This window comes from Pseudomonas sp. 8O (genome assembly GCF_902506495.1).
Taxonomy (GTDB): domain Bacteria; phylum Pseudomonadota; class Gammaproteobacteria; order Pseudomonadales; family Pseudomonadaceae; genus Aquipseudomonas; species Aquipseudomonas chaetocerotis.
The window spans coordinates 281,784-391,514 of record NZ_LR733267.1 but is presented as its reverse complement, the minus strand read 5'-3'; the positions used below and the strand labels follow the sequence as shown (position 1 = coordinate 391,514).

At 63.0% G+C, this 109,731-nt stretch carries 112 protein-coding genes, 1 pseudogene and 3 riboswitches (2 of these 116 running past the window's edge); of the genes and pseudogenes, 46 read left to right on the top strand and 67 right to left on the bottom strand.

What is annotated here, in order from left to right:
• A protein-coding gene (locus tag GV002_RS23060) for a putative urea ABC transporter substrate-binding protein (protein ID WP_160020588.1) crosses the window boundary here: on the bottom strand, positions 1-335 show its 5' portion. 733 nt of this gene lie to the left of the window's left edge; the window shows 335 of its 1,068 coding nt (coding positions 1-335); it begins with the start codon at positions 333-335; its stop codon lies off the left edge, out of view.
• A 68-nt stretch (positions 336-403) separates the two neighbouring features.
• Positions 404-501: riboswitch (guanidine-I (ykkC/yxkD leader) on the bottom strand.
• Between the two features lie 333 nt (positions 502-834).
• On the opposite strand from GV002_RS23060, the gene GV002_RS23055 reads away from it, so the two are divergent.
• Together GV002_RS23055 and GV002_RS23050 are read left to right on the top strand one after the other, a co-directional pair.
• Positions 835-1,860, top strand: coding sequence for an isopenicillin N synthase family dioxygenase (locus GV002_RS23055; protein ID WP_160020587.1), 1,026 nt, complete (start codon positions 835-837; stop codon positions 1,858-1,860).
• Entirely contained in the window at positions 1,857-2,789 is a 933-nt protein-coding gene (locus tag GV002_RS23050) for a hypothetical protein (RefSeq protein WP_160020586.1), read from the top strand. Before GV002_RS23055 ends, GV002_RS23050 begins: the two co-directional genes overlap by 4 nt.
• A gap of 349 nt (positions 2,790-3,138) precedes the next feature.
• Here GV002_RS23050 and GV002_RS23045 read toward each other — a convergent pair whose 3' ends face one another.
• The 3 genes from GV002_RS23045 to GV002_RS23035 all read right to left on the bottom strand — a co-directional run bounded on the left by GV002_RS23045 (position 3,139) and on the right by GV002_RS23035 (position 6,335).
• Positions 3,139-3,960 (bottom strand): ABC transporter ATP-binding protein, encoded by an 822-nt coding sequence (locus GV002_RS23045; RefSeq protein ID WP_160020780.1) that lies wholly within the window; start codon positions 3,958-3,960, stop codon positions 3,139-3,141.
• Between the two features lie 41 nt (positions 3,961-4,001).
• Positions 4,002-4,817 carry an ABC transporter permease gene (locus GV002_RS23040; RefSeq protein ID WP_108234276.1) on the bottom strand — a complete coding sequence of 272 codons (816 nt, stop codon included), beginning with the start codon at positions 4,815-4,817 and terminating at the stop codon, positions 4,002-4,004.
• Positions 4,818-5,001: 184 nt separating this feature from the next.
• Positions 5,002-5,102: riboswitch (guanidine-I (ykkC/yxkD leader) on the bottom strand.
• Between the two features lie 171 nt (positions 5,103-5,273).
• Complete coding sequence (locus tag GV002_RS23035) at positions 5,274-6,335, bottom strand: putative urea ABC transporter substrate-binding protein (RefSeq protein WP_160020585.1); 1,062 nt, start codon at positions 6,333-6,335, stop codon at positions 5,274-5,276.
• Positions 6,336-6,387: 52 nt separating this feature from the next.
• Positions 6,388-6,505: riboswitch (guanidine-I (ykkC/yxkD leader) on the bottom strand.
• A gap of 233 nt (positions 6,506-6,738) precedes the next feature.
• On the opposite strand from GV002_RS23035, the gene GV002_RS23030 reads away from it, so the two are divergent.
• On the top strand, positions 6,739-7,161 hold the full coding sequence (locus GV002_RS23030; RefSeq protein WP_160020584.1) for a hypothetical protein: 423 nt from the start codon (positions 6,739-6,741) through the stop codon (positions 7,159-7,161).
• A gap of 7 nt (positions 7,162-7,168) precedes the next feature.
• Here GV002_RS23030 and GV002_RS23025 read toward each other — a convergent pair whose 3' ends face one another.
• Positions 7,169-8,089 (bottom strand): LysR family transcriptional regulator, encoded by a 921-nt coding sequence (locus tag GV002_RS23025; protein WP_160020583.1) that lies wholly within the window; start codon positions 8,087-8,089, stop codon positions 7,169-7,171.
• Between the two features lie 97 nt (positions 8,090-8,186).
• Between GV002_RS23025 and GV002_RS23020 the strand changes: the two genes are divergently transcribed.
• The gene (locus tag GV002_RS23020) at positions 8,187-9,974 is read left to right on the top strand and encodes an alkyl/aryl-sulfatase (RefSeq protein ID WP_160020582.1); all 1,788 of its coding nucleotides are present in this window, start codon (positions 8,187-8,189) and stop codon (positions 9,972-9,974) included.
• 112 nt (positions 9,975-10,086) lie between these two features.
• Here GV002_RS23020 and mmsB read toward each other — a convergent pair whose 3' ends face one another.
• The 6 genes from mmsB to GV002_RS22990 form a co-directional block, all read right to left on the bottom strand.
• On the bottom strand, positions 10,087-10,971 hold the full coding sequence (gene mmsB / locus GV002_RS23015; RefSeq protein WP_160020581.1) for a 3-hydroxyisobutyrate dehydrogenase: 885 nt from the start codon (positions 10,969-10,971) through the stop codon (positions 10,087-10,089).
• Positions 10,972-11,093: 122 nt separating this feature from the next.
• Positions 11,094-12,197, bottom strand: coding sequence for an enoyl-CoA hydratase/isomerase family protein (locus GV002_RS23010; protein ID WP_160020580.1), 1,104 nt, complete (start codon positions 12,195-12,197; stop codon positions 11,094-11,096).
• Between the two features lie 109 nt (positions 12,198-12,306).
• Positions 12,307-13,125, bottom strand: coding sequence for an enoyl-CoA hydratase (locus GV002_RS23005; protein ID WP_160020579.1), 819 nt, complete (start codon positions 13,123-13,125; stop codon positions 12,307-12,309).
• A gap of 68 nt (positions 13,126-13,193) precedes the next feature.
• Positions 13,194-14,357 carry an acyl-CoA dehydrogenase family protein gene (locus GV002_RS23000; protein ID WP_160020578.1) on the bottom strand — a complete coding sequence of 388 codons (1,164 nt, stop codon included), beginning with the start codon at positions 14,355-14,357 and terminating at the stop codon, positions 13,194-13,196.
• Positions 14,358-14,363: 6 nt separating this feature from the next.
• Positions 14,364-15,611: an ABC transporter substrate-binding protein gene (locus GV002_RS22995; protein WP_160020577.1), complete on the bottom strand. Its 1,248-nt coding sequence runs from the start codon at positions 15,609-15,611 to the stop codon at positions 14,364-14,366.
• Between the two features lie 97 nt (positions 15,612-15,708).
• Positions 15,709-17,205 carry a CoA-acylating methylmalonate-semialdehyde dehydrogenase gene (locus tag GV002_RS22990; RefSeq protein ID WP_160020576.1) on the bottom strand — a complete coding sequence of 499 codons (1,497 nt, stop codon included), beginning with the start codon at positions 17,203-17,205 and terminating at the stop codon, positions 15,709-15,711.
• 126 nt (positions 17,206-17,331) lie between these two features.
• On the opposite strand from GV002_RS22990, the gene GV002_RS22985 reads away from it, so the two are divergent.
• On the top strand, positions 17,332-18,213 hold the full coding sequence (locus GV002_RS22985; protein ID WP_160020779.1) for an AraC family transcriptional regulator: 882 nt from the start codon (positions 17,332-17,334) through the stop codon (positions 18,211-18,213).
• 11 nt (positions 18,214-18,224) lie between these two features.
• Here the strand turns inward: GV002_RS22985 and GV002_RS22980 are convergent, their stop codons facing one another.
• Entirely contained in the window at positions 18,225-18,638 is a 414-nt protein-coding gene (locus tag GV002_RS22980) for a PaaI family thioesterase (RefSeq protein WP_074675450.1), read from the bottom strand.
• Positions 18,639-18,735: 97 nt separating this feature from the next.
• Positions 18,736-19,548: an HDOD domain-containing protein gene (locus GV002_RS22975; RefSeq protein ID WP_160020575.1), complete on the bottom strand. Its 813-nt coding sequence runs from the start codon at positions 19,546-19,548 to the stop codon at positions 18,736-18,738.
• Between the two features lie 138 nt (positions 19,549-19,686).
• Between GV002_RS22975 and ung the strand changes: the two genes are divergently transcribed.
• Positions 19,687-20,376, top strand: a complete 690-nt coding sequence (ung, locus tag GV002_RS22970) for a uracil-DNA glycosylase (RefSeq protein ID WP_160020574.1) — start codon at positions 19,687-19,689, stop codon at positions 20,374-20,376.
• A gap of 98 nt (positions 20,377-20,474) precedes the next feature.
• On the opposite strand, the gene GV002_RS22965 is transcribed toward ung, so the two are convergent.
• The 6 genes from GV002_RS22965 to GV002_RS22940 form a co-directional block, all read right to left on the bottom strand.
• Positions 20,475-21,335, bottom strand: coding sequence for a DUF6279 family lipoprotein (locus GV002_RS22965; RefSeq protein ID WP_160020573.1), 861 nt, complete (start codon positions 21,333-21,335; stop codon positions 20,475-20,477).
• A 243-nt stretch (positions 21,336-21,578) separates the two neighbouring features.
• Positions 21,579-22,280: an ABC transporter ATP-binding protein gene (locus GV002_RS22960; protein ID WP_160020572.1), complete on the bottom strand. Its 702-nt coding sequence runs from the start codon at positions 22,278-22,280 to the stop codon at positions 21,579-21,581.
• Positions 22,281-22,283: 3 nt separating this feature from the next.
• The gene (livG, locus tag GV002_RS22955; RefSeq protein ID WP_160020571.1) at positions 22,284-23,051 is read right to left on the bottom strand and encodes a high-affinity branched-chain amino acid ABC transporter ATP-binding protein LivG; all 768 of its coding nucleotides are present in this window, start codon (positions 23,049-23,051) and stop codon (positions 22,284-22,286) included.
• Positions 23,048-24,307: a high-affinity branched-chain amino acid ABC transporter permease LivM gene (locus tag GV002_RS22950; protein ID WP_160020570.1), complete on the bottom strand. Its 1,260-nt coding sequence runs from the start codon at positions 24,305-24,307 to the stop codon at positions 23,048-23,050. Before GV002_RS22950 ends, livG begins: the two co-directional genes overlap by 4 nt.
• Positions 24,304-25,227: a high-affinity branched-chain amino acid ABC transporter permease LivH gene (gene livH / locus GV002_RS22945; RefSeq protein ID WP_004423699.1), complete on the bottom strand. Its 924-nt coding sequence runs from the start codon at positions 25,225-25,227 to the stop codon at positions 24,304-24,306. The genes GV002_RS22950 and livH overlap by 4 nt, the downstream gene beginning before the upstream one ends.
• Before the next feature lie 116 nt (positions 25,228-25,343).
• Positions 25,344-26,465 (bottom strand): branched-chain amino acid ABC transporter substrate-binding protein, encoded by a 1,122-nt coding sequence (locus GV002_RS22940; protein ID WP_160020569.1) that lies wholly within the window; start codon positions 26,463-26,465, stop codon positions 25,344-25,346.
• A gap of 295 nt (positions 26,466-26,760) precedes the next feature.
• Here GV002_RS22940 and GV002_RS22935 point away from each other — a divergent pair, with 295 nt between their 5' ends.
• On the top strand, positions 26,761-27,078 hold the full coding sequence (locus tag GV002_RS22935) for a DUF2288 domain-containing protein (protein WP_160020568.1): 318 nt from the start codon (positions 26,761-26,763) through the stop codon (positions 27,076-27,078).
• A gap of 95 nt (positions 27,079-27,173) precedes the next feature.
• A complete protein-coding gene (locus GV002_RS22930) occupies positions 27,174-27,545 on the top strand; it encodes a DUF5064 family protein (RefSeq protein ID WP_160020567.1) in 372 nt (123 codons plus the stop codon).
• Between the two features lie 67 nt (positions 27,546-27,612).
• Here GV002_RS22930 and GV002_RS22925 read toward each other — a convergent pair whose 3' ends face one another.
• The 3 genes from GV002_RS22925 to pyrC all read right to left on the bottom strand — a co-directional run bounded on the left by GV002_RS22925 (position 27,613) and on the right by pyrC (position 30,506).
• Entirely contained in the window at positions 27,613-27,831 is a 219-nt protein-coding gene (locus tag GV002_RS22925) for a bacterioferritin-associated ferredoxin (RefSeq protein WP_004423711.1), read from the bottom strand.
• A gap of 957 nt (positions 27,832-28,788) precedes the next feature.
• A complete protein-coding gene (rnt, locus tag GV002_RS22920; protein WP_160020566.1) occupies positions 28,789-29,463 on the bottom strand; it encodes a ribonuclease T in 675 nt (224 codons plus the stop codon).
• On the bottom strand, positions 29,460-30,506 hold the full coding sequence (gene pyrC, locus GV002_RS22915; protein ID WP_160020565.1) for a dihydroorotase: 1,047 nt from the start codon (positions 30,504-30,506) through the stop codon (positions 29,460-29,462). The genes rnt and pyrC overlap by 4 nt, the downstream gene beginning before the upstream one ends.
• A 153-nt stretch (positions 30,507-30,659) precedes the next feature.
• Here pyrC and GV002_RS22910 point away from each other — a divergent pair, with 153 nt between their 5' ends.
• From GV002_RS22910 to gloA, 3 genes are all read left to right on the top strand, one after another.
• Positions 30,660-31,607: a flagellar protein MotY gene (locus GV002_RS22910; RefSeq protein WP_160020564.1), complete on the top strand. Its 948-nt coding sequence runs from the start codon at positions 30,660-30,662 to the stop codon at positions 31,605-31,607.
• Positions 31,608-31,724: 117 nt separating this feature from the next.
• The gene (locus tag GV002_RS22905; RefSeq protein ID WP_160020563.1) at positions 31,725-32,942 is read left to right on the top strand and encodes an argininosuccinate synthase; all 1,218 of its coding nucleotides are present in this window, start codon (positions 31,725-31,727) and stop codon (positions 32,940-32,942) included.
• 212 nt (positions 32,943-33,154) lie between these two features.
• On the top strand, positions 33,155-33,547 hold the full coding sequence (gene gloA / locus GV002_RS22900; RefSeq protein ID WP_160020562.1) for a lactoylglutathione lyase: 393 nt from the start codon (positions 33,155-33,157) through the stop codon (positions 33,545-33,547).
• A gap of 56 nt (positions 33,548-33,603) precedes the next feature.
• Here gloA and GV002_RS22895 read toward each other — a convergent pair whose 3' ends face one another.
• The 10 genes from GV002_RS22895 to metG all read right to left on the bottom strand — a co-directional run bounded on the left by GV002_RS22895 (position 33,604) and on the right by metG (position 43,718).
• Positions 33,604-33,783, bottom strand: a complete 180-nt coding sequence (locus tag GV002_RS22895; protein WP_160020561.1) for a PA3496 family putative envelope integrity protein — start codon at positions 33,781-33,783, stop codon at positions 33,604-33,606.
• Between the two features lie 111 nt (positions 33,784-33,894).
• Complete coding sequence (gene nth, locus GV002_RS22890; protein WP_160020560.1) at positions 33,895-34,533, bottom strand: endonuclease III; 639 nt, start codon at positions 34,531-34,533, stop codon at positions 33,895-33,897.
• Positions 34,534-34,628: 95 nt separating this feature from the next.
• Positions 34,629-35,336 (bottom strand): electron transport complex subunit E, encoded by a 708-nt coding sequence (locus tag GV002_RS22885; protein WP_160020559.1) that lies wholly within the window; start codon positions 35,334-35,336, stop codon positions 34,629-34,631.
• Positions 35,333-35,968 (bottom strand): electron transport complex subunit RsxG, encoded by a 636-nt coding sequence (gene rsxG, locus GV002_RS22880; protein ID WP_160020558.1) that lies wholly within the window; start codon positions 35,966-35,968, stop codon positions 35,333-35,335. The genes GV002_RS22885 and rsxG overlap by 4 nt, the downstream gene beginning before the upstream one ends.
• Positions 35,969-35,970: 2 nt before the next feature.
• Entirely contained in the window at positions 35,971-37,002 is a 1,032-nt protein-coding gene (locus GV002_RS22875) for an RnfABCDGE type electron transport complex subunit D (protein WP_160020557.1), read from the bottom strand.
• A gap of 150 nt (positions 37,003-37,152) precedes the next feature.
• Positions 37,153-39,606 (bottom strand): electron transport complex subunit RsxC, encoded by a 2,454-nt coding sequence (gene rsxC / locus GV002_RS22870; protein WP_160020556.1) that lies wholly within the window; start codon positions 39,604-39,606, stop codon positions 37,153-37,155.
• Positions 39,603-40,178 (bottom strand): electron transport complex subunit RsxB, encoded by a 576-nt coding sequence (gene rsxB, locus GV002_RS22865; protein WP_160020555.1) that lies wholly within the window; start codon positions 40,176-40,178, stop codon positions 39,603-39,605. The genes rsxC and rsxB overlap by 4 nt, the downstream gene beginning before the upstream one ends.
• Entirely contained in the window at positions 40,175-40,759 is a 585-nt protein-coding gene (gene rsxA / locus GV002_RS22860; protein WP_160020554.1) for an electron transport complex subunit RsxA, read from the bottom strand. Before rsxA ends, rsxB begins: the two co-directional genes overlap by 4 nt.
• A 133-nt stretch (positions 40,760-40,892) precedes the next feature.
• Positions 40,893-41,660 (bottom strand): DUF4349 domain-containing protein, encoded by a 768-nt coding sequence (locus GV002_RS22855; RefSeq protein ID WP_160020553.1) that lies wholly within the window; start codon positions 41,658-41,660, stop codon positions 40,893-40,895.
• Positions 41,661-41,681: 21 nt separating this feature from the next.
• The gene (metG, locus tag GV002_RS22850) at positions 41,682-43,718 is read right to left on the bottom strand and encodes a methionine--tRNA ligase (RefSeq protein WP_160020552.1); all 2,037 of its coding nucleotides are present in this window, start codon (positions 43,716-43,718) and stop codon (positions 41,682-41,684) included.
• A gap of 162 nt (positions 43,719-43,880) precedes the next feature.
• Between metG and apbC the strand changes: the two genes are divergently transcribed.
• Complete coding sequence (gene apbC, locus GV002_RS22845) at positions 43,881-44,969, top strand: iron-sulfur cluster carrier protein ApbC (protein ID WP_160020551.1); 1,089 nt, start codon at positions 43,881-43,883, stop codon at positions 44,967-44,969.
• 184 nt (positions 44,970-45,153) lie between these two features.
• Here apbC and GV002_RS22840 read toward each other — a convergent pair whose 3' ends face one another.
• Positions 45,154-45,363, bottom strand: coding sequence for a cold-shock protein (locus GV002_RS22840; protein WP_004423761.1), 210 nt, complete (start codon positions 45,361-45,363; stop codon positions 45,154-45,156).
• A 302-nt stretch (positions 45,364-45,665) separates the two neighbouring features.
• Between GV002_RS22840 and dcd the strand changes: the two genes are divergently transcribed.
• Complete coding sequence (gene dcd, locus GV002_RS22835) at positions 45,666-46,232, top strand: dCTP deaminase (protein ID WP_004423764.1); 567 nt, start codon at positions 45,666-45,668, stop codon at positions 46,230-46,232.
• A gap of 109 nt (positions 46,233-46,341) precedes the next feature.
• On the opposite strand, the gene GV002_RS22830 is transcribed toward dcd, so the two are convergent.
• From GV002_RS22830 to GV002_RS22810, 5 genes are all read right to left on the bottom strand, one after another.
• On the bottom strand, positions 46,342-46,785 hold the full coding sequence (locus GV002_RS22830; protein ID WP_160020550.1) for a potassium channel family protein: 444 nt from the start codon (positions 46,783-46,785) through the stop codon (positions 46,342-46,344).
• Between the two features lie 38 nt (positions 46,786-46,823).
• Positions 46,824-47,924 carry an AI-2E family transporter gene (locus GV002_RS22825; RefSeq protein WP_160020549.1) on the bottom strand — a complete coding sequence of 367 codons (1,101 nt, stop codon included), beginning with the start codon at positions 47,922-47,924 and terminating at the stop codon, positions 46,824-46,826.
• 109 nt (positions 47,925-48,033) lie between these two features.
• Positions 48,034-48,861 carry an ammonia-dependent NAD(+) synthetase gene (nadE, locus tag GV002_RS22820; RefSeq protein WP_160020548.1) on the bottom strand — a complete coding sequence of 276 codons (828 nt, stop codon included), beginning with the start codon at positions 48,859-48,861 and terminating at the stop codon, positions 48,034-48,036.
• Positions 48,862-48,871: 10 nt separating this feature from the next.
• Entirely contained in the window at positions 48,872-50,071 is a 1,200-nt protein-coding gene (gene pncB / locus GV002_RS22815) for a nicotinate phosphoribosyltransferase (RefSeq protein ID WP_160020547.1), read from the bottom strand.
• Positions 50,068-50,712, bottom strand: coding sequence for a nicotinamidase (locus tag GV002_RS22810; RefSeq protein WP_160020546.1), 645 nt, complete (start codon positions 50,710-50,712; stop codon positions 50,068-50,070). Before GV002_RS22810 ends, pncB begins: the two co-directional genes overlap by 4 nt.
• A 141-nt stretch (positions 50,713-50,853) precedes the next feature.
• On the opposite strand from GV002_RS22810, the gene GV002_RS22805 reads away from it, so the two are divergent.
• The gene (locus GV002_RS22805) at positions 50,854-51,546 is read left to right on the top strand and encodes an NUDIX domain-containing protein (RefSeq protein ID WP_160020545.1); all 693 of its coding nucleotides are present in this window, start codon (positions 50,854-50,856) and stop codon (positions 51,544-51,546) included.
• Between the two features lie 505 nt (positions 51,547-52,051).
• Here the strand turns inward: GV002_RS22805 and GV002_RS22800 are convergent.
• From GV002_RS22800 to GV002_RS22785, 4 genes are all read right to left on the bottom strand, one after another.
• Positions 52,052-54,565: a penicillin acylase family protein gene (locus GV002_RS22800; RefSeq protein WP_160020544.1), complete on the bottom strand. Its 2,514-nt coding sequence runs from the start codon at positions 54,563-54,565 to the stop codon at positions 52,052-52,054.
• A 99-nt stretch (positions 54,566-54,664) separates the two neighbouring features.
• Positions 54,665-55,129: a DUF2489 domain-containing protein gene (locus GV002_RS22795; RefSeq protein WP_160020543.1), complete on the bottom strand. Its 465-nt coding sequence runs from the start codon at positions 55,127-55,129 to the stop codon at positions 54,665-54,667.
• A gap of 7 nt (positions 55,130-55,136) precedes the next feature.
• Entirely contained in the window at positions 55,137-55,331 is a 195-nt protein-coding gene (locus tag GV002_RS22790) for an SEC-C metal-binding domain-containing protein (protein WP_160020542.1), read from the bottom strand.
• A gap of 17 nt (positions 55,332-55,348) precedes the next feature.
• On the bottom strand, positions 55,349-55,846 hold the full coding sequence (locus GV002_RS22785; RefSeq protein WP_160020541.1) for an LEA type 2 family protein: 498 nt from the start codon (positions 55,844-55,846) through the stop codon (positions 55,349-55,351).
• A gap of 192 nt (positions 55,847-56,038) precedes the next feature.
• Here GV002_RS22785 and GV002_RS22780 point away from each other — a divergent pair, with 192 nt between their 5' ends.
• Entirely contained in the window at positions 56,039-56,593 is a 555-nt protein-coding gene (locus tag GV002_RS22780; RefSeq protein WP_160020540.1) for a hypothetical protein, read from the top strand.
• Positions 56,594-56,663: 70 nt separating this feature from the next.
• Here GV002_RS22780 and GV002_RS22775 read toward each other — a convergent pair whose 3' ends face one another.
• From GV002_RS22775 to GV002_RS22765, 3 genes are all read right to left on the bottom strand, one after another.
• Entirely contained in the window at positions 56,664-57,779 is a 1,116-nt protein-coding gene (locus GV002_RS22775) for a hypothetical protein (protein ID WP_160020539.1), read from the bottom strand.
• Between the two features lie 67 nt (positions 57,780-57,846).
• Positions 57,847-58,329, bottom strand: a complete 483-nt coding sequence (locus tag GV002_RS22770; protein ID WP_160020538.1) for a YchJ family protein — start codon at positions 58,327-58,329, stop codon at positions 57,847-57,849.
• Between the two features lie 4 nt (positions 58,330-58,333).
• On the bottom strand, positions 58,334-58,831 hold the full coding sequence (locus GV002_RS22765) for a DUF6231 family protein (protein WP_160020537.1): 498 nt from the start codon (positions 58,829-58,831) through the stop codon (positions 58,334-58,336).
• Positions 58,832-59,270: 439 nt separating this feature from the next.
• Between GV002_RS22765 and GV002_RS24405 the strand changes: the two are divergent.
• The 4 genes and pseudogenes from GV002_RS24405 to GV002_RS22745 all read left to right on the top strand — a co-directional run.
• Positions 59,271-59,624: pseudogene (locus tag GV002_RS24405) on the top strand (OmpA family protein); the annotation flags it as partial.
• Positions 59,625-59,767: 143 nt separating this feature from the next.
• Positions 59,768-60,502 (top strand): OmpA family protein, encoded by a 735-nt coding sequence (locus tag GV002_RS24485; protein WP_178094794.1) that lies wholly within the window; start codon positions 59,768-59,770, stop codon positions 60,500-60,502.
• Positions 60,503-60,661: 159 nt separating this feature from the next.
• Positions 60,662-60,964, top strand: a complete 303-nt coding sequence (locus GV002_RS22750) for a DUF1145 domain-containing protein (RefSeq protein WP_160020535.1) — start codon at positions 60,662-60,664, stop codon at positions 60,962-60,964.
• Complete coding sequence (locus GV002_RS22745) at positions 60,957-61,718, top strand: collagen-like protein (protein WP_160020534.1); 762 nt, start codon at positions 60,957-60,959, stop codon at positions 61,716-61,718. The genes GV002_RS22750 and GV002_RS22745 overlap by 8 nt, the downstream gene beginning before the upstream one ends.
• A gap of 51 nt (positions 61,719-61,769) precedes the next feature.
• Here the strand turns inward: GV002_RS22745 and GV002_RS22740 are convergent, their stop codons facing one another.
• A complete protein-coding gene (locus GV002_RS22740) occupies positions 61,770-62,234 on the bottom strand; it encodes a CopD family protein (protein WP_160020533.1) in 465 nt (154 codons plus the stop codon).
• A gap of 140 nt (positions 62,235-62,374) precedes the next feature.
• Here GV002_RS22740 and dinG point away from each other — a divergent pair, with 140 nt between their 5' ends.
• A complete protein-coding gene (dinG, locus tag GV002_RS22735) occupies positions 62,375-64,519 on the top strand; it encodes an ATP-dependent DNA helicase DinG (protein ID WP_160020532.1) in 2,145 nt (714 codons plus the stop codon).
• A 6-nt stretch (positions 64,520-64,525) separates the two neighbouring features.
• Here dinG and mnhG read toward each other — a convergent pair whose 3' ends face one another.
• From mnhG to mbhE, 6 genes are read right to left on the bottom strand one after another with little or no spacing between them, the layout of a single operon-like run.
• Entirely contained in the window at positions 64,526-64,867 is a 342-nt protein-coding gene (gene mnhG / locus GV002_RS22730; protein ID WP_004423812.1) for a monovalent cation/H(+) antiporter subunit G, read from the bottom strand.
• On the bottom strand, positions 64,864-65,175 hold the full coding sequence (locus GV002_RS22725) for a monovalent cation/H+ antiporter complex subunit F (RefSeq protein ID WP_160020531.1): 312 nt from the start codon (positions 65,173-65,175) through the stop codon (positions 64,864-64,866). The genes mnhG and GV002_RS22725 overlap by 4 nt, the downstream gene beginning before the upstream one ends.
• Complete coding sequence (locus tag GV002_RS22720; RefSeq protein WP_160020530.1) at positions 65,172-65,669, bottom strand: Na+/H+ antiporter subunit E; 498 nt, start codon at positions 65,667-65,669, stop codon at positions 65,172-65,174. Before GV002_RS22720 ends, GV002_RS22725 begins: the two co-directional genes overlap by 4 nt.
• Positions 65,669-67,165 carry a proton-conducting transporter membrane subunit gene (locus GV002_RS22715; RefSeq protein ID WP_160020529.1) on the bottom strand — a complete coding sequence of 499 codons (1,497 nt, stop codon included), beginning with the start codon at positions 67,163-67,165 and terminating at the stop codon, positions 65,669-65,671. The genes GV002_RS22720 and GV002_RS22715 overlap by 1 nt, the downstream gene beginning before the upstream one ends.
• A complete protein-coding gene (locus GV002_RS22710) occupies positions 67,162-67,566 on the bottom strand; it encodes a sodium:proton antiporter (RefSeq protein ID WP_021488444.1) in 405 nt (134 codons plus the stop codon). Before GV002_RS22710 ends, GV002_RS22715 begins: the two co-directional genes overlap by 4 nt.
• A complete protein-coding gene (gene mbhE / locus GV002_RS22705; RefSeq protein WP_160020528.1) occupies positions 67,566-70,286 on the bottom strand; it encodes a hydrogen gas-evolving membrane-bound hydrogenase subunit E in 2,721 nt (906 codons plus the stop codon). Before mbhE ends, GV002_RS22710 begins: the two co-directional genes overlap by 1 nt.
• Before the next feature lie 239 nt (positions 70,287-70,525).
• Here mbhE and GV002_RS22700 point away from each other — a divergent pair, with 239 nt between their 5' ends.
• The 3 genes from GV002_RS22700 to pdxH all read left to right on the top strand — a co-directional run bounded on the left by GV002_RS22700 (position 70,526) and on the right by pdxH (position 73,136).
• On the top strand, positions 70,526-71,671 hold the full coding sequence (locus GV002_RS22700; protein ID WP_160020527.1) for a serine hydrolase domain-containing protein: 1,146 nt from the start codon (positions 70,526-70,528) through the stop codon (positions 71,669-71,671).
• 82 nt (positions 71,672-71,753) lie between these two features.
• Complete coding sequence (locus GV002_RS22695) at positions 71,754-72,407, top strand: OmpA family protein (RefSeq protein WP_160020526.1); 654 nt, start codon at positions 71,754-71,756, stop codon at positions 72,405-72,407.
• An 81-nt stretch (positions 72,408-72,488) separates the two neighbouring features.
• Positions 72,489-73,136: a pyridoxamine 5'-phosphate oxidase gene (gene pdxH, locus GV002_RS22690; RefSeq protein WP_160020525.1), complete on the top strand. Its 648-nt coding sequence runs from the start codon at positions 72,489-72,491 to the stop codon at positions 73,134-73,136.
• Positions 73,137-73,191: 55 nt separating this feature from the next.
• Here the strand turns inward: pdxH and GV002_RS22685 are convergent, their stop codons facing one another.
• A complete protein-coding gene (locus GV002_RS22685; protein ID WP_218580353.1) occupies positions 73,192-73,776 on the bottom strand; it encodes a TetR/AcrR family transcriptional regulator in 585 nt (194 codons plus the stop codon).
• 191 nt (positions 73,777-73,967) lie between these two features.
• Between GV002_RS22685 and GV002_RS22680 the strand changes: the two genes are divergently transcribed.
• The 17 genes from GV002_RS22680 to GV002_RS22600 all read left to right on the top strand — a co-directional run bounded on the left by GV002_RS22680 (position 73,968) and on the right by GV002_RS22600 (position 89,954).
• Entirely contained in the window at positions 73,968-75,236 is a 1,269-nt protein-coding gene (locus tag GV002_RS22680) for an NADH:flavin oxidoreductase/NADH oxidase family protein (protein WP_160020523.1), read from the top strand.
• Positions 75,237-75,314: 78 nt separating this feature from the next.
• Positions 75,315-76,130, top strand: coding sequence for an oxidoreductase (locus GV002_RS22675; protein WP_160020522.1), 816 nt, complete (start codon positions 75,315-75,317; stop codon positions 76,128-76,130).
• A 72-nt stretch (positions 76,131-76,202) separates the two neighbouring features.
• Positions 76,203-76,829 carry a 2-hydroxychromene-2-carboxylate isomerase gene (locus tag GV002_RS22670; protein WP_160020521.1) on the top strand — a complete coding sequence of 209 codons (627 nt, stop codon included), beginning with the start codon at positions 76,203-76,205 and terminating at the stop codon, positions 76,827-76,829.
• Between the two features lie 5 nt (positions 76,830-76,834).
• Complete coding sequence (locus tag GV002_RS22665; protein ID WP_160020520.1) at positions 76,835-77,536, top strand: SDR family NAD(P)-dependent oxidoreductase; 702 nt, start codon at positions 76,835-76,837, stop codon at positions 77,534-77,536.
• 232 nt (positions 77,537-77,768) lie between these two features.
• Positions 77,769-78,287: a ProQ/FinO family protein gene (locus GV002_RS22660; RefSeq protein ID WP_160020519.1), complete on the top strand. Its 519-nt coding sequence runs from the start codon at positions 77,769-77,771 to the stop codon at positions 78,285-78,287.
• A gap of 109 nt (positions 78,288-78,396) precedes the next feature.
• Positions 78,397-79,527 (top strand): sugar diacid recognition domain-containing protein, encoded by a 1,131-nt coding sequence (locus GV002_RS22655; RefSeq protein ID WP_160020518.1) that lies wholly within the window; start codon positions 78,397-78,399, stop codon positions 79,525-79,527.
• Positions 79,528-79,712: 185 nt separating this feature from the next.
• Positions 79,713-81,080 (top strand): GntP family permease, encoded by a 1,368-nt coding sequence (locus GV002_RS22650; RefSeq protein WP_160020517.1) that lies wholly within the window; start codon positions 79,713-79,715, stop codon positions 81,078-81,080.
• 55 nt (positions 81,081-81,135) lie between these two features.
• A complete protein-coding gene (locus GV002_RS22645; RefSeq protein ID WP_160020516.1) occupies positions 81,136-82,269 on the top strand; it encodes a glycerate kinase in 1,134 nt (377 codons plus the stop codon).
• 114 nt (positions 82,270-82,383) lie between these two features.
• A complete protein-coding gene (locus tag GV002_RS22640) occupies positions 82,384-82,845 on the top strand; it encodes a membrane protein (protein WP_017677796.1) in 462 nt (153 codons plus the stop codon).
• Positions 82,846-83,204: 359 nt separating this feature from the next.
• Entirely contained in the window at positions 83,205-85,997 is a 2,793-nt protein-coding gene (locus tag GV002_RS22635) for a monovalent cation/H+ antiporter subunit A (RefSeq protein WP_160020515.1), read from the top strand.
• Between the two features lies 1 nt (position 85,998).
• Positions 85,999-86,328 carry a Na+/H+ antiporter subunit C gene (locus GV002_RS22630; RefSeq protein WP_074860431.1) on the top strand — a complete coding sequence of 110 codons (330 nt, stop codon included), beginning with the start codon at positions 85,999-86,001 and terminating at the stop codon, positions 86,326-86,328.
• Complete coding sequence (locus GV002_RS22625; protein ID WP_160020514.1) at positions 86,325-87,836, top strand: monovalent cation/H+ antiporter subunit D; 1,512 nt, start codon at positions 86,325-86,327, stop codon at positions 87,834-87,836. The genes GV002_RS22630 and GV002_RS22625 overlap by 4 nt, the downstream gene beginning before the upstream one ends.
• Positions 87,833-88,330: a Na+/H+ antiporter subunit E gene (locus GV002_RS22620; protein ID WP_160020513.1), complete on the top strand. Its 498-nt coding sequence runs from the start codon at positions 87,833-87,835 to the stop codon at positions 88,328-88,330. Before GV002_RS22625 ends, GV002_RS22620 begins: the two co-directional genes overlap by 4 nt.
• Positions 88,315-88,584: a K+/H+ antiporter subunit F gene (locus GV002_RS22615; RefSeq protein WP_013714638.1), complete on the top strand. Its 270-nt coding sequence runs from the start codon at positions 88,315-88,317 to the stop codon at positions 88,582-88,584. The genes GV002_RS22620 and GV002_RS22615 overlap by 16 nt, the downstream gene beginning before the upstream one ends.
• A 12-nt stretch (positions 88,585-88,596) precedes the next feature.
• Positions 88,597-88,935 carry a Na+/H+ antiporter subunit G gene (locus GV002_RS22610; RefSeq protein WP_026088651.1) on the top strand — a complete coding sequence of 113 codons (339 nt, stop codon included), beginning with the start codon at positions 88,597-88,599 and terminating at the stop codon, positions 88,933-88,935.
• Between the two features lie 108 nt (positions 88,936-89,043).
• Complete coding sequence (locus tag GV002_RS22605) at positions 89,044-89,556, top strand: GNAT family N-acetyltransferase (RefSeq protein WP_160020512.1); 513 nt, start codon at positions 89,044-89,046, stop codon at positions 89,554-89,556.
• Positions 89,553-89,954: a hypothetical protein gene (locus GV002_RS22600; RefSeq protein WP_160020511.1), complete on the top strand. Its 402-nt coding sequence runs from the start codon at positions 89,553-89,555 to the stop codon at positions 89,952-89,954. Before GV002_RS22605 ends, GV002_RS22600 begins: the two co-directional genes overlap by 4 nt.
• Before the next feature lie 156 nt (positions 89,955-90,110).
• On the opposite strand, the gene GV002_RS22595 is transcribed toward GV002_RS22600, so the two are convergent.
• From GV002_RS22595 to GV002_RS22580, 4 genes are all read right to left on the bottom strand, one after another.
• On the bottom strand, positions 90,111-91,724 hold the full coding sequence (locus GV002_RS22595; protein WP_160020510.1) for an NAD(P)/FAD-dependent oxidoreductase: 1,614 nt from the start codon (positions 91,722-91,724) through the stop codon (positions 90,111-90,113).
• A gap of 164 nt (positions 91,725-91,888) precedes the next feature.
• Positions 91,889-93,100, bottom strand: a complete 1,212-nt coding sequence (locus GV002_RS22590; RefSeq protein WP_256667171.1) for an MFS transporter — start codon at positions 93,098-93,100, stop codon at positions 91,889-91,891.
• Positions 93,101-93,117: 17 nt separating this feature from the next.
• Positions 93,118-93,720 (bottom strand): NADPH-dependent F420 reductase, encoded by a 603-nt coding sequence (locus tag GV002_RS22585; RefSeq protein ID WP_160020776.1) that lies wholly within the window; start codon positions 93,718-93,720, stop codon positions 93,118-93,120.
• A 78-nt stretch (positions 93,721-93,798) separates the two neighbouring features.
• Positions 93,799-94,563 carry a 3-oxoacyl-ACP reductase family protein gene (locus GV002_RS22580; RefSeq protein WP_160020509.1) on the bottom strand — a complete coding sequence of 255 codons (765 nt, stop codon included), beginning with the start codon at positions 94,561-94,563 and terminating at the stop codon, positions 93,799-93,801.
• 116 nt (positions 94,564-94,679) lie between these two features.
• Here GV002_RS22580 and GV002_RS22575 point away from each other — a divergent pair, with 116 nt between their 5' ends.
• Entirely contained in the window at positions 94,680-95,609 is a 930-nt protein-coding gene (locus tag GV002_RS22575; RefSeq protein ID WP_160020508.1) for a LysR family transcriptional regulator, read from the top strand.
• Between the two features lie 59 nt (positions 95,610-95,668).
• On the opposite strand, the gene GV002_RS22570 is transcribed toward GV002_RS22575, so the two are convergent.
• Positions 95,669-96,340, bottom strand: a complete 672-nt coding sequence (locus GV002_RS22570) for a COG3650 family protein (protein WP_160020507.1) — start codon at positions 96,338-96,340, stop codon at positions 95,669-95,671.
• A gap of 255 nt (positions 96,341-96,595) precedes the next feature.
• On the opposite strand from GV002_RS22570, the gene GV002_RS22565 reads away from it, so the two are divergent.
• Positions 96,596-97,477 (top strand): pseudouridine synthase, encoded by an 882-nt coding sequence (locus GV002_RS22565; protein WP_160020506.1) that lies wholly within the window; start codon positions 96,596-96,598, stop codon positions 97,475-97,477.
• A gap of 162 nt (positions 97,478-97,639) precedes the next feature.
• Here GV002_RS22565 and GV002_RS22560 read toward each other — a convergent pair whose 3' ends face one another.
• The 5 genes from GV002_RS22560 to GV002_RS22540 form a co-directional block, all read right to left on the bottom strand.
• Positions 97,640-98,662: an AbrB family transcriptional regulator gene (locus tag GV002_RS22560; RefSeq protein ID WP_160020505.1), complete on the bottom strand. Its 1,023-nt coding sequence runs from the start codon at positions 98,660-98,662 to the stop codon at positions 97,640-97,642.
• Positions 98,646-100,166: a tripartite tricarboxylate transporter permease gene (locus tag GV002_RS22555; RefSeq protein WP_160020504.1), complete on the bottom strand. Its 1,521-nt coding sequence runs from the start codon at positions 100,164-100,166 to the stop codon at positions 98,646-98,648. Before GV002_RS22555 ends, GV002_RS22560 begins: the two co-directional genes overlap by 17 nt.
• Before the next feature lies 1 nt (position 100,167).
• Positions 100,168-100,611 carry a tripartite tricarboxylate transporter TctB family protein gene (locus GV002_RS22550; protein ID WP_160020503.1) on the bottom strand — a complete coding sequence of 148 codons (444 nt, stop codon included), beginning with the start codon at positions 100,609-100,611 and terminating at the stop codon, positions 100,168-100,170.
• A 91-nt stretch (positions 100,612-100,702) separates the two neighbouring features.
• Complete coding sequence (locus tag GV002_RS22545) at positions 100,703-101,683, bottom strand: Bug family tripartite tricarboxylate transporter substrate binding protein (RefSeq protein ID WP_160020502.1); 981 nt, start codon at positions 101,681-101,683, stop codon at positions 100,703-100,705.
• A 29-nt stretch (positions 101,684-101,712) separates the two neighbouring features.
• Positions 101,713-102,978: an OprD family porin gene (locus tag GV002_RS22540; RefSeq protein WP_256667189.1), complete on the bottom strand. Its 1,266-nt coding sequence runs from the start codon at positions 102,976-102,978 to the stop codon at positions 101,713-101,715.
• A gap of 268 nt (positions 102,979-103,246) precedes the next feature.
• Here GV002_RS22540 and GV002_RS22535 point away from each other — a divergent pair, with 268 nt between their 5' ends.
• Together GV002_RS22535 and GV002_RS22530 are read left to right on the top strand one after the other, a co-directional pair.
• Positions 103,247-103,918, top strand: a complete 672-nt coding sequence (locus tag GV002_RS22535) for a response regulator (RefSeq protein WP_160020500.1) — start codon at positions 103,247-103,249, stop codon at positions 103,916-103,918.
• On the top strand, positions 103,915-105,312 hold the full coding sequence (locus tag GV002_RS22530) for a sensor histidine kinase (protein WP_160020499.1): 1,398 nt from the start codon (positions 103,915-103,917) through the stop codon (positions 105,310-105,312). Before GV002_RS22535 ends, GV002_RS22530 begins: the two co-directional genes overlap by 4 nt.
• On the opposite strand, the gene GV002_RS22525 is transcribed toward GV002_RS22530, so the two are convergent.
• The 3 genes from GV002_RS22525 to GV002_RS22515 all read right to left on the bottom strand — a co-directional run bounded on the left by GV002_RS22525 (position 105,295) and on the right by GV002_RS22515 (position 108,014).
• Positions 105,295-106,050 carry a substrate-binding periplasmic protein gene (locus GV002_RS22525; RefSeq protein WP_160020498.1) on the bottom strand — a complete coding sequence of 252 codons (756 nt, stop codon included), beginning with the start codon at positions 106,048-106,050 and terminating at the stop codon, positions 105,295-105,297. The genes GV002_RS22530 and GV002_RS22525 overlap by 18 nt on opposite strands.
• A gap of 139 nt (positions 106,051-106,189) precedes the next feature.
• Positions 106,190-107,026 carry an HDOD domain-containing protein gene (locus GV002_RS22520; RefSeq protein WP_074675378.1) on the bottom strand — a complete coding sequence of 279 codons (837 nt, stop codon included), beginning with the start codon at positions 107,024-107,026 and terminating at the stop codon, positions 106,190-106,192.
• 46 nt (positions 107,027-107,072) lie between these two features.
• Positions 107,073-108,014, bottom strand: coding sequence for a YgfZ/GcvT domain-containing protein (locus tag GV002_RS22515; RefSeq protein WP_160020497.1), 942 nt, complete (start codon positions 108,012-108,014; stop codon positions 107,073-107,075).
• A gap of 145 nt (positions 108,015-108,159) precedes the next feature.
• On the opposite strand from GV002_RS22515, the gene GV002_RS22510 reads away from it, so the two are divergent.
• Both GV002_RS22510 and GV002_RS22505 read left to right on the top strand, forming a co-directional pair.
• Positions 108,160-108,414, top strand: coding sequence for a succinate dehydrogenase assembly factor 2 (locus GV002_RS22510; protein ID WP_160020496.1), 255 nt, complete (start codon positions 108,160-108,162; stop codon positions 108,412-108,414).
• A complete protein-coding gene (locus GV002_RS22505; RefSeq protein WP_160020495.1) occupies positions 108,398-108,865 on the top strand; it encodes a protein YgfX in 468 nt (155 codons plus the stop codon). The genes GV002_RS22510 and GV002_RS22505 overlap by 17 nt, the downstream gene beginning before the upstream one ends.
• Here the strand turns inward: GV002_RS22505 and nadB are convergent.
• Positions 108,819-109,731, bottom strand: the 3' portion of a protein-coding gene (gene nadB / locus GV002_RS22500; RefSeq protein ID WP_160020494.1) for an L-aspartate oxidase. Its footprint extends 719 nt past the window's final position; the window shows 913 of its 1,632 coding nt (coding positions 720-1,632); its start codon lies beyond the right edge, outside the window — the gene reads right to left on this strand; the stop codon is at positions 108,819-108,821. The two genes, GV002_RS22505 and nadB, sit on opposite strands and share 47 nt — an antisense overlap.

The window sequence follows — 109,731 nt, the reverse complement described above, 5'->3', positions numbered from 1 at the left end:
TAATCGCCGACGATCAGCGCAGTGCTGTCCACACCACCCGCGGCGGGGATGGTCAGGGCGTCCATGTTGGTCATGGTGCAGCCGTCGAACTGGCCGACGCTGTACTGGTTGATGGATTCGACGTAGTCGTTGAGCTGCACGACATCGATGTCGATGCCATATTTCTTCGCCCATTTGTCGATGATGCCGGAGGTGCTGGCATGGCCCCAGGGCATCCAGCCGGCGTAGAGCGTCCAGCAGACGCTGAAGCTGTCTTTCTTCTCGGCGTGAGCGCTGAAGCTGAGCACCGCGGCCAGACCGGCAGCGGCGAAGGAGAACAGACGGTACTTGCGCATTTGGAACCTCCAGTCTTGTTGAGTACGGGCAGGAGTCGCGGCACGTTTCGAATCGTTCGAAAGGCGCGTTCTCCCGGGCTTTTATCCCGCCGTGTAACCTCACTGGAGGTCGATGACTCTCGGACCAGCACTTGCCAGGCAAGTCGGAACCCTAGTCATCCATTTCGCAAATTGTGGTGCCGCGATTCCGGGAAAACCCGGTTGAAACCTGCACACTCAGGCAGTAGCGAATAGCGTGCCAGCTCGCCGAAGCCCGTGGCTGGGCGCTCTGGCGACGCGGCTTGCGGTTTGCGTGCTGCCTGATGGGGCCTGAGTAGCGTTCATTGCACCGTTCGGGGGCGATTCGGCCCGTGGCATCGCGCCTTGGCGGCATTATGGCGGTGGCATGGAAATCGCTATCGATCCTGCTGCAGGGACGGCCTTGCTGCTGCCCTCGGGACGACCCGACCCGCTGCTCGTCTGGACGACCAGGTAACTCACTTGTTCAAGGGAGATTGCCATGGCGCATACCCATTTCACCTCCATTCCTCTTATCGACGTTGCCGGCCTGTATGCCGACGACCCTGCCCAGCGTCAGCGCGTTGCCGATGAGCTGGGCCGCGCGGCTCGCGAGGTCGGCTTTCTGCAGATCACCGGGCACGGCATTTCGCGTGATCTGCGCGACGGGCTGATCCAGCAGGCGCGCAGTTTCTTCGCCCGCCCGCTGGAAGAGAAGATGCGCTTCTATATCGGCCAGTCGAGCAACCACAGCGGTTACGTGCCGGAAGGCGAGGAGCAGTTCGTCGGCGGCAGCAAGGATCTCAAGGAAGCCTACGACGTCAATTACGACTACACCGAGGCGGCGCAGGTCTATCCGCTGCTGGGCCCGACCCAGTGGCCGGACTCGACGGACTTCAAACGTGAGGTGGGCGCTTATTACCGGGCGGCGCTGGCGCTGGGCGACATGCTGTTTCGTGGCTTCGCCCTGGCGCTGGGGCTGGGCGAGGACACCTTCGCCGGCATCACCCGGCATCCCACCAGCCAGTTGCGCATGATCCATTACCCGCTCGATCCCGACCCGGTGGCTGATCGTCCCGGTATCGGCGCGCACACCGACTACGAGTGCTTCACCATTCTTCTACCCACCGCCGAAGGCTTGCAGGTGCTCAACGGCGACGGGCAGTGGATCGACGTGCCGCTGCTGGAGGACGCCTTCGTGATCAATATTGGCGACATGCTCGAAGTGCTCAGCAACGGCCATTTCGTCGCCACCTCGCACCGCGTGCGCAAGGTCAGCGAAGAGCGTTTCGCCTTCCCGCTGTTCTGCGCCTGCGACTACCCGACGCGCATCGCGCCGATTGCCGGCCTGCCAGCCCGTGGTGAGCGTGCGTATGCGCCGGTGAGTTGTGGCGATCACCTGTTCGCGCAGACCGCGCAGACCTTCCGCTACCTGCGCGAGCGCCTGGAGGACGGCTCGCTGAAATTGCCGGATGGCGCGGCAGGCTTGTCCAGTTTCGGCGCGGCCTGCCGGGAGGTGAGGGCATGAACCTGCTGGAACTGGCGGCACATTACCCGCAGCGCGCCGAGGGTGGCGTACCGCACTGGATGCTCGGGCACTTCCGCCGTCGCACCATCAGCTTTGCCGATGGCCGCAGTGACGAGCGGACCCAGGTGCATTGGCTGCAAAGCCGCACCTTCACCATCGACTTGCGCCTGCCGAACGAGCCCGCGCTGCCGCTGCGGGCTTGGCAGGACTACGACGCCGCCGAGCTGCGCGTGCTCGCCAACCATGAAGGCTGGGCGGCCGACAGCGTCTGGGAGAACGGCTATCTGAGTTGGCACGGTGGCGTGTCCCTGCAACTGCACAACCGCTGGCCGGAGCCGGCGCAGTTGCAGCGCATCGGCAACTGCATGATCGAGTTCGGCACCAGTGGCGCCTATGTCGAGGACTGGCGTTTGCAGGTCAGCAGCGGGCCGTTGATCGGCCTGCGGCTGCTGGTGGAATGCGACGCTGAAAGCGGCGAGGTGCTGCAACGCGGTGGCGGCCTGATTCTCTGTGGCGACCGGCTTGGTTGGGTGCAGGGGCGGGGAGCGGATCTTGGCGAATCAGCCCTGCAACTGCGCGAGCGAGCCGAGCTGGCGCAAGGGGATGGCGAGGCGTTGGCTGCGCTGTTCGACGTCGAGACGTCGCTGGCCTACGCCGATCAGCAGGGTCGGTATCAGGTGGCGCTGTCCGCGGTGCCGGCGCGGGTGGGGCAGAGCGTCTCGCTGGAAGGCTTCGAGCTGCCGGGCGCGGGGCGCGTCTGTCAGCACCTGCAACGCCCGGATGGCCGTGCGGTGGTACGGACATTCATCATCGATACGCTGGAGCCGGACTGGCGGGCGGAACTCGCCACGCCTTGTACTGACGAGGCGCAGCGCTGGTTCGCTGCGGAAGGCGAAACGCTGTCGCGGTATCTGGAGGTGTTGAGCTGATTGGCGACAGGTTTTGTAGAAGCCCGCTTGCGGGCGATCGGCACAAGCTACAGCGGATCGCCCGCAAGCGGGCTCCTACAGGTGGTTAGCTGGCGGCTCCATAGCCCGGATGCAATCCGGGGGGAATGTGTCGGTGATCTCGTTCGCAGCAGAGGGTGAAACGCTGTCGCGCTATCTGGAGGAGTTGAGCTGATCGGCGACAGGTTTTGTAGGAGCCCGCTTGCGGGCGATCGGCACAAGCTACAGCGGATCGCCCGCAAGTGGGCTCCTACAGGTGGTTAGCTGGCGGCTCCGTAGCCCGGATGCAATCCGGGGCAAATGTGCCGGTGATCCCCGGATTCCATCCGGGCTACAGTTCGTTGCGCGCGGCGATACGCTCGGCCAGCTCGTTGGGCAATTGCGCCTGCGCCCGGCGCGCTTCGTTCAGCGGGATGTCGTAGGTGATGCGCGCGCCATAGGCGTTGGGCGCCTGCGGGTCGTGGCGCACTTTGTCGAACACCAGCAGGCGGGTGCCGAGGCTGAAGCCTTCGGACAGGTCGTGGGTGACCATGAATACGGTCAGGCGGGTTTCCTGCCACAGCTCCAGCAGCAGCGCGTGCATGTCCTTGCGAATGCCGGGGTCGAGCGCGCCGAAGGGTTCGTCGAGCAGCAGCATGCGCGGTTGCATCACCAGCGCCTGGGCGATGGCCAGGCGTTGCTGCATGCCACCGGAAAGCGCGCTGGGGTATTTGTTCAGGGCATGGCCGAGGCCGACCTTGGTGAGTATTGCCGCGGCGCGCTCGCGGGCCTCGCGCTTGGCTGCGCCGAACAGCCGGCCCAGCAGCTTCGACTTCGGCAGTTCCAGGCCCAGAGCGACGTTGTCCAGCACGCTCAGGTGGGGGAATACCGAGTAGCGCTGGAACACCACGCCACGGCTCGGATCGGGTTCGTTGGGCAGAGCCTGGCCGCTCAGCAATAGCTCGCCACGGCTTGGCCGTTCCTGGCCGAGCAGCATGCGCAGGAAGGTGGATTTGCCGCAGCCGGAGGCGCCGACCAGGGTGCAGAACTCACCCTCGTTGACCTTGATGTTGAGGCGTTCGAGCACCACCAGGTCACCGTATTCCTGCCACAGGTTGCGCGCCTCGATGAAGGCGCTTGGCGACGAGCTGGTAGCCGTGCGGGAGTCGCTCATGGCAGGTTCACTCAGCGGGACGATGTGTTGGCTGAACAGGGTCATGCCTTGCCTCCTTCATGCCAGGGGAAGCACAGGCGCAGCACCTGGCGCAGGCCCAGATCCATCAGCCAGGCCAGCAGGGTGATCCATACGACGTAGGGCAGGATCACGTCCATGGCCATGTAGCGACGTACCAGGAAGATGCGGTAACCGAGGCCATCGGTCGATGCGATGGCCTCGGCGGCGATCAGAAACAGCCAGGCCGAGCCGAGCATCAGGCGCAGCGAGATCAGCAGGCGTGGCATCAGTTGCGGCAGCACCAGGCGCAGGATCAACGTCCAGGAGTTGGCGCCCAGGGTCTGCGCCTTGATCAGCAGTTCGCCGGGAATTTCACGGGCGCGCTGTTCGATGTCACGAGCGATGCAGGGGGTGATGCCGATGACGATCAGCATCACCTTGGACAGCTCGCCGAGGCCGAAGACGATGAACAGAATCGGCAGGATCGCCAGCGGCGGAATCATCGACAGCACCGTGAGCAGCGGCGACAACGGCGCGCCGAACAGTGGCACGCTACCGGCAGCGATGCCCAGCACCAGGCCCAGCAGCGCGGCGATGCCAAGGCCGAGCCCTAGGCGTTGCAGACTGGAGGCGGTGTCCTGCCAGAACAGGTATTGGCCGCTGCGTTTGTCTTCGCTGAAGGCCAGGCGGTCGATGGCATCGACCATCTGGCTGGCGCTGGGCAGCAGCTTGTCGTTGGGGTTTTCGGCCAGGCGACTGGTCGAGGCGCTGAAGTAGACGAACAGCAGCAGGGCGAAAGGCAGCAGGATCAGCAGCAGGCGGCTGCTGCGATCCGGGTGGCGGTTGATCAGGCGCATGGATAGTCCTCGTCGGGCCTGGAACGAAATGCGTGCGCAGCTAGCAGGCGCAAGGGCGAGCTGATTTCGGGCCTTTGGGGGGGACGGCTGGTTGCCGCTGATGCGAGTGGGGCGTACCCATGATGAACCTCCAGTTTGACAGGGGCGGGCAGGAGTTCGCGGCGGTCCCCACGGATGGGGCGCGTTCTCCCGGGCTTTTGTCCCGCCGTGTAACCTCGCTGGAGGTCGCTAGCTCTCGGACCAGTCGCTCGCCTGTGGCGAGCCGGAACCCTAGCCGGCTATTGGCAAATTGTGGTGCCGCGATCCCGGCGAGCCGGGGTGTTCCTGCACGCTGGGTCCGTAGCGAACATCGTGCCAGCTAGTCGAGGCTTCTATCTCGGGGTTTTCGCCGCTGCTTGCTGCAGCAGGTGCGCGTTATTGGTGCGGCCTGTGATCGGTTTGCTGTGCGATGGGGCGTTACAGCGCCCCTTCGGCTGCCAGCTCCATATAGCGATGGTTGAAGCGCAGCAGAATGCGTTGCGGGTTGCCAAGCGGCTTTTCATCGCTGAATTCCATACCCAGATTGGTCAGGCCCATGCCGCTCTTGCCCAGCAGGCCATGCGCATCGGCAAAGCGCGCGACCCGTTGCATGAGGTCCGGCAGCTTGCCGGTACGCGCGAAGTTCAGCGCGGTGCGCGGTGAGTAGAACGAGCGCAGGGTGCCCAACTGGGCGTCGAAATCTTCCGCGGTGGTGCCGGCGGCGGCTGCCATTCTGGCCCGGGCTTCACGACCGGCCGGGGTAGGCAGGCCGAGCAGGCGCTGGGTCTCGAACCAGGCGCCGGTCAGTGCGCGGCCGAATTCCGGATGCTGAGCCAGGGTCTGACTGCTGACCACGGTGAGGTCGAGGATTTCGCCGGGAATCAGATTGGAGCTGAACACCTGGCTGACCTCGGCCTTGCGCCGGATTTCGGAGAGGATCGGGTTCCAGGTGATCACCGCGTCGCCCTTGCCGGCGAGGAAGGCATCAGCGATTTCGGTGTCGGAGACGTTGATGATGGTCACGTCGCTTTCATCGAGCAGGGCCCACTCCAGTGCACGGCTGAGCAGGTAGTGCGAGACCGAGTTCTCCACCAGCAGCACGCTTTTGCCTTTCAGGTCCTGGATTCTCTTGCCGCTGCCGCGCAGCAGCAGGGCGTCGGCGCCGTTGGAGAAGTCGCCGATGATCAGCGCGGTGCTGTCCTTGCCGGCAGCAGCGGGAATGGTCAGGGCGTCCATGTTGGTCATGCTGCAGGCGTCGAACTGGCCGGCGGTGTAGCGCTCGATGGATGCGACATAATCCGGCACTTCCTGCACCTGAATGTCAATGCCGTACTTGTCCGCCCACTTCTTCACGATGCCCTGTTCGGCGGCGTAGCCCCAGGGCATCCAGCCGGCGAATATCGACCAGCACAGCTTGAAGGTTTTAGGCGCGGCCTGGGCTGTCGGAGCGCCAAGCAGGCAGGCGCAGAGCAGGACGGTGAGCAGGGAGCGAATGGACATGGAAACCTCGGGTCATGGACGAAAGCGGGAAAGCCGGCAGTCTGGCTGCGCGTTCTCCCGGGCTTTTGTCCCGCCGTGTAACCCCGCGGCTTCCCGCCGCTGCATGAGGTCGCCCACTCTCGGACCAGCCACTCGCCGTTTGACGAGCCGGAACCCTAGTCGGCCATTACGATTCGCTACCACTGGCGATCCTGTGCATGGATCGGCTTTCCACGGCGCTGAGCAAGCGAATGCCATGCCAGCGACAGGCCGATTGTCCTGTGCGCTTGTGGTTTTGCGCCGTCGGTCACAGCCGACGAAATGAATCGCACCTGTTGCGGGCGGCGCTGTCTGACGCCTCAGGGATCACCATCCCGGAGGCCGACATCGGTCGGCGTCGTCCCAGCGGTCACAGGAGGCCGCCATGCCCTACAAGTTGCTGTTTTCCGCCTTGCTCTTGATGCTTTCCGGTTGCGCCGTTTATGGCGATGGCTACGACCGTGGTTATCACAACGGCCATGGCTATCGTTACCACGACGGTTACCGGCGCGATTACTACCCGCCGCCACGCTACTACTACGAGGAGCGTCGGCATAATTACTACCCGGCTCCTCCGCGCTACGTACCGGCGCCGCCGCCGCGTCATCACTACGGTCACGATCGCGGTTATCGCGACAGCTACAAGCACCAGCCGCCGCGACATGACTATCGCCGCGACCAGCGTCGTCAGGAGCATCGCAGCGGGCAGATTCAGCGCGGCTGGGAGGCAGGCCGCAACACGCAGCATCGTTTCTCCAACGGGCGCAGCAATAACGAACATCGTCGTAGCGGCGAGCGGCGCTGGTAAGCCTCTCTCAATCCGCCGCGTGCCCGGCGCGCGGCGTCTGTTCATCCACCAGGCGAATCGCTGTAACCATGGCCTGCGCCGCTGGCGACAGGCTGTGGCCTGCGCGGCTGACCAGGCCATAGGCCGAATGCTGATGCTGGCCCTGGGGCAACAGTGGTAGCAGAGCAAGCTGACCGCTGTGAAGTTCGTCGGCGATCACGTCCCAGGGCGCCATGCTCAGCACATCGCTGTCGGCCACCAGGCGCTTGAGCACCAGGAAATTGTCGCATTGCACGCTCAACGGTTGCGCTCGCCCGCTGGCCTGACCCAGGCTGCGCTCGACCACCTCTGGCAGCTGTGTGCCGGCGAGGGGAAAGTCGAGCAGGTCACGCAGCTGCAGGTTGCGCCGCTGCAGCAGCGGATGAGCCGGGCGGCAGAACAGCACGCCCTCGTGCACGCGCAGTGGTTCGATGTGCAACTGAGTGTCGTCCTGCAATTCGCGGATATCGGCGACGAACAGCTCGATGGCCGAGTCCAGCAGGCTGTCGCGCAGTTCCAGCCAGTTGGCGATGTCCAGTTTCACCTGCACCCGCGGATAACGCTGCAACAACTGCCCGAGCGCCTGCGGTATCAGGCGCGCGGCCGGGTAGGGGCCGGCGCCTAGGCGCAGTTCGCCGGCCTCCAGATTGCCCAACTGATTGACCGCATTGCTCAGCGCCAGGCTACCGGCAAGCAGGCGGCGTGCGTGCTCCAGCACCAGGCGGCCATGGGCGGTGAGGTTGACGCCACGACTGTGGCGGTCCACCAGGGTGCAGCCGAGCTGGCTTTCCAGTGCCTGGATGCTGCGGCTCAGCGCCGGCTGGCTGAGGTGCACGGCCGCTGCCGCGCGGGCGAAATGTTGATGTTCGGCGAGGGCGACGAAGTGGCGGAGCTGGCGTAGGTCGTTCATGCGCTTCCTGCATTAGGTTTTCTATTCGAATGCATTGGAATTATTGGTCGGCCTTTGCCAACCTGCCAGTACTCCAACAACAAGACCTTCCAACACCATGAGCCCATTCTCTCGCTTCAGCGGCCTGTTGCTGGCCGCCGCCCTGCCATTGAGCGCCTATGCCGAGCTGCCAGCCGAGCGTATCGAGGCCAGTATCAACGCCGAACTGGCTGCCCACACCAAGGTGTTCGCCCAGCAGCTCTACCGCGTCGCCGACAACGTCTATTCGGCGGTCGGCTGGCAATTGGGCAACGTGGTGATGATCGAGGCGCCGCAGGGATTGATCATCGTCGACACCGGCGAGTCGGTCAGCGAGTCGCGCAAGATCATGGCCGAGTTCCGCAAGCTCACCGACAAGCCGGTCAAGGCGGTGGTCTACACCCACTTTCATCCGGATCACATCAACGGTGTGCAGGCGTTCGTCAGCCGCGAGCAGGTGGAGCGCGGCGAGGTGCAGATCTTCGCCCATGAGACCCTGTTGCAGAATGTGGTGGCGCAGGGCGCGCTGGTCGGACCGATTCTCGGCGTGCGTTCGGCGTACAGCTTCGGTTCCTTCCTGCCGGCCAGCGATCAGGAGGGTATGAACGGTGGCATCGGCCCGTTGGTCAGGCCCGAGCCGTCGTCCTTCATCGCGCCAACCGTGACCTTTGACGAGCGCCTGGACACCACTATCGCCGGCCTCGATGTGCAGTTTTTACACGTGCCGAGCGAGGCGCCGGACGAGATCACTCTGTACCTGCCGGCCAACCGTGTGCTGATCAGCGCCGAGGTTGATCAGGGCCCGACACTGCCGAACATCCACACGTTGCGCGGCACCAAGTTCCGCGATCCGGTGCAGTGGGTCGAGAGCCTGGACAAGCTGCGCGCCTACCAGGCCGAGCATATGGTGCCGCTGCATGGTCGGCCCGTCAGCGGCCAGGACAAGGTCGAGGAAGTGCTGCGCATGACCCGCGATGGCATCGCCTACATTCACGACCAGACCGTGCGTTGGATGAACAAGGGACTGACGCCCGATGAGTTGGTGGAGAAGGTCAAACTGCCGCCGCATCTGGCCGGCTACACGCCCTACCTGCGCGAGTACTACGGCACGGTGAAGCACAGCGTGCGGCAGATCTACAACGGTTACCTGGGCTGGTTCCAGGGTGACCCGGTGGACCTTGATCCGACGCCGCCACTGCAGCAGGCCGAGCGCCTGATCGCCCTCGCCGGCGGCCGTGAAAAACTGCTGCTGGAAGCTGGCAATGCCTACCTCAAGGGCGACTACCAGTGGGCTGCCGAATTGTCCGGCTATGCCATTCGCGTCGACCACGAAGACGCGCTGGCGCGCGAGATCAAGGCGCGCAGCTTCCGCAAACTGGGCTATGCCAGCATGAACATCAACTGGCGCAACTGGTACCTGATGAGCGCCATGGAGCTGGAGGGCAAGCTCGACGGCGACGTCATCCGCCAGCGCTCGGTGGAGATGCGCAAGGTGTTCCTTTCGCCGGACATGGTGCGCAGCTTCACCCCGCAGAGCTTCCTGCAGAACTGGGTGACTCGTATCGACCCGGAAAAGGCCGGCGATGTCGAGTTGACCCTGGGCTTCAGCTTCCCCGACGTGGACGAGCAATGGGCGCTGGAGGTCCGGCGCGGCGTCGCGCAACTGCACAGAGGCATTCCCGAAGGCACCGAGTTGCGCCTGAGCATGGACAAGCGCTTCATGGAAACCCTGCTGACCGGTGAGGGTGGCCTGGTCAAGGGCGCGCTGCTCGGCGATGTGAAGGTCGACGGCAACCTGCTGGAGATTCGCCGCTTCCTCAACTGTTTCGACTTCAGCGACGAGGCGTTCGGCCTGACCCTGCGTTAGGCTCCGTGTAGGGTGCGCCATGCGCACCGGCCTATCGGGAAAAGCCCCGGTGCGCGCAGCGCACCCTACGGCGGCAGTGCGACTGTGCATGTATGCGCACTGGCTGTAGGCGCTATTCCACGAACAACTGCTGCACCACCGAGAAGTCTTGCTTGCCCTTGCCCTGCTTGAGCAGCAGGCGGTACAGCTGCAAGGCCAGGGCGCCCATCGGTGTGCTGTTGCCGCTGTGGCTGGCAGTTTCCTGGGCCAGGCCGAGGTCCTTGGCCATCAGTTCGGCCATGAAACCGCCGCTGTAGCCTTTCGATGCAGGGGCGTTTTCCATCACGCCGGGCCAGGGGTTGTACTTCTCCAGCGTCCAGTTGCCGCCGGAGCTCTGCCGCATGATCTCGGCCAGCACGGCCGGCTCCAGGCCGTTGGCGACGCCCATGGCCATGGCTTCGGCGGTGGCGATCATCTGCACGGCGAGCACCTGGTTGTTGCACACCTTGGCCACCTGGCCGGCGCCCTCGGGGCCGGCGTGGAAGATGTTCTTGCCCATGGCGGCGAGCAGCGGTCTGGCTTTCTCCAGCGTTTCGGCTTCACCACCCACCATGAAGGTCAGGGTGGCGGCTGCTGCACCGCCGGTGCCGCCGGAGACCGGCGCATCGAGCAGCGCGATGCCGCGCTCGCGGGCGGCGGCGTGCACCTTGCGCGCGGACTCCGGGGCGATGGTCGAGCACTCGATCACCAGCGTGCCGGCGGGCAGCCGCGCAAGCAGGCCTTCATCGCCCAGGTACAAGCCTTCCACATGACGGCTGGCCGGCAACATGCTGATCACTACCTGTGCCTGATCGATGGCGTCGGTGGCGCTATCGGCCGCCACGGCACCTTCGCCAGCCAGGGTGTCGACGGCGCTGCGCACCAGGTCGAAGACTGTCAGCGGATAACCCGCCCTGAGCAGGTTGCGGGCCATGGGCAGGCCCATGTGGCCGAGGCCGATAAAGGCGGTTTTGGTCATGGCAGCTTTCCTTTCTATTGGGCGCTTCGCGCATCGATTGTCATTGTTCGAGGATTGCTTGTGAGCTCTCCCGGAGCGCATCCGGGCTATATGTAGGGTGCGCCGTACGCACCGACCCGCGCTTACAGATCTGCCAACGGGTGTTCGCCCTCCCAGGCTGGCGCGAAGTGCGCTTCGACCACGGCGTCCGGGATTGCGGCCACGTCCGGCCAGTGCCAATGTGGCGTTTGATCCTTGTCGATCAGGCGGGCGCGCACGCCTTCGGGGAATTCCGGGTGGCGGCAGCAGTTCAGGCTCATGGCGTATTCCATGCGAAACACCTCGGCCAGCGACAGGTGGCGGGCGCGGCGTATCTGCTGCCAGACCAGGTGCGCCGTCAGCGGGCAGCCATTGGCCAGGGTCTTGGCGGCGCGGGCGAGCAGGGCGTCGTCATCCGCTTGCAGTGCGTTGAGCGCATGTACGGCAGCCGGCAGGTCGGCGACGTCGAGCAGCTCATCGATACGCTCGCGGCGCGGCAACCATTGGGCCGGCGGCAGTTCGCCGTGTGCTTCGTTCTCCAGCGCGCGCAGCAGGCTGTGCAGTTGCAGGTCGGCTTGTTCGCGCCAGTTCAGTTGCACCAGACCTTCGAGCAGTGCCTCTTGCTGGTCGTCGCGCAGGCAGCGGTCGGCCAGGTTCAGGTCCAGCGCATCGCGGGCATTGATGCTGGCGGCAGTGAGTCCGAGGAACAGCCCAAGGCGACCCGGCAACCGCGCCAGGAACCAGCTACCGCCGACATCCGGGTACAGGCCGATATTGATTTCCGGCATGCCCAGTCGGCTGCTCGGCGTGACGATGCGGATACCTGCGCCCTGCATCAGGCCCATGCCGCCACCCAGCACGTGGCCATGGGCCCAGCAGATGAAGGGTTTGGGGTAGGTGTGGATGCGATGGTCGAGGCGATATTCGTCGGCGAAAAAGCGTCGTGCCAGGGCCGGTATTTCGCCTGGCTGTTCGCGACACTGATTGACCAACTGCACCACATCGCCGCCGGCACAGAAGGCCTTGGTGCCGTTGCCGCGCAGCATCACGCAGGCGATGGTCGAGTCTTCTGCCCAGGCCTTCAGGCGTTCGTCGAGTGCTTCGATCATCGGCAGGGAGAGGGCGTTGAGGCTCTTTTCCGCGTCCAGGCTGGCGATGCCGATGCGGTAGCCGTGCAGGCTGGGGCGTTCTTCGAATTGCAGGTTCATATAGGTTTCCAGCGTGGTGCGGGGCGGTTCTGGTGGATGTAAAAAGCGACATCCACCCTACGGGCCTGGCCGATTGCGGTGCGCACGGCGCACCCTACGATGCCGCGGATCATTTGTTGCGCCACTGCGGGTCGCGTTTTTCCAGAAAGGCGTTGACCCCTTCGCGGGTGTCGTCGGCATCGAACAGGTCGACGAAGCGCTCGCGTTCTTCCGGCAACCAGGTGTTGGAGCCACGCTCACGGGCACCCTGGATCAGCGGCTTGATGGTACGTACCGCCACCGGGCTTTGCCGCGCCACCTTGGATGCCAGCAGCAGGGCTGTGCCGCGTGCTTCGCCAGTGTCCACCACCTGCTCGACCAGGCCGATGCGCAGGGCGGTTTCGGCGTCGATGCGTTCGCCGCAGAGGATCATGCGCTTGGCCCAGCCTTCGCCTACCAGCCAGGGCAGGGCCTGGGTGCCACCGGCGCAGGGCAACAGGCCCACGGAGGCTTCCGGCAAGGCCATCTGTGCCTGGCGTTCGGCGATGCGGATATCGCAGGCCAGCGCGCACTCCAGGCCGCCGCCCATGGCGTAGCCGTTAATCGCGGCGATGGACACGCCGCGGAAATCGCGCAGGGTCTCGAAGGCCTCACCGAAGCGCCGTGCCATCTCGCGGGCACGGGCCTTGTCGCCATCGGCGAACATGTTCAGGTCGGCGCCGGCGGAAAAGAACTTCGGCCCCTGGCCGGTCACCACCAGGGCGTACACCTCGTCGTCACGGTTGAGATGCTCGACCACCTGCTTGAGACCGATCAGCGAGTCGCGGTCCCAGGTGTTGGCCGGTGGATGGTTGATGGTGATCAGCGCGGTGTGGCCGTGCTTTTCCACGGTGAGCTTGTGGGTCAGGTCGAAGATGCCGGATTTATAGGTTTCGATGGCGGTGCTCATAACGGTCCTCGTCAATTTTCTCCCCCTCAGCCATTGATGGGCGAGGGACGGGGGAGAGGGGGAAACGCTTACAGCAGGCGATCGAGCATGCCGCCTTGCAGGAGCAGGCGACGGGCGACGATCACCCGCATGATTTCGTTGGTGCCTTCCAGTATCTGGTGCACGCGGGCGTCGCGTACCCAGCGCTCCAGCGGATAGTCATTCAGATAGCCGTAGCCACCGTGCAGTTGCAGCGCTTCGTTGCACAGGTCGAAGCATTGGTCGGTGGCGAAGCGCTTGGCCATGGCGCAGTACAGGCTGGCTTCGCCATGCCCCAGATCGAGCTTGTGCGCAGCCAGGCGCACCATCTGCCGGCTGGCGGTCAGGGCGGTGAGCATGTCGGCCAGCCTGAATTGCAAGGCCTGGAACTCGCTGAGCGGCTTGCCGAACTGCTTGCGTTCTTCTACATAGCGCAGGCTCTGCTCCAGCGCCGCCTGGGCCGCACCGAGCGAGCAACTGGCGATATTGATGCGCCCGCCATCGAGGCCCTTCATGGCGTAGACGAAGCCCTCACCTTCCGGGCCGATGCGGTGGCTGGCAGGAATGCGCACGCCTTCGAAGCTGATGGTGCGTGTCGGCTGCGCTTTCCAGCCCATCTTGTCCTCGTTACGTCCGTAGCGCACGCCGGGCGCATCGGCAGGTACCAGAAAGCAGGAAACACCCTTGGCACCATCCTCGCCGGTACGCGCCATGACGATCAGTACCTGCGTGCTTCCTGCACCGGAAATGAAGCACTTGCTGCCGTCGATCACATAGTCGCTGCCGTCGCGCCGCGCGCGGGTTCTCAGGTTGGCAGCGTCGGAGCCAGCGTCCGGTTCGGTCAGGCAGTAGGAGGCCAGCAACTGGCCGTTGATCAGTCCCGGCAACCAGGCATCCTTCAGCGCCTGGTCGGCGAAGCTGGCGAGCATCCAGGTGGCCATGTTGTGGATGCTCAGGTAGGCGGTAGTGGCCACGCAGCCCGCCGCCAGTTGTTCGAAAATCAGTGAGCTGGAGAGCCTGGACAGGCCCAGGCCGCCATCTTCTTCGCGCAGATACAGAGCCAGGTAGCCCTGTTCAGCTGCGCGGCGAATCACTTCGACAGGGAAGTGCTGCTCGCGATCCCACTTGGCAGCGTGGGGTGTCAACTCCCGCGCAGCGAAGGCGCGGGCGCTGTCGGTCAACAGACGTTGTTCATCACTGAGTTCGAAGTCCATGGCATCTCATTGCAAGGTCAGGGGTTGGTCGCCGGCGCGTCGTTCGGCCTGCCACTCGGCGAGGTTGGGCAGTGCGCTGCTGGCATCGAGGCGGTCGACGATCTCGAAGTAGTCCTGCTTGAGCGGGTCCTTGAGCACCTCGTCGCGCGGCTTGACCTTGACCGCGTAGACCGTCTGCAGGTTCTGGTGGTCGAAGGTACGCCATTGCTGCTCGTCCTTGAGCAAGGTGTAGCTGTGGCCTTCCAGCGCCTTGATCAGCGCTTCGCTGTCGAGGCTCTTGGCTCGCGTGGCGGCGTCGGCCCATTGCTGGACGATGCTGTAGGCCGATGCGGCAGAGCTGGAGGGGTACATCTCGTAGCGGGTCTTGAAGGCTTCGACGAAGGCTTCGCCACGAGCGGATTTTTCCAGCGCCGGGACACGCCAGGTCCAGGGTTCGGTGCCAATCACGCCCTGCATCAGGTTGGGACCGGCCTGTTCGACCATGCTCTGGGTCAGGTTCGGCGCGACGATCTGCATGCGCTCGGTCAGGCCCAGGTCCTTGGCGATGCGCATGGCGCGAACCAGATCTTCGCCGAACAGCACCAGGGCGAGGATCTCGGCGTTGCTGGCGGCGGCCTGGGTCAGCGCGTCCTGATAGTCAGCCAGGCGCGCACCTGGGAAGGGGATGCGCACGCTGGTGTGCTGGGCGGTATTGTCGGTGGCGGTGGCCTGACGCAGCGAGGCCTCGGTGGTGTGGCCCCAGGTGTAGTCGGAGGTGACATAGAAGTAGCGCTTGTTCGGCAGGGTCTTGCTCAGGTACTGGCCGAGCACTCGGGCGCTCATCCAGGCATTGTTGCACTCGCGGAACATGTAGCGGTGGCCATCCTTGCCAGTGGTGTCATTGGAGTAGGTGAGGGTGCCGAAGTACAGCAGACCGTGCTGCTTGGCGCGCTTGCCTGCGGCGATGGCGACCGCACTGGAGGAGCCACCGAAGAGCATCGCCGCACCCTCGGCGGCCAGCTTGTCGACGTTCTTCTCTGCCTTGGCCGGACGTGAGGCAGTGTCCTTGCTGGACAGGCGCAAAGGTCTACCCAGCACGCCACCAGCGGCGTTGATTTCATCGATGGCCAGCAGGGCTCCACGCATCTGCGCCAATCCCTCCTCCTTGTATGGTCCGGTGCGCGGGTAGTTGAGGCCGAGGGTGATGGGCTCGGCAGCCTGCGCACAGGCGGTAAGTGCGGCCCACAGGGCCAGTGTGGCGGACAGTTGGCGCATTGCAGTTCTCCTTGTTTTTGTTCTGCAGAGAACAGTTTTACGCCGCTCGTCCAGTTCGAGTGATCGTCTATTAGTCTAAGAAACGGTCACCCGGTTCTCATTTCAGCTGAATAGTCATGTTCGGGCCATCGCCGAGCGGTGTGTCGTCGAACCAGCGGCTGGTCACCGTCTTGGTTTCGGTATAGAAACGCACTGCCTGCTTGCCGTAGGCGTGCAGGTCGCCATAGAACGAACCCTTCCAGCCGGTGAAGGAGAAGAACGGCAGCGGCACCGGAATCGGCACGTTGATGCCCACCTGGCCGACTTCAATCGCGTGCTGGAAATGCCGCGCAGCGCCGCCGGAGCGGGTGAACAGGCTGGTGCCGTTGCCGTAGGGGCTGGCGTTGACCAGTTCGATGGCTTCTTCCAGGGTCGCAACCTCCATGCACACCAGCACAGGGCCGAAGATCTCCTCGCGATACAGACCCATCTTCGTCGTCACGCCACGGAACAGTGTCGGCCCGACCCAGTTGCCGTCCGGGTAGCCGTCCACCGCGCAGTGCGAGCCGTCGAGCAGGCAGTCGGCGCCTTCGGCCTTGCCTTCCTCTATCAGGCGCAGTACGCGCTGGCGTGCCTGCGGGCTGATCAGCGGGCCATAGGCGGCACCGCTGTCCTGCCAGTGACCAGGGCACAGCTCGGCCATTTGCTTTGCCAGCTCGTCGATCCACTGTTTCGATTCGCCGACGAACACCGCCACGCTGATCGCCATGCAGCGTTGACCGGCCGCGCCACAGCTGGCGCCGAGCAGGTTGCTGAGCACTTGATCCTTGGGTGCGTCAGGCATGATCACCATATGGTTCTTGGCCCCGGCGAAGGCCTGCACGCGTTTCAGATGCTGAGTGCCGGTGCGATAGACATGCTGGCCTACCGTCACTGAACCGACGAAGGACACCGCGCGTACCAGTGGATGCACCAGCAGCGCATCGACCTGCTCGCGCCCGCCATGCAGCACCTGCAGCACGCCGGCCGGTGCGCCAGCTTCGAGGAACAGTTCGGCCAGACGATTGGGCGTCATCGGGTCCTGTTCCGAGGGTTTGAGAATGAAGGTGTTGCCGCAGGCGATGGCCAGCGGAAACATCCACAGCGGGATCATCGCCGGGAAGTTGAACGGGGTGATGCCGACGCACACGCCCAATGGCTGGATCCAGCTGGCGGTGTCGATCTCGCGGGCGACGTTCTCCACTGTCTCGCCCATCATCAGGCTGGCGATGTTGGCGGCATGTTCGGCCACTTCGATACCGCGCCAGACGTCGCCCTTGGCGTCGGCGAAGGTCTTGCCGGTTTCCGCCGCGAGAATCTCCGCCAGCTCGTCGTGATGCTCCTTGAGCAGGTGCTGGTAGCGCAGCATCAGGCGGGCGCGTTCCGATACCGGTACTTCGCGCCAGGCGAGGAAGGCTTTCTGTGCACCGGTTACTGCCGCTTCGATTTCCTCGGCAGTGGCCTTGGGGGTGAGGGCGATTACCTCCTGAGTGGCCGGGTCGGTGACTTCGATCAGCTCATCGGCCTGGCTGGTTTGCCACTGGCCATCGATCAGTTGCGGCAGGGTAATGGGCATGGTCGCCTCCTGTTGTTCTTGTATGGGGTTCTTTATAGCCACTCGCCGCCTACTTGTGGATTGACGATCTTGGTCTTGAGATGGACGATCTTGTCATTCGGTTCGTTATGGAAGGAAGTGGTGGGTATGGGCATGCGGGTGGAAACCTCCAATTGGCCGCTGCCGCTTGGCGGACAGCGCTTCATCACGCCGCCGCGCTTGCGCCGCCTGCTGGCGCGCCATGTGCTCAGCTCTGGCTGCTATCCCCTGGCCATGGGCTTTTACCCGGAGGCGGCCGGACACCAGATGCGGCGCCTGCAGCCGGACGATCACCTGCTGATCTATTGCCGTTCCGGCAGGGGTTGGCTGGAAACGGAGGATGGACGATTCGAGGTCGCCGCTGGCGATTTGCTGTTGCTGCCCAAGGACGCGCCGCATGCCTATGGCGCCGATGGGCAAAACCCCTGGACGATCTACTGGGTGCACTTCGACGGCAGTCTCGGCGAGGACTTCCTGCGCCTGATGGGCACTCAACCGCACCGGCGTATTGGCGTGCAGCCCAGGCTGATCGGCGATTTCGAGGCGTTGCTGGGCTTGCAGCGCCAGGGCTTAAACGCATTGCCCTTCATCCATGCTGCGCACCGCTTGCAGGCGATGCTCAGTTCGCTGGCGGTACTACCGGCGCGGGTCAGTCTGAAATCCGGGCGGGTGCTGGATATCGAAGCGGTGCAGGCGGTGATGCGCGAGCACCTGAACGGTAGCCTCAACCTCGACGAACTGGCGGCGCACTTCAAGCTGTCACGCTTTCACTTCGCCAAGACCTACCGCGCGCTGACCGGTCACGCGCCGATCCAGGACTTCATTCAGTTGAAGATGGCGTTGGCATGCCGCCTGCTCGATCGCGGCGACATCGAGGTGCGTCAGGTCGCCGAGCAACTGGGCTATGAGGATCCGTATTACTTCTCGCGGCTGTTTCGCAAGGTGGTGGGCATGGCGCCCAGTCATTACCGGACGCTGCATCAGGGTTAGTCGCGCGCCTGCTATACCCGCGCGATGGTCGCCAGACCGGTGGCCACCAGCTTTTCCTGGCCGTCTTTCACGGCGAACACGTCGGCTCGGCACACTGCCTGGCGCTGCCCGGCCTTGAGCACTTCGGCGCGGCACAGCAGGCGTTCGCCAAGCGCGGGTGCGAGCAGGTTGAGCTTGTATTCGCTGGTGACCACATCGCCAACCATCGACGCCGCTGCCCAGGCGCAGCCACTGTCGACCATGAAGCCGACCACCGCGCCATGCATGTAGCCATGGTGCTGGCACAGGTCGGGACGGCTGCGCACCTGCAGGCTGACCCGGCCTGGCGCGAAGTCGAGCAGTTCGGCGCCGAGCAGTTGGGCAAAGGTGGAGTGGGCGAGCGCCTGTTCCAGGCGCTCGCGGCTGATACCGTTCGAGTCGCTCATATGTCCTCCTGCATGGGGCGTGCAGAAGAGTCTCGACCTGCTCCAGAGGGAGGACAAGCTGCATCCATGTGCCTGATGAGGCTGCATAGCAGGCGCTTCAGGCGAGCAGACGCTTCCACAGTTGCAGTTCGCCCGCCAGCTCCTGCCTCAGCTCGCCAAGTGGCTGCTCCAGCCCCAGTTTTACCTGCGCTGGTAGCGGCCCCTGTAGCGTCTGGCTCGTCTGCAGGGCACTGGCAAGCAGGACCAGATCCGCCAGGTCGGCAGCGCCGTCATGCTCGCGCTGCCACCGTCCGTATAGACGAGTGGACTCGATGATCGCCGAGGGCAGTTGCCAGCGGGTCAGGACCAGGGCGCCGAGGTCGCCGGACAGGCGCTCGCACAGCTCCTGAAGCGTGTCGCTCGCGCGCGGCACGTTCGGCCAGTGCTCCAGCTCCGAGAGCAGCGGCAGGCTGCCGATGTCCTGTAGCAAGCCGCCGAGCATGGCATCGTCCAGTGACATGCCTGTGCGCTGTGCCAGTACCGCGCAGTGGGCGGCGCGCTCCCTGGCACTGCGCCAACGAGCGCGAAATGCCAGCTGAAGCGCAGGTTCGGTGCTGGTGAACAGGTTTTGCAGGCTGAAGCCCAGCACCAGGTCTGCCAGTTGGCGGGTACCAAGGCGGCCCAGCAGTTCGCGTAGCGAGCTACAGGAGCGCTCCCCGCGCAGCAGAGGTGTATTGGAGAACTGCATCAGGTACGCGGCCAGCGGCGGGTCACCAGTGATCACGCGGGTCAGTTGTTCCAGCGAGGTGCGTGGGTCGTCCAACAGCTTTCTGATGCGGACGGCGGCTTCAGGCATTTGCGGAATCCTGGCTTCGCCCTTCAGGAAACGGTTGAGCAACGCCATGCGCAGGGTATCGGTAGAGGGAGACATCGGCTTGGCATCATCGATTGATAAGGTTCCCGAAAGGCTAGCAAAGCATCCTTCGCCCTGCCGGCAAGCTCTTCCTTGACTTGCCTTGCTGCCTTCTCTAGCGTGCCTCCACTCGTTTTGTACCCGCAGGAAAACCGCATGACCGACGACCGCATCAAGCTCGAAGCCAGCTGGAAACACGCGCTGCGTGAGGAGTTCGACAAGCCTTACATGAGCGAGCTGCGTGCGTTTCTGCAGGCGGAGAAGGAGGCCGGCAAGGAAATCTATCCGCCGGGGCCGCTGATCTTCAATGCGCTAAACTCCACGCCGCTGGATCAGGTCAAGGTGGTGATCATCGGTCAGGACCCTTACCACGGTCCGGGTCAGGCGCATGGCCTGTGCTTCTCGGTGCAGCCGGGGGTGCAGACGCCGCCGTCGCTGGTGAACATCTACATGGAGCTCAAGCGCGACCTGAACATCGATATTCCAGCCCATGGCTACCTGCAGAGTTGGGCCGACCAGGGCGTGCTGCTGCTCAACACCTCGCTGACCGTCGAGCGCGCCAATGCCGGCTCGCATGCCGGCAAGGGCTGGCAGTTCTTCACTGATCGGGTGATCGAGGTCGTCAGTGAACATCAGCCCAAGCTGGTGTTCCTGCTCTGGGGCGCCCATGCGCAGAGCAAGCAGCGCCTGATCGACCCGACCAAGCACCTGGTGCTGCGTTCGCCGCATCCGTCGCCGCTGTCGGCGCATCGTGGCTTCATCGGCAATGGTCATTTCAGTCGCTGCAACCAGTTCCTCAGCCAGAACGGCATGACGCCCATCGACTGGCGCTTGCCGGCGCTATAGCGAGATCGCGTCGTAGGGTGCGCCGTGCGCACCGGCTTACCTGGTGCGTACGGCCTGGGTAGCCCCACGACACTCTGAGTCTATCGGCTGCCGTTGTTTCAACGACTGACTACTGACTCGCCCCCCTGGCACTGCTGCGCAGCCAGGTCGGCATGAAGGCTTTTCAGGTGCTTGTCGGCTCGCTCCATCTGTTTTGAGTCTGCCTGCTCGACCAGATCGACGATCATCTCGGCCATGGCCTGACGGTTGCTTTCATAGCTGGCCTGATAGGCGCTGGTATAGAAGCGCTCGCGTTGTTGCAGCAGGGCGGTCATGCGCGCAGTGAAGTCATCGCCACGGCGTACTTCCAATGCCTCACGCAGAGCCTGTTGCCAGACCATGCGGTTTTCCAGCCAGATCTTGTTCTGTTCGCCCAGGCCCTGTGCCCAGCTCTGCACCCGCTCGCGCTGCCCGGCGTTCAGCGTGCCAAACCAGGGCTGCAGGCGCTCTTCCATGCGCTCGGCGCGCCGACTGACCTGTTCCTGCACGGGCGGCTTGAGAAACTCTTCACGCAGCTTGGCGTTCTGCTCGTCCATTGCCGCCAATAGCTGATCGACCTGACGCGGGCTGAGGCCGCGCAGCAGCTCGATGGTGCTGGGGGTTATTTCCACGGCGATGCGCTGCATGGCTTGCTCGAAGTCGGCCAACTGGCTGGCCATCAGCTCGCTGTCACGGTTGCTCAGCGCCTGCTGACTGCGTTGCAGCCAGTCGAGATAACGCGGCAGCTCGACGCTGCAGTGCCAGGCCAGGTGCTCCTGCAGCTGGGGTTTGAGCCAGGCGCTCTGCTCGCTGGTCAGCGCCACGTAGTCGCCCAGCTTCCAAGGGATCAGCCAATCGAGGTTGCGATATGCCAGGCCGACACGGCTGCAGGCGCCCAGCAGCAGGGTGATGGCCAGTAGCAGGAGCAGAGGCTTGCGCATGAGTGGGACTCGCGAGAGTAGAGCTGTTGAGACTAATACTCGTCGAGGCTGACGCAAGAGGGCGGAAATATTCGCTTAAGAGTTCGCCATCAGGCCATGATCGCCGGCAAGCCGGCTCCTACAGGAAGCGGTGGTCTTATTGTTTGTAGGAGCCCGCTTGTGGGCGATCCAATGTGGACCGTTGCGCTCCCGCAGATAAAAAGAAACCGCCCCGAAGGGCGGTTCCGATGTCGCAGGTTGCGCTTAGCCACCGAGGTAGGCGTCGCGTACCTTAGGATCGTTGAGCAGCTCTTCCCCGCTGCCGCGCATGACGATGTGGCCGTTCTCCAGCACGTAACCGCGATCCGCCAGCTTCAGCGCCTGGTTGGCGTTCTGCTCGACCAGGAACACGGTCACGCCGTCTTTGCGCAGTTGCTCGATGATGTCGAAGATCTGCTGGATGATGATCGGCGCCAGACCCAGAGACGGCTCATCGAGCAGCAGCAGGTTGGGCTTGCTCATCAATGCACGACCGATGGCGAGCATCTGCTGCTCGCCGCCGCTCATGGTGCCGGCGCGCTGGGCGAAGCGCTCCTTCAGGCGCGGGAAAAGGTGCAGGACCTTGTCCATTTGCTCCTGATTGTCCGCCTTGTCACCGAAGAAGCCGCCCATGGCCAGGTTTTCCTCGACGGTCAGGCGGGCGAACACGCGGCGGCCTTCCGGCACGATGGCGATGCTCTTGCGCATGATCTCCGGGGTATCCATGCCCACCAGTTCCTCACCCAGGTAGCGGATGCTGCCGCTGGTGGCGCGCGGGTTGCCGCACAGGGTCATGAGCAGGGTCGACTTGCCGGCACCGTTGGCGCCGATCAGGGTGACGATCTCGCCTTTCTGCACTTCGATGCTGACGTCGTGCAGGGCCTGGATCTTGCCGTAGAAGGTTGAGACGTTGTTGAAGCTCAGCATGGATTACGCCTCCCCCAGATAGGCTTTGATCACGTCCGGGTTGTTGCGGATAGCGTCCGGCGTGCCGTCGGCCAGGGGAGTGCCCTGGTTGATCACGTAGATGTGGTCGGAAATGCTCATCACCAGCTTCATGTCGTGCTCGATCAGCAGCACGGTGACATTGTGATCGTCACGCAGCACGCTGATCAGCGCTTTCAGGTCTTCGGTTTCACGCGGGTTGAGACCGGCGGCCGGCTCGTCGAGCATGAGGATGCTCGGGCGCGTCATCATGCAGCGGGCAATTTCCAGGCGACGTTGCTGACCGTAGGCCAGGGTGCCGGCGCTACGGTTGGCGAAGTCCACCAGGTCGACCTGTTCCAGCCAGTGGGCGGCGTAGTCCATGGCCTCGCGCTCGCTGCGGCGGAACGCCGAGGTCTTGAACAGACCCGCCAGGTAGCTGGTGTTGAGATGGCGATGCTGGGCGATCAGCAGGTTTTCTACCGCCGTCATGTCCTTGAACAGACGCACGTTCTGGAAGGTGCGTACCACGCCCTTGCGGGCGATCTTGTGGCCGGGCAGGCCCTCGATCGCTTCGCCATTGAGGCGGATGCTGCCGGAGCTCGGCTGATAGAAGCCGGTCAGGCAGTTGAAGACGGTGGTCTTGCCGGCGCCGTTCGGGCCGATCATCGACACCACCTGCTTTTCCTTGACATTCAGGCCCACCCCGTTGACGGCCAACAGGCCGCCGAAACGCATGGACAGGCCGCTTACTTCGAGAATCGTGCGGCTCATCGCTTCAGCTCCAGGTGGGGACGTTGCATCGGCAGCAACCCTTGCGGGCGCCAGATCATCATGAAGATCATGACCAGGCCGAAGATCAGCATGCGGTACTCGCTCAGCTCACGCATCTCCTGCAGCATCACCATGACAATGGCGGCGAGGATAACGCCCAGCTGAGAGCCCATGCCGCCGAGTACGACGATGGCGAGGATCATCGCTGACTCGATGAAGGTGAACGACTCCGGCGTTACCAGGCCCTGACGGGCAGCGAAGAAGCTACCGGCAAAACCGGCCAGGCTGGCACCGATGGTGAAGGCCGAAAGCTTGATCACGGTGGGGTTCAGGCCCAGCGCACGGCAGGCGATCTCGTCTTCACGCAGGGCTTCCCAGGCACGACCGATCGGCATGCGCAGCAGGCGGTTGACCAGGAACAGGGTCAGCAGCACCAGCAGTAACGCGATCAGGTAGAGGAAGATCACCTTGTACTGCGAGTTGTAGGCGATTTCGAAGTAGCCGTGGAAGGTCGGCATGTCGGCCGGCACGCGGCGTTCGAAGGACAGACCGAACAGGGTCGGCTTGTTCTCGTTGGCGATACTCAGGCCGTTCGGGCCACCGGTCAGTTCGGTGAGGTTACGCAGCAGAATGCGGATGATCTCGCCGAAGCCCAGGGTCACGATGGCCAGGTAGTCGCCGCGCAGGCGCAGCACCGGGAAACCGAGCAGGAAGCCGAACAGCGCAGCCATCATCCCGGCGATCGGCAGGCACATCCAGAAACTCAGGCCGAAGTAGTGCGAGAGGATCGCATAGCTGTAGGCGCCGACTGCGTAGAAGCCGACGTAACCCAGGTCGAGCAGACCGGCCAGACCGACCACGATGTTCAGGCCAAGGCCGAGCATCACGTAGATCAGGATCAGCGTGGCGATATCCACCGAACCACGACTGGCGAAGAACGGCCACACCAGCGCCACCATGACCATCGCCAGGATGATCCAGCGCTGGGTGGAGGGCAGGGTGAGGAAGTTGCCGAGCTGACCGGAGCCGCTAGGCAGCTTGGGCAGTTTGGCCCAGGTCGGAGTCAGTCGGTCACGCAGCAATTGCCAGAGGAAGATCAGCGTAGCAGCACCGCCGATGCACCAGAGTTCGAAGGCACTTGCGCCTTCCACACGCAGGCTGATGCCGACGGTGGAGAGTTTCAGGCCCAGGACCGGGTAGGAAATGATCAGCACCAGCAGGGCGCTGAAAATCGCGGATTTGATGTTGCGGCTCATACCTTTTCCACCTCCGGGCGGCCAAGGATGCCGGTTGGACGGAACAGCAGCACCAGCACCAACAGGCTGAAGGCCACCACGTCCTTGTATTGATCACCGAAGATATCGGCGCCGAAGGCTTCGGCAACGCCCAGCAGCAGGCCGCCGAGTACCGCGCCAGGGATGCTGCCGATGCCACCGAGTACCGCAGCGGTGAAGGCCTTGATGCCGGCGAGGAAGCCCAGGTGCGGGTTGATCACGCCGTAGTTCATGCCCAGCAGTACCGAGGCGATGGCGGCCAGCGCAGCACCGATGACGAAGGTCAGGGCGATGATGTTGTTGGTATTGATGCCGAGTAGGTTGGCCATCTTCAGGTCTTCGGCGCAGGCGCGGCAGGCACGGCCCAGGCGCGAACGGGAGATGAACAGGGTCAGACCGATCATGGTGACGAAGGTGACGATAAAGATCAGCACCTGCATGTAGGACACCACCACGCCGTTGGCAGCGCTTTCACCGAAGACGAAATTGCCGGGCAGCAGGCTGGGAATGGCCTTGTCCTTGGAGTCCTGTGAGAGCAACACGGCATTCTGCAGGAAGATCGACATACCGATCGCGGAGATCAGCGGGATCAGGCGGTTGCCGCCGCGCAAGGGGCGATAGGCCACCCGCTCGATGCTGTAGCCGTAGGCGCTGGTGACGATCATGGTGGCGGCGAAGGCCGCGATCATCACGAAGGGCACGGCTTCCAGGCCGAACATGGCGAGGCCGGCGATAACGGTGAAGGCTACGTACGAGCCAATCATGTAAACCTCGCCATGGGCGAAGTTGATCATGCCGATGATGCCGTAGACCATGGTGTAGCCGATGGCGATCAGGGCATAGGTACTGCCAATGGTCAGGCCATTGATCAGCTGTTGTAGGTAGTGATAAAGATCAGGCATTGCCTAACTCCTGGGCGCTTGCGTAAAGCGGCGCTTGTGGCGCAGCGCGAGGCCGGAATTCTTCTAATAAACAAAGCCCACTGCTCGCGCAGTGGGCTTTGGCTCAGACAGGAAGCTTACTTGGCTTCGGACTTAGTGCCGTCCTGGTGCCACTCGTACACCACGAAGCTGAAGTCCTTCAGGTCACCCTTCTCGTCGAAGCCCAGGGAACCGGTAGGGGTGTTGAAGCTGTTGGCGCGCAGGGCAGCCGCTACCTTGGCGGTATCGGTATCGCCAGCTTTCTCGATGCCTTCGGCGATGACCTGAACGGCAGCGTAGGCCGGGAACACGAACGGACCGCTCGGGTCTTCGTTCTTGGCTTTGAAGGCCTCGACCAGCGCCTGGTTCTTCGGATCCTGGTCGAAGGACTTCGGCAGGGTGACCAGCAGGCCTTCGGAAGCCGGGCCGGCGATGGCCGAGATTTCCTTGTTACCCACGCCTTCCGGGCCCATGAACTTGACGTTCAGGCCGCGCTCTTTGGTCTGGCGCAGCAGCAGGCCCAGCTCCGGGTGGTAGCCGCCGTAGTAGACGAAGTCGACGCCAGCCTGGTTGAGCTTGGCGATCAGTGCCGAGAAGTCCTTGTCGCCAGCGTTGATGCCTTCGAACAGGGAAACTTTCACGCCTTTGCCTTCCAGGGTCTGCTTGACCGCGGTGGCGATACCTTCACCGTACTGCTGCTTGTCGTGAATGACGGCGACGTTCTTCGGCTTGACGTGGTCGGCGATGAAGTTACCGGCGGTCGGGCCTTGCAGGCTGTCCAGACCGATGGTGCGGAAGACCAGCTCGTAGCCACGAGCGGTGATGTCCGGGCTGGTGGAAGCCGCGGTGATCATCAGGATACCTTCGTCTTCGTAGATGTCGGAAGCCGGCTGAGTGGAGCTGGAGCACAGGTGGCCAACCACGAACTTGACGCCGTCGTTGACGATCTTGTTGGCAACGGCAACGGCTTGTTTCGGATCGCACGCGTCGTCGTAGACCACGCCTTCGAGCTGGGCGCCGTTGACGCCGCCGGCCTTGTTGATCTGTTCGATGGCCATCTTGGCGCCGATGAATTGCATCTCACCGTACTGAGCAACGGCACCGGTCACCGGACCGGCCAGACCGATCTTGATGTTGTCGGCCGCCATCGAATAGCTGGCCGCCCCCGCCAGTGCCATTGCCGCGAACAGCTTGGAAATCTGCTTAGTAGCCTTGTTCATGAGTGCTCCACTCTTGTGTTTTTCGTTGTTGTAGTTCTTGCGGCCGAAGCTGCAGAACCGGGTCTGTTACCCCGGTAATGCCTCCGGCAACTGTACCGGAACAGTGTAGAGCGCGGATTTGCGCCTTGAAAAGCCGGCAGCTGGAGGCGATACGTGGGGTTGTCGCTAAATTGCAAGGAATGTATAGAAAAACGGCGTGGCCTGGGTCGGCTGGCGAGCGTCGCGCGGTTGCCAGGGCAGTTGCCGACGCTATCATTGCGCGCCTGCATTCAAAGCCATCGACACGGGACACACCATGACGGATCAATCTAGCACCCTCTATGCCAAGCTGCTCGGTGAGACAGCGCCGATTCGTTGGCAGGAACTGCAGCCGTTCTTCGCTCGCGGTGCGCTACTCTGGGTCGAGGGTGGCGAGGATCTGGTGGCGGTCGCGCATGCCCTGGCCGAAAACGATCAGGCTCGAGTTGCGCAATGGATGAACCGAGGCCTGCTGTGCAAGCTCGAAGATACACGTGCCGAAGATCTGCTCGCGCGCGAGCCCCAGTTGTGGGCAGTCGTGGTCGCCCCCTGGGTGTTGGTACAGGAAAGGGCAGGGGATTCAGCTGTGCACTGAGATGGTGCGATGCAGGGCTTTGAGCAGCGAGCTAGACTCTTCGCACGCTCCCGTCAGGGAGTTTCTCGCAGTGCCACGGCAAAGGAGTGAGCCCCATGTTCGAACCTGGTCACCTGCATCGCAGCAATCCGCCTGGCCTGGGCGGGCAGCCTGGTTACAGCATCGATTTCTACTATGAGGTGCGCAAGGATTCACAAGAAGGACCCATGCTGCATGGGCGCCTGGTCGGCGAGATCGAGGGCAGGGCATTCGAGGAAGTCTTCGAAATGCATCGCGATACTGCGTTCAACTTTGCCAGCGTGATCTCCCGCCTGGTAGCCAAGCATGGCTTGCCGCCCAACCACAGCCCGATCATGCGTGCCCATGCCGAATACGATGCGCTCTTCGAAGACATCCGCGCCAAGTTGCACGCCAAGCCGGGTGAAGCGGTGGACCTCGATCACCTGGAGCGCGACGCTCCGACGTGACCCCTGGCTGTTCGAGGACGAAAAAAACCGGATGCTCAGATCCGGTTTTTCATTCTCGTGTCGTGTCTCAGGCAGCGACGAAACCCGCAGGATAGGCCAGCGAGGCTTGGCTGCTCTGCACTTCGGCGATGGTTTCGCGAACGACCTGTTTGGCCAGGCAAGCGCACTTGCCGCACTGGCTGGCGATGCCGAGCGTGCCGCGCACTTCACGATAGCTGCAGCAGCCCTCGTAGACCGCATCGCGGATTTGAGTATCGGTGACACCTTCACAGAGGCAGACGTACATAAGCAAGGCTCGTCTTGGTGGTTCTGTTCGATGGATCGGATACTAATGTTAATGAGAATGCTTGTCAAAGATCGATTGCGAATGCTCGCAGTGTCTGACGAACGGTTCAGCTCTCGGCAGGGACGTGTAGAAAAGGTCTTTGAGTTTTCGCGGGGAGGATATGTTTGGCACTGGACTGGCAAGTTTGTGTGTTCTGCGTGCAGCGCTATTCATATCCGGGCAAGGATCATTGGCGTGTCGATCTTTCGTCTTGGTTTCGCCCCTCACGGGCGACTCACTTTCTTTGCTTGTGCAAAGAAAGTAAGCAAAGAAACACACCCCTACATACGGCCCCTGCTGCGCCGGGGTTCCCTCGCTCCATCACCACTCCAGGGGCACGCCACGAAGGGCCATCCCTGGCCCATCGTGGCTCTCGCGACATCCATGTCGCTCAACCCCTTACGTGGCGATTCCACTCGGCCTCCTGAAGGGGACTTGGGCGTCGTCTGTGAGATCGCGGTGAAAGAGCAAAAGCCAGACGCCGCTGAGTTTAATTATGTGGAGATTACGCAAGCTCGCGACCTGGTCCCCTTCAGGAGGCCGAGTGGAGGTGTTGCGTAGGGGAGCGAGCCGCATGGATGCGGCGAGATACCGATGGCGGCCCCACTTAAAGGGCCAAGGATGGCCCTTGTAAGCCGGCCCCCGGAGCGGCACCGGAGCGAGGAAACGCAGCGAAGCGAAGTAACAGCCGTAGGCTGGCCCGAAGGGTGAGCGCAGCGAATCAAGGTATGGCGCCCGTAAGGGGCGCAACCCAAACGCTCAGCGCACGCGGTAATAAATCGTGCTGAGTCAGCAAGCAAGACGCACACAAACTTGCCAGTCCGGTGCCAATCTGCACTTGTCCCAAAACTATGCGAAGAACCTAAAAAAACCGGCAGACGCCGGTTTTTTCATGGGGTTCGATCGCCGCGCAGAGGCTTACTGATCGAATTCGTCCCAGCCGCCCATTTCCTTCCAGCGATTGACGATGCCGCAGAACAGTTCGGCGGTTTTCTCGGTGTCGTAGCGCGCGGAGTGTGCTTCCTTGCCGTCGAACTCGATACCGGCAGTCTGGCAGGCCTTGGCCAGCACGGTCTGGCCGTAAGCGAGGCCGGCGAGGGTCGCGGTGTCGAAGCTGGAGAAGGGATGGAAGGGGTTGCGCTTGATGCCGCAGCGCGCCACCGCCGCATTGAGGAAGCCCAGGTCGAAGCTGCTGTTGTGGCCGACCAATATCGCACGCTTGCAGCCAGCCGATTTGATCGACTTGCGCAGGCCCTTGAAGATTTCGCCCAGCGCGTGCTCCTCGCTCACTGCCATGCGCAGCGGGTGGTCGAGCTTGATGCCGGTAAATTCCAGCGCGGCTTGTTCGATGTTGGCGCCTGCGAAGGGTTCGATGCGGAAGAAGTGGGTGTGATCCGGATACAGAAAGCCGCTCTCATCCATGGCGATGGTGGTCGCGGCGATTTCCAGCAGGGCATCGGTGGCGCAGTTGAAACCGCCGGTTTCCACGTCCACCACAACCGGCAGATAACCGCGAAAGCGCGCCGCCATGGGCGTGCGCGGGCCGGACGGCAGGCTGGGTTCGAGTTCTTCGTCGTAGTTGTCTTCGCTCACGCCTGGGCCTCCAGCAATTTCCAGCGCAGGGTTTCGCCGGCGCGCAGCGGCACCACGCTGTTGTCGCCCAGCGGCAGGGTGGCCGGCACGGTCCACTCCTCGCGCACCAGGGTGATGCTGTCGCTGTTGCGCGGCATGCCGTAGAAGTCCGGGCCGTGGAAGCTGGCGAAGGCTTCCAGCTTGTCCAGCGCGCCGCGCTGTTCGAAGGCTTCGGCATACAGCTCGATGGCCGCATAGGCGGTGTAGCAGCCGGCGCAGCCGCAGGCGGCTTCCTTGGCGTGCTTGACGTGCGGCGCCGAGTCGGTGCCGAGGAAGAACTTGACGTTGCCGCTGGTGGCAGCGTCGAGCAGGGCTTCCTGATGCACGTTGCGCTTGAGGATCGGCAGGCAGTAGAAGTGCGGGCGAATGCCGCCGACCAGCATGTGGTTGCGGTTGTACAGCAGATGGTGCGCGGTGATGGTGGCGCCGACGTTGGCCGAGGCGGCCTCGACGAACTGCACCGCGTCACGGGTGGTGATGTGCTCGAACACCACTTTCAGCGTCGGGAAGCGGTCGACCACACGGGTCAGGTGCTCGTCGATGAAGGTCTTCTCGCGGTCGAATACGTCGATCTCGGCGCGGGTCACTTCGCCGTGCACCAGCAGCAGCATGCCGACTTCGGCCATCGCTTCGAGTGCCGGGAAGATCTTGTCGATGCTGGTCACGCCCGAGTCGGAGTTGGTGGTAGCGCCGGCCGGGTAAAGCTTGGCCGCATGCACGAAACCGCTGGCCTTGGCCGCTCGCACGTCTTCGGGGCTGGTGTTGTCGGTGAGATAGAGCACCATCAGCGGCTCGAAGCGACTACCCGCCGGGCGCGCCGCGAGGATGCGCTGACGATAGGCGTCGGCTTCGGCGGCATTGCGTACCGGCGGAACCAAGTTGGGCATGATGATGGCGCGGCCGAAAGTGCGCGCGGCGTCGCCGACGGTGTGTGGCAGCACCGCGCCGTCGCGCAGGTGAATGTGCCAGTCATCGGGACGCAGGAGAGTCAGGAGGTCGGACATGGAGGCTTCCAGGCGGGTAAAACGTGGCCGCATGGTAACTGAAAAGCGCCTGTTCGCGCTCGCGGCGACGCGACAATTGCACGCAGGGGGTCAAGTTTCCGCGCGCCTGACCGATACCCCGTAAGAATGCCGTGAACCGCCGTGGAGTCGACCGTGCGTGCGCCCAATTTCCTTCTGATCAGCCTGCTGGCTGGCATGCCTTTGTGCTTGCCAGCGCATGCCATCAGCTTCCAGACGCGGCTGGAAAAGGTGGAGTGGACGGTCGAGGGTGATCAGTTCGAGTGTCGCCTGAGCCAGCCGATCAGCAATTTCGGCAGTGGCGAGTTCGTACGCCGCGCGGGTGAACAGGTCACCTTCCGCCTCAAGGCCCGTGAACGCTGGATGGGCGCAGGTTCGGCGACCTTGCTGGCGGCGGCTGCGCCCTGGCAGCCAGGGCGCGGCGACATCAACCTCGGCGTGGTCAGCGTCGGCAATGGTGAGGTGCCGTTCAACAGCTCGCAGGAGCAGGGTTCGCGGCTGCTCACCGGTTTGCTCGAAGGGCGCAGCCCGCTGGTACGTCATCGCACCCTCAACGGTGGCGATAATCTGGAAGTGCGTTTGCTGCCGGTGAAGTTTCACAAGGCCTATGACGATTACCAGGCCTGTATCGCCAAGTTGCTGCCGGTCAATTTCGATCAGATTCGCCAGGCGCAGATCGGTTTCCCGGGGGGTGGCATCGATCTCGATCCGATGGCCAAGGCCAAGCTCGACATCATCCTCGACTTCGTCAAGGCCGACCCGAGCATCAACAGCTTCCAGATTGATGGTCACGCCGACAACAGCGGTAATCGTCTGACCAATCGCGACCTCTCACGCCGTCGTGCGCTGGCCGTGCAGGAGTATCTGGTGGCCGGTGGCGTAGCGGTCGAGCAGATCACCATGCGCTTTCATGGCGAGCGTTACCCGCTGGTGCCAAACAACAACGAAGCCAATCGCGCCAAGAACCGTCGTGCGACCCTGCGCCTGGACCGAGTGCCCGCTCCGGAAGTCCCGGTACAGAGCGAACCGCAAGCCGCTCCACCGAGCCCCCCGGTCGATCCGGCCGGAAGTACGCCCTCCTGAGGCAAAAACGCCCATTCTCGCCGTCGCTTCGTCGTCACAAGCTGTCGCGCCCCTGTAAATTGCCCCGCAGGGTCAGTAGAATCACTGGTTTTATCGTACAACCCGTGGAGTGATGGCATGGCGGACGTCAAAAAGGTAGTTCTGGCCTATTCCGGTGGCCTGGACACCTCGGTGATCCTCAAGTGGCTGCAAGATACCTATAACTGTGAAGTGGTGACCTTCACCGCTGATCTCGGCCAAGGCGAAGAGGTCGAACCGGCCCGCGCCAAGGCTCAGGCGATGGGCGTCAAGGAAATCTACATCGACGACCTGCGCGAAGAATTCGTCCGTGACTTCGTCTACCCGATGTTCCGCGCCAACACCGTCTACGAAGGCGAGTACCTGCTGGGTACTTCCATCGCCCGTCCGCTGATCGCCAAGCGTCTGATCGAAATCGCCAACGAGACCGGCGCCGACGCCATCTCCCACGGTGCGACCGGCAAGGGCAACGACCAGGTGCGTTTCGAGCTGGGCGCCTACGCGCTGAAGCCAGGTGTGAAAGTCATCGCCCCATGGCGTGAGTGGGACCTGCTGTCGCGCGAGAAGCTGATGGACTACGCCGAGAAGCACGCCATCCCGATCGAGCGCCACGGCAAGAAGAAGTCGCCGTACTCCATGGATGCCAACCTGCTGCACATCTCCTATGAAGGTGGCGTGCTGGAAGATACCTGGACCGAGCACGAAGAAGACATGTGGAAATGGACTGTCTCCCCTGAGGCAGCACCAGACGCACCGACTTATATCGAGCTGACCTACCGCGCCGGCGACATCGTCGCCATCGACGGCAAGGCCATGAGCCCGGCTACCGTACTGGCTGAACTGAACCGCATCGGTGGCGAGAATGGCATCGGCCGTCTGGACATCGTCGAGAACCGTTTCGTCGGCATGAAGTCCCGTGGCTGCTACGAGACGCCCGGCGGCACCATCATGCTCAAGGCTCACCGCGCCATCGAGTCGATCACCCTCGACCGCGAAGTGGCTCACCTGAAGGACGAGCTGATGCCGAAATACGCCAGCCTGATCTACAACGGTTTCTGGTGGAGCCCAGAGCGTCTGATGCTGCAACAGATGATCGATGCGTCGCAGGCCAACGTGAACGGCGTGGTCCGCCTGAAGCTGTACAAGGGCAACGTCATCGTCACCGGCCGCAAGTCCGACGATTCGCTGTTCGATGCCAACATCGCGACCTTCGAGGAAGATGGCGGCGCCTACAACCAGCAGGACGCGGCGGGCTTCATCAAGCTCAACGCCCTGCGTATGCGCATTGCCGCAGGCAAGGGCCGCAAGCTGGTCTAACAGGCTGTTGAAAAACTACCTGCGTTGGCAATACTGCGTTAAAAACGGCCTCAAAATGCTCATTTACAACTCGTAAACTGCGCTTTTTCGGCCGTTTTTGCCTTGTCTTGTCTGCCTCGCCTACGTTTTTCAACGGCCTGCTAAGCTGATTCACCTGCGCTACAAGGACCCCGGCCATGTGCCGGGGTTCTGCTTTCTGGAGGAGTGAACCCATGAGATTGCTGCATACCATGCTGCGCGTCGGCGACCTGGACAAGTCCATCGCCTTTTATACCGAAGTGCTGGGCATGACCTTGCTGCGGCGCAAGGATTATCCGGACGGCCAGTTCACCCTCGCGTTCGTCGGCTACGGCGACGAGGCGCACAACAGCGTGATCGAGCTGACCCACAACTGGGGTGTGGACAGCTACGAGCTGGGGAGCGGTTACGGCCATATCGCTCTGGAAGTCGAGGATGTCTACAAGGCCTGCGAGGACATTCGCAGTCGCGGCGGCAAGATCACCCGCGAGCCGGGGCCGATGAAGCATGGCAGCAGCATCCTGGCCTTCGTCGAGGACCCGGACGGCTACAAGGTCGAGCTGCTCTCGCCGTCGCGCCGCGACTGATCACCCGATACGCAAAGCCCCGCAATCAGCGGGGCTTCTTCTGTGCAGCTCGATAATCAGATATCGAAATCATACTCGGCCAGCTGTTTGTGCAGGCGACGCTCTTCGAGGAAGTTGTCGATGATGCGGCGCTTGGTCAGATTGGTCTTGGCAACCTCTACCACAGGCTCGGCATCGTCCGATTCTTCCGCGACAAAGTCTTCGTCCAGCTCGAGGTCTTCTTTGTCAGTGCTCATCTATTCCACTCCAGGCCAGTGACTGGGGCCGTTTGCGCACCTTATAGCGGCAAAAATTGAGCGGGTAAAAAAGATTTTTTCAATCAGGAGATCGTCGGATTCTATGATCGATCAATCGTCGGAAGTCTTGGCCTTGTACTCGCACAGATCTTCGATACGACAGGCACCGCAGCGCGGTTTGCGTGCGGTGCAGACGTAGCGACCGTGCAGGATCAGCCAGTGGTGGGCGTCGAGCAGATAATCCTTGGGCACGAACTTGAGCAGCTTCTTCTCCACCTCGACCACGTTCTTGCCCGGGGCGATGCCGGTGCGGTTGCTGACGCGAAAAATGTGCGTGTCCACCGCCATGGCCAGTTGTCGGAAGGCGGTGTTGAGCACCACGTTGGCGGTCTTGCGACCTACGCCGGGCAGGGCTTCGAGGTCTTCGCGGTTGTCCGGCACCTGGCTGCCGTGTTTCTCGATGAGGAGGCGGCAGGCTTCGATGACGTTCTTCGCCTTGCTGTTGTACAGGCCGATGGTCTTGATGTATTCGCTCAATCCCTCCACGCCCAGGGCGTAGATCGCCTCTGGCGTATTGGCGACCGGAAACAGCTTGGCGGTGGCCTTGTTGACGCTGACGTCGGTGGCCTGGGCCGATAGCGTCACCGCCACCAGCAGTTCGAAGGGCGAGCTGTAGGCCAGTTCGGTTTTCGGCTCGGGGTTGTCTTCGTGCAGGCGGCGGAAGATTTCCAGGCGTTTGGCTGCGTTCATGGCTCAGGGCTTCAGGCGTAGCCCGGATGCAATCCGGGGCAGGTGGTTTGGGCATTCCCGGATTACATCCGGGCCACGGTCGCTCGCTTGTGGCGTCATTCGATCACGCCGGTGACCCGCACACGACGGCTCTGTGCTGGCGCCTCGGGGGCGACGGCCTTGGCGCGTTCGGCGGCGATCTGATCGATGCGGTTCTTGCCGGCGATCAACAGGCCCAGCACGATGAAGGCGCCCGGCGGCAGGATGGCCAGCAGGAAGCCCCGGTAGTCCTGCACCAGAGTGAGTTTCCAGTCGGCGGCAATCGGGCCGAACAGCAGGTGCATGTTGGCCAGCAGCGCGCCGGTGCCGAGCAGTTCACGCACGGCGCCGATCAGCACCAGCACCAGGCCGAAGCCCAGACCCATCATCAGGCCGTCATAGGCAGCGCGGGCCGGATCGTGTTTGGCGGCGAAGCCGTCGGCGCGGCCGAGAATCACGCAATTGGTGGTGATCAACGGGATGAAGATGCCGAGGATCTGGTACAGCTCGTAGGTGAAGGCCTGCATCAGCAGTTCTATGCAGGTGGTCAGTGCGGCGATGATCATGACGAAGGCCGGCAGACGCACGGCGGTGTTGACCACGCCGCGCACCAGCGATACGGCGGTGTTCGAGCACACCAGCACCACGGCGCTGGCCAGCGCCAGGCCAAGGGCGTTGACCGTGGAGTTGCTTACCCCGAGCAGCGGACACAGGCCGAGCAACTGCACCAGTGCCGGGTTGTTCTTCCACAGGCCGTTGAGGCTGATTTCGCGGTAACTGGTCATTGCTCGTCCTCCGCCAGGCCCAGCAGCTGGGCGCGGTGTTTGTCGAAGTAGCGCAGGGCGCCGTGCACGGCCTTGACCACCGCGCGCGGGGTGATAGTGGCACCGGCGAACTGGTCGAAGTCGCCGCGATCTTTCTTCACCGCCCAGCGGTCTTCACCGGGGTCACTCAGGGACTTGCCCTCGAAGCTGCGTACCCAGTCGCTCTTGGCCAGTTCGATCTTGTCGCCCAGGCCCGGTGTTTCCTTGTGGCTGAGCACGCGCACGCCAGCCAGGCGGCCATCGGCGAAGATGCCCACCAGCAGATGGATGGCGCCGCTGTAGCCGTCCGGTGCGGTCACCGGCAGGATCAGTGCGCTGGACTGGTCGCCTTTCAATGCCAGGTAGGCCGACTGTGGGCTGCGGTGGCCCAACTCTGGAGCGTTGAGTTCGATGCGGTTGTCCAGCAGGTGGTTGTCATAGCTGCCGACCGGCAGTATTTCGGCCAGCGCGCGCACCTGGGCCTCGCGTTCGGCTGCGGCGATACGCTCGGCAGTGCCTTGTTGCAGCAAGGCAACGCTGCCGACGGTGCCGATGGCGAACAGGCCGAGCACCAGGGCGTTCTTCAGCATCGAGCGGCTGATTTCCGGCAGCATGTTCATTCTCCCAGCTTGAAGCCGCTGTTGGGCTTGCGGTGGCCGTAGCTGCGCGGCCGGGTGTAGTAGTCGATGGTCGGCGCCGCCAGGTTCATCAGCAGCACGGCGAAGGCCACCGCGTCCGGGTAGCCGCCCCAGGCGCGGATGACGTAGACCAGCACGCCGACGCCGATGCCGAACACCAGACGCCCCAGATTGCTGGTGGCGCCGGAGACCGGGTCGGTGACGATGAAGAAGGCGCCGAGCATGGTGGCGCCGGTGAGCAGGTGGAACAGCGGCGAGCCGTTGGAGTCCGAGCCGCTGCCATTCCAGAACAGCAGGCTCATTACGAACAGCGCGGCGAGCATGCCCAGCGGTGCGTGCCAGGTGATCAGGCGCTTGTGCAGCAGGTACAGGCCGCCTGCGAGAAACGCCAGGTTGACCGCCTCGCTACCGGCGCCGCCGAAGTGACCGAAGGCTGCATTGCTGGCGTGTAGCTCGTCGATGGTCAGGCTTTTGTTGACCTTGAGTGCGTCCAGCGCGGTGGCTTGCGCCCAGCCATCGGGGAGACTGGCAATGCCGAGTATGTGCTTGAGACCATCCAGCGCGGCGACGCCATGCGGGGCCGGCCAACTGGTCATCTCCACCGGGAAGGAAATCAGTACCACCACGTAGCCGACCATGGCCGGGTTGAACGGGTTCTGCCCGAGACCGCCGTAGAGTTGCTTGCCGAAGCCGATGGCGAAGCCGCAGGCGATTAGGGTCAGCCACCAGGGCGAATAGGGCGGCAGTGCCAAAGCCAGCAGCACGGCGGTGACCAGGGCGCTGTAGTCCTTGAGGAAGAACGCCAGCGGGCGCTGGCGAGCGGCCAGCAGCGCGGCTTCGAAGCCCAGCGCGCAGAGGCAGGCCCATACCAGATTGAACAGCGTGCCGGCGCCGAACAACCAGGTCAGCGCGAGGATGCCCGGCACGGTGGCCAGCAGCACCTGCAGCATGACCTGCTGGGTACGGTTGCTGCCTGTGGCGTGGGGCGATGTGATGCGGGGCAGGGCCATCGGCGCTCCGGTGGTTCTGTTACTGCGCTCTTAGTGATCGCAGTTGGTGTTCATTCCCCGGATTGCATCCGGGCTACGGTTGTCTGTGTCGCCCGGCTGTTCCGGCGCGATGGGTTTCTTTTGTAGCCCGGATGCAATCCGGGAGAGGCGTTACGGCTGATATTCCGCCAGCTTGCGTTCGGCCTCGGCCAGGCGTGTACGTGCCTGCTCCAACGCATCGGCTGCGGCGTTGTCATCACGCTCCAGCTTACGCAGATCGGCGCGGGCGAAGGCCACTTCGGTTTTCAAGGCTTTCAGTTCGGCATCCACGCCGGGGCGTTCGCTGCGCACCAGTTCCGGCGCCGGCTTGCCCGATGCCGCTTCGGCAACATGCAGGGCCTGTTCGGCAGCGGCCAGGGCGTCGCGCAATGGTTGCAGCATGGCTTCGTCGTTGCCGGCCTTCTCGGCCTTCTCGGCCTTTTTCAGCTCGGCACGTTTCATCGCGAGCTCGATCTTGGCCTTTTTCAGTGCGTCGTCACCAGCAGGTTTGGTAACTGGCGCAGGCGCCTGGTTTTGCAGATCGGCCAGGGACTTCTCGGCGGCTTCAAGCTGCTGGCGCAGGCGAGCGATTTCGGCTTGCTGCTCGTCGTCCGGGTTCTCGATTTTTTCCAGCTTGCGCAGCTGGGCCTTGAGCATGGCGGCTTCGATCTTGGCCTTTTTCAGTGCGTCGTCACCAACAGGTTTGGCAGTCGGCGCAGGCGCCTGGTTTTGCAGATCGGCCAGGGACTTCTCGGCGGCTTCAAGCTGCTGGCGCAGGCGGGCGATTTCGGCCTGCTGGTCGTCGTCCGGGGTTTCGATCTTCTCCAGCTTGCGCAGCTGGGCCTTGAGCATGGCCGCTTCGATCTTGGCCTTCTTCAAGGCTTCATCGCCGGCTGGCTTGGGTGCGGGAGCAGGTGCAGCCGCCTGGGCATCGGCCAGGGCCTTCTGTACAGCCTCGGCAGCGGCGCGCAGCTCATTGACCTGGGCCTGCAGCTCCGGCGTGTCATGGGTGGCCAGCTGTTTTTCCGCCTTCTTCAGCGCGACCTGGGCCATGCTGGCTTCGATCTTGAGCTTCTTCAGCGCTTCGTCGGCTGGCGCGGCTGCCGCTACGGCTGGCGCATCGGCTTGCGCGGCCTTGGCGCGGGCGGCTTTCTCGGCACGTGCCTTGCGCTCGGCTTCCTTCTGTTCCTCGGCGCGGCGCAGGCGTTCCTGGCGCTGCTCGAAACGCTGCTTGGAATGCTCGGCCTTGAGCTGCTTCTGTTCCAGTTCGCGGATTTCCGCCTTGGCTGCGCGGTAGTACTGCACCAGCGGAATGCTCGATGGGCAGACGTAGGCGCAGGCGCCGCACTCGATGCAGTCGAACAGGTTGTGCGCCTTGAGCTGCTCGTGCTCCTGGCCGAGGGCGAAGAAATGCAACTGCTGCGGCAGCAGGCTGGCCGGGCAGGCTTCGGCGCACTCACCGCAGCGGATGCAGGGCATGGCCGGCGGAGGTGGCGGCAGCTCGGCGGCCGTGCTGGCCAGTAGGCAGTTGGCAGTCTTGATCAGCGGCACGTCGAGGTTGGGCAAGGTAAAGCCCATCATCGGTCCGCCCATGATCAGGCGGTTCAGCTTGGCCTGATCCAGCCCGGCAAACGCCAGCAGCTCGCCCACGGGCGTGCCAAGCAGCACCTCGACGTTACCCGGGCGTGCCAGCGCCTCGCCGGTCAGGGTGGTGATGCGCGAAATCAGCGGCTTGCCAAGCACCACCGCGTCGTGAATGGCCGCGCAGGTGCCGACGTTCTGACAGAGGATACCGATATCGGCCGGTAGCCCGCCCGAGGGCACCTCGACACCGGTGAGAATCTGGATCAGTTGCTTCTCGCCGCCGGACGGATACTTGGTGGGGAATACCCGCACCTGGTAGCTGCGCTCGCTGCAGGCACCGCGCACGGCGGCGATGGCCTCGGGCTTGTTGTCCTCGATACCGATCAGTACCTGATCGGGCTGGATCAGCTGCACCAGGATATCGATGCCGGAAACCAGTTCAGCGGCGCGCTCGCGCATCAGCAGGTCATCGGCGGTGATATAGGGCTCACACTCGGTGCCGTTGATGATCAGTGTGTGAATCTTCTGCGTAGGGCGCGCAGTGAGTTTCACCGCCGTGGGGAAACCTGCGCCGCCCAGGCCGCTGATGCCGGCCTCGCGGATCAGCGCCAGCAGCTCGGCCGACTCCATATGCTGGTAGTCGGTGTGCGGCGTCAGTTCGATCCATTCGTCCAGGCCGTCGCTGTCGATGACGATGGCCGGCGCCAGCATGCCGGAAGCATGTGGGTAGGGCTGCGGGCCGATAAAGCTGACGGTCCCGGAGGTCGGGGCATGCAGCGGCGCGCTGACGAAGCCATTGGCCTCGGCGATCTTCTCGCCCTTGCGCACACGCTGGCCGACGACCACGCAGGGCTCGGCGACTGCACCGATATGCTGGCCGAGCGGCAACACCAGGCGCTTGGACAGCGGCGCCTGCTGGATCGGCGTGCGATTGGACAGTTCCTTGCGCTCGGCCGGGTGGATGCCGCCGGGGATATCCCAGATTCTTTCCTGTGCGCTCATGCCGCCTGCTCCCGGTCACTGGCGATCAGTTGGCCGGGTGCCAGCGGCTTGTCCCATTTCCAGTTCTGCACGGTGCTGCCGACCTCGATCATGTCGATGCAGTCCACCGGGCAGGGTTCGACGCACAGGTCGCAGCCGGTGCACTCGCTGACGATCACCGTGTGCATCTGCCGCGCCGCGCCGACGATGGCGTCCACCGGGCAGGCCTGGATGCACTTGGTGCAGCCGATGCACTCGGCCTCGCGGATGTAGGCGACCATCTGCGGCTTCTCGCCTTCCACCGCATCCAGCGGCTCTGCCTCGACATCCAGCAGGTCGGCCAGCGCCTGGATGGTCGCCTCGCCGCCGGGTGGACACTTGTTGATCTTGTCGCCGCCGGCGATCGCCTCGGCGTAAGGTTTGCAGCCTGGGTAGCCGCACTGGCCGCACTGGGTCTGTGGCAACAGGGCGTTGATCTGCTCGGCGATGGGGTCGCCTTCGACCTTGAAGCGCACCGCAGCGAAACCGAGGATGGCACCGGCGATCAGGCACAGGCCGAGCAGCGCGAGTACGGCGATGAGGACCAGGCTCATAGCTTGATCAACCCGGCAAAGCCCATGAACGCCAGCGACATCAGGCCGGCGGTGATCATGCCGATGGCCGCGCCCTGGAAGGATTTCGGCACGTCGGCGATGGCGATGCGCTCACGCATGGCGGCGAACAGCACCAGCACCAGGGAGAAACCCAGACCCGCAGCGAAGCCGTTGGCGGTGGCGGTGATGAACGTGAACTCGGCCTTGTTGGCGTTGAGCAGGGCGACGCCGAGGACGATGCAGTTGGTGGTGATCAGCGGCAGGAAGATGCCCAGCACGCGATAGAGCAGCGGACTGGTCTTGTTCACCACCATCTCGGTGAACTGCACGGTGACCGCGATCACCAGAATGAAGCTGATGGTGCGCAGGAATTCCAGATCCAGCGGCTTGAGCAAGTACTGCTGCACCAGGTAGCTGCACATGGCGGCCAGGGTCAGCACGAAGGTGGTGGCCAGGGACAGGCCGATGGCGGTTTCGATCTTCTTCGACACGCCCATGAACGGGCACAGGCCGAGGAACTGCACCAGCACGAAATTATTGACCAGGATGGCGCTGACCATGATCAGGACGAGTTCGGTCATCGGGTTGCCGTCGAGTGCGCAAAGGCCATAGGAAAAGGGCGCCTATTATCGGGAAGCCGCCCCGGCCATACAAGCCGGATGCGGCTAATTGCCTACCCTTGGCGACCTCGCGTCGCAAGCAGTATGGATCTTTTCAGCGGCTGGCGAGGCGTTTCCAAAGTTTGCGCAAACCCAGTGCCACGGGGAACAGCACGATGAGGAAGGGCAGGCTGTAGCCGATGAACTCGATCAGGTTGGCGGTGCCTTCGGCGAGGTTGTCTGTCAGGCGCGAGAAGGCGTCGCCGATGCGGCCCAGGGGTGAGCTTTCGTAGGGGCTGCTGAAATTCAGGGTCAGCAGGTTGGTATCCAGACGCCGCTGCTGTTGGGCAGCCTCTTGCGCCAGTGCCTGCAGTTGCACTTCCAGGGCGGCCTGCTCACGGGCCAGAGCCAGCAGGTCGGCCACGGCCAGGTCATCGCGCTTTTCGAACTGTTGCAAGGTCTGTTGCTGGCGCAGCAGTTGCTCGTGCTGGCGCCGGTTGTCGTTCACGGCCTGGGCCAGGTCTTCGGCGCGGGTGGTGCGATGGGTCAGCTCGCCGCCCTCGCTGGCCAAAGCGGTGATGGCCTCGACGCCGTCCGGCACGATGCGCAGGGTCAGTTCGCCGTGAGGTGCTCGGCCGCTGCTCTGCTGGGCGGCAATCAGGTTGCAGGTGCCGAAGCGCTCGGCCAGGCAGGCTTCGCGCGTGGCAGCGATACGTTCGCCGATCTGCTCGGCTGCCAGTTCGATGCCTGCATGGTGTTCATAGGCCAGATAGTTGCCGGCCTTGTTGCGTTCACCTTGCAGGGCGCCGCCGAGCGGGGCGCCCGATTGTTCCGAGCAGCCGGCCAGCACAGCCAGCAGCGGCACTACCATCCATGGTTTCATCCTCGCCTCCTGGCGCTTGGCTTACTTGACGCGCTGACCCGGCTTGGCGCCGCTGTCCGGGCTGAGCAGGTAGATGTCCTCGCCACCGGGGCCGGCGGCCAGGACCATGCCTTCGCTGATGCCGAACTTCATCTTGCGCGGCGCCAGGTTGGCGACGTACAGGGTCAGGCGGCCTTCCAGCTTGCTCGGGTCGGGGTAAGCGGACTTGATGCCGGAGAACACGTTGCGCTTCTCGTCGCCAATATCCAGCGACAGGCGCAGCAGCTTGTCGGCGCCTTCGACGAACTCGCACTTCTCGATCAGGGCGATGCGCAGGTCGACGGCAGCGAAGGCGTCGAAATTGATCTCGGCAGCCAGCGGGTCCTTGGCAAGTTCGCCATTACCTTGTGGCTTGGGCGCTTCGGCGGCCAGGTCTTCCTTGGAGGCTTCGATCATGGCTTCGATCCTTGCCGGCTCAATGCGGGTCAGCAGTGGGTTGAACGGGTTCAACTGGTGATTGGCCAGCGGCAGCGCCAGGTCGGACCAGGTTTGCGGTTTCACGTTGAGGAAGGCTTCTGCTTCTGCGGCCAGCTTCGGCAGCACCGGCTTGAGCATGATCACCAACTGGCGGAACAGGTTGATGCCCAGGGCACAGATTTCCTGCACCTCGGCCTGCTTGCCCTCGACCTTGTTCAGGGCCCAAGGCGCCTTGTCGGCGATCCAGGCGTTGGCGCGGTCGGCCAGCGCCATGATCTCTCGCATGGCACGGGAGAAGTCACGCGCCTCATAGGCTTCGGCGATGCTCGGTGCGGCGGCGCGGAAGGCTTCCCACAGCTCGGGTTCCGGGTTGGCGGCGACCAGCAGGCCGTCATTGCCCTTGTGGATAAAGCCGGCGCAGCGGCTGGCAATATTGACCACCTTGCCGACCAGATCGGAATTGACCTTCTGTACGAAGTCTTCGAGGTTCAGATCGAGGTCGTCCACGCCACGGCCCAGCTTGGCGGCGTAGTAGTAGCGCAGGTATTCCGGGTTCAGGTGATCGAGGTAGGTGCGCGCCTTGATGAAGGTGCCGCGCGACTTGGACATCTTCTGCCCGTTCACTGTCAGGTAGCCGTGCACGTTCACCGCGGTCGGCTTGCGGTAGCCGGCGCCTTCGAGCATGGCCGGCCAGAACAGGGCGTGGAAGTTGACGATGTCCTTGCCGATGAAGTGGTACAGCTCGGCGCTGGAGTCCTTGCCCCAGAAAGCGTCGAAATCCAGTTCCGGGCGGCGTGAGCAGAGGTTCTTGAAGCTGGCCATGTAGCCGATCGGCGCATCCAGCCAGACGTAGAAGTACTTGCCCGGCTCGTCCGGAATCTCGAAGCCGAAGTAGGGCGCATCGCGGGAGATGTCCCACTCCTGCAGGCCGCTGTCCAGCCACTCGGCGAGCTTGTTGGCCACGGCGTCCTGCAGGGTGCCGCTGCGCGTCCACTGCTTGAGCATGGCCTCGAAGTCGGGCAGCTTGAAGAAGAAATGTTGCGACTCCTTGAGCACAGGCACCGCGCCTGAGATGGCCGAACGCGGGTTCTTCAGCTCGGTCGGTGCATAGGTAGCGCCGCACTTTTCGCAGTTGTCGCCGTACTGATCCTCAGCGGCGCACTTCGGGCAGGTGCCCTTGATGAAGCGGTCGGCGAGGAACATGCCTTTCTCGGGGTCGAAATACTGGGTCACAGCGCGGGTGGCGATATGGCCGGCGTCGCGAAGTGCCAGGTAGATGGACGCCGACAGCTCGCGGTTCTCCTCCGAGTGGGTGGAGTGGTAGTTGTCGAAGTCCACGCCGAAGTCGGCAAAGTCGGCGGTGTGCTCGGCCTGCACGTTGGCAATGAGCTGCTCAGGCGTGATGCCTTCCTTCTCGGCGCGCAACATGATCGCCGAGCCGTGCGCATCGTCGGCACAGACGTAGATGGCCTGGTTGCCACGCAGCTTCTGGTAGCGCACCCACATGTCGGTCTGCACGTACTCGAGCATGTGGCCGAGGTGGATCGAACCGTTGGCGTAGGGGAGGGCGCTGGTAACGAGAATCTTGCGGGCTTCGGTCATGGTGATCGGCTGCACTGGTAAAACGAGGGAAGTCGGCAACTATAAAGCAGCGGCAGGCTGCAAGCCACCTGCACCAGGCAAGCGTGGTCGATGTACCGCGCATGGCTCGGTGCTGCTGCTATGATGCCGGCCTGTTATTGCGCTGCCTTCTGGAGTCCATGCATGAGTGCCGTCACCCGCGAAACGGTCGAAGCCTGTCTGCGTCAGTTCACCGATCCTCATCTTGATCAGGACCCGGTCAGTGCCGGTTGCCTGCGTGAAGTCGACATTCAGGGCGCGCGTGTTTCCGTGCGTTTACAGCTCGGTTATGCCGCCGGCCTGTTCAAGAACGGTTGGGCGCAGATGCTGCAGATGGCGCTGGAGAACCTCGATGGCATCGACAGTGCGCAGGTAAAGGTCGATTGCGTGATCGACTCGCATCAGGGCCAGGCCCAGGTGCCGGCACTGGCCGGGGTCAAGAACGTGATCGCCGTGGCCTCGGGCAAGGGTGGTGTAGGCAAATCCACAACCGCAGCCAACCTGGCCTTGGCCTTGGCGCGTGAAGGCGCGCGCGTGGGCATTCTCGATGCTGATATCTACGGCCCCAGCCAGGGCATCATGTTCGGCATCGCCGAAGGTACGCGGCCGCAGGTCAAGGATCAGAAATGGTTCGTGCCGCTCGAGGCGCATGGCGTGCAGGTGATGTCCATGGCCTTTCTCACCGACGACAACACGCCGATGGTGTGGCGCGGGCCGATGGTCAGCGGCGCCTTGCTGCAATTGATTACCCAGACTGCCTGGAACGATCTCGATTACCTGGTGGTGGACATGCCACCCGGCACTGGTGACATCCAGCTGACCCTGGCGCAGAAGGTGCCGGTGGCCGGCAGCGTGATCGTCACCACGCCGCAGGACCTGGCTCTGCTCGATGCCAAGAAAGGCGTGGAGATGTTCCGCAAGGTGCATATCCCTGTGCTCGGCGTGGTGGAGAACATGGCCGTGCACATCTGCTCCAATTGCGGCCATGCCGAGCATCTGTTCGGCGAGGGCGGCGGCGAGAAACTGGCAGCGCAGTATGGCGTGGAGCTGCTGGCCTCGTTGCCGCTGTCGATGGCCATTCGCATGCAGGCCGATGATGGCAAACCGACCACGATTGCCGATCCGGAAAGCCAGATCGCCATGATCTATCAGGACCTGGCGCGCAAGGTTGGCGCGCGTATAGCCCTGGCCGGCAAGCCGGCGATGCCCAGTATCGAGATCAGCGAGGACTAAGAGGGTGGGAGAGGGCCATACAGGCGACTCAGTCTCGGCTTGGCGAAGCCCACTCCGATTCCGCTTTCGTAGGAGCGGCTTCAGCCGCGAATTTCGCGGATAAATCCGCTCCTACAGGGCGTGCAAATCGCCATAAAAAAGCCCCGCACTTGGCGGGGCTCTTTATCAAGCAGGATAGTGCAGGTTAGACAACCTGAACTTCCTCAGCTTGCATGCCTTTCTGACCACGGGTGGCCACGAAAGTCACTTGCTGGCCTTCTTTCAGGCTCTTGAAGCCATCGCTCTGAATGGCTTTGAAGTGTACGAAGAGGTCGTCACCGGATTGCGGGGTGATGAAGCCGTAGCCTTTCTCATCGTTGAACCACTTGACGGTGCCAGTCTGACGATTGGACATGTGATGTCTCCTAACAAAAGTAATAACAGCCCTGGAAAAGCCCAGGCCGGGACTGAGTGCAACGAGTACTAGGAGTCGGACGATGTTTGGATCGAGATCTAGGCATCAAGTAGCGATTCGCGGTGACACATGCAGCACAGTGGGGACACCATACGTGTTTTTATCGCCAAGTGCGAATGCTCGATGCAGCTTTTTTGCAAATAATCCTCAGCGCTGGGAACTGCAGTCTTTGAAGCATGGCGCCTGCATCGGTAAGATGCGCTCACTTTTTTCGCAATAACTCAACTCAGGACTCCCCCGCCATGAGCATCAAATCGGACAAGTGGATTCGCCGCATGGCCCAGGAACACGGGATGATCGAGCCTTACGTCGAGCGCCAGGTGCGTGGTGCCGACGACAGTCGCGTCATCTCCTACGGCGTTTCCAGCTATGGCTACGACGTACGTTGCGCCGATGAATTCAAGGTATTCACCAATATTCACTCGGCCATCGTCGATCCGAAGAATTTCGATGAGAAGAGCTTCGTCGACATCAAGAGCGACGTGTGCATCATTCCGCCTAACTCCTTCGCACTGGCACGCACTGTCGAATACTTCCGCATCCCGCGCGACGTACTGACCATCTGCCTGGGCAAGAGCACATACGCGCGTTGCGGCATCATCGTCAACGTCACGCCGCTGGAGCCGGAGTGGGAAGGTCACGTGACCCTGGAGTTCTCCAACACCACCAACCTGCCGGCGAAGATCTACGCCAACGAAGGCGTGGCGCAGATGCTGTTCCTGCAATCCGACGAGGCCTGTGAGGTTTCCTACCGCGATCGCGGCGGCAAGTACCAGGGCCAGACCGGTGTAACCCTGCCCAAGGCCTGAGCCACTTCAGTCGATCTATAGAAAAAGCCGGGCATTGCCCGGTTTTTTCTATTTTTGCCTCAGGTAAGTCAGTCACTGTTGCACGTTCTTTCTGGCTGTTCTGTGCCGATCATGCCTGCGAGCTTTTCTGATGTTGGGTGTAGTGCTTGACCACGTCGCCGAGGGCGGTAGTCATTACTGCGGTGGATACGCCGAACATCAGGATACCGTTTGCGGCCTCTATAGGGCTGAGCAGTTGCCGTGGGGTTGAGAGCACAAGGTCGCCGTAGCCAACGGTAGTGAAGGTCACGCCGGAAAAGTACAGCGCTTGGGAAAAACTCTGGAATTCGTCAAGGGCGATAAACAGCCCAGCCCAGATGGCCATCTGCACAAAGTTGCCCACCAGAAGCAATAGCATCACCAGACTCAGAATCAAGATGGTGCTGCCCAGCGATGGCTGGCTAAGGCTGCGCCGGTACTCGGCATAGCGGCGCAGGCTGAGGGCGACCATCACGGTTTGCAGAAGCAGGCACAGCAGTATCAGCGGCAGACCGATCATCAGGCTCAGGAACATGGCTTCTCCTTGGTAGCGTTTAGGCGCGCCGATGTTTATTAGTCATCCTGCGGGCTTGTCGCCCTGTTGGCCTGTGGCGTGTCGACCCACTGCCAGAACAGCTTGTAGCCCACCGCCAGCAGTACCGGGCCGATAAACAGGCCGATGATGCCGCCGCTTACCATCCCGCCCAGCGCGCCAATCAGCACCACGGGCATTGGCACATCCACTCCACGTCCCAGTAATAGCGGCTTGAGCACGTTGTCGGCGAGGCCTGCGACGAAGACGTAGACGGCGAAGATGATGGTTGCCAGGGAGGCGCCTTCACTGAAGAACACGAAGGCGATCACCGGCAGGGTGATCAGCGTGGCCGGCAGCTGCATGATTCCCAGTAGCAGCACGGCCAAGGCCAGCAGGCCGGCACCGGGGACACCCATGAAGATGAAGCCAGCACCAATGAGCAGCATCTGGATAAAGGCAATGCCTATCACCCCCTGCGCCACAGCGCGGATGGTCGCCGTGCAGAGCTCGACCAAGGCGTCGCTGCGCTCAGCCTCGATCACCCGTGCGGCAATGCGTTGGGCACTGCGGTGACCGGTTTTGCCAAACGCCATGATGATGCCGGCAATCATCATGGCAGCGAGGAATACCAGCATGTCGATGCCTGCTCCAGCGACCTTGCCGAGTAAGCCCAGCGTCACATCCTTGAGCTGCGGTGCCAGGCGTTGCAACACTCCGGTCAGATCGGAAGCTGCCTGTTCCCAGAAGCCATGCAGTGACTTGCCGATCAGCGGCCATTGGGCAATCGCATCCGGCGGCGGCGGGATATGCACACCGTCTGCTTTGACGTTGGCGATGACCACTTCCACCGACTCTGTTAGGGACGTGCCGAGCAGGTAGACGGGGATCAATAGAATGGCAATGGCAAGCAATATGAGCAGTGTGGCTGCGCGGCTATCGCTGTGGCCAGTATGCGCCTTGATCATGTTGTGCAGTGGGTAGAGGGTGACGGCTAGGATTAGCGCCCAGATCATCAGGCTGAGGAACGGACTGAACACTTGGAAGCAGGCGACCACCAAGGCGGCGACCAAGCCTGCGCGGATTAGGGTATCGAGTAAGGTGCGAGCGATAGTCTGCTCAGGTGTGGCGTTCGGCGACATATGGCTTTCCTTTCCTGAAGTACCCTTGGGCCTGTCCGGCTTGAGTGGCTGGGCAGTTACTTCAAAAAGCGTAGCCCGCCGCGGGCATGTCAGCCCGCGGCGTATTTGCTCAGGGCACCAGCGGTAGTTCGCGTTTGTGGCGCGTGTTGTCGTAGGTGCGAACGATGGTGGCGTAGGCTTCGTCGCTGACTGTCTCGCCATGCAGGAAGGCGTCGATTTCGGCGTAGGTGACGCCATGCGCCTCCTCGTCCGGTTTGCCTGGGCGCAGTTCTTCCAGGTCGGCAGTCGGCGTTTTCATCACCAGGTGCTGCGGTGCGCCCAGGTGCGCTGCGATGGCGCGTACCTGTTTCTTCACCAGCCCGGACAGCGGCGCGAGGTCGCAGGCGCCGTCACCGAACTTGGTGAAGAAGCCCATTACCGCCTCGGCAGCATGATCGGTGCCGATCACCAGGCCGTTGTTGGCGTTGGCGATGGCGAACTGGGCAACCATGCGGATACGTGCCTTGATATTGCCGACGACGAAATCGCGGCGGGCGTCGCTCAGTTTCTGCAGATGGGTGACCTGCTCGCCAAGGCCGGAGACGCTGCCGGCGATGTTCACCATGTCTTCTTCATCAGCGCAGATGAATTTCAGCGAATCCTGGGCGTCATGTTCGTCGTGCTGGGCGTTGTGCGGCAGGCGCACGGCGATGAAGCGGTAAGCAGTATCGCCAGTTTCGGCGCGCAGTTCCTCGACCGAAAGCTGGGCCAGACGCCCGGCAGTCAGCGAGTCGACGCCGCCGCTGATACCCAGTACCAGCACCTTGAGGCCGGAGTTCTTCAGGGTGTTCTTGATGAAGGTCTTGCGTCGCTCGATCTCTGCGCTCAGCGCGGCGTCGTCGGTGAACGGCGGCACCACATCGAGGGCGGCGGCGATTTCGGCTTGGCGGTTGCTCATGTCTGGCTCCTCACTGGGTAACGCGAAAGACGTGTTTCAGGTAATGGACGAAGTTCTCGTCGCGGCATTGGGTCTTGCCAGGAGTATCGGAGATTTTCGCCACTGGCTGACCGTTGCAGGCGATCATCTTGATCACGATGTTCATGGGGGTGACGCCGGGGATGTCGCAGGTCAGGTTGGTGCCGATCCCGAAGCTTACGTGGATTCGCCCGGAAAGTGCACGGTAGAGCTGTAGCGACTTGGGCAGGTCGAGCCCGTCGGAGAACACCAGGGTCTTGCTCCTGGGGTCGATACCGAGTTTCTCGTAGTGGGCGATGGCCTTTTCCGCCCACACCAGCGGGTCGCCGGAGTCATGGCGCAGGCCGTCGAAGAGCTTGGCGAAGTACAGGTCGAAATCGGCGAGGAAGGCATCCATGGTGATGCAGTCGGTCAGGGCGATGCCGAGCAAGCCGCGGTATTCGCGGACCCAGCAGTCGAGGGCGGCGATCTGGCTGTCGATCAGCCGTGGGCCGAGCTGCTGATGCGCCATCAGCCATTCGTGAGCCATTGTGCCGATGGGCTTGAGGTCGAACTCGCGCGCCAGGTGCACATTGCTGGTGCCGACGAAGCGACCGGGGAAATCGCGCTTGAGGATATGCACCGCCTGCTCCTGCACGCGGTAGGAGAAGCGCCTGCGGGTACCGAAATCAGCCAGCTGGAAACCGGCCAGCTCGCTCGGCGAGGCTTCAGCCTTGAGCCAGTCGAGCTTCTCGTACAGGCGTTCGGCGGCCTGCTCCAGCAGCACTTCGCGGTAGCGATAGCGGTTGCGTACTTCGCTGACGATGGCCAGCAGCGGTACCTCGAAGAGGATGATGTGCAGCCAGGGGCCGCGCAGGCGGATGTTCAACTGACCGTCTTCGATGCTGGTGTGCACGTAGCGCAGGTTGAAGCGGAACAAACTCAGAAAGCGGATGAAGTCTGGCTTGATGAAGGGAATGCTTTCGAGAAAAGCGAGCTGATCGATGCTCAGGCTGAGCTCGCTGAGGCGTTCGATCTGGTAGCGGATCTCGGCCAGGTAGGGCGTCAGGTCCTCGCTGCTACGGCAGCGGAACTCCCACTCCACCTCGGCGTTGGGGTAGTTGTGCAGCACCGCCTGCATCATGGTGAGCTTGTAGAAGTCGGTGTCCAGCAGGTTCTGCACGGTGCGTTCGGCGAAGATGCTCTCGCTCATCGCTGATTCTCCTTGGCTAGGGCGCCATCCAGCTGTTCCAGGCTGGCGGCCAGGGTAATGCCCTGTTCGCGCATGGCGATGCAGGCGGTTTCGGCTGTTTCGCTGGCAATTGCGCGGCAGGCCGGTAGATGCACGATCACCTCGAAGCCGGCGCGGCGTAGCTGCAGGGCGGTGTTCTTGACGCAGTAGTCCAGGGCCAGGCCGCCGAGCAGCACGAGGTCGACGTCATTTTGCCGGAGAAATTCGATCACGCCCGTGCTGCGCTTCTCGGCCAGGTCGTGATAGCAGGCGCCGTAAGGGTGCAGGTCCGGCTCAACGCCTTTCCACACGAAATAGTCGTAATCCAGCGGTGCTGGCAGGCCATCGAGCAATTCGAAGCCGGGTGTACCGGGCACGCAGTGGCTGACCCAGGTCAGATCGGCATTGGCCAATGGCAGGGGCTGCAGCATCTGCGCATGTTCTGGCACCACCCAGGCGGCTTGCGGGCTGTGGGCATCCTTGCTGCCGATGCGCAGCTGGGCGCGTGCGGCCAACTGATTCAGTGCTGGGACGATGGCGTCGCCCTCGGGCACCGGCAGCTCGTTGGGACACAACGGCGTGAAACCTTTCTGGGCATCGACGTCGAAGCTGGCGATCTTCATGGTGCGCCTCCTTCTCGTGGGTGAGTGACTACATATTTCATCTGATGAAATATGTAGTCAAGTGTTTTCACCAAATCCTGCGTGAAAAAATATGAGTTATTGGTCAAGATGAAATAAGTACATGAAGGAGCAAGGGACGGGATGAGTGCAGTGGAGGTTCTGGCCGGGGTGGATATCGTCGCCGTGCGCCTGAGCGAGGAGGGGGTGTTGCAGGTGCTGCTGCTGCGTCGCCAGCGCGAACCCTACGCAGGGCAATGGGCGCTACCGGGCGTGCTGGTCAATGGTCGCTGCGCTGATGCCAGCCTGGACGCCGCCGCTGCCCGTGCGCTGGCGGACAAGGCGCGTCTGCAACCACATTATCTGGAGCAGGTGGCGACGGTCGGTAATGGCGTGCGTGATCCGCGCGGCTGGTCGCTGAGCACCTGCTATCTGGCACTGCTGGCGCCTGACGCCGTGCCGCAGGATGAAAGTTTGCGCTTCGTCGATCTTGCGCTCGTCACTGTAGGGCAGCAGGCGTTGCCATTCGACCACACGCAGTTGGTGCGCCTAGCGGCCGAGCGATTGCGCGGCAAGTCGGTCTACAGCTCCCTGCCGCTGTACCTGCTGGCGCCGCGATTCACCGTGACCGAAGCGCTGACGGCGTTCCAGGCTTGTCTGGGCGAGCCGGTGCAACACACCACCTTGCGTGGGAGGCTGGAGCGGATGAAAGCGCAGGGTTGGATCAGTGATACCGGTGAGAAGAATTATCCGAAGATGGGACGGCCACAGAACCTGCTGGAGCATCGTCCGCAAGAGGCTGAGGCCTTTATCTTCGACCGCAGCCTGCTGGCTTAGGGTCTGTTGCCGTTTCGCGCACGGCCGCGACGGAGCCAGTTTTTGCGTGGTGCTAGGCGCGAGACGCGAAGTTTGGTCGCCCAAATGAGCCGTCGAGTAACGACGTACCACGCAAAAACTGGCCCGTCCCTTCGGGTTGCGCGGCAAATTGCGCCATGCGTCGTTGCGGGGTTTGGCAAGGGAACGACCATTACCTGCATCCCGCGCCTCGCGTGGCGCAATTTGGCGCAGCAACGCGGTTCGGCAACAGACCCTAGTAGGCGCTCCCTGAATTGCAGGCAAAAAAATAGGCGCCAGAGGCGCCAGGGGAGCATTTCAATCGATGCATAGTCTCTGAGCCTGCTTCGTTCGGGAAGTTCCGTACGGTGATGGAAAAAAGCCATCTTTTTCCTGCAGGCAAAAGAAAAGGCGCCAGGGGCGCCTTAAAACGATGATCTATGGAGTAAGTCGACTATTCAGAGTCAGGCGCTGAGGGAAAGGTTCAGCGCCGCCCGACGAACGGTCATTACTTGGCCGGCATCAACAACAGGCGCTGGTTGCCGTAGACCTTGTCCAGGTTCTGCGCTTTGAACGGGAAGCTCATGTAGCCGCCTTTGAGCCATGATTCGATGCCGTCGGCATAGTGTGGGCTGGCCGGGTTACCGGACTGGCCCGAGCTGTTGACGCCAACCAAGGGTTCGTCCGCGGCAAAATCCACCACGATGCGCATGGCCGGGATCAGGAAGGTATGGAAATCCTGGCCCCAGGCGTAGGCGGAGACGTTCAGCGTGCTGTGGTCGCCCCCGGCCGGATAGGGGCCGCGATCCAGATACCCTTTCAGGGCGTTGATGCTGGTGCGCTGGCTGGCGCTCATGTAAGGCGCCATGCGCGTGGTGTCCGTTACCCACTCATAGGTGTGCAGCTTGCCCCATTGCCAGTTGCGACGCTCTACGCCCAGACGGCTTTCCAACAGCTCGATGCTGGCGGCCAGGCTGCGCGCGAGTATGGTCGGTTTATCCTCCTGCTCTGGCGTGCGGATGTCGTTCCAGAATGGGCTGTCGGCACGGCCAAGGAGATGATCGGCCTGCGCCGAGTAGGAGGTGTTGGCGGTTTGCACCAGCGCCTTCCAGGCCGGACTGTCTTCCGGGCCCAGCTCGTCGAGGAAGATCTGCCGCGTGCTTTCATGCAGGAAGGCACCGTAGATGGCAGCATCGGCCGAACCGGCGGCGAGCTTGCCGTCGAACGCCAACAGACGTTTTAGTGCTTCATCGGCCCGTGCGCGCTGACCAGCGGGCAGGGCAGTGATGGCTTGGCGCAGCGAGTCGTGCATGACCGGGTCATTGAACATGGCCTGCAATTTGGCGACGAAGGGGGAGGTCTGGTCGTACTGCATGGCGATTATGCTGCGACCATCATGACGGCCGTTGCCGGCCAGCTCGGCGATGCGCTCGGCGCGTTCCGGGTAATACCAGGAGCTGGACAGCTGCATGCCATAACCGGGCGGCACGCTGCGCTCATTGGCAGTGCCCAGCCAGCCTTGCGGCGGGTCCTGATCGTAAGGATGCAGCATCGGGTCGGCGAAGCCATCCCAGGCGTAGCGTTCGTCCCAGCCGGGCGAGGGCAGCAGGCCGCGACCTTCGCGGCGGTTCGGGTAGCGACCGGTGACCTGCCAGCCGATGTGCTGGGCATCGGCGAAGACGATGTTCAGCGGCATGGCGCGGATTTCCCGCGTCGCCTCGAAGGCCTGGTCCACCGATTGCGCGCGTGACAGGTCGAAGAAGGCATCGAGGCTCTGGTCACGCTCGAACTGGGTGGTTTTCAGTGCCAGGCCGTAGCCGCTCTGCAGCGCCAGGGGCTGCAGCATATGCTTGCGTTCGCCCAGTACCGAGTTGAGCAGCGGCCCGTTGCGAGTCTCGTAGAGCGTTTCACGGATCGGGCGCTGGCCACGGATGAAGAACGTCTCCTGGCGCTCGCTGACCGGCAGCCACTTGCCGTCGGCTTGGTACATCAGGCGGCTGCCTTCGCGCTTGATGCGCTCCAGGTAGATATCCTGGTTGTCGCCCATGACCATGGTCATGCCCCAGGCCAGCTTGCCGTTGTAGCCGGCGACCACGGCCGGCACGCCCGCCAGGGACACGCCGGCGGCCTGGTACTTGGGCGAGCGGATCTGCACGAAATTCCACAGCGAAGGCATGCTCAATGGCAGATGAGTGTCGTTGGCCAGCAGGCTCTTGCCGCCACGGCTACGCTGCGGGGCGATGGCCCAGTTGTTCGAAGCGGCGACGCCGAGCATGTGCTGTTCGGCGATCTGCGCCGCAGTGCGGTAAATCGCCTGCAGGCCCGGCAACTGGCCTTTGAGGTCGAGGCCAGCGAGTTTTTCCGCCTCGGCGAAGGGCAGCGGTTCGTCCGGGTAGATCGGCAGCAGCCAGGGCAGCTTGTCCGTGCCCACCTGCTGAGCCATGGTCAGCGCGGCGATCTCCTCCTGCAGGTTCACCGCCAGGCCGAAGTTGAGCAGGCAGAACAGCAGCACCGAGTCCTCGGGCTTCCAGTACTCGGGGCGGTAGCCGGACTCGGCCAGATCCATCGGCAGGCGATCACGGTAGCGGAACAGGTAGGCGTTGACGCCACGGGAATAGACCTCGAAGAAGCGCTTCAGGCGTGGCGAGGCGTCGGCGTAGAGAATTTCCGCATTCTTTTTCAGGTTGACCGCGCGCATGAAACGGTCCATTTCCAGCACGCCGGGCCCGGCCATCTCGGCCAGGCGACCCTGAGCCAGCAGGCGCATGCCGACCATCTGGCTGAGACGGTCACCTGCATGCACGTAGCCCAGGGTAAACAGGGCGTCGTGGAAATTGCTCGATTCGATCAGTGGCATGCCGAGGGCATTGCGCCGCACCGACGCACTTTCGGCCACACCCTGGATGCGCTCGACACCGCGCGTCGGTGGCACGCTGTCGGCATAGCGGCTGTTGAGCAGGGACTGGCAGCCGGCGAGGCTGATCAGTGAGGCGGCAATAGTCAGGCGAGCCAGCGTGCGCATGGCGAATTTCCTTGGTGTGCGGACGGTCGGGGCCGGTCGTGCAGTGAGCGACCACAAAGGCGCCAAGGTAATGAGGCTGGTGATGCCTGGCAAGAGGCCTCAGACGCTCGTCTGAGGCCTCTTCAGCCCTTCGTCCAGCAACCAGCGAGCGGCGATGCGTGCGGCGGCCTTGTGCTGCAGTTCCAGCTCGTTGAAGCGTTTTTCGAAGCGGCGCCGTTCGGCCTTGTCCAGGGCCTTCCAGCCCGCATGCGTGGGCACCTCGGCGGTCGCCTCGAAGAGCAGATGGAACACCTGGCAGCGGCTGTCATTGCTCAGGGCGCTGTCATAGTTGTCGAGCAGCACCTTGATGCGGATGGCGCCTTCGATCAACGGCAACTGCTCATCGAGCAGGCTGCTGGCGAGGATGTGCAGATCGCCACCGATGCGTTGCTGGCGTTCTTGCTGCGCTTCGTCGCGCACGCGCTGGGTTGCCCAGACGCGGCGCCACAGATGCCAGGCATAAGCGGCCAGCGCTGCGATCAGCAGCAGGCCGCTCAGCAGCAGGGTGAGGTTCAAGGCACTCATGCGCGGTTCAGGCGCCGTGGCACTTCTTGTACTTCTTCTCGCTGCCGCACGGGCAAGGATCGTTACGGCCGACATCCTTCAGCGTGTTGCGTACCGGCTCCTGATGGCCATGGTTGCAGTGCGGGCCGTGCACATGGCCGTGATCGTGATGATCGTGGTCATGGTTGCAGTCAGGGCCGTGGACGTGGGGTTGGTTGCTCATGGTGTTACTCATGCAGGTTATTCGGGGATGAAATCGCCGGGAATTATCTCGCCATTACGCGCCATGTGCACGCTGCGGCCGAACAACATGCCGGTTTTTACCTCGCCCTTGAGGCTGTAGCGAATCGGCACGTTCGGTTTTTCCAGTGCCTTGACGATCTGCCGGACATGGCGCCAGAGGTTGGTGCGCACCGGGACGTCGAAGGTGTGGTGGCCATGGGCGGGCACGGTGAACCACTCGTTGGAGTAGCCTTCGGCCAGCTGTATACCATTGAGATGGACGTTATAGTCCAGCCCGCGCACCGGCAGGCTGACGCCGTTGGGATTGTCGATTCGAAAGCGCAGGCGGAACTCCTGTTCGAGCAGTCTGGCCTTGACCACATCAACTTTGATGAGTTGGACGTCCGGGTCCTTGAAGCCACCTGTCATCCAGGTGGAGCATCCTGTGAGGCCTGAAAGCAGGCCAAAAAACATCAATAGGCTGATAATTCTTATCATTTGCGCCTGAGAAAACATTTCATACCCCCATTGCGGCTCAGTGTAACAAGCAAGCGCTTGGCTGCAACGGGGAAGCACTCATTATTTTCAATGAGATATTGTGGCGGTTTCGGGATGCTGGTGATCGGGAGAGCATGAATGAGAAGCCTGCAGTGTCAGGGCAAAGGAACCTGCGCCATACTGAGCGGCGAATAGGACAGGAGTGTGACCATGAGTCGCTACGAGATCGCCTTCTCCGGGCAACTGGTGCCGGGCGCCCAGCCAGAGCTGGTCAAGGCCAATATGGCCAAGCTGTTCCAGGCCGATGCTCAGCGCATCGCTCAGTTGTTCTCCGGGCGCCGCATCGTGATCAAGAACAACCTCGACGCCGCCGGGGCGGAGAAGTACCGCGCGACCCTGGAGCGGGCCGGTGCGCGGGTCGAAGTCGTCGATATGGACGTGCTGATCGAGGAGGTCGAACTGGCCCCGCCGCCGCCCGTAGAGCCGGAGCCTGCTCCGGCAGCAGCACGGGTTGTGGCCAAGCCAGGGCGCCTGCAGGTCGCGCCACGAGATGAGTACATGGCCGCGTTCAGTGATGTGGATGCCCCGGATTTCGATATCGCTCCGGTGGGCAGCGATCTGCAGGACGCCAGGCCCGACGCTGCAGCACCACATGTCGATCTGTCGCAGTTCAGTCTGGCGCCCGTCGGTAGCGATATGGGGCAAGCCAAGCCTGCGACTCCGGCGGCTGCACCGGATACATCGCACCTGAAACTGCAGGACTGAGCATTCAGTCGCCTGGTTTGAAACGCCGTGAGTTGAGCCTGCAGCCACGGCGTTTTTGCGTTCAGGGCAGCTAACCCGTCTTGCACGCGGCTGCGGCTTCCTCGGGCTTGAGGTTGCGCACGCTGGTGAAGAACAGTTCGCAGGTTTGCAGCTTCTCCGTTACCTGCCATTTTTCGGTGCAGGTATTGAGCGTCTGCTGCGGATCACTTTTTGGCTGTTGGCCCATACCGGCCTGCCAGCAGGCGGCGCTCAAGTCCTGTCCCATGACCTTGATTCCGGCTGCGTTGGCAGCATCCTTGTTGCCTTTGTTGTTGGCCGGATCGGCCGCATACCAGATGTAGCTGGGATGATTGGCGCCGAGCACGTAAACCTGCTGGCCGGGGGCTGCATCGATCTGGCCGAGCCCCAGCACCGGCAGATTGACGCCGTACTGTTGCTTGATCCAACTGCGCACCGGGCTGCCGAAGGCGACCATCGGCAGGCCGGCACCGTTCGGCCCGGCACTGAGTTCGCTGACCATGCGCCGCTGATAGCTGTTGAAGTAGCCGTACACGCCCTGCAATGCGCTGCCGGCACTGGCCGGGGCGGCGATGGGAGCGATGTCGATGATGGTCTGGTAGGCGGGGGTGTGTTCCGCCTCTACACCATTGAAACCGAGCAGCGAGGCCCAGCGATCGGTGGTGCTCGAACGCAGATAATCCTGAGCCTGAGTCAGTGAGTAGTCCGGTGGGAAGTGCAGCAGCTCGACGCTCTTGCGGTTCTCCAGAGCCATGCCCAGGGGCAGGAAGAAGTACCAGTTGTACTGCCATTTGCCGTCACGATTCAGCTGACTGGCGCCCTGATAGGCCAGGTCACCGGCATCGAGCAATTGCAGCAGGGGCTTGCCGTAATCCTTTGGCGTGCCATCGAAATTGGCATGAATGCGTTCCCCGTTGCGTGTTACGCGCACGCTGGCCTGGGGGTAACCATCGCGCGTCAGGCTCTGTTGCAGGTAGTGTTCGACTGTCTGTTCTAGCGTCCAGTCGCGGTAGCAGATCACACTGCAGTTGTTCGGGTAGGCGAACAGGCGGCTGACGCGCTGGTTGTCGCCCAGGTCCAGCGTTTCCCCTTGCAGCCCATCGGGCTGGTTGGCGCAACCTACTAGCAGGCTGGCCAGGATAAGAGCGATACCACTTTTCTTGTGCATGACTTTCTCCTTGTTGAGTGTCCTTGCGGGACGTATCAACTCAAGCAGAAAGCAGGATTAACGCCAATCAGCCATTCAGGTAGGGCGCGCAGCACTTCTTGAACTTCTGCCCACCCCGGCAGGGGCAAGGGTCATTGCGTCCGGCCTTGAGTGGCGCGGTCGGGTCGAGGAAGAACCAGCGTCCGTCCACCTGAACGAAAGCGGAGCATTCGCGGTGACGATGTTCGCCGTTGTCATCGTGCCAACGGGCGACGAAAGTGACCTGGGCGTGCTCCGGCTGGCCACCGAATACCTCGCTGCCCTCGATTTCCAGGCCCAGCCAGGTGCTTTGCGCGCTCCAGGCGGCCATCGCGTCGCGGTCGAGCACCTGTTGCTGGGCGGGCAAGGTGGTGGCTACCAGGTAATCCACCAGGCCCAGTACATAAGCGGTGTAGCGCGAACGCATCAACAACTCCGCGCTGGGTGCGTGGGTGCCTGCGTGATAGTGACCGCAGCACTGGCTCAGCAGGTTGCCGCTGCCGCAGGGGCAGTTGGGATCGAGAGGGTTCATCGTTCTACCACCAGTATTTGCCGAAATTTTCCGGGTTTGCCCAGAACTTCGCGTTCAACCAGTCGGGAACTTGCTTGTAATCGAGTAGATCATAGGTGAACAGATGCAGGGTCTGTCCCTCGCGCTGGAACTGTTCACTGGCTTGCATGGCCAGGGCGAAAAAGTCGGTTTCCTGCCAATCACCTGCCTTGAGGTCGAGCAATACGGCGACCCGGCTGGCGTTGAGGTTGCGAATGCCACCCAGTAGTTGCAGTCCATCGCGTTTGGGTAAGTGCTCCAGACAGTCGACCAGAATTGCCAGGTCGAAGCGCTGTGCGGCCAGTTCAGGCGCCAGGGGAGCAGCAGGTGCGGTGGTGACCTGGCACTGCGGGTGGGCGCTGTGAAAGGCGCTGACTGCGGGTAGCTCGCTCGCCCCGAGTAACAGCAGTTTCTCGGGGGTATAGCGGGCAAGCAGTGCCGCAATGGCTTGCTGTGGAGTACGGGTGCTAAGGCTGGCGGTCATCGAACTTCCTCGAAAAGTCTGCAAAGACTAACGTGGTGTCGGTATCAGGCCTAGAGTGAGAGAAAATTATCCGCAGAAGCTGCTATAGCTGGCGGATTGTACAACTCCTGTCTTTACTACTATCGAGTCGGTTATGCGCCGATGAACATTGGAGACCTAAAGTATGAGTATCACAAGGAACGCAGTACCCCTGATTCTGGCTAGCACTTTGCTGACCGGTTGCGCCGGCCTGCAGAAAACCGACTGGCCCACCTGCGCAGCTGTAGGCGGTGTTGGTGGTGCGGCGCTAGGGGCCATCGAAAGTTCTTCCTGGGCTGGTGGCGGTGCGGTGTTAGGTGCCGGTATGGCTGCCGCCTACTGCTGGGTACATGGTGCCGAAGAGCAACAGGTTGCCGTCGTCGAAGAAGTCGTTGTCGAGGAGATGGTCGTTGCCGAGCCGGCCGAGGCCGTTCGTGTCGAGCTGGACGTCAAGTTCGACTTCGACAAGGCCCAGGTCAAGCAGGAAAGCTATGGCGACATCAAAGCCCTGGCCGACTTCATGAAACAGTATCCGCAGACCAGCACCGTGGTTGAAGGTCACACCGACTCCGTGGGCGGCGATGCTTACAACCAGGGGCTTTCCGAGCGCCGCGCCAGTGCCGTGCGTGAAGTTCTGGTCAACCAGTACGGTGTCGAGTCCGGCCGCGTGCAGGCAGTGGGTTATGGCGAGAGTCGCCCGGTTGCCGACAACGCCACCGCCGATGGTCGTGCCATCAACCGTCGCGTGGAAGCCGAGGTCGAAGCTCAGCCGTAAGGCGCTTCATGTAAGCCAAGCCAGGTGTCACCCGCGAAGGCCCGACCGACTTCCATCGGTCGGGCCTTTTCTTGTATGAAATCCTGCCGCCGTCTTTACTCCTGTGATACCGGCCACATGCCGGTATCACAGGAGACACCGCCATGAGAATCCAGCTTTCGAGGGTTTTACCCTTTCTCCTGGTCAGCAGTGTTCTCTCGGGTTGTGCCACGACTTCCAGTACGGGAGACGCGCCGCTCAACCAGGGGAACTGGCCCCTGTGCAGTGCGATTGGAGCTTTGGCCGGTGGCGGCCTCGGCGCAATCGAAAGTTCCACCTGGGCAGCAGGCGGTGCGGTAGCCGGCGCTCTGCTGGGCACCGTCATCTGTTACGCGCAGGACGGCGACGAAGATGGCGACGCTGTGTTCGACCGCCGTGATCGCTGCCCTGGTACGCCTGCGGGTACTGCTGTAGGCCATAACGGCTGCCCTTTGCCGCAATACCCAGCCAGCGTTGCGGCCGAGCCGGCGATGGAGCAGCAGGTGCAGGATGAGGTCATCGTACTCAGCGACTTGGGAAATGTGCTGTTCGCGTTCGACTCAGCCGAGCTGACGGGCGAGGCGCGGCGCCTGCTTGCCGATGTCAGTACCCGTCTGATCGGCGCCAGTCTGGTCGCAGTCAAGGTCGTCGGACATACCGATAGCGTCGGTACTGATACCTATAACCAGGCGTTGTCCGAACGTCGCGCACGCAGTGTTGCCGACTTTCTCATCGCCCAGGGTGTGCCAGCCGCCAAGCTCAGCACGGAAGGCCGTGGTGAGAGCCAGCCGGTGGCGGACAATGGCAGTGATGCCGGCCGCGCACAGAACCGCCGCGTGGAGCTGTACGTTTCCCGTTGAAGCGAAGGGGCGCCCCACAGGTCATCGCAGACCTGGGGGGTGTCGCTTTTGCGGCGGGCGACAGGTGAAGTCATGGAAAATAATCCCGCGCTCTGGTGGTCAGCGCCGCGACCGGTTAACGTGCTGCGCTATTAGAAAAACCAGAGCAAGAGGGCGGGGATGAAAGCATTATTGTGGGTGGGCAAGGCGCTGGCCTTGGCCTTCTGGTTGGTATTTGGGGCGGCGCTGGCCAAGCGTTTTGGTGCACCGTTCGAGCAACTCGTCTATCTGCTCGGGGCCTTTCTTGCGCTGCTGCATGGGGCGCAGTTGTGGCTGTTCTCTGGTCTTCTGTCCGGTCGCGCCAGCCCCTGGCTGGATCGTGTACAGATCCTGCTATTCGGCATTTTTCACCTCTACCCACTGAAGGCCGAGCGGGCGGGCGAGAGCCTGGCTGCGGCGCATGAGGAGGCTGCTCATGCGTAGTCTCGCTTTGTTGTTCTGCCTGTTCGCAGGTACGTCGTTGGCCGCTACGCAGGTCAAGGTGTCGCCCAATACCTTGATGCGTCTGCCGGTCGCCAGTAGCAGCCTGCAGCTCGAGCGGCTGGAGGTGGCGGACCAGGCGACCCTGATGATCCCGGCCACGGTGACCGAGTTGCGTATTGGCGAGTTGCTGATGGGCCGCGACGCGCGTATTGGCGTAGCGCCCAGCGATCAGCCGCTGCGTCTGCTAGTCGAGGATGCTGATATCGGTCCGGGCGCCTGGATCAGCGCCAAAGGTGCGGCCGGTACTTACACTCGGCCGGCTACTGCTGGGCGGGAAATCAATCTCAAGCTGCACAAGCTGACATTCGAATCGCTGACCCTCGATGTACGGGGTGGGCAAGGCAGGCCGGGTTATGCCGGGCTCGATGGTGCGCATGGCAAGCCAGGTGGTTGCACCTGGGGCCAGGCCAGTGCCGGCCACGATGGCCAGGATGGTACCGATGGCCATGAAGGCGCAGCAGGTGGCAACGTTATCCTTGAAGTGCCTCACTACGTCGAGGTCGAGCGCATGCAGGTGTTGCTCGACGGCGGCGCGGGCGGTGCAGCCGGTTCGGCGGGGCGCCCCGGTCGTGGCGGTGCTGCCAAGGGCTGTCTGCTCTACGGCGTGGAGGGTGCGGCCGATGGCAAACCCGGTCAGCCCGGGCGCGAAGGTGCAACGGGCCGCAGTGGTGCCGTGCAGGTGTTTCGTTTCTAGATAACCGTCGCTGCCTTCGTTTTCATGTGCAAATGAAGGCAGCCGCATCAATCAGAATGACGGACGCATGGCGGCCAGTGTCATCAGTGCCAGGCCGATCAGCAGGTTGCTGCCCACGACCTTGCGAATCCGCCCCAGCACTTCGCCGCCTGCAGGCCAGTTCTCGGCCTCCACGGCGCGCCGCAGTTGCGGCAACTGCAGTGCCTGAATACGCAGGAACAGGGCGAGCATCACCAGATACAGCCCCATCATGATGTGCACGTAGCGCGGCGCGGCGTCGAAACCGCTGTAGCTCATGTGCAGCATGCCCAGCCCGCTCAGTGGCAGGGCCGCTACCGCCAGCCAGACCCAGACGAAAAATCGCCTGAACACACTCAGCCACAAGCGCAGGCGCGCTGGCGGTTCCAGTATTTCGACCGCTGCCGGGCGCAGGATCATCCAGGCGAAGAACATGCCGCCAACCCAGACGACGGCGGCCAACAGGTGAAGTGCGTAGAGCGGTGCGTAGGGGGTCATGCGGTATCTCCGGAGGGGCCGTCTGGCAGCTCGGTTCATTCGATAGACACGCGAGTCAGCGCCAGATCGACAGGCGCGCTATGATAGCGACCGCTCCGCGAATACTGAAAATTTATCCAGCCTTTTTCGTTTCAGAATCCATGCTCAGTACCGAACTCAAGTCCCAGATCCAGGGCGCCTACTCGCGCTTTCTCGAAGCCAAGTCGCTCAAGCCGCGCTATGGCCAGCGGCTGATGATCGCCGAGATCGCCAAGGTGCTCGGCACCATCAAGACCGATGACGAAGGCAAGCGTCTGGGGGATCCTGCCGTCGTGGCGGTCGAGGCGGGCACCGGTACCGGCAAGACGGTGGCCTACAGCCTGGCCACCATTCCCACGGCCAAGGCCGCCGGCAAGCGTCTGGTGATCGCCACTGCCACCGTGGCGCTGCAGGAGCAGATCGTGCACAAGGATCTGCCGGATCTGTTGCGCAACAGCGGCCTGAATTTCAGCTTCGCCCTGGCCAAGGGGCGTGGGCGCTACCTGTGCCTGTCCAAACTCGATCACCTGCTGCAGGACGGCGCCGCGCAGAGCGCCACCGCGCAGTTGTTCGAGGAGGAAGGCTTTCGTATCGATGTGGATGAACAGGGGCAGAAGCTGTTCACCGCGATGATCGAGAAACTCGCCGGCAACAAATGGGATGGCGACCGCGACAGCTGGCCGGAGGAGCTGGAGGACGTACGCTGGGCGCAACTGACCACCGATCATAGCCAGTGCACCAATCGCCACTGCCCGAACTTCCAGCAGTGCGCCTTCTACAAGGCGCGCGAAGGCATGGGTAAGGTCGATGTGATCGTCACCAACCACGACATGGTGCTGGCTGACCTGGCACTCGGCGGCGGCGCGGTGCTGCCCGACCCGCGCGAAACCATCTATGTGTTCGACGAAGGCCATCACCTGCCGGACAAGGCCATCGGCCACTTCGCCCATTTCACCCGCCTGCGCTCGACCGCCGACTGGCTGACCCAGATCGACAAGAATCTGACCAAGCTGCTGGCGCAGAACCCGCTGCCAGGCGATCTCGGGCGGCTGATCGAGCAGGTGCCGGAACTGGCCCGCGAGCTGAAAACCCAGCAACAGTTCATGTTCGCCGCCTGCGAGCAGATCGCCGACTTCAAGGCCGGTGAAGACATGGAAGGCCGCGAGCGTCCGCGTCACCGCTTCGTCGGCGGTGTGGTACCGGAGCACCTGACCGAGCTGGGTCTGGAGTTGAAGAAGGGTTTTTCCAAGCTCAACGATCTGTTCACCGGCGTTACCGAGCTGCTCAAGGAAGCGATGGATGGCGAGGGCGCGGTGGGCATCGCCAGCCATCAGGCCGAGGAGTGGTACCCGCTGTTCGGTAGCCTGATGGCGCGCGCCAAGGGCAACTGGGAGCTGTGGCTGGCCTTCACCGCCGAAGACCCTGAGGAAAGCCCACCCATGGCGCGCTGGCTGACCCTGGCCGAGAGCGGTGCGCTGTTCGACATCGAGGTCAACGCCAGCCCGATCCTGGCGGCAGAGACCTTGCGCCGCAACCTGTGGAATGTCGCCCACGGCGCCCTGGTGACTTCCGCCACGCTGACTGCGCTGGGCACCTTCGACCGCTATCGCATGCGTGCCGGGCTGCCCAAGGTGGCGGTCGCCGCTATCGTGCCGAGCCCCTTCCACCATGCCGATGCAGGCCTGCTGCGCGTGCCTGATCTCAAGGCTGATCCGCGTGAGGCAGCGGTGCATACGGCGGCCATCATTCGTGAGTTGCCGGGCCTGGTGGCAGGCAGTCGCGGTACGCTGGTGCTGTTCTCGTCGCGCAAGCAGATGCAGGACGTGTTCGACGGCCTCGATCGAGACTGGCGCAAGCGCGTGTTCATCCAGGGCAACCTGTCCAAGCAGGAGACCCTGAACAAACATAAGGCGCGCGTCGATTCAGGTGAGGAAAGCGTGCTATTCGGCCTGGCCAGTTTTGCCGAGGGCGTCGATCTGCCCGGCGCTTATTGCGAACACGTGGTGATTGCCAAGATTCCCTTCGCCGTGCCGGACGACCCGGTGGAGGCGGCGCTGGCCGAATGGATCGAGGCACGCGGTGGCAATCCGTTCATGGAGATCGCCGTGCCGGACGCTTCGCTACGTCTTGTGCAAGCCTGTGGTCGCCTGCTGCGCACCGAGGCCGATCGCGGCACCATCACGCTGCTGGATCGGCGTGTGGTTACCCAGCGCTATGGCAAGGCGATTCTCAATGCGTTGCCGCCATTCCGTCGGCAGATCGACTGATCGAGCCTATTCGCCACCCCTGTTGCGTTGCTCCAGCTCATCGCCCAACCGCCCCAGCGTCGGCCGAATGCCGGCGCGGTGAGCGGCGCGGGCGATGGCGTGAGCGGCCAGCGGGGCGCTGGCCAGCAGAATCAGCAGGCCGATAAAGGCCTCCAGCGCCAGTTCGCCACTGCTGGCCAAGGCCACTGCGCCAAGTAGCAATACGGCGCCGAGCACGCCGGCCTTGCTTGCCGCGTGCATGCGGCTGTAGCTATCGGGTAGGCGCAGTACGCCAATTGCGCCGAGCAGAGAGATCACCGCACCGCTCAATACCAGCAGCGAAGCGAGCCAGGCTTGTACTTCGTTCATGGGCGCTCCTCGCTTTTTTCCGGCATCTGGCTATGGGCGTCATCGAACAGGAAGGCAAAGGCCGCCGTGCCGAGAAACGACACCAGTGCCAGCAGCACGGCGACGTCGACGAACAGCGCTTCGCCGCGCATCAGGCACAGCAGCGCCATGGCAGCGACCGCCAGCAGGGTGAGGGCGTCGATGGCCACCGCGCGATCCGGGCGACTCGGCCCGCGTAACAGGCGATACAGCGTGATTAAACCGCTCAGTGCGAGTAAGGCAGCAGCCAAGGGCAATACCCAGGCTGCTCCGGCCAGGTGCAGGGTCATGGCGTTGCTCCTTCGGCTTTGCCGGCGTCGAGCCAGGCCAGCAGACGGCGTTCCAGCTCGATGAGGATGTCGGTCACGTCCTCACGGCGACGGGCATCGAGGGTATGGATATAGAGCAGGCCTTGCTCCTCGTCATAGTCCAGGGCCAGGGTGCCGGGGGTCAGGGTCAGCAGCGTGCCGAGCAGGGTGACCTTGTCCACTTCCCGGCGGGTCACCGGGTAGGCCAGCACTGCCGGCTCCACCTCGATCCGGCGAGCCAGTATCAGCGTGGCGACCTGGTAGGTTGCAAGAAACACCTGGGCGATGAACCACAGGCAGAAACTGACGCCATGCTCCAGGCTGCGTGCATAACGGCCCAGGCGCGGGACTGCCGACCTCAGCAGGCGAGCGATCAGGTAGAGCAGGGAGAAGGCCAGCAGAGCGCCGCCCAAATGACTGGCGCCGAGGCTCCAGGCCAGGCCAGCGCTGGCCAGCAAATGGATGAGAAACAGCATCAGATACCTCCTGCGCCGGTAAAGGGTTGCAGATAGGCCTGCGGGTCGGCGAGCTGCGCTGCGGCCGCCACGGCATAGTCGATCAGCGGGCCGGCGCCCAGGCCGATCAACACGGTCAGTAGCGCCAGGGCACTCATCCCCAGCCAGGCCGCGCGTATGCCGGTAACCGCTTGCAGCGCCTCTTCACCTTCTGGATGAGGCTTGAGAAAGGCTTCGTTCCAGATCTTGTTCATCGACAGCAGAGTGAAAACGCCGGTCAGCAGGGCGATGCCCGCCGCCCACCAGGCAGCGGCATCCAGGCTGGCCTTGACCAGCAGGAATTTGGCCCAGAAACCGGAAAGCGGCGGAATGCCCGCCAGCGACAGCGCCGGAATGGCGAACAGCAGCGCCAGCCAGGGCATGCGCCGATAGAGCCCGCCCATGTCGGCCAGGCGCTCGGAGCCGCAGATGCGTGCCGCCAGGCCACCGATGAAGAACAGGTTGGCTTTCACCACGATATGGTGGATCAGGTAGAACACCGCGCCGGCCAGCGCCAGCGGGGTGGCCAGGGCCAGGCCGAGGATCATGTAGCCGACCTGGCTGACAATGTGGAACGACAGGATGCGCCGCACCTCGGTCTGCGCCGCCGCACCCAGCACGCCCACCAGCATGGTGGCGCAGGCGACCCATAGCAGCAGTTGATGCGGCAGGCCGTACTCCGGCCAGAGCAGGGTCACCATGCGGATCAGCGCGTACACGCCGACCTTGGTCAAGAGCCCTGCAAACATCGCCGAAACCGCCGTCAGGGCAACGTGGTAGGTGGCCGGCAGCCAGCCGAATACAGGGAACAGCGCGGCTTTTATGGCGAATGACAGCAGCATCAGCAGCAGCGCCGGCGTCACGCCCGGTGGCGCCTCACCGCTGCGCATGATCACCGCTAGTTCACCCATGTTCAGCGTGCCGCTGGCGCCGTAGACCAGGCCGGCGGAGAGCAGGAAGATCAACGTGGCGAACAGGTTGAGGGCCACGTAGGTCATGCTGCCGGCCAGCCGGCGGCTGCCGCCGCCGAGCGCCATCAGGGCGAAGGAGGCGATCAGCAGCACCTCGAACCAGACGTACAGGTTGAAGATGTCGGCGGTGATGAAGGCGCCGCAGATGCCCGTCAGCAGGCCCTGGATGAACAGGTGGAAGTCGCGGCCGATCGTGCTGTCGTTGTCCTTGGCCACGCCATAGAGCAGGGTGACCAGCGCGACCAGGGCACTGATGGCGATCATCACCGCCGACAGTCGATCGACCACCAGGCTGATGCCGAACGGCGCCTGCCAGTTGCCCACCTGACCGCTGAGCACCACGCCCTGCGCGGCCTGCCAGACCAACACCAGGCCGACGGTCAGCAGCAGGGCTGTGCCACTCAGGCTGAGCACGCGCACGGCCAGCAGGTGGCGGCGCAGGATGATCGCCAGCAGCAGACTGCACAGGGGCACGAGGATCGGCGCAACGAGTAACGCGTGATTCATCGGCGAGCCTCCGCACCATTGGCGTCGTGTTCATGCTCGCTGTCGTGCCAGTCCGGCGCCGGTTGTTCGGTGATCGAACTGACCGAGTCGGTGGTCTTGTCGCCATGCAGTTCGCGGGTGCGCTTGAGCAGCGCCAGGGCAAAGATGAACAGGCTGAAACCGATGACGATGGCGGTCAGCACCAGTGCCTGCGGCAGCGGGTTGGCGGTGCTGGCAGCGTTGCCAGCCTCGACGAATGCCGGGCGCTCGCCGAAGAAACGTCCGGCGGTGAGCACCCCCAGGTTGATAGCGTTACCCAGGACCACCACGCCCAGCACGACGCGCTTGAGGTTGCGGTCCAGAAGCATCCACAGGCCCAGACCCGCCAGGCCTCCGGTCGTGATTGCGGCTAACCATTCCATTACTGGCGAACTCCCGTCAGCTTGTCGATCATGTGCAGGGCAGAGCCGAACACGGTGAGGAATACGCCAACATCGAAGAGCAAGGGCGTGCCCAGCGGCAGCCCGCCGGGGAAGGTCCACAGGCCGGTCAGAAATGCGTTGCCCGCGATCAGGCCAAAAATGCCGGCGCCTGTCGCGCAACCCAGGCCGATACCGATAAGTTGCGCAGGCGCAATGGGCAGCACCCGGCGAATCTGCCCGTGGCCGTAGGTCAGCACCAGCAGGATCAGGCCGCAGGCCGCCACCAAGCCGCCAATGAAACCACCACCAGGCAGGTTGTGGCCGCGCCACAGCACTAGTAGCGAGGCGGCCAGCATCAGCCAGGCCAGTGGGCGCAGGCCCTGGCGCAGCAGCGGCGAGGTGAAGGCATCTTCACCGCTGTGTTCGTTGCCGAAGCGCCGGCCAGTGCCCAGCAGGCTGGCCGCCGCAAGGGCAGAGAGGGCGACCACGAGGATTTCGCCCAAGGTATCGAAAGCGCGGAAGTCCACCAGGATGACGTTGACCACGTTATGCCCGTGACCGCCCGGCAGGCTGTTGGCCTGATACCACTGCGCGATTTCGCCCGGCAGTGGCAGGCTTACCGCCAGCAGCAGGGCGCCGGTCACGCTGAGACCGAAGAGGATCGCCACACTGGCGTGCAGGCGGCGCTTCCACGGGGCGCGTGCGCCGCTGGCTGGCACCGTGGGCATCTTGCGAAACACCAGGGCCAGGAAGATCAGGCTGAGGGTTTCCACCATCAGCTGGGTCATCGCCACGTCCGGTGCATTGACCGAGACGAATACCAGCGCCAGACCCAGGCCGCAGGCACCCAATGCCGCCAGCAAGGTAAGCCGGCCGGGCAGGAACGCCGCTGCCACGCCGCCAGCCAGTGCCAACAGGCAGCCGGCCAGACCCAGCGGCGAGATCGGGCTGTAGCTGGCCTGCAACAGTTGCGGCAGAGCAGGCACCAGACCTACCGCCAACAGGCCGCCGACCGCCAGGGCCAGCAGTACCAGATGCTGACGCAGCGAGCCGTGCTGGAAGCGGGCGGCAAGCAGCCCGGCGAAGTGGAACACGCGTTTGAGCAGACGATCCCAGATCAGGTCGCCACTGACGTTCCAGGCCGCGTTGGCGCGATCGAGCAGCCGCCTGACGCGGTCGCGCATCACGTAGAACAGCACGCCCAGCGACACGGTCAGCAAGCTGGCCAGCAGCGCAGGGGTAATGCCGCCCCACAGGTACAGGTGCACATCCACCGGGCCGCGCGCCACGGCCTGCACCGCGTTATTCACCAGCCAGGTTTCCGGCCAGGCATTCCAGGCGCCGAGCAGGAAACCGCCGATGGCCAGCAGCATCGGTCCCAGCCACATCGGTAAACCAACTTCATGTGGCGTGCGCGGATAGTCGCCGCGCTTGCCGAGGAAGGTCTGCAGGAATACCAGGCCGGCAGCGGCGAAGAGCAGGGCGTTGGTGAGAATCATCACCAGCGTCACCGCCCAGCCGATATGACCCATCTCGATCAGGCCGGTGTACTTGAACTCCTTGGCGATGAAGCCGAAGAACGGCGGTAGCCCGGCATTGGAGAATGCTGCCAGGGCCACGGCCGCGCCAGTCATCGGCATGAAGCGGATCAAACCGCCCAGGCGCGCCAGCTCGCGAGTGCCCGTGGCGTGGTCGATGGCGCCGACCGCCATGAACAGCGCACCTTTATAGAGAGAATGCGCCACCAGATAGAGCACGAACGCCTGCAGGCCATAGCTGGTGTTGGTGCCGATCAGCATGGTCAGTTGGCCCAGCACGGTGACCGTGGTGTAGGCCAGCAAGCGCTTGAGATCGGTCTGGCGGAAGGCCAGGAAGGCGCCGAGCACCGCAGTGGCGGCGCCGAAGGTGATCAGCAGGGTGCCCCAGCCGACGGAGCCACCGAGCACCGGGTTGAGACGGGCCAACAGGTAGATGCCGGCTTTTACCATGGTCGCCGAGTGCAGATACGCCGACACCGGCGTCGGCGCGTTCATTGCGTTGGGCAGCCACAGATGGAAGGGCACCTGCGCCGATTTGGTGAAACAGCCCAGCAGTACCAGGGCGATGATCGCCGGCAGCAGCACATGGCCTTCGATCTGCTCGGCGCTGAGGCTGGAGAACTGCCAGTTACCCGTCGCGCCACCGAGCAGGATCAGCCCAGCCAGCAGCGCCAGGCCACCGCCGCCGGTGATCAGCAGCGCCTGCAATGCCGCGCGGCGCGATACCGCTTTGTCGTGTTGAAAACTGATCAGCAGAAAGGAGGCGATACTGGTCAGCTCCCAGAACACGAACATCGCCACCAGGTCGTCGGCCAGCACCAGGCCGAGCATCGCCAGCATGAACACCAGCAGGTAGGCGTGAAAGCGGCCGAGGTGGGCGTGGCTGGACAGATAACTGCCGGAGTACAGCACGATCAGACTGCCGATGCCGCTGATCAGCAGCGCGAACAGTAGCGAGAGACCGTCCAGGCGCAGGCTCAGGTTGATGCCCAGCGCCGGAATCCAGCTCAGGCTCTGCATCACGCTGTCGCCGCCGGCTATCAGCGGAATCTGTTGCACGAACCAGATGAAGGCCACCAGCGGCGCCAGCATCAGCAGCCAGCCCGTGCGAGCCCCCAGCAGACGCGTCAGGCCGGGTGCCATGATGGCAGCCATGGCGATCAGGGACAGTAGGTAGAGCACTCGTTTCTCCTGTGCCGAGCATCGAATCCAGGGCGGCGCGATGATCACGCCTGCCCCTGGAGCCGGCGTTTGCCGGTCTGACACGGGAGGCAAGGTCATCGCTCATATCAGGCCGCGCTCTTTTTCAGCATAGAAAAAACCAATCGAAGATCGCTATTTTATGAAGTTTCAGAACATTGCATGATAGGCGGCTGCCATTGTCGGCAGCATCTGGCCAAGCGGTGACACGGGAGAACAGTGTGCAGATTCAGGGCTATTTCGACTTGCGCTTCGAGGCGGTGAGGGACGCATTCGCCGCTTTGTTCGATGACGCGCAGGAACGGGGCGCGGCCCTGTGCGTGAAGGTCGGCGGGGAAACCGTGCTCGACCTGTGGGCCGGGGTCATGGACAAGGACGGCCAGCAGGCCTGGCACAGCGACACCATCGCCAATCTGTTCTCCTGTACCAAACCTTTCGCTGCCGTTGTCGCCCTGCAACTGGTGGGCGAAGGCAAGCTCGATCTGGATGCGCCGGTTGCGCGCTACTGGCCCGAGTTCGCTGTGGCAGGCAAGCAGCGCATCAGCGTGCGTCATCTGCTCTGCCATCAGGCAGGGTTGCCGGCGTTGCGCCAGGCACTGCCCGCCGAGGCGCTGTACGATTGGCAGACCATGACCAACGCTCTGGCGGCTGAACAACCCTGGTGGCCGCTGGGCGATGGTCATGGCTACGCGCCCATTACCTATGGCTGGCTGATCGGTGAGCTGATTCGACGCGTCGAAGGCCGTGGTCCGGGCGAGAGCATCGCCGCCCGCATCGCCAAGCCACTGGGGCTGGATTTCCATGTCGGCCTGGCTGACAGCGAGTTCGAGCGCGTCGCCCATATCGCTCGCGGCAAGGGCAATCTCGGCGACGCCGCAGCGCAGCGCCTGCTCAAGGTGATGATGAGCGATGCCACTGCCATGAGCACGCGCTCGTTCACCAACCCGCCGTCGATCATGACCAGTACCAACAAGCCCGAGTGGCGGCGCATGCAGCAACCGGCAGCCAATGGACACGGCAACGCGCGCAGCCTGGCGGGCTTCTACGCCGGTCTGCTCGACGGCAGCCTGCTCGATGCTGACCTGCTGGGCGAAATGACCCGTGAGCACAGTGTCGGTGATGACAAGACCCTGCTGACCCGCACGCGTTTCGGCCTGGGCTGCATGCTCGATCAGGCTGACGTGGCCAACGCCACCTATGGCATGGGGGCAAAAGCCTTCGGTCATCCCGGTGCCGGTGGTTCCAGCGGCTTTGCCGACCCGGAACGGGACCTGGCATTCGGCTTCGTCACCAACAATCTAGGACCGTTCGTCTTGATGGACCCCCGCGCGCAGAAACTTGCGCATCAGGTTGCGGACTGTATCTGATTGAAGCGGCTAAACTTGCGCCAGCCGTTCAGTATCAACCATAACGAACTGACCATTAGATTTGCGTAACCTCGGGGGCTACATGCGCGCCAACAAGATTTTTGCCTTTACCTGCTGCCTGCTGATCGCAGGCTGTGCCGGCTCTGAAAAGAAGGAAGTCGCCAAGCCGGCGGTGATGCCGCCGCCTCAGGTAACCCGCGCCTGGCTCGACGAATACGAGCCAAAACTGCGTGAAGCGGTCAAGGGTAGTCAGTTCGAGTTCGAGCGCCGCGAAAACCTGCTGGTTGTCACCGCCCCGGTGCAGGGCTCGTTCAATCCGGATCGCCCGCACATGCTGCTGCCGGTGAGTCTCGGCCCGATCACCCGCGTGGCCAAGCTGCTGGAAACCGATGAAGACATCGCTGTCGTGGTGCTTGGCCATGCTGACAGCAGCGGCAATACCGCGCTCAACCGTGACCTGAGCCAGCAGCGCGCGCGCGCCGTGACGTCCATCTTCCGTCTCAGCGGCCTCAAGCAGAATCGCCTGCAGGTCATGGGCCTGGGCTCCGATATGCCGCGTGCTGCCAATGATAGCGCCGCTGGCCGTGCGCTCAACCGCCGTGTGGAAATCCTCCTGACTTCGCGTGACACCATGCAGGGCCTGATCGCCAAGTACAGCCAACCGGCCAAGGCGGAGCTCAAGGATGCGCCCAAGGTAGCTGCCGCAGATCAAGGAAAAGTGAGCAAGTCGGAGTAAGCTTGCGGGCATTTCCACCCTGCGCGGGCAGGCACTAGAAACCAGGCGGATTGGTTTCAGGCTCTGCCCTGAGGAATTGCCATGACCCAAACCTTGGCCGATATGCGCCGTGACTACACCCGCGACGGCCTGAGCGAAACCCAGGCCCCGCTGGAACCCTTTGCCCTGTTTCGCCAGTGGTTCGATGACGCGGTGAAGACCGAGCAACTGCCGGTCGAGCCTAACGCCATGACCCTGGCCACCGTCGATGAAGATGGCCGCCCGCACTGCCGGGTGCTGCTGCTCAAGGGGCTCGATGAACGCGGCTTCACCTTCTTCAGCAACTACGACAGCGCCAAGGGTCGGCAACTGGCGGCACGCCCGTTCGCCGCGATGACCTTCTTCTGGCCCAGCCTGGAACGTCAGGTGCGTATCGAGGGGCGGGTCGAGCAGGTCACCCCGGCCGAATCCGACGGTTACTTCCAGGTACGCCCGCTGGGCAGCCGCATTGGTGCCTGGGCCTCGCCGCAGAGCAAGGTGATCCGCGACCGCGCCGAGCTGGAGAACCTGCTGGCGGAAACCGAAAAACGCTTCCTCAACCAGACACCACATTGCCCACCGCACTGGGGCGGCTACCGCCTGCTACCGGAGCGCATCGAGTTCTGGCAGGGTCGCCCCAGCCGCCTGCACGACCGCCTCAACTACCGCTTCAAGGGCGAGGCCTGGATTCGCGAACGGCTGGCGCCCTGACAGCCGGGCCGGCGTAGCGAGCGCGTCGGTCGGCTGCTTCCAAGCTTCTGGAGCGTCACCCAGTCGTCATCTGAGCTTCACGCGATTCAAGAATGGCTGTGCGACAGGTCTGCAGAATTTCATCCGCCAGTGGGGAGTCATCAGGGCAGGCCCGGGACAGAACGAGTGCACCCAACGCATGGGCAACGGTGTCAATTGTCCGAGCCCGAGCGTGCCGCAGTTCCTCTTCATTGCGAGTCCCCCCGGTGGCCAGCAGGTCGGCCAGCATATTTTCGAGCCCCGTGGCGAACGTCGCCTTGATCGCATCAGGCTGTCGCGCCGCATCACCACTCAGAGCCGCCAGGGTGCAACCGCCACTGCGGTCATCGCGATGCTCACGCGAGAGGTAGTGGCTAATGAAATCAGCCATGTCCACGCCGTCCATCAGTGACTTGGTCTTGGCGACCCCGCACGCGGCAGCTTCTGCCATCAGCTCCGCCTTGGAGGCGAAGTGCCGATAGAACCCACCATGGGTGAGGCCGGCAGTCGCCATCAACTCCGCCACACCTATGCCGTCGTAACCGCGCTCACGAAACAATGTGCAGGCGGTTTCGACGATGTGGGCTCGATTTGCCTCGACCTGTGCCTTTGTAACCTTCATGCCCGGCTCCTCTTTCTGCCGACATCGACACGGCAAGAATACATTGATGCTGATCATCATCAAAACATTTGACTATTTTGATGATGGTCATCATCATAAATTCCGTCATCTTCGGAAAGCGCTTCTGGCGCCCTAAAGACCAAGAGACTTGCTGGCGCATTTTGCTCATCTCATTCTCAGGTAGCCTTCACATGTCCCAATCTGCCTCGCTCAGCACAAACTTCCTGGCGCAACAACTGCGCCTGCCCAACGGCAGCCTGTTGCGCAATCGTCTGGCCAAGGCGTCCATGAGCGAGGCGCTGGGCACCTACGACAACCGTCCGACCCTGGGGCTGGTCACGCTTTACCAGCGTTGGGCCGCGTCCGGCATTGGGCTGATCCTGACCGGCAACGTGATGATCGATCGGCGTGCACTGGGTGAGCCGGGTAACGTGGTCATCGAGGACGAGACGGACTTGCCTGTCCTGCAACAATGGGCACGCGCCGCCACCGAGCAGGGCGCGGCTATCTGGGTGCAGCTCAACCACCCCGGCAAGCAGTCAACCAAAGGCCTGAACGCACGCAATATCGCGCCATCGGCGGTGCCGTTTCGCGAGGACATGGCGGCGTTCTTCGAGACGCCTGAAGAAGCCTCCGCCGAAGAAATTCAGGACATCATCGAGCGCTTCGGCCGCAGTGCCGCCATCTGCAAGAAAGCGGGTTTCAGCGGTATCGAAATCCATGGCGCGCATGGCTACCTGATCAACCAGTTTCTCTCGCCACACCACAACCAGCGCACGGATCAATGGGGCGGCTCGCCTGAGAACCGCCGCCGCTTTCTGCTGGCCGTCTACGCCGAGATTCGTCGCCAGGTGGGTGCCGACTTCCCGGTGGCGATCAAGCTCAATTCCGCAGATTTTCAGCGCGGTGGCTTTACCGAAGAAGAGTCGCTGGCGACGATTCACGCGCTTGTCGATGCGGGCATCGATCTGATCGAGATATCGGGTGGCACCTACGAGGCCCCAGCCATGAGCGGCGCACTCCAGGAGCAGAAGAAGGCCTCCAGCATGGCGCGCGAAGCCTACTTCCTCGAGTTCGCCGAGAAAGTACGCGCTGCGGTGCAAGTCCCGTTGATGCTGACCGGTGGGTTTCGCAGTGCCGCTGGCATGAATGCTGCGCTGGCTTGCGGTGCAGTGGATGTCATTGGCCTGGCACGGCTGCTGGCGATTGACCCTGACGCGCCGGCTGCACTGCTGCAGGGAAAGGACAGCGCACACCAGGTGCACACCATCAAGACAGGCATCAAGCCGGTCGACCGCATGGGGCTGATGGAGATTCTCTGGTACTCCCTGCAACTCAAGCGAATCGCCAAGGGTGGCGAACCGCGTGCCAACGAGAGTGGCCTGCTGGCGTTCGTGAAGTCGCTGGCCATGAGCAGCTGGGGCACCTATCGCACCCGACGCTTGCGTGCGCGTACTTAAGACAATCACTCAGCGAAAACCTTGATTGCAACAGCTCGCCGAGCGGTTGCCGCACTAGCTCACGCATAAGGTACTGCCATGACTTCCAAAACCCCCATCGCACTGGTCACTGGCGCTTCATCCGGCATTGGCGAAGCCACGGCCAAGCGGCTGGCGCAGGCTGGCTACAAGGTTTATGGCACCAGCAGGCGCGCAACCCAGGCCGCGCACAGTGCCGTCACGATGCTAGCTCTCGATGTCACGGATGATGCGTCCGTATCGGCGGCGGTCAGCGAGCTGATCCGGCTTGAAGGGCGTATCGATCTGCTGGTGAACAATGCAGGTTTCGGCATTGCCCCGGCCGGCGCAGAAGAAAGCTCGATCGAGCAGGCTAAAGCGCTCTTCGATACGAATTTCTTCGGCATTGTGCGCATGACCCGCGCTGTTGTCCCGCACATGCGTCGCCAAGGCAGTGGCCGGATCATCAATATCGGCTCGATTCTGGGCGTCGTGCCTATGCCTTACATTGCGCTGTATGCCGCCAGCAAGCACGCCGTAGAAGGCTATTCGGAAGCCCTGGATCACGAACTGCGGACGCGCGGCATTCGCGTTGCAGTCATCGAGCCGGCCTTTACCAAGACCGCATTCGAGGCGAATACCATCGAGCCCGATGCCACGCTCGACGAGTACCACAGCGTACGTGCAAGCCTTGCCAAGGTGTTCAGCCAATCGATGGCAAGTGCCGATGATCCAGATGTCGTGGCCAAGGTCGTGGTCAAGGCCGCTAGCGCCGCGCGCCCCAAGCTGCGTTACCCCGCGGGTGTCGCCGCTGGCCGCCTGAGCCTGCTGCGCGCCTTCGCGCCTGCGGGGATTCTCGATGCCGGCATCCGTAAAAGCCTGCAGCTCAATGACTAAACCGCTGCAAACACTTGATAGCCACAAACATTCCCGGCGGGCGCGCTCGACTGCTCCCCGGACCCGGCGCGGATGAAAAGACTCGCGCTTTCATACTGCACCCACAGGAGCTCGCACATGACGCAAACCGTTGAGTTTTTCTTTGATTTCGTCAGCCCCTACAGCTATCTGGCGTATAGCCAGCTGGACAGCCTGCCAGCGGACATCAGCCTGCGCCCCATGCATGTTCTGAGCGTTATGAAGGCCGTTGGCAATACGCCAACCACCGTCACCTGCTCCGCGAAAGGTCGTTACGCCGCTGCTGATCTCGCGCGTTGGGCGCGCCGCTATGGCGTGGTGGTCAAGCGTCCGGATATGCGCGCCATGAACAACGCTGCCTGCGCGCGGGCCGTGCTTGCTGCGCCGTCCAGTGAGCTCGCATGGCAGATCACCACTGCGTTGTTCAATGCCTGCTGGCGGGATGGTCAGACCCTGACCACGACTGCTGAAGTGCTCAGCGTGCTCGCAGCGGCAGGCATCGAAACGGCGGGCCTGGCCGGTCTGATCGATGCACCGGAAACCCTTGAACAGTTGGAAAAAAACAACCAGGAAGCGGCCGAGCGCGGCGTCTTTGGGGCGCCGAGCTTTCTGCTCGGCGAGAGTTTGTTCTTTGGCAATGATCGACTCGATTTTGTTCGCGAACAGTTGGCAGGAGCTTAACCATCATGACTACAGCTACTCAGCAACCTCTGGCGCTGATTACCGGCGTTGGCCCGGGCGTCGGTTCATCCCTGGTTCGTCGTTTTGCCGAGAGCGGCTATCGCGTTGCGATGATCGCCCGCGATACCGCTCGATTGGCCGAACTTCAGGCCGAAGTGCCCGGCGCCTTTGCCATGCCCTGCGATGTCACCGACGTAACCGCGCTCAAGCAGGTGATCGAGCAGATTGGCGTGCCGCAAGTTGTGGTACACAACGCGGTGGGCGGCTCCTTTGCCCCCTTCCTGGAGACCGATCCGCAAACCCTGCGCCGCAACTTCGAAGTCAACACCATGGCGCTGCTGAACCTGGCGCAAATGGTGGCCCCGGGGATGATCGAGGCAGGCGAGGGCGCCATCGTCGTCACCGGTAATACTTCGGCGCTGCGTGGTTCACCCAACTTTGCCGGGTTCGCGCCAACCAAGGCCGCACAACGCATTCTCGCCGAGTCGCTGGCCAGGGACCTGGGGCCCAAAGGGGTCCATGTGGCGTATCTGGTCATCGATGCCGTAATCGATGTGCCTTGGGCCCGAGAAATGTACAGCAACGCGCCGGATGATTTTTTCATCCAACCCAAGAGCATCGCCGCTGAAGTCTTTCACTTGGCACATCAGCCCAAAGATGCCTGGACCTTTATCTCCGAAGTGCGCCCCTATCGCGAGAAATGGTAGTAGCGCAGGAACGGCATGAATCGGCCGGGGGCGTGCCCTTGATAGCGGTTGCCTTTGGCCTGTTGCTGCATCACCCCGCAAAAGTCATGTAGCGAAAGCGGCCCTCCACAAGTCTCTCAAACGCCTGCCCATCACCTACCATCGAGCATGCCAGCTGCCAATAAGGCTGTACGAAACGAGCACATGAGATACCCTTGCGCGACGAACCAACCAGGACGCTGCGAACCGAACGATGGGTTTTGAACAATTAGCCGAGCTACGTGACCGCCTGCGCGCCGAGAAGCAGCAGGTACAGCAGGTAAAAACCGAAAGCGCGAAGCCGCAAAAGCGTAAGGCGCCGCCCAAAGCCAAGCCGCGCGAGCAGGATCCTACCGTCGAGGCGATCTGGCGGTTGCAGAAGCACTTCCCCTTGGCCTTCCCGGTCAATCCGGCGCCCAAGGTGCCGTTGAAGGAAGGCATTCTCAAGGATGCCGAGCAGCATCTGCAGTTGCTCGGTATCACCGGTGAGCAGCTCAAGGCGGGTATTGCCGCCTGGTGCCGTGGCGGTCGCTACTGGGCTGCGATGACGGAAAATGCACCGCGTCTGGATCTGCAAGGCCAGCCCGTTGGCGTGGTGACGGCGGCGCAGGCGCTGCATGCCAGGCAGCAGGCCAGGCGGCACCGTGCCGAGGCTCGGCGCAATCAGGCCAAGGCAAAAGCGCCAGCGGACGACAAGGTCGCCGAGAGCGTTGGGCAGCCAAGCGCGGAGTAAGCCCACTGGCAGCCTGATGGTTTTCAGGCTCGCTGGCGTCTCGATGGCCGCATCGTGAAGCGCCGCTGATCGGCCTACAATGGCGGCCTCACTCGCGAGGCCGCTTCCGATGCTCGAACTCGACTCAACCCTGGCGCAGCATATCGTCGACCGCGCCATGGCCATCCTGCCGCACAACATCAACGTGATGGATGCGCAGGGCATGATCATCGGCAGCGGCGACCCCAGCCGCCTGCACACCCGTCATGAAGGTGCGCAACTGGTGCTGGCCAACCGGCGCGTGGTGGAGATCGACGCTCAGGCAGCGGCGTGCCTGCGTGGCGTCAAACCCGGTGTCAATCTGCCGTTGCTGCATGCCGAGCGCCTGATTGGCGTGCTCGGTATCACGGGTGATCCCGAGGTCGTGCGGCCTTATGCCGAACTGGTGCGCATGGCTGCGGAGATGCTGGTCGAGCATCGCGTTCTGCAAGCCGAACGGCACTGGCAGCGGCATCAGCAGGAAGCCTGGTTGCGACAGCTGCTCGACCCCATGCTGCGCCTGTCCAGTCTCGAGGTCGATGCCGAACGCCTGGGGCTGCAACTGACCTGGCCGCGACAAATGTGCCTGCTGCAACTCGATGGTGAGGGCGATCCGCTGCCGCGCCAGGCGCGTCTGCTCGCCGCTCTGGGGGGCAAGAGTGAACATCTGGTAGCGCCGCTCGGGCGTCACGAACTGCTCTGGTGTCGACCTTACAGCACCACGCGCGATGATCGTGCCTGGCTCCTGCAGGCTGACGAACGCGAGTGGGGCGTGAGCTCGCTTGCGCTCAGCGATCCCCTGCATGATCTGACCGAGCTGCGCCAGGCCAGCCTGGTCCTGCGCGATCTTCAGGCCTACGGCCAGGCGCGTTTTCCCGGTCGTCGCCTGCTGCGTCTGGACGAGTTGCGCCTGCCGACGTTGCTCTATGCCCAGCGCCACAGCTGGTTGCTGCAGGGCTGGCTGGCACCCTTGCGTCAGGTGCTGACGCAGGACCCACAAGGCACGCTTAGGGCTACGCTGGAAGCCTGGTGCGCGCATGACGGCCAGGTGCAAACCTGTGCGCAGGCGTTGGGCATTCATCGCAATACGTTGCGCTATCGCCTGGAACGCATCGCCGAACTCAGTGGCCTGGACCTCAATCGGCTGGATCAGCGCCTGCAGCTATCCTTGGGGCTGGGCTTGCTGGAACCCACCGAGACGGCTCAGTTGAACGCTCGGTAATCTGCTCCCGTTGGTGGAGGCGGGCCGATGGCTTTGTGCGATTGCACAGCCTCCTGGGCTTGGCTTTGGCTGTTTTAGTGCCGGCGCACAGGGTGAGGCTGGGGTTGGCTGAGCCACAATGTGGCGCCTCTCGGCATTCCCATCCGGGCCCTGCGCCCGCCATAACAACAATGAGGAGACTGGTCATGGGCCTGGTCCTGATTCTGGTGGCACTGATCGCGTTCATCGTGCTGTCCACTACCCGTTTGAAATTGCACCCCTTCCTGGCATTGTTGGCCGCTGCGCTGATCGCCGGTTTCGCCTACCAGCTGCCCGGCGGCGAAATAATCAAGACCATGACGGCCGGCTTCGGCGGCATCCTCGGTTACATCGGTATCGTCATTGTCCTCGGCACCATCATCGGCGTGATCCTCGAGCGCAGCGGCGCTGCCATCACCATGGCCGAGACGGTGATTCGTCTGCTGGGCCAGCGTTTCCCTACCCTGACCATGTCGATCATCGGCTATCTGGTATCGATTCCGGTGTTCTGCGACTCCGGCTACGTCATTCTCAACTCGCTGAAGAATGCCCTGGCCGCCCGCATGAAGGTGTCCGTGGTGGCCATGAGCGTGGCTCTGGCCACCGGCCTGTACGCCACTCACACCTTCGTGCCACCAACTCCTGGTCCGATTGCTGCGGCCGGCAACCTGGGCCTGGAAACCTCGCTGGGTCTGGTGATCCTGGTCGGTTTGCTGGTCGCTGCGGTCACCGCCGTGGCCGGTATGCTGTGGGCCAACCGTTTCCTCAAGCAGAACGACCACGAATTGCTGGAAGAAGCGCCGAGCGAACTGCTCGCCGATAACGTCGATTTCGATGCACTGCGTGCCCGCTATGGCAAGCTGCCCAGCGCCTGGCAGGCATTTTCGCCAATCTTCGTGCCCATCATCCTGATCTGCCTGGGCTCGCTCGCTGCTTTCCCGAGCAAGCCGTTCGGCACTGGCGCTTTCTTTGACGTGCTCAGCTTCCTTGGTCAGCCGGTTGCCGCGCTGCTGGTAGGCCTGGTGCTGGCGTGCTCGCTGCTCAAGGGCGAAGGCAAGCGTCAGCAGTTCCATGATCATGTGGCTCATGGCCTGAAAGAGGCGGCGCCGATCCTGCTGATCACCGGTGCTGGTGGCGCCTTTGGTGCCATTCTCAAGGCCACCGCGCTGACCGGCTACCTGGGCGACACCCTGTCGGCGCTGGGTATTGGCCTGTTCATGCCGTTCCTTGTGGCTGCCGCGCTGAAGAGCGCCCAGGGTTCCTCCACCGTTGCCCTGGTCACCACCTCGGCGATGGTTGCGCCACTGCTGGGCAATCTGGGGCTCGACAGCGAGATGGGTCGCGTGCTGACTGTAATGGCTATCGGCGCCGGTGCAATGACCGTTTCTCACGCCAACGACAGCTTCTTCTGGGTCGTGACCCAGTTCAGCCGCATGAAAGTGGCGACCGCTTATCGCGCCCAGACCATGGCGACCCTGATTCAGGGTATTGCCGGTATGGCCGCTGTCTGGTTGCTTAGCCTGGTTTTGCTGTAATCCCGCTTTGCCGGCAGGCGGCTACGGTCGCCTGCCTCCTTTCGAGGTACCTATCATGAAAATCGTCATTGCTCCTGACTCCTTCAAGGAGAGCCTCAGTGCGCCCGATGTGGCGGCTGCCATCGCCCGTGGTTGGCAGCAGGTGTTTCCCGAGGCCGAGTGTTTGCTGCGGCCCATGGCCGATGGTGGCGAGGGTACGGTCGATGCGTTGCTGGCTGCCGTGGGTGGCGAGCGCCGTGAATGCGACGTGCGCGGCCCCATGGGTGAGCCGGTCAAGGCGCATTGGGGCTGGCTGGGGCAGGGTACGGCGGTCATCGAGATGGCGGCTGCCAGCGGTCTGCACTGGGTGCCGCGTGAACAGCGCGATGCCCGTCTGGCCAGCAGCTTCGGCACTGGTGAGCTGATCCGTGAGGCGCTGGATGCCGGTGCTACGCGAATCATCCTGGGGCTGGGCGGCAGTGCCACCAATGACGCCGGTGTTGGTCTTTTACAGGCACTGGGGATGCGTTTTCTTGATGCCCAGGGGCGTGAGCTGGCGCCGGGCGGTGCAGCTTTGGCCGTTCTCGACAAGCTCGATCTGAACGGGCTCGATGCACGTTTGCTCAAGGTGCAGATCGAGGTCGCCGCCGATGTCGACAATCCCTTGTGCGGGCCACGCGGCGCATCCGCGGTGTTCGGTCCGCAGAAGGGGGCGACGCCTGAGCATGTCGCGGAGCTGGATACGGCGCTCGGCCGCTTCGCCCGTATCGCAGCGGCGACGCTGGGCGAGGATCACGCCGAGTTTCCCGGTGTGGGCGCCGCGGGCGGTCTCGGTTTCGCTGCGCGTGCCTTCCTCAAGGCAAGTTTCCGCCCCGGTATCGCGCTGGTGGCCGAACTGTCCGGCCTCGCCGCAGCAGTGGAGAACGCGGATCTGGTGATTACCGGGGAAGGGCGTATGGATGCCCAGACCCTGCACGGCAAGACACCGGTCGGCGTAGCGCGCGTGGCGCGTGCGGCCGGGGTGCCGGTCATTGCCTTGTCCGGTAGTCTGGGCGACAACTATCAGGCGCTGTACGAGGCGGGTATCGAAGCTGCATTCAGCCTGGCGCCGGGCCCGTTGTCCCTGGAACAGGCGATGGCCGGCGCGGCGGCTGAGTTGCAGGCGCGTACTACGGATATCGCTCGGCTCTGGCGTCTCGCTCGATCCTGACAGGGCGAATCTGGCTGAACTTGGTCTGTCTGAAATAACTATTGTTAAGGTTCCGTCGTGACAGATACGCTCGCCCGGCGTCTAATGGATCGAGATACCTCTGGAGGAATTGCTATGCGTAAACCCACTCTGCTCATTACCTCGCTGGCCGCGATGCTGGCCCTCGGGGGCTGTCAGTCCAGCCTGACTGGCGATACCTACAGCCGCGATGAGGCCCGAGCGGTGCAGACGGTACGCATGGGCACCATCGAATCGCTGCGCCCGGTCAAGATCGAAGGGACCAAGACACCGATCGGTGCGGGTGCCGGTGCTGTGGTTGGCGGTATCGGTGGCAGTGGCCTCGGTGGCGGGCGCGGCAGTGCAGTGCTGGCTGTGGTCGGTGCTGTTGCCGGCGGTCTGTTGGGCGCCGCGGCTGAAGAAGGCCTGACCCGTACTCAAGGTGTTGAGATCACCGTGCGTGAGGACGACGGCACCATGCGCGCCTACGTCCAGGAAGTCGAGCCGAACCAGGTGTTCCGCGTCGGCGAGCGCGTGCGCATCATGACGGTCAACGGTACCAGCCGCGTTACTCACTGATCGTTACAAGCCAGCCGGAGCAGCGTTGGTTGCTCCGGCTTTTTGTTGTCTGTCATCCCCGGCCGACAACTCGTCGGGCTTGCGCAAAAAAGTGCTTCCGGCAATTTTTTGTGGCCTCGCTATAGTGGTGGTCGGCTGTCAGCAGCACTTCCAGCAGCCTGCATGTTACCAAGTGTGTTTAACGATAATTCAATGCATGACGTTGTGTTGATAGTTATGGATAATCGGCCGTTATGCTTGTGCCGACAACGACTTAGCTGAAGCGTTGTGGTGCATGAACTATCACCGTCAGGGACTTGCGACTCCAATTCTCGTCGTTGGGTCAGCTGGTCTGGCGTGCCTGCTTAAGGGGTTTTCCGATGGCGCTTGCGCTGATTGTCGCCTTGCCATTTCTTGGGTTGTTTCTGCCGGTGCTTGCCGATCGGCTCGGACGCTCGGCCTGTGCTGCGGCTGCGGCTATAGCGCCCATCGTGGCGCTGGTGCTGCTGTTCAGCTACCAGCCTGCGGTGTTCGCAGGCGAGGTGTTGCGGGTCAAGCTGGAGTGGCTGCCGCACCTGGGGCTGAATCTCAGTCTGCGTCTCGATGGTCTGGGTTTTCTGTTTGCCCTGCTGATTCTCGGCATCGGCCTGTTGGTCATCCTCTACGCGCGCTATTACCTGGCCAAGACCGAGCCGATGGGGCGTTTCTTCGCCTTCCTGCTGCTGTTCATGGGCGCCATGCTCGGTGTGGTGCTGTCGGAAAACCTGCTGCTGATGCTGATGTTCTGGGAACTGACCAGCTTGTCGTCGTTCCTGCTGATCGGCTTCTGGGGTTCGCGCTCTGATGCCCGCAAGGGAGCGCGCATGGCGCTGGCGATCACGGGTGGCGGTGGCCTGGCGCTGCTCGCCGGTATTCTGCTGATCGGCCACATCGCCGGTAGCTTCGAGCTGTCTCAAGTGCTGGCGGCCGGCTACGCGATCCGTGCGCACGAGCTTTATCCGCTGGCGCTGGTACTGGTGCTGCTGGGTGTATTCACCAAGTCGGCGCAATTCCCTTTCCATTTCTGGTTGCCGCACGCGATGGCGGCGCCGACGCCGGTATCGGCCTATCTGCACTCGGCGACCATGGTCAAGGCCGGGGTCTTCCTGCTGGCGCGTCTGTACCCGGCGCTGGCCGGTTCCGAGTGGTGGTTCTACATGGTCAGCCTGACCGGTCTGGCCACGTTGCTGGTGGGTGCCGGTATGGCGCTGTTCCAGCATGACCTGAAGGGCCTGCTGGCGTATTCGACCATCAGTCACCTGGGTCTGATCACCCTGCTGTTCGGCCTGGACACCCAGCTAGCGGCTGTCGCTGCGGTGTTCCACATCATCAACCATGCGACCTTCAAGGCTTCGCTGTTCATGGCAGCGGGCATCATCGACCACGAAACCGGTAGCCGCGACATGCGGCGAATAAACGGTTTGTGGAAGTACATGCCACATACGGCCGTGCTGGCGATGGTGGCTGCCTCGGCCATGGCAGGCGTGCCGTTGCTCAACGGCTTTTTGAGCAAGGAAATGTTCTTCACCGAAACTCTGCACCAGCACCTGCTGGGCGGTTTCAACTGGGTGATTCCGGCTGCTGCGACCCTGGCCGGCGTGTTCTCGGTGGCCTACTCGCTGCGTTTCATTCACGACGTGTTCTTCAATGGCGAGCCGATCGACTTGCCCAAATATCCGCCGCACGAGCCGCCGCGCTACATGAAGGTGCCGGTCGAGGTGCTGGTATTCCTCTGCCTGCTGGTCGGCATCGTGCCTGCCTATACGGTAGCGCCGTTGTTGGCCGCCGCCGCCGCTTCGACGCTGGGGGGGCAGTTGCCCGAGTACAGCCTGGCGGTCTGGCACGGCTTCAACCTGCCGCTGCTGATGAGTTTCGTTGCGCTGTTCGGCGGGATCATCGTCTACGCCTGTCGCAAACCGCTGTTCCGCTGGTATGAAGGTTTGCCGACCCTGGATGCCAAGCACGCCTTCGACCAGGTGGTGCGCTACATGACGCGTACGTCCGTGCGTATCACCGCGTTTCTGGAGTGCGGTTCGCTGCAACGCTACCTGGCCTGGATGCTTGGCAGTGCCCTGATCCTGGTAGTGGTCGCGCTGTCGCCGCTCGAGCAGTTGGCCGGTAGCGTGCCAATGACACCCATCGATCCGCTGACCGTCACGGGTATGCTGATCCTGATGGTGACTGCGGTGCTCACCGTGGTTTTCCACCGTCGCCGCCTGGTGGCGCTGATGATTCTCAGCGCTGCTGGTCTGATGGTGGCGCTGGCCTTCGCCCGCTTCTCCGCCCCGGATCTGGCGCTGACCCAACTGTCGGTGGAAGTGGTGACCATCATCCTGCTGATGCTCACCTTGTACTTCATGACCGACCGCACCCCGGCCGAGTCCAGCAGTCTGCGTGGCCTGCGCGATCTGGTCCTGGCGCTGGGCAGCGGCACCATGGTGGCGATGCTGACTTACGCCGTGCTGACCCGTCCTTACCAGAGCATTTCCTCGTTTTTCCTGGAGAACAGTGTCTCCGGGGGCGGCGGTACCAATGTGGTCAACGTGATTCTGGTGGACTTCCGTGGCTTCGATACCCTGGGCGAGATCACCGTGCTGGCGATTGCCGCCATCGGTATCTACGCGCTGCTGCATGGCCTGCACCTGCCGCATCCTGCCCATGACAAGAACGGTCGTCCGTGGTCGACCGATGCCCATCCGATGATCCTCGACAACCTGGCGCGTGCCATGCTGCCGATGGCACTGCTGATTTCGGCGTTCATCTTCCTGCGCGGGCACAACCTACCGGGCGGCGGCTTCATCGCCGGCCTTATCACGGCGGTGGCGTTGATTCTGCAATACATCTCCCACGGTGTGACCTGGACCCAGGAGCGCCTGAAGTTCAGCTATCACGCCACCGCCGGTTGGGGCGTGCTGATCGCCGGGTTGACGGGGCTGGGCAGTTGGCTCTTCGGCTCGCCGTTCCTGACGTCGGCGTTCGGCCATTTCCATATTCCGCTGATTGGCGAAATCGAGCTGGCTACCGCGATCCTCTTCGATCTCGGGGTGTATCTGGCCGTTGTTGGCGCCACCCTGCTGATTCTTTCCAACATCGGCCATGTCAGTCAGGACGAGTCGTGCAAGGAGGTCATCTGATATGGAGGCTGTATTCGCAATCACCCTCGGGGTGCTGACTGCCAGCGGCGTCTACCTGCTGCTGCGTGCGCGCATCTTTCCGGTGGTGATGGGGCTGACCCTGATCTCCTATGCGGTCAATCTGTTCATCTTCGCCATGGGCCGGCTCGGCACGGGTGTGCCGGCGGTGATCGGCAAGAGCGCCGAGTACGGTGACCCGCTGCCACAGGCACTGGTGTTGACCGCCATCGTCATCGGTTTCGCCATGACCGCGTTCGTCGTGGTGCTGGCCCTGCGTGGCATGGGTGAACTGAAAACCGATCACGTCGATGGCGAGGAGCCGCGCGCATGAGTCACGCCATCATCCTCCCCATTCTGCTGCCGCTGTTCTTCGGCGCGCTGTTGCTGGTCGGCCACGGCTGGTCGCGTGACGTGAAGCGGGGTATTTCCCTGGTTGGCTGCCTGGCGCTGCTGCCGATTTGCCTGTATCTGGTGTGGCTGGCCGGAGCGGGACAGTTGCAGGTTTATGCGCTGGGCAACTGGGCTGCGCCATTCGGCATCATGCTGCTGCTCGACCGCTTCAACGCGGCACTGTTGCTGCTCACCTCGCTGCTCGCCTGCTTCGCCCTGGTTTATGCCTGTCGCGGTGACGATGAGCGCGGGCCGAACTTCCATGCGTTGTTCCAGTTTCAGTTGCTGGGCATCAACGGCGCGTTCCTGACCGCCGATCTGTTCAACCTGTTCGTGTTCTTCGAGGTCCTACTGATCTCCTCTTATGCATTGCTGCTGCATGGCAACCGCGCCAATCAGGTCAAGGCCGGCGTGCATTACGTGGTGCTCAACCTGCTGGGCTCGTCGTTCTTCCTGATCGGCGTGAGTTTGCTGTATGGCCTGACCGGCACCCTGAACATGCCGGACCTGGCTGTGCGCGTGGCCAGCGCCGATGTTGCCGACGCGCCGCTGATCAAGGCTGCTGCCTACCTGCTGCTGATCGTCTTCGGCCTCAAGGCTGCCGTGCTACCGCTGTGCTTCTGGCTGCCGCGCGCCTATGCTGCAGCGCCTGCTTCGGTGGCGGCGTTGTTCGCGATCATGACCAAGGTGGGCTTCTACGCCATTGTCCGTGTGTTCACCCTGGTGTTCGGCGAAGAGGCCGGGCCACTGGCCAATCTCGGCCATGAACTGCTCTGGTGGCTGGCACTGCCGACCATTGCCTTCGGTGTGATTGGCGCCTTGGGTGCGCGGCAGTTGCAGGCGCTGCTGGCCTATCTGGTGCTGGTCTCGGTGGGCACGCTGATGGCCGGCTTCGCCATCGGTAACGTGGCGGCGTTAAGTGCTGCGCTTTATTACATGGTGCACAGCACGTTGATCAGCGCCGCGTTGTTCCTGTTGGCGGGGCTGGTGGTCGCCCAGCGTGACAGCGCCGGCGGCGACCTGCAGCAGGAGCGTGTGCTGCGTCAGCCGCTGGTGCTGGGTTGCATGTTCTTCTTCGCTTCGATTTCCGTGGCTGGGTTGCCGCCGTTCTCCGGTTTCCTCGGCAAGATGTTGCTGCTGCGAGCGGCGGAGCCGGGTTGGCAGGCCTGGAGCCTGTGGCCGGTGGTGCTGATCGGCGGTCTGCTGACCCTGGTGGCGTTGAGCCGCGCCGGTACCAGTCTGTTCTGGCTCGGTCAGCAGGCGGACGCAGCCCCTTCGACCGCTGCTCCGGCTGACCGCGTCAGCCTCCTGGCTGCGCTAGGCCTGTTGCTGGCCAGTCCGCTGCTGTTGATCGGCGCTGCCCCGATACTGGCCTACCTGGAGGCTGCAGCGGCGCAGTTGCTCGATCTGCAACCCTATCTGTCGATCATCGCTGGAGGTGCGGCATGAGGCGTTTCTTCCCCCACCCGCGGATGATGCTGGTACTGACGGTGCTCTGGCTGCTCTTGGTCAACACCTTCAATCTGGGCCATCTCCTGCTCGGGCTGTTTCTGGGGTGGTCGATCGTGCACCTGTGTGGCGATTTCCTGCTGAGCGTGCCGAAGGTGCGCAAGCCCCTGGGGCTGTTGCTGTTCATCGGCAAGGTGTTCTACGACATCGTGGTGGCCAATCTGCAGGTGGTGAAGCTGGTGTTGGGGCCGAAATCGCGGCTTGAACCGGCATTCGTCGAGGTGCCGGTCGAGATCGAGGATGAGTTCGTGCTGTCGACGCTGGCCTGCATCATCTCGCTGACCCCCGGCACGGTTTCTGCCGGCCTCAGCTCAGACCACAAGACACTGCTGCTGCACGGGCTCAACGTGCCGGATCGCGACGAACTGATCGCGGCGGTCAAGAGCCGTTACGAAACGCCGCTGCTGGAGATATTCGAATGCTCGAGAACGTAGTCTTTCTGTGCATGGGCATCCTCACGCTGGCCATGCTGCTCAATGTCGCGCGTCTGGTCGAAGGGCCGAGCGTGGTCGACCGTGTCCTGGCCCTGGATACCCTGTACATCAACGCGTTGGCGCTGATCGTGCTGTTCGGCATCTGGCTGGCATCGGATCTGTTCTTCGAGGCTGCACTGCTGATCGCGGTGATGGGCTTCGTCGGTACGGTTGCAGTGGGTAAGCATCTGCTGCACGGCGACATCATCGATTAAGGGGGAATGACCATGCCGTTCTGGCTGGAGTTGTTGATTTGTGCCTGCCTGATCCTGGGCAGTCTGTTCGCCCTGGTGGGTGCCATCGGTCTGTATCGGCTGCCGGACTTCTTCACCCGCCTGCATGGGCCGACCAAGGCCACGACGCTGGGCGTTGGCGCTACGCTGATCGCTTCGATGCTGTTCTTCGCGCACCACACCGGCAACCTCAGCCTGCACGAACTGCTGATCACTCTGTTCCTGTTCCTGACTGCTCCGGTCAGTGCGCATATTCTGTCCAAGGCCGCGATGCAACAGAAGGTCGAGTTGACCGAGCGCACCCGTGGCCAGCCTTGGGACGATGATCACTGATCCACTGTCAGGCTTTTCTTGCATCTGTCTGTCACTGTCGTCAGGCAATTACCCGCTCTAGACTGCGCTCTTGAATCAAACGAGGTATTGCCTCAGGGGAGTCAGGAGATGAGCGAGCGGGTCATTCGTCAGGCCTGTGTCGAGGATATCGAGGCGCTCTGCGCGCTGATTCTCGAGCATGGGCCCAACCCCTGGAACCATTTGCCCGAAGTCGAGGTTCGCCAGCACCTGCGGGGTATTGCAGCCAGCACGACGCTGGCCGTGCTGGCCGAGGAGCAGGGGCAACTGCTGGGTTTCGTCAGCTATCGCCTGACGCAGGATTTCGCCGCTCATCAACCTGCGGCGCGTGCCGGGCAGGTGCATGGCTATATCTGCGAAGCGGTGGTGCATCGCGATTGCGCTGGTCGTGGACTTGGCGCTCATTTGCTCACGGAGGCAGTGCAGGACTTCTGGCGTCTGGGCGTGTGCGACGTTTATATCGATCGCCACGAAGAGAATGCGGCATCGGCGGGGATGATGCGCAAGGCCGGCTTCACCGAGCTGTTGACCTACGCCGACCCGGCGCGTCGACCGAATGGTTCGCGGCGTTCGACCCTGTGCTGCCAGCGGGTCAGGCAATGATTCGGCGACTGCTCGCTATGGCTGTGCTGGCCGCCGCACAGATGCTGCTGGCGTTGTTGCTTTACCGCAGCGCCATCGATGCCTATCGGCAGATGTTCGGCGGGATTCGCCGCGATATCAGTTATGGCCTGCAACTACAGCACTCGTTGTATCTCTTTGGCGCTCTGGCTGTGTGCAATGCTGTCTGGTCGTTGAGTTGCCGTAGCCGGCGCAGCGGTCTGATCGGTTTTGGCGTCTGCCTGCTGCTCTGGGCGACATTCTGGGCCAATGCCTTCGCCAGCATGCCGTACCGCAGCCTGCTGGTGGTTGGAGTTGGCACGTTGGCGTTGGCCATGCCACTGCCCCTGCTGATGCGTTTCAGTACAGTTGGGTGGGTTAGGCGCTTGTCGAATAGGTGAATGAGTCCGTACGTCAAGGTGCGCCGTAACCCACCATTGGCGCAGCGCAGGACAATCGCCTGGCGGGTTACGCGGCGCACTGCGATGGCGGTGATCGGACATTCGCAGGTTTGGCGCCGCTAACCCACCCTGCGGGGTGGGTGATCCGAAGAAGGTTTAGCGATTCAACCCGAGCATGTCCTTGGCCACCGCCTCGGCCACGCGAATGCCGTCGACGCCAGCAGAGAGAATGCCGCCGGCGTAGCCCGCGCCTTCGCCTGCCGGGTACAGGCCTTTGAGATTCAGGCTCTGCAGGTTTTCGTCACGGGTGATGCGCACCGGCGAAGAGGTGCGCGTCTCGATACCGGTGAGTACCGCATCGGCCAGGTCGAAGCCCTTGATCTGCTTGCCGAAGGCCGGCAATGCCTCGCGGATGGCTTCGATGGCGAAGTCCGGCAGCGAGGGCGCCAGGTCGCCCAGTTTCACCCCGGGCTTGTAGGAGGGCTGCACTTCGCCGAGAGCGGTGGACGGCTTGCCCTTGATGAAGTCGCCAACCAGTTGCCCCGGCGCCTCATAGTTGCGCCCGCCGAGCACGTAGGCGTGCGATTCCAGCTGCTCCTGCAGTTCCACGCCGGCCAGCGGGCCACCCGGATAGTCCTCCTCAGGAGTGATGCCGACGACGATGCCGGCGTTGGCGTTGCGCTCGTTACGCGAGTACTGGCTCATGCCGTTGGTGACCACGCGCTCCGGCTCGGAGGTGGCGGCGACCACGGTGCCGCCTGGGCACATGCAGAAGCTGTAGACCGAGCGGCCGTTGCTAGCGTGGTGTACCAGCTTGTAGTCGGCAGCGCCGAGTTTCGGGTGGCCGGCGTACTTGCCCAGGCGTGCGCGGTCGATCAGCGACTGCGGGTGTTCGATGCGGAAGCCGACCGAGAAGGGCTTGGCCTCCAGGTACACGCCACGGGCATGCAGCATGCGGAAGGTGTCGCGCGAACTGTGGCCGAGAGCCAGCACCACATGGCGGCTGATGATCTGCTCACCACTTTCCAGCACCACACCGGTGAGTTGGTCGTCTTCGATCAGCAGATCGCTGACGCGCTGCTGGAAGCGCACTTCGCCGCCGAGGGCCTTGATTTCCTCGCGCATGGTGGCGACCACGCCGGTCAGGCGGAAGGTGCCGATATGCGGCTTGCTGACGTAGAGGATCTCGTCCGGCGCGCCGGCCCTGACGAACTCCTGCAGTACCTTGCGTCCGTGGTGGTGAGGGTCCTTGATCTGGCTGTACAGCTTGCCGTCGGAGAAGGTGCCCGCGCCGCCTTCGCCGAACTGCACGTTGGAGGTCGGGTCGAGCACGTTCTTGCGCCACAGGCCCCAGGTGTCCTTGGTGCGCTGGCGCACTTCCTTGCCGCGCTCCAGGACGATGGGGCGCAAGCCTGCCTGGGCCAGGATCAGCGCCGCGAAGATGCCGCAGGGGCCGAAACCGACGACGATGGGGCGCTCTTCCAGCGGCGTTTCTGCCTTGCCGACCGGCTTGTAGGTGATGTCCGGTGCCGGGCCGACATGCTTGTCATCGCTCAGGCGAGCGAGCAGGGCGGCTTCGTCTTTCACCTCGCAGTCGAGGGTATAGATGAAGGGCATGTCGCCGAACTTCTTGCGCGCATCGTAGCTGCGCTTGAACACGCTGAAGGCCAGCAGGTCGGCGTCGTCGATGCCCAGGCGCTGAACGATGGCCGGGCGCAGGGCCTCATCGGCATGGTCGAGGGGTAGTTTCAGTTCGGTCAGGCGAAGCATGGGCGGTGTCCTGGTTGGCCGGTGGTGATCCGGCAAGGTGAAGAAGGTCGGCGATTGTACGGGATTCGCGGTCCGGGTGGAGAGGACGGCATTCTCGAACTACTGACGGCTTTGCTCCGTTGAGCGTAGGTGAACGATGTCTCGAACGCTGCGCGAGTACGTGCTCAGCCGTGCTGACGTTCGATTGCGCGACCCCGAATGAACATCAGGGCAGCGCCCGCGAAGGCTGCTGTCGCGGCATAGACGATCACGGCTTGCGAGTCGAGGCTGTCGATGATCAGCCCTCCTAGAACCGCACCTGCGGCAATGGCGACCTGGAAGGTCGATGACAGCAGGGCGCCAGCGCTTTCCGCGTGATCGGCGGCGGCGCGCGCGTTCCAGATCGAGATCGATACCGGGAAGGCGCCGAACGCGAAGCCCCACAGCGCAATCGCGACGAAGGCAACGTCAGCCTGTGTGCCGAACAGGACCAGCGTGAGTGCAACGGCAGCGATCAGGAACGAGCAACTGCTGACTGCCCAGGCCGGACTGCGCGCGGCGACTGCGCCGCCGGCAAGGTTGCCGAAAAAGCCGCTGACACCGAAGGCCAGCAAGGCAAGCGAGACGGTCGCGACATCCAGGCGGGGAACCTCCTCGAGGAAGGGACGAATGAAGGTCAGAGCGGCGAAGTGCCCGGAAATGACCAGAAGCCCAGTGCAGATGCCGACGACGACCGCACGCCGCGTTAGCGCTGCCTTGAAGGAGGCCAGGCCTGGCGCTGCTGTGGCCGGCAGTTTGGGCAGGGTCAGCATCTGAATCACCAGCGCCACCACGCCAATACCGGACGCGGCCAGGAAGGTTGCCTGCCAGCCCCACAGTTCTCCCAGGTAGGCACCCAGCGGGGCAGCGAAGATGGTGGCGAGCGAAATGCCCATCATGATTATCGAAATGGCACGCGGCACCTTGTCCGGGGGCACCAGGCGCAGGGCGAGCGCTGCCATCATGGCCCAGAAGCTGCCGAGGGCGAAGCCCAGCAGTCCACGCGCGATCAGCAGCACCGTGATGTTTGAGGCATAGGCCGAAAGGATGCAGGAGAACACCAGCATGCCCATCAACCCCCAGACGATCTTTTGTCGATCCAGACGGCCCGAGAACAGCACCACCAGCGGTCCGGCGAATGCGGCGACCACGGCGGTGGCGGTGATGGCCTGGCCCACCGCGCCGTTGGATACGCCCAAGTCGGCGGCCATCGGCGTCAGCAGGCTGATCGGTAGGAATTCCGCCGTGACCAGGCCGAAGGCGCCCAGGGCAAGAGAGATGACGGCCCACCACGCAGCAGATATGGATCTGGTGTCAGCAGCAGATGAATCGGTATGGGGCATGATGGAATCCTTCATTTTTGTCTTCCGGTAGCTCAGCCGAACTGCACCAGTTCGAGCGAGGGCAACGGCCCACCGGGGAATTGCGTCAGGCGCCCACCCTCGGCCAGCTCGCCAAGGTCGATAGCGGCGAAGCCCAGCTCATCGATCAGTGCGCTGACCTGGTTTTTCGCGCGATTGTCGTCACCCGCCAGGAACAGCACACGCCGGCCGCCGCGCTCGGCGGGATCGGCGATGAGCAGTCTGGGGTTCAGGTGATTGAACGCCTTCACTACATGGGCGCCCGGCACCAGGTCGGCAAACACTTCGCTTGAGGTGCGGCCATGCAGATCGATAGGGTTGAACAGCGGCGCTTCGATCGGGTTATTGCTGTCGATGACGACTCGCCCGGCGAAGTCCGCAAGCCCGGACAGCGCGGCTGGCAGCTTCGACCAGTTCACCGCGACCAACACGATGGGCTGCGCTGCCGCCTGTTCACGGGTGCCGGCACGGATGCTCGGGCCGATGGATTGTACAAGGGCTTGCAGGCTCTCTGGCCCTCGGCCGTTGGAGAGAATTGCCGGAATGTTCCGACGCGCCAGGGCGCGTGCGAAGGTCGCGCCGATATGGCCGGCACCGATGATGCCGATGGAGGGCAATTTGCTCATGCTGTGACTCCTTGAGGCCAGAAGTGTCGGAAAACTGTGGGGCAGGCTGACTGGCCTGCCCCGGCAGACTCAAGAGGTCAATCCGCCGTCAGCGAGGATGTCCGCACCTGTGATGAACGAGGCTTGCGGGCTGGCGATGAATGCCACGAGGCTGGCAATTTCGTGTGGCTCTCCATAGCGACCCACTGCCATACGGGGGGTCAGGAGCTGGGCAACCTCGCTATCGGCCGGGTTCATGTCGGTGTTCACAGGGCCTGGGTGGATGCTGTTGACCGTGATTCCGCGTGGCCCCAGATCATGTGCCAGGCTGCGGTTGAAACCGGCGACGGCGCCTTTGGTCAGGCTGTATGCGGCAAGTCCGGGCACACCTGCGTACTTGGTGACCGAGCTGGCTATGTGGATGACGCGACCGCCTGCCTGCATGTGCTTTACCGCTTCCTGGGTGGCGACGAATACACCGGTCACGTTGACCGCGAGCAGCTTCTGGTAATCCTCGAAGCTGGTTTCTTCGAACTGGCTGAATACGCCGATACCGGCGTTATTCACCAGAATGTCGAGGGCCCCGAACGCTTCCACCGTCTTCGCGACGGCGGCACGCACGGCCTCGGGATCAGCTGCGTTGGCCTGGATTGCCAGTACGCGACCGCCTGCCGACTCGATGGCAGCTGCGGTTTCTTCTGCCTGTTGAGGCGAGCTGTTGTAGGTGAAGGCAACCTGGGCGCCGTCGGCGGCCAGGCGTTTGGCGATAGCTGCGCCGATGGAGCGAGAGCCGCCTGTTACGAGGGCCGTCTTGCCGGCCAGGGGAAGGGTTTGGGAAGAGGTTACGTTGCTCATGATTCACTCCGTTTGATTGCCGAAACATTCGGTGGAGTGACTATCGCGTTTTCATTCCTCTTTGATTAGTAGCTAATCACTTGGATTATCTTCAAGTATCTGTTTAAGATCGGCCTATGGAAACATTGGCCAACCTGGAATCATTCGTGCGCAGTGCCGAGAGTGGCAGTTTCTCGGCGGCAGCGCGCCGGCTTTCGCTCACGCCGGCAGCGGTGAGCCGCAACGTCGCCATGCTGGAGCGCAACCTGGGTGTACGGCTGTTCCAGCGTTCGACACGCAAGTTGACGCTGACCGAGGCGGGCGAGGCTTTCTTGGCTGCGGTTGGCGGCAATCTGGAGTCCTTGCAGAACGCCATTGCAGCGGTATCAGCCGATGATGGCCAGCCGGCTGGTGTGCTCAAGATCAGCGTGGCGCCATCCTTCGGGATCGGTTACCTGCTGCCTTTGTTGCCCGAGTTCCTGCAGCGCTATCCCCGCGTTCGCCCTGAATGGCATTTCGAGAACCGTACGGTCGACCTGATCGCCGAAGGCTACGATGCCGCCATCGGTGGCGGTTTTGAGCTGGCAAGCGGTGTGGTCGCCCGCACATTGGCGCCGCTGCACGTTGTTGCCTTTGCCTCTCCCGCTTACTTGGCTCGGCACACTTTGCCAGCCGACCCATCAGGTCTGATCGAGTTGGACTGCATTGTCATGCGTTCGCTGTCGTCGGGTCGTATCCGTACCTGGAACATGCGCAATGCGCAGGGCGATGAAGTGATCGCGACGATGCGCGAGACCGTAGTGGTCAACGATCCAACTGCTGTGCGAGAGGCTGCGCGGTTGGGCCTGGGGGTGGCGATGCTTGCCGTACCCGATGTACTGTCCGGGCTGGAGTCGGGTGAGCTGGTACGGGTGCTGCCGCGCTGGTGGGCGGATGCCGGCGCGTTGTCGCTGTATTACCCCAGTCGTCAGTTGATGCCCGGCAAGACGCGCAGCTTCATCGACTTCGTGGTCGAGGCCTTCCAGCGTGAAGACTATGCACGGCGTTTTGCCGGGAGTTTGGGCTAGCGCCCCGTTGAGCGATCCATGCCGGTGACACCTGGCGGGGCCACCGGCATTGGCGCGGCTCAGTTGCGCATGGCGCCATAGTGCGCGCAGCCACGCAGCACCTGGCCATCGAGGCGCAGTTCGGCGCTGAGGTGGTTGACCGCGCCGCTCATGCCGTCGACGCAGCGCTGCGGTGCCACCCACAGATCCAGACGCTGGCCGTTGGCTTCACTGCTGAAGTTCAGGCGGCCATCCGGCAACTGTTCTTCCAGGTAAGGCAGGGCCAGCGGCTCCTGCCCGGGGCGGTTGAGCACCAGGCCCTTGCTGCCGACTTCCAGTTGCCAGAACGGTTCGTTGCCGCTGGCGCGCAGGGTCAGGCGTTTGAAGTTGAGGTCGTCGCAGCCATGCCCTTCGCCCTGCAGGCGATAGATCTGGCTGACCTCGAAGCGACCATCGTTGCCTTTGCCCTGGCTGCCGCCCAGACGACCGGCCAGATCGGCGAACAGGCTGGCCTGGCCATCGCTACCGAGCTGCATGGCTTCGCGCTCGATGCCTGTACCGTCGCCATCGATCAGCACGAAGCGGCGCTGCTCCTGGCAGGGGCTGAAGACCAGCTGACCATTTTCAACCTGGACTTGACCCTGTAGGCGGGTAGCCGGGGGTGGGCCTTCCGGTTTGCCGGTGTAGACCTGGCAGGCGGCCAGAAGCGGGAGGAGGGCGGCGCTGGTAAGCAGGGAGCGGGTGATGGACATGAGTCTCTCCAGATACGAGCGGCCACCATAGCTACAGCGCGACCTTGGCTCAAGCCGTGAGCATGAAAGTCGCGCAGCGACTTCCTCCCTGCAGTCCTTCTCCCTCTGGGAGAAGGTGGCGCGAAGCGCCGGATGAGGGGGCATACCACGCAGGCTTTCATCGTTCGGCTGCCGTCGCGGTATGCCCTGGCTTTGACTGGGTACTGCGAGTGCGGCCTAATGCGCCGGTCCAGAACTGACCGAGCACCTTCTGCAATGCCCAGCCCCGTCATGCGCCCCAGCACGCTTCATTTGCCCCAGGGCGACTGGGCGACAGTGCTCGATTGCCTGTGCGATCACTTTCCCGCTATCGACCGCTCCGTCTGGTTGCAGCGCATGGCGCGCGGTCGGGTGCTGGATGCGGCTGGCACGCCCATCGACGCCACGCATCCCTATCGGGCCGGGCTCAAGGTGCGTTACTTCCGTGAAGTGCCGAACGAGACGCCAATTCCAGTCGTCGAACAGGTGTTGTGGCAGGACGAGCACCTGCTGGTCGCCGACAAACCTCACTTTCTGCCGGTGATGCCGGCCGGTGAGTACGTCGAGCAGACGCTGCTGGCGCGCCTGATCGAGCGCACCGGCAATCCCGAACTGGTGCCGATCCACCGCATTGACCGATTGACCGCCGGCCTGGTGCTGTTCTCGGTCGCCCCAAATAGTCGCGGTCTGTACCAGGCGCTGTTTCGCCAGCGTGCGGTGGAGAAACGCTACGAGGCCATTGCTCCCGCGCTGGCGCAGCTGCAGTTTCCCCATGTGCATCGCTCGCGCATGGTGGAGGGCGAGCCGTTCTTTCGCATGCAGGAAGTGGCGGGCGAGGCCAACAGCGAGACGCGCATCGAGGTGCTGGAGCGTCGTGGTGAGTTGTGGCGCTATGGGCTTTCGCCGGTGACGGGCAGGAAGCATCAGTTGCGCGTGCATCTGGCCGGGCTTGGCGCGCCTATCGTCGGTGACGATTTCTATCCCGAGCTGCACGAGAGTCGCAACCAGCCGGACGATTACGCTAAGCCACTCAAGCTGCTGGCGCGCGGCCTGCGTTTCGTCGATCCGCTCAGCGGCCAGCTGCGCGAGTTCGAGAGCGGATTGCAGTTGCAGTGGTAGCTTCAGGTCGTGGGAGGGGCTTCAGCCGCGAGCTTTTCGCCGCTACGACTGCATGGATGCAGGATGCCAGAGCCGAAAGCGCCTCCCTCAGTGCATTGCCAGTGCACCGTAGGGTGCGCCGTGCGCACCAGAGGTGTCATAAAAAAGCCCGCACAAGGCGGGCTAGGCGTGGCGCTTGCACCAGAGCTTGAATAAGGGCTCTGCCAGGAACATCACCAGAAACAGCCGTAGCACCTGCAATGCAGTGACCAGCGCAACCGATAGCTGCAAGGCTTCGGCGGTCAGGCACAGCTCGGTAATGCCGCCTGGCATCATGCCCAGCATCAGCGACAGGTGGTCTTCGCCGGCCAGCCAGCCAAGGGCTTCGCCGAGCACGGCAGCGGCGAGCATCGCCAGCAGGGTGAAGGCCAGCACACGGGCGAGAAAACCCGGCGCGCTGCGGAAGAAGGCACGGTCGAAGTGACAGCCCAGGGCGCAACCAATCAGCCACTGGCCGAGCTGGCCGAGGCCTTGCGGCAGGCCCAGATGCAGATCGAAACTGGCGCTGGCAACGGCGCAGGCGGTCAGTGGGCCGAGCATCCAGGGGTTGGGTTGTTTCAGGCGGCCCCAGAGCATCGCCAACACCGCGCCAGCGGCCAGCAGGCCGATCAGCCAGGTCCAGTCCACCGGCGCGCGAGTCGGGGCGCTGACGGCGGGCAGGCCCCAGGTGAACAGCGCCGGAATCAGCAGTACCACCAGTAGCAGACGCAGGCTGTGCGCCGCCGCCACGCGCGCGGGTTGGGCATCGTGACGCAGGGCCAGGTTGACCATCTCGCTGGCGCCGCCAGGCATGCTGGCGAAGAAAGCGGTAGCGCGGTCGACGCCGGCACGGCGCAGGATAGCGATGCCGATCAGGCTCAGAAGCAGCGTGCCGAAGGCGCCCATCACGATCACGGGCAAGTGGCTGAGCACCTGTTCCAGCACGTCGCTGGTGAAGTGCAGGCCGATGCCGCTGGCCACCAGCCATTGGCCGGCCTTGCGCCCGCCCGGCAGTTCACTGAAGGCGCGATTGGTCAGGCAGCGCACGACGATTACCGCCAGCAAGGAGCCGACCATCCACGGCAAAGGCCAGCCGGCGAGGCTGGCCAGGTATCCGCCGACCACTCCGGCCAGCGGTGTTACCCAGAGGTCACGCGGCAGAGGCATCAGCCTGCGCCTTGATCTGCTTGCGTCGACGCATCCAGCGGATGCCCGGCAGGGCCAGCATCAGTACGACAAGTGCCCACAGCACCAGGGTGATCGGGCTGCCCCAGAGGATGCCCAGGTCGCCAGCGGAGATCGACAGGGCGCGACGCAGGTTGTCCTCCATCATTTCGCCCAGCACGAAGCCGAGGATCACCGCCGAGAGCGGGAAGTCCAACTTGCGCAGGATGTAGCCGAACACACCCAGACCGATCATCAGCACCAGGTCGAAGGTGGTGCTGTGCACCGCATAGACACCGACCATGCTGATCACGGTGATGGCGGGTACCAGCACCCAGTTCGGCACGCTGAGCATGCGCGAGAACAGGCCGACCAGCGGGATGTTCATCACCAGCAGGATGACGTTACCGATGAACAGCGAGGCGATCAGGCCCCAGACCACGTCTGGCTGCTGCTCGAACAGCAACGGGCCAGGGGTGATGTTGTACAGCGTCAGTGCGCCGATCATCACCGCGGTAGTGCCCGAACCGGGTACGCCGAGGGTCAGCATCGGGATCAGCGAGCCGCAGGCCGAGGCGTTGTTGGCCGACTCGGGAGCGGCCAGGCCGCGCAAGTCGCCCTCGCCGAACTTGCCTTTGTCACCGGCCAGGCGCTTTTCGGTCATGTAGGTCATGGCGCTGGCGATGGTCGCGCCGGCACCAGGCAGTACGCCAATGACGAAACCGGCGACCGAGCTGCGAATCATGGTCCAGAAGGTGAAGCAGTATTCCTTGAAGTTGAACAGCACACGACCGCTGGCCTTCACCGCCTTCTGGCCGTTGTGGGTGTTTTCCAGCATCAGCAGAATCTCGCTGACACTGAAGAAGCCGATCACCACGATGACGAACTGGATGCCGTCGGACAGACTGACGCTGTCGAAGGTGAAGCGGTAGACCCCTGTGGTGGAGTCCACCCCGACCGTGGCCAGGGCGAGGCCGATCAGCGCCGAGAGCAGGGTCTTGACCGGCTTGTCGCCGACCATGCCGCCGAGGCAGGCAATCGCGAAGATCATCAGCACGAAGTACTCGGCCGGACCGAATGCCACCGCCCATTTCGCCAGAATAGGCGCGAACAGCACCACGCCGCAGGTGGCGATCATGCTGCCGGTGAAGGAGCTGACTGCAGACAGCGACAATGCGATACCCGCCTTGCCCTGACGTGCCAGCGGGTAGCCGTCGAGGGTGGTCATCACGGCGGCTGCGTCGCCGGGAACGTTGAGCAGGATGGCGGAAATACGGCCGCCGTATTCGCAGCCCAGGTACACGGCGGCGAGCAGAATCAGTGCGGTTTCCGGCGGCAGGCCAAGGGCGAAGGCCAGCGGCAGCAGCAGGGCGACGCCGTTGATCGGGCCCAGGCCTGGTAACAGGCCAACGATGGTGCCAACGAAGGCACCGAACAGTGCAACCAGCAGGTTGGTCGGCCGGGTGGCGACGTCAAAGCCCTGCATCAGAAAATGTAAAGTTTCCATCTCAGCTCTCCACCAACGCTTCGAACACGCCCAGTGGCAGCGGAACGTCTAGCGCGTAATCGAACAAGGCATACAGCAGCACGCCCATCAGGACGCCGCTAATCAGGCACGGCAGCGCACGACCCGTGAACAGCAAGCCCAGGACGAAGGTGGCCAGTGCAGTGCTGAGGACGAAGCCCAGGGGCTCGAAGAGCAGGGCGTAGGCCAGCAGCGTGAGGATGCACAGGCCGCTGCGCAGCAGTGCCTGGCGGGTGAGTTTCTCGGTGTCCGCGCCTGGCTTGAACACCAACCAGGCAGCACCAGCGCCCATCAGAGCCAGCAGTAACAACGGATAGGCACGAGGACCAACCGGGTCATAGGCAAAGGGAGCCTGGAAGCCCCAGGCGATGACGGCGAGGCCGGCGCACAACAGCAGCCAGATCGCAGCGAACAGGCGAACGTACATAGCAATGGTCTCTTGCGTAGGGACAGGATCGAACTGCAGTGCAGTTCAATTGCGGGCTCGGCATCGGGCGACGCCGAACCCGCTGATGCACTTATTCCTGCATCAGGCCGAATTCACCGGCCAGGGTCTTGTACTCAGCGACCTGCTTGAACACCAGGGCCTTGAGTTCATCACCGGTGACTGCCAGCGGCAGCAGGTCACGTTGTTCACGCAGCTTGGCGAAGTCTTCGCTGGCCAGCAGGGTGTCGAATTGCTGTTTCCACCAGTCGAACTGCTCGTCGCTGACTTCCGGGCCCATGTAGAAGCCACGGATCACCGGCCAGGTGATGTCGTAGCCCTGCTCCTTGGCAGTCGGGATTTCGGCCAGCTTGCCCGGCAGGCGTTCATCGGAGAGCACCGCGAGAATGCGCACTTTTTTCGCTTCCAGCTGCGGGGTGACTTCACCGAGGCCGCTACTGGTGACCTGCACGTGGCCGCCAAGCATCGCGGTGAGGGTCTCGCCGCCGCCTTCGAAGGCGACATAACGCAGGTTTTTCGGGTCGATCCCGGCCAGGCGGGCGATCAGCGCGGTCTGCATCCAGTCCTGTCCACCGATGGTGGCACCCGCGCCGAAGACGATGCTGGACGGGTCTTTCTTCAAAGCCTGAACCAGATCATCGAGGTTCTTGTACGGGGAGTCGGCACGCACGGTAATCGCGCCGTAGTCGGTACCGACGGCGGCCAGCCAGCGTACGGCGGTTTCGTCATAACGACCGAACTTGCCCTGGGCCAGGTTCAGCAGCGAGCCCGAGGAGAAGGCAGTGATGGTGCCTGGGTCCTTGGCGCGCTGGGCGACCACGGCGTTATAGGCTACGGCACCGACGCCGCCGGGCATGTAGGTGACGCGCATCGGCGCCTTGAGCAGACCTTCATCCTTGAGGCCGCTCTGGGCCAGTTTGCAGGTCAGGTCGAAACCACCGCCGGGCTTGGCCGGGGCGATGCATTCGGGGCGCTTGGGTTCGGCAGCCAGCAACTGACTGGCAAAGGCCAGGCAGGCAGTCGCCAGTGCGGCGCGGGTCAGGACAGATTTCATGAGTGATTCCTCGCGAGTCTTGTTGTTGTTTACCAGATCGGCAGGGTGTAGCCGACGATGACACGGTTCTCGTCCGCGTCGCGGGCGAAGTCGGAGCGGAAACTGGCGTTGCGCACACGTACGTAGAGGTCCTTGAGTGGGCCGGTCTGCACCACGTACTTGAACTCGATGTCGCGCTCCCATTCGCCGCCACGGTCATCGGAGCCGGCCACACGGGCGTCATCGCCACGGATGTAGCGGGTCATGAAGGTCAGGCCGGGCACGCCGATGCTGGCGAAGTTGTAATCGTAGCGGGCCTGCCAGGAGCGCTCGTCGGCGTTGGCGAAATCGTTGATCTGCACGAAGTTGACCAAAAACGGATCGCTGCCATCGATGTAGGCAAAGCCGGTGTCGCCGCTCATGTCCTGGAAGCCCAGGCCGAACTTGTGGCTACCCAGGCCGTAGCTGACCATGGCGTTGAAGGCCTGATTGTCGACCTTGCCGGCGTTGGCTGCGCCGCTGTCACGACTGACGATATAACGCACGTCGCTGCTCAGGGTGCCGGCACCGACCTTGTGGCTGCTCAGCAGGCCGAAGAAATGCTGGCGATAGATGTCATCCAGATCGGCAAAGTAGTAACGGCCGGTGAAACCGGGAGCGAACTTGTAGTCGACGCCGGCCAGGTCGAGGTGGTCGGCTTCGACGCCGGAAGCGAAGCGGCGGTTCTTGGCGTTGAGCACCATCTCTTCGGAGTTGGTCGAAGCGCGGTCGATGACCTTGTCCAGACGACCGCCGGTGAAGGTCAGACCTTCCAGCTCGGAGGAGGTCAGCAGGCCGCCCTCGAACACCTGCGGCAGCAGGCGGCTATCGCTGGCCTTGACCACCGGCAGTTCCGGCACGTGCGAGCCATAGCGCAGTTCGGTGGCAGAGACCTTGACCTTGCCCGTCAGGCCCAGGCGGCTGAACTCGTCGGCAGAGCGGCCGTCGTCGTGGACGGGGAGCAGGTCGGTGCCGGTGCGGCCGCGACCGGAGTCGAGCTTGAGCCCGAGCAGACCCATGGCGTCGACACCGAAACCGACGGTGCCTTCGGTGAAGCCGGACTGCAGGTCGAGGCGAAAGCCCTGGCCCCATTCTTCACGCTTGTTCTGGCCTTCGAACTGGCGAAAGTCGCGGTTCAGGTAGATGTTGGTAGCGGTGAGGCTGGCGCTGCTGTCTTCGATGAAGGCGGCGTTGGCGAGGGGGGCAGCGCCGGTGGCGGCGATGGCCAGGCAGAGCAGGCGGACAGGCGGCAGGGCCTGGCGTGAGGCTGCGAGCATCATGTGGTCTCCATTTTTGTTCTTGTCGCGACCTGGCACCACTGCCAGGTCACTTGAGCAGGTGGATCAAGCCACCTTGAAGCGATGCTATGAGGGCAAGCTTTCACTAGGCTTTCATGAACGAAAGATTTTCGTCGCGCTCTGTTGTTGCGTTGTGGCAGGTCACGCCAGGCAGCAAACAGATGCTGCTTTGGCATTTGAGCAATTCACAGCAGCCGTGACGGCGCTAAACTGCGCGCCTTTAACGATGCTGCAGTCGGAGGTGGCGGTGCGGATTCTGCTGGTCGAAGACCATCCGCAATTGGCGGAAAGCGTGGCCCAGGCGCTCAACGGTGCAGGCTGGACTGTGGACGTGCTGCACGATGGCGTCGCGGCTGACCTTGCGCTGTGCAGCGAAGAGTACGCCTTGGCGATTCTCGACATCGGGTTGCCTCGTCTGGACGGCTTTGCCGTGTTGGCGCGCCTGCGTGACCGCGGCCAGACGTTGCCGGTGCTGATGCTGACCGCACGTGGCGAGGTCAAGGATCGTGTACATGGTCTCAATCTGGGTGCCGATGACTACCTGGCCAAACCCTTCGAACTGACCGAGCTCGAAGCCCGGGTCAAGGCACTGCTGCGGCGCAGCATGCTCGGCGGCGAGCAGTTGCAGCGCTGTGGCGACCTGGTCTACGACCTCGGTGCGCGTCGTTTCAGCCTCAATGGCGAGGCGCTCAGCCTGACAGCTCGGGAACAGGCGGTGCTGGAGGCGATGATCGCCAGGCCGGGCAGGGTGATGAGCAAGGAGCAACTGGCGGCGCAGGTGTTCGGTCTGGACGAAGACGCCAGCCCGGATGCCATCGAAATCTACATTCACCGCCTGCGCAAGAAGCTCGAGGGCAGCGCCGTACGCATCGTCACCTTCCGTGGCCTTGGCTACTTGCTGGAAGCGGTCGAGGCATGAGTCGTGGCGTCAGTCTGCGCGGGCGTCTGCTGCGGCGCCTGGCGCTGCTGCTGTCGCTGATCCTGCTGCTGAGCAGTTTTAGTGCCTACTGGAGTGCGCGCCGTGCAGCCGACACCGCCTATGACCGCACGTTGCTGGCTTCGGCGCGGGCGGTGGCCGATGGTCTTTACGCGGAGGACGGTCGGCTGCGCGCCAATATTCCTTATGTGGCACTGGATACCTTCGCCTACGACAGCGCCGGGCGCATCTACTATCAGGTGCTCGACCTGCAGGGTAATCAGGTCTCGGGTTATGAGGACCTGCCACCCGCGCCGCCGGGCACGCCGCGTACTGACGATTATCCGGCGCTGGCACACTTCTACGACGCCGAGTACCGCAGACAGGGCGTGCGGGTGGTCAGCCTGCTGCAACCGGTCAGCGAACCGCAGCTCAATGGCATCGCTGAGATCCGTGTGGCAGAGACCCAGGGCGCGCGCGAGCGCATGGCCCGTGAGCTGCTGATAGGCACCTTGTGGCGCATGGGGTTGCTCTCAGTCTGTGCGCTGCTGCTGGTTTGGTTGGCCGTGAACCTGGCCTTGAGGCCGCTGGAGGCGCTGCGCCGGGAGGTGGCCGAAAGGGCCAGCGACGACCTGCAGCCGCTGCCGGGCAGCGGTCTGCCGCGAGAGGTACTGCCGCTGGTGGAGGCGTTGAACCAGTTCAACGAGCGGTTGCGCGGTCTGTTCGAACGGCAGTCGCAGTTCATAGCCGATGCCGCCCATGAGTTGCGCACGCCGCTGGCAGCGCTTAAAGCGCGAATCACCCTGGGCTTGCGTGCCGAACAGCCCGAAGAATGGCGCAGCACTCTTGAGCAGGTAGCGCAGCAAGGTGATCGCCTGACTTCGCTGGCCAATCAACTGCTGTCCCTGGCGCGTATCGAGAGTGGTGCGCGAGCCATTACCGAAGGCGGCGCCCAACGTATCGACCTCAGCCAACTGGCGCGTGAACTGGGTCTGGCTATGGCGCCACTGGCTCACGCCCGTGGTGTCGCACTGGCGCTGGAGGCCGATCAGCCGGTGTGGATCGATGGCGAGCCCACGTTGCTCAACGAGTTGCTGAACAACCTGCTGGATAACGCGTTGGCGCATACGCCAGCCGGTGGCAACCTGATCATCCGCGTACTTGCGCCGGTGGTGCTGGAGGTCGAGGATGACGGTCCGGGCATTCCCGAGGCCGAGCATGAGAAAGTCTTCGAGCGTTTCTACCGGCGCAGCAGCCTGGGTAATGGTGCAGGCCTGGGACTGGCCATCGTTGGCGAAATCTGCCGCGCCCATCAGGCTCGAATCAGCCTGCATCAGGCGCACCCGCATGGCCTGCGCGTGCGTGTCGAATTTCCGCTGTCAGTGGCTGAGGCTTAGCGGCTGCTGAATCTCAAGCAGGTACTGGGAAATCTTGCCGCTGTCGCGCAATTGATTCAGGCCACGATTGAAACGCTGCATCAGCTCGGCATTGCCCGGCACCTCTCGCGACAGCAGCAGGTGCAGGCTGTCGCTGCGCAGGGGCTTGCGATGAAAACTCAGGCGCTGGCGTTCGGCGGCGCTGAATTTCTGATAGAGCAGGTCGAAGCCCACCACCTTGTCCACAGGAAACAGATCGACCCTTCCGGCCAGCAACTGACGCAAGCCCTGTTCATCACCGGTCAGGCGCGCCACCTCGAGTTCACCGGCGGCTTCGGCGCGTTCAAAGGCTTCGCCGTAGTCATAGCCACGAGTGCCGGCAATGCGCAGGCCGCGCAGATCCTCGACATCGTTCCAGTCAAACGCATGGTTCTTGCGATGAAACAGGTAGTAGCCGCTTTCGACCACCGGCTCGCTGATGTGAAAGCGCTGTTCACGTTCGGGGTTGGCAAGCCAGACGGCGCTGCCGTCGCGCCGGCCCTGTTCGGCCATTTTCAGCGAGCGTGCCCAGGGATGAAATTCCCACTGCACTTCGACGCCCTGCAGTGCGAAGGCTTCGGCGACGATGCGTGAGACCACACCATGGTGGGGCAGGGTTTCACCGAGATAGGGCGGCCATTCGCCGTTGGTCAGACGTACCTGTTCGGCAGCCTGGGTGCTGCCGAGCAGCAGGACGAGCAGGACGAATGTGTAACGCATGGCTCTACTTCCTCGAGCGAGTCGTTCGAGTGTAGAGGTATTTTGTGATCTACATCCCTGTAGATCACCCTTCGGGCCGCCACGCAGCGACGTCAAAAATTGCTCCCGACAATTTTTTGCCATCCGTGGCGAGATGCTTTTATTGCAGCATGCTCATGGCCGCTTCCATGGCGGCGGAGAGGTCTTCGTCGGCCTGCATGTCGACCTGCGGGTCAAGGCCGAGCTTGGCGAACGCCGGCACCTTGCTCCAGTCCAGTTGGGTGTAGGGGTGCTCGCTGCCCAGGTAGCTCTGCAGCGTGGCGACCTGGACGATATCGACGTAATCGACCTTGGCCGAGTCGCGCGTGAAGTCCAGGTACTGGCTCGGCACGATGGCGATAGGCTCGGGGAACTCCCAGGTGCGCAGGATCTTGTCGCCGATGATCGGGTGAATCTGCTCGATCACGTGGTTGAGGCTGATGGAGTCGGCCAGCAGTTCGTTGTGCTCTTCGGCGTAGGTGAGGATCGGCAGCACACCGATCTGGTGCACCAGGCCAGCGAGCGTGGCCTGGTCCGGCATCAGGCGGGTGTAGTGACGGCACAGCACGTGACAGATACCGGCGATCTCGGTGCTTTTGTTCCATACCTCGCGCATCTTGCGATCGACCACGTCGCTGGTGGCCTGGAACATCTGCTCCATGGCCAGGCCTGTGGCCAGGTTGCAGGTGTAGTTGATGCCCAGGCGGCTGACGGCCATCTGCAGGTCGGTGATTTCCTTGTTGCTGCGCAGCAGCGGGCTGTTGACCACCTTGATGATGCGCGCGGTGAGGGCAGCGTCGTTACCGATTACCTTGCTGATCTGCGGGATGCCGATATCCGGGTCTTCCGCTGCTTCACGCACACGCAATGCCACCTCGGGCAGGGTGGGCAGCACCAGCTCATCGTTCTCGATGGCGTGGATCAATTCCTGTTGGACTTTTTCGGCAAGCTTGCTCATGAAATGGCTCTCTTAGGCAATCCGATACGGTGCCGGGGAAGTTTAGTCAGCGCTGGATTTCCAGATTGGCGTCCAGCTGATAAGGCAGATCGAGCAGGGTCAGTGTCGGGCCTTCACTGCTGCCGAGATGAATGCGGCCGTCGTTCACGGCGTCTTCCTGCAACACGGCGAGCAGCTCGATGGCGTCGCCGGCTTGGGCCGCCAGCACCACTTCGCCAACGCTGGAGCCATGCACCGGTGAGAACAATTCAACGCCGACGGCCGGTAGCTCTGCAGCGACCAGACGCAGGCGCTGCAGGCGGCGCTTGAGCTTGCCCAGGTACTGCATGCGCGCGACGATTTCCTGGCCGGTGTAGCAGCCTTTCTTGAAGCTCACACCGCCCAGGGCTTGCAGGTTGATCATCTGCGGTATGAACAGCTCACGTGTGGCGCCGAAGACCTGGCCCACGCCCGCCCGTACCTGGGCCAGTAACCAGTCGTTCAGTGGCGCCTGCGGCAGCTGGGCGGCCAGGCGGGCTTGCAGCTTTTGCGCGTCCTCTGCTGGCGCCCAGAGTTCGGCGCGGCCATCGCTCAGGCGTACGGCGAGCAGTTGGCCGGCGCTGGCCAGGGAATCACTGGCGGTGCCCAACTGCAGATCGAGCTCGCTCAGCACGGCATCGGCGCCCGCCAGACCAAAGCGGACCCAGGCGGCGCTTTCGTCGCTGAGCCTGGATTTGGAGAACACGGCATATTTCTGCAGATCGGCCTGCTGCGACTCGATCAGCTCGCGCGCCATGGCCAGCAGGTAGCCGTCTTCCACCGGGACGATGCGAAAGCTCGACAGCATGCGGCCCTTGGGCGTGCAGCGGGCGCCAAGGCTGGACTGGCTGGCACTGAGGTAATTGAGGTTGCAGGTCACTTGGCCCTGCAGGAACTTGGCTGCGTCCGCGCCGCGTACTGCGAGCAGGCCTTCGTGATCGAGGAGTGTGAAGTAAGCTCTATCGGCCATGGTGCAAATCGAATCACTGAATAAAGGTCAGGGCCCTCATCATAGTGGGCGGGGAGGGGCCTTGTCAGCGCAATTGCGCAGCGTCTCGGTGAACAGCGAGGCAATTCATCGTTATACTGCCGCCCTCGTTCGAGGAGTCCGTTGCATGGTTGAGCAAAGTGAACTGAATCGCCTGTTCTGGCATAGCCGCCGGGGCATGTTGGAACTGGACGTGCTGCTGGTGCCTTTCGTCAGGGAGGTGTACCCGAGCCTGGATGCCGAGAACCAGGCGCGCTACCGCAAGCTGCTGGAGTGCGAGGATCAGGACATGTTCGGCTGGTTCATGCAGCGCGGCGAACCCGATGATGCCGACCTGCGCCACATCGTGCGAATGATCCTGGACCGTGTCCAACCCAAGTGATGTCTTCGAGTGCCGTTGGCGGCCATCGCGCTGGCTGCTGAGGCTCTATCTGTCGGTCCTGGCGCTGGCCTTGCTGGCGCCGTGGCTGGCCGACATTCCCATCTGGTCAAAGCTGCTGTCACTCGCGGTGTGCCTGGCACATGCGGCCTGGGTGCTGCCGCGACATGTCCTGTTGACTGCACCGCAAGCCATCACCGGGTTGCGCCGTGATGGATTCGGCTGGCATCTATACAGTGCTGCAGCTGGCTGGCAGGCGGTGCAGCTGCGCCGTGACAGTCTGGCGTTACCCCTGGCGGTAGTGCTGCGCTATCGCCTGCCAGGCCAGCGTTTCAGTCGCGGGCTGTGCATTGCCCGCGATATGTTGGCGCCCGAGCAGCATCGGCGCCTGCGCTTGCGTCTGAAGTTCAGCCGGCGGCGCTGGGCTGAGCCTGGGGCGTCGGCGTCAGAATAGTATCGCGGGCTTCGGCCAACTGCTCGGGATAGTCGAGGGTGTAATGCAGGCCGCGGCTTTCATGGCGCTGCATGGCCGAGCTGATCATCAGCTCGGCGACCAGTGCGAGGTTGCGCAGCTCGATCAGGTCGCGACTGACCTTGTAGTTCGAATAGAACTCGTCGATCTCGTCCAGCAGCAGGCGCACGCGGTGTTGCGCGCGCTGCAGGCGTTTGTTGGTGCGTACGATGCCGACGTAGTCCCACATGAAGCGGCGCAGTTCATCCCAGTTGTGGGCGATGATCACGTCCTCGTCTGAGTCGGTCACCTGGCTGGCGTCCCAGCCCGGCAGGTTGGCGGGCATGTCGATGGCGTCCAGCTGCCCGGTGATATCGGCGCAGGCCGAACGCGCATAAACGAAGCATTCGAGCAGCGAATTGCTGGCCATGCGGTTGGCGCCGTGCAGGCCAGTGAAGCTGGTTTCGCCGATGGCGTAAAGGCCGGGCACATCGGTGCGGCCATGCTGGTCGACCACCACGCCGCCGCAGGTGTAATGCGCCGCCGGTACGACCGGAATGGCCTGCTTGGTGATGTCGATGCCAAAGCCCAGGCAGCGTTCGTAGACGGTGGGGAAGTGACTCTTGATGAACTCGGCCGGCTTGTGGCTGATGTCCAGGTATACACAGTCGACACCCAGGCGCTTCATTTCATGGTCGATGGCGCGGGCAACGATATCGCGCGGCGCCAGCTCGGCGCGCTCATCGAAACGCTGCATGAAGCGTTCGCCATTGGGCAGCTTGAGCAGGCCGCCTTCGCCGCGAACGGCTTCGGTGATCAGGAAGCTCTTGGCCTGCGGGTGATACAGGCAGGTAGGGTGGAACTGGTTG

Excerpts from the sequence above, each read along its gene's own strand:
- GV002_RS23055 (WP_160020587.1), top strand. The coding sequence starts at position 835 with ATGGCGCATACCCATTTCACCTCCATTCCTCTTATCGACGTTGCCGGC.
- GV002_RS23050 (WP_160020586.1), top strand. The coding sequence starts at position 1,857 with ATGAACCTGCTGGAACTGGCGGCACATTACCCGCAGCGCGCCGAGGGT.
- GV002_RS23045 (WP_160020780.1), bottom strand. The coding sequence starts at position 3,960 with ATGAGCGACTCCCGCACGGCTACCAGCTCGTCGCCAAGCGCCTTCATC.
- GV002_RS23040 (WP_108234276.1), bottom strand. The coding sequence starts at position 4,817 with ATGCGCCTGATCAACCGCCACCCGGATCGCAGCAGCCGCCTGCTGCTG.
- GV002_RS23035 (WP_160020585.1), bottom strand. The coding sequence starts at position 6,335 with ATGTCCATTCGCTCCCTGCTCACCGTCCTGCTCTGCGCCTGCCTGCTT.
- GV002_RS23030 (WP_160020584.1), top strand. The coding sequence starts at position 6,739 with ATGCCCTACAAGTTGCTGTTTTCCGCCTTGCTCTTGATGCTTTCCGGT.
- GV002_RS23025 (WP_160020583.1), bottom strand. The coding sequence starts at position 8,089 with ATGAACGACCTACGCCAGCTCCGCCACTTCGTCGCCCTCGCCGAACAT.
- GV002_RS23020 (WP_160020582.1), top strand. The coding sequence starts at position 8,187 with ATGAGCCCATTCTCTCGCTTCAGCGGCCTGTTGCTGGCCGCCGCCCTG.
- mmsB (WP_160020581.1), bottom strand. The coding sequence starts at position 10,971 with ATGACCAAAACCGCCTTTATCGGCCTCGGCCACATGGGCCTGCCCATG.
- GV002_RS23010 (WP_160020580.1), bottom strand. The coding sequence starts at position 12,197 with ATGAACCTGCAATTCGAAGAACGCCCCAGCCTGCACGGCTACCGCATC.
- GV002_RS23005 (WP_160020579.1), bottom strand. The coding sequence starts at position 13,125 with ATGAGCACCGCCATCGAAACCTATAAATCCGGCATCTTCGACCTGACC.
- GV002_RS23000 (WP_160020578.1), bottom strand. The coding sequence starts at position 14,357 with ATGGACTTCGAACTCAGTGATGAACAACGTCTGTTGACCGACAGCGCC.
- GV002_RS22995 (WP_160020577.1), bottom strand. The coding sequence starts at position 15,611 with ATGCGCCAACTGTCCGCCACACTGGCCCTGTGGGCCGCACTTACCGCC.
- GV002_RS22990 (WP_160020576.1), bottom strand. The coding sequence starts at position 17,205 with ATGCCCATTACCCTGCCGCAACTGATCGATGGCCAGTGGCAAACCAGC.
- GV002_RS22985 (WP_160020779.1), top strand. The coding sequence starts at position 17,332 with ATGGGCATGCGGGTGGAAACCTCCAATTGGCCGCTGCCGCTTGGCGGA.
- GV002_RS22980 (WP_074675450.1), bottom strand. The coding sequence starts at position 18,638 with ATGAGCGACTCGAACGGTATCAGCCGCGAGCGCCTGGAACAGGCGCTC.
- GV002_RS22975 (WP_160020575.1), bottom strand. The coding sequence starts at position 19,548 with ATGTCTCCCTCTACCGATACCCTGCGCATGGCGTTGCTCAACCGTTTC.
- ung (WP_160020574.1), top strand. The coding sequence starts at position 19,687 with ATGACCGACGACCGCATCAAGCTCGAAGCCAGCTGGAAACACGCGCTG.
- GV002_RS22965 (WP_160020573.1), bottom strand. The coding sequence starts at position 21,335 with ATGCGCAAGCCTCTGCTCCTGCTACTGGCCATCACCCTGCTGCTGGGC.
- GV002_RS22960 (WP_160020572.1), bottom strand. The coding sequence starts at position 22,280 with ATGCTGAGCTTCAACAACGTCTCAACCTTCTACGGCAAGATCCAGGCC.
- livG (WP_160020571.1), bottom strand. The coding sequence starts at position 23,051 with ATGAGCCGCACGATTCTCGAAGTAAGCGGCCTGTCCATGCGTTTCGGC.
- GV002_RS22950 (WP_160020570.1), bottom strand. The coding sequence starts at position 24,307 with ATGAGCCGCAACATCAAATCCGCGATTTTCAGCGCCCTGCTGGTGCTG.
- livH (WP_004423699.1), bottom strand. The coding sequence starts at position 25,227 with ATGCCTGATCTTTATCACTACCTACAACAGCTGATCAATGGCCTGACC.
- GV002_RS22940 (WP_160020569.1), bottom strand. The coding sequence starts at position 26,465 with ATGAACAAGGCTACTAAGCAGATTTCCAAGCTGTTCGCGGCAATGGCA.
- GV002_RS22935 (WP_160020568.1), top strand. The coding sequence starts at position 26,761 with ATGACGGATCAATCTAGCACCCTCTATGCCAAGCTGCTCGGTGAGACA.
- GV002_RS22930 (WP_160020567.1), top strand. The coding sequence starts at position 27,174 with ATGTTCGAACCTGGTCACCTGCATCGCAGCAATCCGCCTGGCCTGGGC.
- GV002_RS22925 (WP_004423711.1), bottom strand. The coding sequence starts at position 27,831 with ATGTACGTCTGCCTCTGTGAAGGTGTCACCGATACTCAAATCCGCGAT.
- pyrC (WP_160020565.1), bottom strand. The coding sequence starts at position 30,506 with ATGTCCGACCTCCTGACTCTCCTGCGTCCCGATGACTGGCACATTCAC.
- GV002_RS22905 (WP_160020563.1), top strand. The coding sequence starts at position 31,725 with ATGGCGGACGTCAAAAAGGTAGTTCTGGCCTATTCCGGTGGCCTGGAC.
- gloA (WP_160020562.1), top strand. The coding sequence starts at position 33,155 with ATGAGATTGCTGCATACCATGCTGCGCGTCGGCGACCTGGACAAGTCC.
- GV002_RS22895 (WP_160020561.1), bottom strand. The coding sequence starts at position 33,783 with ATGAGCACTGACAAAGAAGACCTCGAGCTGGACGAAGACTTTGTCGCG.
- nth (WP_160020560.1), bottom strand. The coding sequence starts at position 34,533 with ATGAACGCAGCCAAACGCCTGGAAATCTTCCGCCGCCTGCACGAAGAC.
- GV002_RS22885 (WP_160020559.1), bottom strand. The coding sequence starts at position 35,336 with ATGACCAGTTACCGCGAAATCAGCCTCAACGGCCTGTGGAAGAACAAC.
- rsxG (WP_160020558.1), bottom strand. The coding sequence starts at position 35,968 with ATGCTGCCGGAAATCAGCCGCTCGATGCTGAAGAACGCCCTGGTGCTC.
- GV002_RS22875 (WP_160020557.1), bottom strand. The coding sequence starts at position 37,002 with ATGGCCCTGCCCCGCATCACATCGCCCCACGCCACAGGCAGCAACCGT.
- rsxC (WP_160020556.1), bottom strand. The coding sequence starts at position 39,606 with ATGAGCGCACAGGAAAGAATCTGGGATATCCCCGGCGGCATCCACCCG.
- rsxB (WP_160020555.1), bottom strand. The coding sequence starts at position 40,178 with ATGAGCCTGGTCCTCATCGCCGTACTCGCGCTGCTCGGCCTGTGCCTG.
- rsxA (WP_160020554.1), bottom strand. The coding sequence starts at position 40,759 with ATGACCGAACTCGTCCTGATCATGGTCAGCGCCATCCTGGTCAATAAT.
- GV002_RS22855 (WP_160020553.1), bottom strand. The coding sequence starts at position 41,660 with ATGAAACCATGGATGGTAGTGCCGCTGCTGGCTGTGCTGGCCGGCTGC.
- metG (WP_160020552.1), bottom strand. The coding sequence starts at position 43,718 with ATGACCGAAGCCCGCAAGATTCTCGTTACCAGCGCCCTCCCCTACGCC.
- apbC (WP_160020551.1), top strand. The coding sequence starts at position 43,881 with ATGAGTGCCGTCACCCGCGAAACGGTCGAAGCCTGTCTGCGTCAGTTC.
- GV002_RS22840 (WP_004423761.1), bottom strand. The coding sequence starts at position 45,363 with ATGTCCAATCGTCAGACTGGCACCGTCAAGTGGTTCAACGATGAGAAA.
- dcd (WP_004423764.1), top strand. The coding sequence starts at position 45,666 with ATGAGCATCAAATCGGACAAGTGGATTCGCCGCATGGCCCAGGAACAC.
- GV002_RS22830 (WP_160020550.1), bottom strand. The coding sequence starts at position 46,785 with ATGTTCCTGAGCCTGATGATCGGTCTGCCGCTGATACTGCTGTGCCTG.
- GV002_RS22825 (WP_160020549.1), bottom strand. The coding sequence starts at position 47,924 with ATGTCGCCGAACGCCACACCTGAGCAGACTATCGCTCGCACCTTACTC.
- nadE (WP_160020548.1), bottom strand. The coding sequence starts at position 48,861 with ATGAGCAACCGCCAAGCCGAAATCGCCGCCGCCCTCGATGTGGTGCCG.
- pncB (WP_160020547.1), bottom strand. The coding sequence starts at position 50,071 with ATGAGCGAGAGCATCTTCGCCGAACGCACCGTGCAGAACCTGCTGGAC.
- GV002_RS22810 (WP_160020546.1), bottom strand. The coding sequence starts at position 50,712 with ATGAAGATCGCCAGCTTCGACGTCGATGCCCAGAAAGGTTTCACGCCG.
- GV002_RS22805 (WP_160020545.1), top strand. The coding sequence starts at position 50,854 with ATGAGTGCAGTGGAGGTTCTGGCCGGGGTGGATATCGTCGCCGTGCGC.
- GV002_RS22800 (WP_160020544.1), bottom strand. The coding sequence starts at position 54,565 with ATGCGCACGCTGGCTCGCCTGACTATTGCCGCCTCACTGATCAGCCTC.
- GV002_RS22795 (WP_160020543.1), bottom strand. The coding sequence starts at position 55,129 with ATGAGTGCCTTGAACCTCACCCTGCTGCTGAGCGGCCTGCTGCTGATC.
- GV002_RS22790 (WP_160020542.1), bottom strand. The coding sequence starts at position 55,331 with ATGAGCAACCAACCCCACGTCCACGGCCCTGACTGCAACCATGACCAC.
- GV002_RS22785 (WP_160020541.1), bottom strand. The coding sequence starts at position 55,846 with ATGTTTTCTCAGGCGCAAATGATAAGAATTATCAGCCTATTGATGTTT.
- GV002_RS22780 (WP_160020540.1), top strand. The coding sequence starts at position 56,039 with ATGAGTCGCTACGAGATCGCCTTCTCCGGGCAACTGGTGCCGGGCGCC.
- GV002_RS22775 (WP_160020539.1), bottom strand. The coding sequence starts at position 57,779 with ATGCACAAGAAAAGTGGTATCGCTCTTATCCTGGCCAGCCTGCTAGTA.
- GV002_RS22770 (WP_160020538.1), bottom strand. The coding sequence starts at position 58,329 with ATGAACCCTCTCGATCCCAACTGCCCCTGCGGCAGCGGCAACCTGCTG.
- GV002_RS22765 (WP_160020537.1), bottom strand. The coding sequence starts at position 58,831 with ATGACCGCCAGCCTTAGCACCCGTACTCCACAGCAAGCCATTGCGGCA.
- GV002_RS24485 (WP_178094794.1), top strand. The coding sequence starts at position 59,768 with ATGAGAATCCAGCTTTCGAGGGTTTTACCCTTTCTCCTGGTCAGCAGT.
- GV002_RS22750 (WP_160020535.1), top strand. The coding sequence starts at position 60,662 with ATGAAAGCATTATTGTGGGTGGGCAAGGCGCTGGCCTTGGCCTTCTGG.
- GV002_RS22745 (WP_160020534.1), top strand. The coding sequence starts at position 60,957 with ATGCGTAGTCTCGCTTTGTTGTTCTGCCTGTTCGCAGGTACGTCGTTG.
- GV002_RS22740 (WP_160020533.1), bottom strand. The coding sequence starts at position 62,234 with ATGACCCCCTACGCACCGCTCTACGCACTTCACCTGTTGGCCGCCGTC.
- dinG (WP_160020532.1), top strand. The coding sequence starts at position 62,375 with ATGCTCAGTACCGAACTCAAGTCCCAGATCCAGGGCGCCTACTCGCGC.
- mnhG (WP_004423812.1), bottom strand. The coding sequence starts at position 64,867 with ATGAACGAAGTACAAGCCTGGCTCGCTTCGCTGCTGGTATTGAGCGGT.
- GV002_RS22725 (WP_160020531.1), bottom strand. The coding sequence starts at position 65,175 with ATGACCCTGCACCTGGCCGGAGCAGCCTGGGTATTGCCCTTGGCTGCT.
- GV002_RS22720 (WP_160020530.1), bottom strand. The coding sequence starts at position 65,669 with ATGCTGTTTCTCATCCATTTGCTGGCCAGCGCTGGCCTGGCCTGGAGC.
- GV002_RS22715 (WP_160020529.1), bottom strand. The coding sequence starts at position 67,165 with ATGAATCACGCGTTACTCGTTGCGCCGATCCTCGTGCCCCTGTGCAGT.
- GV002_RS22710 (WP_021488444.1), bottom strand. The coding sequence starts at position 67,566 with ATGGAATGGTTAGCCGCAATCACGACCGGAGGCCTGGCGGGTCTGGGC.
- GV002_RS22695 (WP_160020526.1), top strand. The coding sequence starts at position 71,754 with ATGCGCGCCAACAAGATTTTTGCCTTTACCTGCTGCCTGCTGATCGCA.
- pdxH (WP_160020525.1), top strand. The coding sequence starts at position 72,489 with ATGACCCAAACCTTGGCCGATATGCGCCGTGACTACACCCGCGACGGC.
- GV002_RS22685 (WP_218580353.1), bottom strand. The coding sequence starts at position 73,776 with ATGAAGGTTACAAAGGCACAGGTCGAGGCAAATCGAGCCCACATCGTC.
- GV002_RS22680 (WP_160020523.1), top strand. The coding sequence starts at position 73,968 with ATGTCCCAATCTGCCTCGCTCAGCACAAACTTCCTGGCGCAACAACTG.
- GV002_RS22675 (WP_160020522.1), top strand. The coding sequence starts at position 75,315 with ATGACTTCCAAAACCCCCATCGCACTGGTCACTGGCGCTTCATCCGGC.
- GV002_RS22670 (WP_160020521.1), top strand. The coding sequence starts at position 76,203 with ATGAAAAGACTCGCGCTTTCATACTGCACCCACAGGAGCTCGCACATG.
- GV002_RS22665 (WP_160020520.1), top strand. The coding sequence starts at position 76,835 with ATGACTACAGCTACTCAGCAACCTCTGGCGCTGATTACCGGCGTTGGC.
- GV002_RS22660 (WP_160020519.1), top strand. The coding sequence starts at position 77,769 with ATGGGTTTTGAACAATTAGCCGAGCTACGTGACCGCCTGCGCGCCGAG.
- GV002_RS22655 (WP_160020518.1), top strand. The coding sequence starts at position 78,397 with ATGCTCGAACTCGACTCAACCCTGGCGCAGCATATCGTCGACCGCGCC.
- GV002_RS22650 (WP_160020517.1), top strand. The coding sequence starts at position 79,713 with ATGGGCCTGGTCCTGATTCTGGTGGCACTGATCGCGTTCATCGTGCTG.
- GV002_RS22645 (WP_160020516.1), top strand. The coding sequence starts at position 81,136 with ATGAAAATCGTCATTGCTCCTGACTCCTTCAAGGAGAGCCTCAGTGCG.
- GV002_RS22640 (WP_017677796.1), top strand. The coding sequence starts at position 82,384 with ATGCGTAAACCCACTCTGCTCATTACCTCGCTGGCCGCGATGCTGGCC.
- GV002_RS22635 (WP_160020515.1), top strand. The coding sequence starts at position 83,205 with ATGGCGCTTGCGCTGATTGTCGCCTTGCCATTTCTTGGGTTGTTTCTG.
- GV002_RS22630 (WP_074860431.1), top strand. The coding sequence starts at position 85,999 with ATGGAGGCTGTATTCGCAATCACCCTCGGGGTGCTGACTGCCAGCGGC.
- GV002_RS22625 (WP_160020514.1), top strand. The coding sequence starts at position 86,325 with ATGAGTCACGCCATCATCCTCCCCATTCTGCTGCCGCTGTTCTTCGGC.
- GV002_RS22620 (WP_160020513.1), top strand. The coding sequence starts at position 87,833 with ATGAGGCGTTTCTTCCCCCACCCGCGGATGATGCTGGTACTGACGGTG.
- GV002_RS22615 (WP_013714638.1), top strand. The coding sequence starts at position 88,315 with ATGCTCGAGAACGTAGTCTTTCTGTGCATGGGCATCCTCACGCTGGCC.
- GV002_RS22610 (WP_026088651.1), top strand. The coding sequence starts at position 88,597 with ATGCCGTTCTGGCTGGAGTTGTTGATTTGTGCCTGCCTGATCCTGGGC.
- GV002_RS22605 (WP_160020512.1), top strand. The coding sequence starts at position 89,044 with ATGAGCGAGCGGGTCATTCGTCAGGCCTGTGTCGAGGATATCGAGGCG.
- GV002_RS22600 (WP_160020511.1), top strand. The coding sequence starts at position 89,553 with ATGATTCGGCGACTGCTCGCTATGGCTGTGCTGGCCGCCGCACAGATG.
- GV002_RS22595 (WP_160020510.1), bottom strand. The coding sequence starts at position 91,724 with ATGCTTCGCCTGACCGAACTGAAACTACCCCTCGACCATGCCGATGAG.
- GV002_RS22590 (WP_256667171.1), bottom strand. The coding sequence starts at position 93,100 with ATGAAGGATTCCATCATGCCCCATACCGATTCATCTGCTGCTGACACC.
- GV002_RS22580 (WP_160020509.1), bottom strand. The coding sequence starts at position 94,563 with ATGAGCAACGTAACCTCTTCCCAAACCCTTCCCCTGGCCGGCAAGACG.
- GV002_RS22575 (WP_160020508.1), top strand. The coding sequence starts at position 94,680 with ATGGAAACATTGGCCAACCTGGAATCATTCGTGCGCAGTGCCGAGAGT.
- GV002_RS22570 (WP_160020507.1), bottom strand. The coding sequence starts at position 96,340 with ATGTCCATCACCCGCTCCCTGCTTACCAGCGCCGCCCTCCTCCCGCTT.
- GV002_RS22565 (WP_160020506.1), top strand. The coding sequence starts at position 96,596 with ATGCCCAGCCCCGTCATGCGCCCCAGCACGCTTCATTTGCCCCAGGGC.
- GV002_RS22560 (WP_160020505.1), bottom strand. The coding sequence starts at position 98,662 with ATGCCTCTGCCGCGTGACCTCTGGGTAACACCGCTGGCCGGAGTGGTC.
- GV002_RS22555 (WP_160020504.1), bottom strand. The coding sequence starts at position 100,166 with ATGGAAACTTTACATTTTCTGATGCAGGGCTTTGACGTCGCCACCCGG.
- GV002_RS22550 (WP_160020503.1), bottom strand. The coding sequence starts at position 100,611 with ATGTACGTTCGCCTGTTCGCTGCGATCTGGCTGCTGTTGTGCGCCGGC.
- GV002_RS22545 (WP_160020502.1), bottom strand. The coding sequence starts at position 101,683 with ATGAAATCTGTCCTGACCCGCGCCGCACTGGCGACTGCCTGCCTGGCC.
- GV002_RS22540 (WP_256667189.1), bottom strand. The coding sequence starts at position 102,978 with ATGCTCGCAGCCTCACGCCAGGCCCTGCCGCCTGTCCGCCTGCTCTGC.
- GV002_RS22530 (WP_160020499.1), top strand. The coding sequence starts at position 103,915 with ATGAGTCGTGGCGTCAGTCTGCGCGGGCGTCTGCTGCGGCGCCTGGCG.
- GV002_RS22525 (WP_160020498.1), bottom strand. The coding sequence starts at position 106,050 with ATGCGTTACACATTCGTCCTGCTCGTCCTGCTGCTCGGCAGCACCCAG.
- GV002_RS22520 (WP_074675378.1), bottom strand. The coding sequence starts at position 107,026 with ATGAGCAAGCTTGCCGAAAAAGTCCAACAGGAATTGATCCACGCCATC.
- GV002_RS22515 (WP_160020497.1), bottom strand. The coding sequence starts at position 108,014 with ATGGCCGATAGAGCTTACTTCACACTCCTCGATCACGAAGGCCTGCTC.
- GV002_RS22510 (WP_160020496.1), top strand. The coding sequence starts at position 108,160 with ATGGTTGAGCAAAGTGAACTGAATCGCCTGTTCTGGCATAGCCGCCGG.